115 protein-coding genes, 1 tRNA gene, 1 other RNA gene, 1 pseudogene and 1 riboswitch (2 of these 119 cut by a window edge) are annotated in these 109,104 nt (G+C 65.5%); of the genes and pseudogenes, 67 read left to right on the forward strand and 51 right to left on the reverse strand.

The features are described 5' to 3' along the window. Positions 1-208, reverse strand: a pseudogene (gene miaA / locus H8F25_RS12770) (tRNA (adenosine(37)-N6)-dimethylallyltransferase MiaA); its annotated part reaches 602 nt to the left of the window's first position; the annotation flags it as partial. A 335-nt stretch (positions 209-543) separates the two neighbouring features. Between miaA and gyrB the strand changes: the two are divergent. Together gyrB and H8F25_RS12780 are read left to right on the forward strand one after the other, a co-directional pair. After that, positions 544-2,505: a DNA topoisomerase (ATP-hydrolyzing) subunit B gene (gene gyrB / locus H8F25_RS12775; protein ID WP_197210740.1), complete on the forward strand. Its 1,962-nt coding sequence runs from the start codon at positions 544-546 to the stop codon at positions 2,503-2,505. A gap of 66 nt (positions 2,506-2,571) precedes the next feature. Then, positions 2,572-2,859 (forward strand): SH3 domain-containing protein, encoded by a 288-nt coding sequence (locus tag H8F25_RS12780; RefSeq protein WP_231596828.1) that lies wholly within the window; start codon positions 2,572-2,574, stop codon positions 2,857-2,859. Positions 2,860-3,070: 211 nt separating this feature from the next. Here the strand turns inward: H8F25_RS12780 and H8F25_RS12785 are convergent, their stop codons facing one another. After that, a complete protein-coding gene (locus H8F25_RS12785; RefSeq protein ID WP_197210742.1) occupies positions 3,071-3,562 on the reverse strand; it encodes a glutathione peroxidase in 492 nt (163 codons plus the stop codon). A gap of 75 nt (positions 3,563-3,637) precedes the next feature. On the opposite strand from H8F25_RS12785, the gene mgtE reads away from it, so the two are divergent. The 7 genes from mgtE to mutT all read left to right on the forward strand — a co-directional run bounded on the left by mgtE (position 3,638) and on the right by mutT (position 9,980). Next, on the forward strand, positions 3,638-5,017 hold the full coding sequence (mgtE, locus tag H8F25_RS12790) for a magnesium transporter (protein WP_197210743.1): 1,380 nt from the start codon (positions 3,638-3,640) through the stop codon (positions 5,015-5,017). Positions 5,018-5,426: 409 nt separating this feature from the next. Then, positions 5,427-6,383, forward strand: coding sequence for an RpoD/SigA family RNA polymerase sigma factor (locus tag H8F25_RS12795; RefSeq protein WP_197213838.1), 957 nt, complete (start codon positions 5,427-5,429; stop codon positions 6,381-6,383). Between the two features lie 4 nt (positions 6,384-6,387). Continuing rightward, the gene (locus H8F25_RS12800; RefSeq protein WP_231596829.1) at positions 6,388-7,134 is read left to right on the forward strand and encodes a putative 2OG-Fe(II) oxygenase; all 747 of its coding nucleotides are present in this window, start codon (positions 6,388-6,390) and stop codon (positions 7,132-7,134) included. 69 nt (positions 7,135-7,203) lie between these two features. Further along, positions 7,204-7,431: a hypothetical protein gene (locus H8F25_RS12805; protein WP_197210744.1), complete on the forward strand. Its 228-nt coding sequence runs from the start codon at positions 7,204-7,206 to the stop codon at positions 7,429-7,431. A 512-nt stretch (positions 7,432-7,943) separates the two neighbouring features. Then, entirely contained in the window at positions 7,944-8,315 is a 372-nt protein-coding gene (locus H8F25_RS12815) for a nucleotidyltransferase domain-containing protein (RefSeq protein WP_197210746.1), read from the forward strand. Next, positions 8,302-8,685, forward strand: coding sequence for a HEPN domain-containing protein (locus tag H8F25_RS12820; RefSeq protein ID WP_197210747.1), 384 nt, complete (start codon positions 8,302-8,304; stop codon positions 8,683-8,685). The genes H8F25_RS12815 and H8F25_RS12820 overlap by 14 nt, the downstream gene beginning before the upstream one ends. A 68-nt stretch (positions 8,686-8,753) precedes the next feature. Then, positions 8,754-9,980, forward strand: a complete 1,227-nt coding sequence (gene mutT / locus H8F25_RS12825) for an 8-oxo-dGTP diphosphatase MutT (protein ID WP_197210748.1) — start codon at positions 8,754-8,756, stop codon at positions 9,978-9,980. 23 nt (positions 9,981-10,003) lie between these two features. Here the strand turns inward: mutT and tsaE are convergent, their stop codons facing one another. Further along, complete coding sequence (gene tsaE / locus H8F25_RS12830; protein WP_197210749.1) at positions 10,004-10,549, reverse strand: tRNA (adenosine(37)-N6)-threonylcarbamoyltransferase complex ATPase subunit type 1 TsaE; 546 nt, start codon at positions 10,547-10,549, stop codon at positions 10,004-10,006. Positions 10,550-10,798: 249 nt separating this feature from the next. On the opposite strand from tsaE, the gene ahcY reads away from it, so the two are divergent. Then, positions 10,799-12,241, forward strand: coding sequence for an adenosylhomocysteinase (gene ahcY, locus H8F25_RS12835; protein WP_197210750.1), 1,443 nt, complete (start codon positions 10,799-10,801; stop codon positions 12,239-12,241). A gap of 261 nt (positions 12,242-12,502) precedes the next feature. Further along, positions 12,503-13,159 carry a DedA family protein gene (locus H8F25_RS12840; protein WP_197210751.1) on the forward strand — a complete coding sequence of 219 codons (657 nt, stop codon included), beginning with the start codon at positions 12,503-12,505 and terminating at the stop codon, positions 13,157-13,159. A gap of 212 nt (positions 13,160-13,371) precedes the next feature. Here the strand turns inward: H8F25_RS12840 and H8F25_RS12845 are convergent, their stop codons facing one another. Next, positions 13,372-13,767, reverse strand: coding sequence for a single-stranded DNA-binding protein (locus H8F25_RS12845; protein WP_197210752.1), 396 nt, complete (start codon positions 13,765-13,767; stop codon positions 13,372-13,374). A 221-nt stretch (positions 13,768-13,988) separates the two neighbouring features. Here H8F25_RS12845 and H8F25_RS12850 point away from each other — a divergent pair, with 221 nt between their 5' ends. The 10 genes from H8F25_RS12850 to glnT all read left to right on the forward strand — a co-directional run bounded on the left by H8F25_RS12850 (position 13,989) and on the right by glnT (position 24,270). After that, positions 13,989-15,035, forward strand: a complete 1,047-nt coding sequence (locus H8F25_RS12850; protein ID WP_197210753.1) for a rod shape-determining protein — start codon at positions 13,989-13,991, stop codon at positions 15,033-15,035. Between the two features lie 5 nt (positions 15,036-15,040). Continuing rightward, entirely contained in the window at positions 15,041-15,784 is a 744-nt protein-coding gene (mreC, locus tag H8F25_RS12855; protein ID WP_197210754.1) for a rod shape-determining protein MreC, read from the forward strand. Next, complete coding sequence (locus tag H8F25_RS12860) at positions 15,781-16,407, forward strand: rod shape-determining protein MreD (protein ID WP_231596830.1); 627 nt, start codon at positions 15,781-15,783, stop codon at positions 16,405-16,407. Before mreC ends, H8F25_RS12860 begins: the two co-directional genes overlap by 4 nt. A gap of 10 nt (positions 16,408-16,417) precedes the next feature. Further along, complete coding sequence (locus H8F25_RS12865) at positions 16,418-17,773, forward strand: ABC transporter substrate-binding protein (protein WP_370525742.1); 1,356 nt, start codon at positions 16,418-16,420, stop codon at positions 17,771-17,773. 282 nt (positions 17,774-18,055) lie between these two features. Next, positions 18,056-18,862 (forward strand): response regulator transcription factor RpaB, encoded by an 807-nt coding sequence (rpaB, locus tag H8F25_RS12870; protein ID WP_304623256.1) that lies wholly within the window; start codon positions 18,056-18,058, stop codon positions 18,860-18,862. A gap of 77 nt (positions 18,863-18,939) precedes the next feature. Continuing rightward, positions 18,940-20,523 (forward strand): lysine--tRNA ligase, encoded by a 1,584-nt coding sequence (lysS, locus tag H8F25_RS12875; protein WP_197210755.1) that lies wholly within the window; start codon positions 18,940-18,942, stop codon positions 20,521-20,523. 115 nt (positions 20,524-20,638) lie between these two features. Beyond that, a complete protein-coding gene (locus H8F25_RS12880; protein ID WP_190388593.1) occupies positions 20,639-20,902 on the forward strand; it encodes a hypothetical protein in 264 nt (87 codons plus the stop codon). A gap of 113 nt (positions 20,903-21,015) precedes the next feature. Continuing rightward, a complete protein-coding gene (locus H8F25_RS12885) occupies positions 21,016-21,933 on the forward strand; it encodes a fatty acid desaturase (protein WP_197210756.1) in 918 nt (305 codons plus the stop codon). Then, the gene (locus tag H8F25_RS12890; RefSeq protein WP_197210757.1) at positions 21,930-22,910 is read left to right on the forward strand and encodes an alpha/beta fold hydrolase; all 981 of its coding nucleotides are present in this window, start codon (positions 21,930-21,932) and stop codon (positions 22,908-22,910) included. Before H8F25_RS12885 ends, H8F25_RS12890 begins: the two co-directional genes overlap by 4 nt. Positions 22,911-22,968: 58 nt before the next feature. Continuing rightward, positions 22,969-24,270, forward strand: a complete 1,302-nt coding sequence (gene glnT / locus H8F25_RS12895) for a type III glutamate--ammonia ligase (RefSeq protein WP_197210758.1) — start codon at positions 22,969-22,971, stop codon at positions 24,268-24,270. A gap of 38 nt (positions 24,271-24,308) precedes the next feature. Here the strand turns inward: glnT and H8F25_RS12900 are convergent, their stop codons facing one another. From H8F25_RS12900 to egtB, 4 genes are all read right to left on the reverse strand, one after another. Then, complete coding sequence (locus tag H8F25_RS12900) at positions 24,309-24,863, reverse strand: hercynine metabolism protein (RefSeq protein ID WP_197210759.1); 555 nt, start codon at positions 24,861-24,863, stop codon at positions 24,309-24,311. Beyond that, complete coding sequence (locus tag H8F25_RS12905) at positions 24,860-25,153, reverse strand: hercynine metabolism small protein (protein ID WP_197210760.1); 294 nt, start codon at positions 25,151-25,153, stop codon at positions 24,860-24,862. Before H8F25_RS12905 ends, H8F25_RS12900 begins: the two co-directional genes overlap by 4 nt. Before the next feature lie 82 nt (positions 25,154-25,235). After that, positions 25,236-26,210 (reverse strand): L-histidine N(alpha)-methyltransferase, encoded by a 975-nt coding sequence (egtD, locus tag H8F25_RS12910; protein ID WP_197210761.1) that lies wholly within the window; start codon positions 26,208-26,210, stop codon positions 25,236-25,238. Continuing rightward, entirely contained in the window at positions 26,210-27,505 is a 1,296-nt protein-coding gene (gene egtB / locus H8F25_RS12915; protein WP_197210762.1) for an ergothioneine biosynthesis protein EgtB, read from the reverse strand. The genes egtD and egtB overlap by 1 nt, the downstream gene beginning before the upstream one ends. Positions 27,506-27,582: 77 nt before the next feature. Between egtB and H8F25_RS12920 the strand changes: the two genes are divergently transcribed. Further along, positions 27,583-28,584 carry a cysteine synthase A gene (locus H8F25_RS12920; protein WP_197210763.1) on the forward strand — a complete coding sequence of 334 codons (1,002 nt, stop codon included), beginning with the start codon at positions 27,583-27,585 and terminating at the stop codon, positions 28,582-28,584. Then, on the forward strand, positions 28,584-30,782 hold the full coding sequence (locus tag H8F25_RS12925) for a protein kinase (RefSeq protein ID WP_231596831.1): 2,199 nt from the start codon (positions 28,584-28,586) through the stop codon (positions 30,780-30,782). The genes H8F25_RS12920 and H8F25_RS12925 overlap by 1 nt, the downstream gene beginning before the upstream one ends. A 158-nt stretch (positions 30,783-30,940) precedes the next feature. On the opposite strand, the gene smpB is transcribed toward H8F25_RS12925, so the two are convergent. Next, the gene (smpB, locus tag H8F25_RS12930) at positions 30,941-31,441 is read right to left on the reverse strand and encodes an SsrA-binding protein SmpB (RefSeq protein ID WP_197210764.1); all 501 of its coding nucleotides are present in this window, start codon (positions 31,439-31,441) and stop codon (positions 30,941-30,943) included. Between the two features lie 105 nt (positions 31,442-31,546). Here smpB and ruvB point away from each other — a divergent pair, with 105 nt between their 5' ends. The 6 genes from ruvB to thiC all read left to right on the forward strand — a co-directional run bounded on the left by ruvB (position 31,547) and on the right by thiC (position 38,141). Further along, positions 31,547-32,749, forward strand: a complete 1,203-nt coding sequence (gene ruvB / locus H8F25_RS12935; protein ID WP_370525743.1) for a Holliday junction branch migration DNA helicase RuvB — start codon at positions 31,547-31,549, stop codon at positions 32,747-32,749. A 370-nt stretch (positions 32,750-33,119) separates the two neighbouring features. After that, positions 33,120-33,851: a tetratricopeptide repeat protein gene (locus tag H8F25_RS12940; protein WP_231597375.1), complete on the forward strand. Its 732-nt coding sequence runs from the start codon at positions 33,120-33,122 to the stop codon at positions 33,849-33,851. A 52-nt stretch (positions 33,852-33,903) separates the two neighbouring features. Then, a complete protein-coding gene (locus H8F25_RS12945) occupies positions 33,904-35,100 on the forward strand; it encodes an amidohydrolase (protein ID WP_231597376.1) in 1,197 nt (398 codons plus the stop codon). 47 nt (positions 35,101-35,147) lie between these two features. Further along, positions 35,148-35,369, forward strand: a complete 222-nt coding sequence (locus H8F25_RS12950) for a DUF3188 domain-containing protein (protein WP_197210765.1) — start codon at positions 35,148-35,150, stop codon at positions 35,367-35,369. A gap of 246 nt (positions 35,370-35,615) precedes the next feature. Next, positions 35,616-36,248 (forward strand): HEAT repeat domain-containing protein, encoded by a 633-nt coding sequence (locus H8F25_RS12955; RefSeq protein WP_197210766.1) that lies wholly within the window; start codon positions 35,616-35,618, stop codon positions 36,246-36,248. A gap of 269 nt (positions 36,249-36,517) precedes the next feature. Continuing rightward, positions 36,518-36,634: riboswitch (TPP riboswitch) on the forward strand. A 127-nt stretch (positions 36,635-36,761) separates the two neighbouring features. After that, positions 36,762-38,141, forward strand: coding sequence for a phosphomethylpyrimidine synthase ThiC (gene thiC, locus H8F25_RS12960; protein ID WP_197210767.1), 1,380 nt, complete (start codon positions 36,762-36,764; stop codon positions 38,139-38,141). Positions 38,142-38,408: 267 nt separating this feature from the next. Here thiC and tkt read toward each other — a convergent pair whose 3' ends face one another. From tkt to acpP, 3 genes are all read right to left on the reverse strand, one after another. Continuing rightward, complete coding sequence (gene tkt / locus H8F25_RS12965; RefSeq protein ID WP_197210768.1) at positions 38,409-40,415, reverse strand: transketolase; 2,007 nt, start codon at positions 40,413-40,415, stop codon at positions 38,409-38,411. Between the two features lie 83 nt (positions 40,416-40,498). Next, positions 40,499-41,746 (reverse strand): beta-ketoacyl-ACP synthase II, encoded by a 1,248-nt coding sequence (gene fabF, locus H8F25_RS12970; RefSeq protein WP_197210769.1) that lies wholly within the window; start codon positions 41,744-41,746, stop codon positions 40,499-40,501. 7 nt (positions 41,747-41,753) lie between these two features. Then, positions 41,754-41,996: an acyl carrier protein gene (acpP, locus tag H8F25_RS12975; protein WP_197210770.1), complete on the reverse strand. Its 243-nt coding sequence runs from the start codon at positions 41,994-41,996 to the stop codon at positions 41,754-41,756. A gap of 292 nt (positions 41,997-42,288) precedes the next feature. Between acpP and psaC the strand changes: the two genes are divergently transcribed. Together psaC and glmS are read left to right on the forward strand one after the other, a co-directional pair. Continuing rightward, positions 42,289-42,534, forward strand: a complete 246-nt coding sequence (psaC, locus tag H8F25_RS12980; RefSeq protein WP_006042515.1) for a photosystem I iron-sulfur center protein PsaC — start codon at positions 42,289-42,291, stop codon at positions 42,532-42,534. Positions 42,535-42,671: 137 nt separating this feature from the next. Next, complete coding sequence (gene glmS, locus H8F25_RS12985) at positions 42,672-44,594, forward strand: glutamine--fructose-6-phosphate transaminase (isomerizing) (RefSeq protein ID WP_197210771.1); 1,923 nt, start codon at positions 42,672-42,674, stop codon at positions 44,592-44,594. 785 nt (positions 44,595-45,379) lie between these two features. Here the strand turns inward: glmS and H8F25_RS12990 are convergent. Together H8F25_RS12990 and rimM are read right to left on the reverse strand one after the other, a co-directional pair. Further along, positions 45,380-46,876 carry a mannose-1-phosphate guanylyltransferase/mannose-6-phosphate isomerase gene (locus tag H8F25_RS12990; RefSeq protein ID WP_197210772.1) on the reverse strand — a complete coding sequence of 499 codons (1,497 nt, stop codon included), beginning with the start codon at positions 46,874-46,876 and terminating at the stop codon, positions 45,380-45,382. A gap of 65 nt (positions 46,877-46,941) precedes the next feature. Then, the gene (rimM, locus tag H8F25_RS12995) at positions 46,942-47,514 is read right to left on the reverse strand and encodes a ribosome maturation factor RimM (RefSeq protein WP_197210773.1); all 573 of its coding nucleotides are present in this window, start codon (positions 47,512-47,514) and stop codon (positions 46,942-46,944) included. 448 nt (positions 47,515-47,962) lie between these two features. Here rimM and H8F25_RS13000 point away from each other — a divergent pair, with 448 nt between their 5' ends. Further along, entirely contained in the window at positions 47,963-48,142 is a 180-nt protein-coding gene (locus tag H8F25_RS13000) for an NAD(P)H dehydrogenase subunit NdhS (protein WP_197210774.1), read from the forward strand. Positions 48,143-48,408: 266 nt separating this feature from the next. Here the strand turns inward: H8F25_RS13000 and H8F25_RS13005 are convergent, their stop codons facing one another. Both H8F25_RS13005 and rnpB read right to left on the reverse strand, forming a co-directional pair. Then, positions 48,409-49,197: a ribonuclease III family protein gene (locus tag H8F25_RS13005; RefSeq protein WP_197210775.1), complete on the reverse strand. Its 789-nt coding sequence runs from the start codon at positions 49,195-49,197 to the stop codon at positions 48,409-48,411. Positions 49,198-49,282: 85 nt separating this feature from the next. Beyond that, an RNA gene (gene rnpB, locus H8F25_RS13010) (RNase P RNA component class A) lies at positions 49,283-49,709 on the reverse strand. Positions 49,710-49,856: 147 nt separating this feature from the next. On the opposite strand from rnpB, the gene H8F25_RS13015 reads away from it, so the two are divergent. After that, positions 49,857-49,930, forward strand: a tRNA-Arg gene (locus H8F25_RS13015). Between the two features lie 703 nt (positions 49,931-50,633). Here H8F25_RS13015 and H8F25_RS13020 read toward each other — a convergent pair. From H8F25_RS13020 to H8F25_RS13035, 4 genes are all read right to left on the reverse strand, one after another. After that, complete coding sequence (locus H8F25_RS13020; RefSeq protein WP_231596832.1) at positions 50,634-52,163, reverse strand: IS5 family transposase; 1,530 nt, start codon at positions 52,161-52,163, stop codon at positions 50,634-50,636. Between the two features lie 100 nt (positions 52,164-52,263). Further along, positions 52,264-52,917, reverse strand: a complete 654-nt coding sequence (locus H8F25_RS13025; RefSeq protein WP_197210776.1) for an HD domain-containing protein — start codon at positions 52,915-52,917, stop codon at positions 52,264-52,266. 133 nt (positions 52,918-53,050) lie between these two features. Then, positions 53,051-54,034: a choloylglycine hydrolase family protein gene (locus H8F25_RS13030; protein WP_231596833.1), complete on the reverse strand. Its 984-nt coding sequence runs from the start codon at positions 54,032-54,034 to the stop codon at positions 53,051-53,053. Positions 54,035-54,355: 321 nt separating this feature from the next. Continuing rightward, positions 54,356-55,282: a histone deacetylase gene (locus H8F25_RS13035; RefSeq protein ID WP_231596834.1), complete on the reverse strand. Its 927-nt coding sequence runs from the start codon at positions 55,280-55,282 to the stop codon at positions 54,356-54,358. 262 nt (positions 55,283-55,544) lie between these two features. Here H8F25_RS13035 and H8F25_RS13040 point away from each other — a divergent pair, with 262 nt between their 5' ends. Beyond that, entirely contained in the window at positions 55,545-55,898 is a 354-nt protein-coding gene (locus tag H8F25_RS13040; protein ID WP_197210778.1) for a nucleotidyltransferase domain-containing protein, read from the forward strand. Then, the gene (locus tag H8F25_RS13045; RefSeq protein ID WP_197210779.1) at positions 55,885-56,280 is read left to right on the forward strand and encodes a HEPN domain-containing protein; all 396 of its coding nucleotides are present in this window, start codon (positions 55,885-55,887) and stop codon (positions 56,278-56,280) included. The genes H8F25_RS13040 and H8F25_RS13045 overlap by 14 nt, the downstream gene beginning before the upstream one ends. A gap of 105 nt (positions 56,281-56,385) precedes the next feature. Here H8F25_RS13045 and H8F25_RS13050 read toward each other — a convergent pair whose 3' ends face one another. Beyond that, positions 56,386-56,607 (reverse strand): hypothetical protein, encoded by a 222-nt coding sequence (locus H8F25_RS13050; protein WP_197210780.1) that lies wholly within the window; start codon positions 56,605-56,607, stop codon positions 56,386-56,388. An 83-nt stretch (positions 56,608-56,690) separates the two neighbouring features. On the opposite strand from H8F25_RS13050, the gene H8F25_RS13055 reads away from it, so the two are divergent. After that, positions 56,691-57,296: a hypothetical protein gene (locus H8F25_RS13055; RefSeq protein WP_197210781.1), complete on the forward strand. Its 606-nt coding sequence runs from the start codon at positions 56,691-56,693 to the stop codon at positions 57,294-57,296. Here H8F25_RS13055 and H8F25_RS13060 read toward each other — a convergent pair. From H8F25_RS13060 to H8F25_RS13075, 4 genes are all read right to left on the reverse strand, one after another. Continuing rightward, complete coding sequence (locus H8F25_RS13060) at positions 57,227-57,616, reverse strand: hypothetical protein (RefSeq protein WP_197210782.1); 390 nt, start codon at positions 57,614-57,616, stop codon at positions 57,227-57,229. The genes H8F25_RS13055 and H8F25_RS13060 overlap by 70 nt on opposite strands. A 512-nt stretch (positions 57,617-58,128) precedes the next feature. Next, positions 58,129-59,163: an IS5 family transposase gene (locus H8F25_RS13065; protein WP_197213855.1), complete on the reverse strand. Its 1,035-nt coding sequence runs from the start codon at positions 59,161-59,163 to the stop codon at positions 58,129-58,131. Between the two features lie 161 nt (positions 59,164-59,324). Then, entirely contained in the window at positions 59,325-59,537 is a 213-nt protein-coding gene (locus tag H8F25_RS13070; RefSeq protein ID WP_197210783.1) for a DUF3955 domain-containing protein, read from the reverse strand. Then, positions 59,534-59,944 (reverse strand): lysozyme inhibitor LprI family protein, encoded by a 411-nt coding sequence (locus tag H8F25_RS13075; protein ID WP_197210784.1) that lies wholly within the window; start codon positions 59,942-59,944, stop codon positions 59,534-59,536. Before H8F25_RS13075 ends, H8F25_RS13070 begins: the two co-directional genes overlap by 4 nt. An 85-nt stretch (positions 59,945-60,029) precedes the next feature. Between H8F25_RS13075 and H8F25_RS13080 the strand changes: the two genes are divergently transcribed. Further along, the gene (locus H8F25_RS13080) at positions 60,030-60,380 is read left to right on the forward strand and encodes a hypothetical protein (RefSeq protein WP_197210785.1); all 351 of its coding nucleotides are present in this window, start codon (positions 60,030-60,032) and stop codon (positions 60,378-60,380) included. A gap of 8 nt (positions 60,381-60,388) precedes the next feature. On the opposite strand, the gene H8F25_RS13085 is transcribed toward H8F25_RS13080, so the two are convergent. Then, positions 60,389-60,679: a hypothetical protein gene (locus tag H8F25_RS13085; RefSeq protein WP_197210786.1), complete on the reverse strand. Its 291-nt coding sequence runs from the start codon at positions 60,677-60,679 to the stop codon at positions 60,389-60,391. A gap of 66 nt (positions 60,680-60,745) precedes the next feature. Between H8F25_RS13085 and H8F25_RS13090 the strand changes: the two genes are divergently transcribed. The 5 genes from H8F25_RS13090 (at position 60,746) to H8F25_RS13110 (ending at position 63,336) form a co-directional block, all read left to right on the forward strand. Further along, positions 60,746-61,345, forward strand: coding sequence for a hypothetical protein (locus tag H8F25_RS13090; RefSeq protein WP_197210787.1), 600 nt, complete (start codon positions 60,746-60,748; stop codon positions 61,343-61,345). 340 nt (positions 61,346-61,685) lie between these two features. After that, positions 61,686-61,835, forward strand: a complete 150-nt coding sequence (locus tag H8F25_RS18205) for a DUF1651 domain-containing protein (protein ID WP_370525892.1) — start codon at positions 61,686-61,688, stop codon at positions 61,833-61,835. Between the two features lie 134 nt (positions 61,836-61,969). Next, the gene (locus tag H8F25_RS13100) at positions 61,970-62,290 is read left to right on the forward strand and encodes a hypothetical protein (RefSeq protein ID WP_197210788.1); all 321 of its coding nucleotides are present in this window, start codon (positions 61,970-61,972) and stop codon (positions 62,288-62,290) included. Positions 62,291-62,588: 298 nt separating this feature from the next. Further along, entirely contained in the window at positions 62,589-62,843 is a 255-nt protein-coding gene (locus H8F25_RS13105; RefSeq protein WP_231596836.1) for a lysozyme inhibitor LprI family protein, read from the forward strand. Between the two features lie 115 nt (positions 62,844-62,958). Next, positions 62,959-63,336, forward strand: a complete 378-nt coding sequence (locus H8F25_RS13110; protein WP_197210790.1) for a hypothetical protein — start codon at positions 62,959-62,961, stop codon at positions 63,334-63,336. Positions 63,337-63,421: 85 nt separating this feature from the next. Here H8F25_RS13110 and H8F25_RS13115 read toward each other — a convergent pair whose 3' ends face one another. After that, a complete protein-coding gene (locus H8F25_RS13115) occupies positions 63,422-63,589 on the reverse strand; it encodes a hypothetical protein (protein WP_231596837.1) in 168 nt (55 codons plus the stop codon). 97 nt (positions 63,590-63,686) lie between these two features. Between H8F25_RS13115 and H8F25_RS13120 the strand changes: the two genes are divergently transcribed. Next, positions 63,687-63,980: a hypothetical protein gene (locus H8F25_RS13120; protein ID WP_197210792.1), complete on the forward strand. Its 294-nt coding sequence runs from the start codon at positions 63,687-63,689 to the stop codon at positions 63,978-63,980. A gap of 192 nt (positions 63,981-64,172) precedes the next feature. Next, positions 64,173-64,823: a hypothetical protein gene (locus tag H8F25_RS13125; RefSeq protein ID WP_231596838.1), complete on the forward strand. Its 651-nt coding sequence runs from the start codon at positions 64,173-64,175 to the stop codon at positions 64,821-64,823. Positions 64,824-64,886: 63 nt separating this feature from the next. Here the strand turns inward: H8F25_RS13125 and H8F25_RS13130 are convergent, their stop codons facing one another. The 4 genes from H8F25_RS13130 to H8F25_RS13145 all read right to left on the reverse strand — a co-directional run bounded on the left by H8F25_RS13130 (position 64,887) and on the right by H8F25_RS13145 (position 67,230). Next, positions 64,887-65,132 (reverse strand): GlsB/YeaQ/YmgE family stress response membrane protein, encoded by a 246-nt coding sequence (locus H8F25_RS13130; protein ID WP_197210794.1) that lies wholly within the window; start codon positions 65,130-65,132, stop codon positions 64,887-64,889. Between the two features lie 263 nt (positions 65,133-65,395). Next, entirely contained in the window at positions 65,396-66,394 is a 999-nt protein-coding gene (locus H8F25_RS13135) for an IS5 family transposase (protein ID WP_231596839.1), read from the reverse strand. A 213-nt stretch (positions 66,395-66,607) separates the two neighbouring features. Beyond that, positions 66,608-66,820 carry a DUF3955 domain-containing protein gene (locus H8F25_RS13140; RefSeq protein ID WP_197210795.1) on the reverse strand — a complete coding sequence of 71 codons (213 nt, stop codon included), beginning with the start codon at positions 66,818-66,820 and terminating at the stop codon, positions 66,608-66,610. Beyond that, complete coding sequence (locus H8F25_RS13145; protein ID WP_197210796.1) at positions 66,817-67,230, reverse strand: lysozyme inhibitor LprI family protein; 414 nt, start codon at positions 67,228-67,230, stop codon at positions 66,817-66,819. Before H8F25_RS13145 ends, H8F25_RS13140 begins: the two co-directional genes overlap by 4 nt. Positions 67,231-67,299: 69 nt before the next feature. Between H8F25_RS13145 and H8F25_RS13150 the strand changes: the two genes are divergently transcribed. After that, entirely contained in the window at positions 67,300-67,653 is a 354-nt protein-coding gene (locus H8F25_RS13150) for a hypothetical protein (protein ID WP_197210797.1), read from the forward strand. 8 nt (positions 67,654-67,661) lie between these two features. On the opposite strand, the gene H8F25_RS13155 is transcribed toward H8F25_RS13150, so the two are convergent. Continuing rightward, positions 67,662-67,952, reverse strand: coding sequence for a hypothetical protein (locus H8F25_RS13155; protein ID WP_197210798.1), 291 nt, complete (start codon positions 67,950-67,952; stop codon positions 67,662-67,664). An 80-nt stretch (positions 67,953-68,032) separates the two neighbouring features. Further along, positions 68,033-69,577 (reverse strand): hypothetical protein, encoded by a 1,545-nt coding sequence (locus H8F25_RS13160; RefSeq protein ID WP_197210799.1) that lies wholly within the window; start codon positions 69,575-69,577, stop codon positions 68,033-68,035. A gap of 283 nt (positions 69,578-69,860) precedes the next feature. Here H8F25_RS13160 and H8F25_RS13165 point away from each other — a divergent pair, with 283 nt between their 5' ends. After that, positions 69,861-70,460: a hypothetical protein gene (locus tag H8F25_RS13165; RefSeq protein WP_197210787.1), complete on the forward strand. Its 600-nt coding sequence runs from the start codon at positions 69,861-69,863 to the stop codon at positions 70,458-70,460. A gap of 124 nt (positions 70,461-70,584) precedes the next feature. Here H8F25_RS13165 and H8F25_RS13170 read toward each other — a convergent pair whose 3' ends face one another. After that, the gene (locus tag H8F25_RS13170; protein ID WP_197210800.1) at positions 70,585-72,135 is read right to left on the reverse strand and encodes an IS5 family transposase; all 1,551 of its coding nucleotides are present in this window, start codon (positions 72,133-72,135) and stop codon (positions 70,585-70,587) included. Positions 72,136-72,712: 577 nt separating this feature from the next. Continuing rightward, on the reverse strand, positions 72,713-74,263 hold the full coding sequence (locus H8F25_RS13175) for an IS5 family transposase (RefSeq protein WP_197210801.1): 1,551 nt from the start codon (positions 74,261-74,263) through the stop codon (positions 72,713-72,715). A 176-nt stretch (positions 74,264-74,439) separates the two neighbouring features. On the opposite strand from H8F25_RS13175, the gene H8F25_RS13180 reads away from it, so the two are divergent. The 4 genes from H8F25_RS13180 (at position 74,440) to H8F25_RS18210 (ending at position 77,339) form a co-directional block, all read left to right on the forward strand. After that, the gene (locus tag H8F25_RS13180; protein ID WP_197210802.1) at positions 74,440-75,423 is read left to right on the forward strand and encodes an IS5 family transposase; all 984 of its coding nucleotides are present in this window, start codon (positions 74,440-74,442) and stop codon (positions 75,421-75,423) included. Between the two features lie 454 nt (positions 75,424-75,877). After that, positions 75,878-76,132 carry a type II toxin-antitoxin system HicA family toxin gene (locus tag H8F25_RS13185; protein ID WP_197210803.1) on the forward strand — a complete coding sequence of 85 codons (255 nt, stop codon included), beginning with the start codon at positions 75,878-75,880 and terminating at the stop codon, positions 76,130-76,132. Beyond that, entirely contained in the window at positions 76,129-76,461 is a 333-nt protein-coding gene (locus tag H8F25_RS13190) for a type II toxin-antitoxin system HicB family antitoxin (protein ID WP_197210804.1), read from the forward strand. The genes H8F25_RS13185 and H8F25_RS13190 overlap by 4 nt, the downstream gene beginning before the upstream one ends. Before the next feature lie 308 nt (positions 76,462-76,769). Next, positions 76,770-77,339 carry a GIY-YIG nuclease family protein gene (locus H8F25_RS18210; RefSeq protein ID WP_370525746.1) on the forward strand — a complete coding sequence of 190 codons (570 nt, stop codon included), beginning with the start codon at positions 76,770-76,772 and terminating at the stop codon, positions 77,337-77,339. A 176-nt stretch (positions 77,340-77,515) separates the two neighbouring features. Here the strand turns inward: H8F25_RS18210 and H8F25_RS17790 are convergent, their stop codons facing one another. Then, positions 77,516-78,445, reverse strand: a complete 930-nt coding sequence (locus H8F25_RS17790) for a hypothetical protein (RefSeq protein ID WP_231596840.1) — start codon at positions 78,443-78,445, stop codon at positions 77,516-77,518. 18 nt (positions 78,446-78,463) lie between these two features. Then, positions 78,464-78,619 (reverse strand): hypothetical protein, encoded by a 156-nt coding sequence (locus H8F25_RS17795; protein ID WP_231596841.1) that lies wholly within the window; start codon positions 78,617-78,619, stop codon positions 78,464-78,466. A 61-nt stretch (positions 78,620-78,680) separates the two neighbouring features. On the opposite strand from H8F25_RS17795, the gene H8F25_RS13200 reads away from it, so the two are divergent. Then, positions 78,681-79,646, forward strand: coding sequence for a chloride channel protein (locus H8F25_RS13200; RefSeq protein ID WP_231596842.1), 966 nt, complete (start codon positions 78,681-78,683; stop codon positions 79,644-79,646). Positions 79,647-79,694: 48 nt separating this feature from the next. Here the strand turns inward: H8F25_RS13200 and H8F25_RS13205 are convergent, their stop codons facing one another. The 6 genes from H8F25_RS13205 to H8F25_RS18215 all read right to left on the reverse strand — a co-directional run bounded on the left by H8F25_RS13205 (position 79,695) and on the right by H8F25_RS18215 (position 84,226). Then, positions 79,695-80,654, reverse strand: coding sequence for a substrate-binding domain-containing protein (locus H8F25_RS13205; protein ID WP_197210805.1), 960 nt, complete (start codon positions 80,652-80,654; stop codon positions 79,695-79,697). A gap of 84 nt (positions 80,655-80,738) precedes the next feature. Then, a complete protein-coding gene (locus H8F25_RS13210) occupies positions 80,739-81,113 on the reverse strand; it encodes a hypothetical protein (protein WP_197210806.1) in 375 nt (124 codons plus the stop codon). A gap of 126 nt (positions 81,114-81,239) precedes the next feature. Continuing rightward, on the reverse strand, positions 81,240-81,449 hold the full coding sequence (locus H8F25_RS13215) for a hypothetical protein (protein WP_197210807.1): 210 nt from the start codon (positions 81,447-81,449) through the stop codon (positions 81,240-81,242). A 43-nt stretch (positions 81,450-81,492) separates the two neighbouring features. Then, positions 81,493-82,341, reverse strand: coding sequence for an alpha/beta family hydrolase (locus tag H8F25_RS13220; RefSeq protein ID WP_370525747.1), 849 nt, complete (start codon positions 82,339-82,341; stop codon positions 81,493-81,495). Beyond that, positions 82,341-82,625: a DUF427 domain-containing protein gene (locus H8F25_RS13225; RefSeq protein WP_197210808.1), complete on the reverse strand. Its 285-nt coding sequence runs from the start codon at positions 82,623-82,625 to the stop codon at positions 82,341-82,343. The genes H8F25_RS13220 and H8F25_RS13225 overlap by 1 nt, the downstream gene beginning before the upstream one ends. Before the next feature lie 209 nt (positions 82,626-82,834). Then, positions 82,835-84,226: a WbuC family cupin fold metalloprotein gene (locus tag H8F25_RS18215; RefSeq protein ID WP_370525748.1), complete on the reverse strand. Its 1,392-nt coding sequence runs from the start codon at positions 84,224-84,226 to the stop codon at positions 82,835-82,837. Between H8F25_RS18215 and H8F25_RS13240 the strand changes: the two genes are divergently transcribed. Next, positions 84,225-85,067: a hypothetical protein gene (locus tag H8F25_RS13240; RefSeq protein WP_197210809.1), complete on the forward strand. Its 843-nt coding sequence runs from the start codon at positions 84,225-84,227 to the stop codon at positions 85,065-85,067. The two genes, H8F25_RS18215 and H8F25_RS13240, sit on opposite strands and share 2 nt — an antisense overlap. Positions 85,068-85,091: 24 nt before the next feature. Here H8F25_RS13240 and H8F25_RS13245 read toward each other — a convergent pair whose 3' ends face one another. After that, a complete protein-coding gene (locus tag H8F25_RS13245) occupies positions 85,092-85,784 on the reverse strand; it encodes a class I SAM-dependent methyltransferase (RefSeq protein ID WP_197210810.1) in 693 nt (230 codons plus the stop codon). Between the two features lie 112 nt (positions 85,785-85,896). On the opposite strand from H8F25_RS13245, the gene H8F25_RS13250 reads away from it, so the two are divergent. Then, a complete protein-coding gene (locus H8F25_RS13250; protein WP_197210811.1) occupies positions 85,897-86,925 on the forward strand; it encodes a carbon-nitrogen hydrolase family protein in 1,029 nt (342 codons plus the stop codon). A gap of 143 nt (positions 86,926-87,068) precedes the next feature. Further along, positions 87,069-87,212, forward strand: a complete 144-nt coding sequence (locus tag H8F25_RS13255; protein ID WP_197210812.1) for a hypothetical protein — start codon at positions 87,069-87,071, stop codon at positions 87,210-87,212. A 28-nt stretch (positions 87,213-87,240) separates the two neighbouring features. Here H8F25_RS13255 and H8F25_RS13260 read toward each other — a convergent pair whose 3' ends face one another. After that, a complete protein-coding gene (locus H8F25_RS13260) occupies positions 87,241-87,660 on the reverse strand; it encodes a nuclear transport factor 2 family protein (protein WP_197210813.1) in 420 nt (139 codons plus the stop codon). A gap of 28 nt (positions 87,661-87,688) precedes the next feature. Further along, positions 87,689-89,365 (reverse strand): ABC transporter permease/substrate-binding protein, encoded by a 1,677-nt coding sequence (locus H8F25_RS13265; RefSeq protein ID WP_197210814.1) that lies wholly within the window; start codon positions 89,363-89,365, stop codon positions 87,689-87,691. Between the two features lie 192 nt (positions 89,366-89,557). Here H8F25_RS13265 and H8F25_RS13270 point away from each other — a divergent pair, with 192 nt between their 5' ends. From H8F25_RS13270 to H8F25_RS13315, 9 genes are all read left to right on the forward strand, one after another. Then, entirely contained in the window at positions 89,558-89,695 is a 138-nt protein-coding gene (locus H8F25_RS13270; protein WP_197210815.1) for a hypothetical protein, read from the forward strand. Between the two features lie 320 nt (positions 89,696-90,015). Continuing rightward, a complete protein-coding gene (hsdR, locus tag H8F25_RS13275) occupies positions 90,016-93,369 on the forward strand; it encodes a type I restriction-modification system endonuclease (RefSeq protein WP_197210816.1) in 3,354 nt (1,117 codons plus the stop codon). A 164-nt stretch (positions 93,370-93,533) separates the two neighbouring features. Further along, positions 93,534-93,743 carry a HigA family addiction module antitoxin gene (locus H8F25_RS13285; protein WP_197210817.1) on the forward strand — a complete coding sequence of 70 codons (210 nt, stop codon included), beginning with the start codon at positions 93,534-93,536 and terminating at the stop codon, positions 93,741-93,743. A gap of 37 nt (positions 93,744-93,780) precedes the next feature. Further along, entirely contained in the window at positions 93,781-94,041 is a 261-nt protein-coding gene (locus H8F25_RS13290; RefSeq protein WP_197210818.1) for an antitoxin, read from the forward strand. After that, the gene (locus H8F25_RS13295; protein ID WP_231596843.1) at positions 94,041-94,439 is read left to right on the forward strand and encodes a type II toxin-antitoxin system VapC family toxin; all 399 of its coding nucleotides are present in this window, start codon (positions 94,041-94,043) and stop codon (positions 94,437-94,439) included. The genes H8F25_RS13290 and H8F25_RS13295 overlap by 1 nt, the downstream gene beginning before the upstream one ends. A 235-nt stretch (positions 94,440-94,674) precedes the next feature. After that, complete coding sequence (locus H8F25_RS13300) at positions 94,675-94,905, forward strand: type II toxin-antitoxin system HicB family antitoxin (RefSeq protein WP_231596844.1); 231 nt, start codon at positions 94,675-94,677, stop codon at positions 94,903-94,905. A gap of 2 nt (positions 94,906-94,907) precedes the next feature. Beyond that, positions 94,908-95,132 carry a type II toxin-antitoxin system HicA family toxin gene (locus H8F25_RS13305; protein ID WP_197210820.1) on the forward strand — a complete coding sequence of 75 codons (225 nt, stop codon included), beginning with the start codon at positions 94,908-94,910 and terminating at the stop codon, positions 95,130-95,132. A 151-nt stretch (positions 95,133-95,283) separates the two neighbouring features. Continuing rightward, complete coding sequence (locus H8F25_RS13310) at positions 95,284-96,804, forward strand: N-6 DNA methylase (RefSeq protein WP_197210821.1); 1,521 nt, start codon at positions 95,284-95,286, stop codon at positions 96,802-96,804. After that, entirely contained in the window at positions 96,801-97,268 is a 468-nt protein-coding gene (locus tag H8F25_RS13315; protein WP_197210822.1) for a hypothetical protein, read from the forward strand. Before H8F25_RS13310 ends, H8F25_RS13315 begins: the two co-directional genes overlap by 4 nt. Before the next feature lie 94 nt (positions 97,269-97,362). Here H8F25_RS13315 and H8F25_RS13320 read toward each other — a convergent pair whose 3' ends face one another. Beyond that, positions 97,363-98,904 carry an IS5 family transposase gene (locus H8F25_RS13320; RefSeq protein ID WP_197210823.1) on the reverse strand — a complete coding sequence of 514 codons (1,542 nt, stop codon included), beginning with the start codon at positions 98,902-98,904 and terminating at the stop codon, positions 97,363-97,365. A gap of 39 nt (positions 98,905-98,943) precedes the next feature. On the opposite strand from H8F25_RS13320, the gene H8F25_RS13325 reads away from it, so the two are divergent. Then, the gene (locus H8F25_RS13325; protein ID WP_197210824.1) at positions 98,944-99,444 is read left to right on the forward strand and encodes a hypothetical protein; all 501 of its coding nucleotides are present in this window, start codon (positions 98,944-98,946) and stop codon (positions 99,442-99,444) included. A 94-nt stretch (positions 99,445-99,538) separates the two neighbouring features. Here H8F25_RS13325 and H8F25_RS13330 read toward each other — a convergent pair whose 3' ends face one another. Beyond that, positions 99,539-101,080 (reverse strand): IS5 family transposase, encoded by a 1,542-nt coding sequence (locus H8F25_RS13330; RefSeq protein ID WP_197210729.1) that lies wholly within the window; start codon positions 101,078-101,080, stop codon positions 99,539-99,541. Between the two features lie 39 nt (positions 101,081-101,119). Here H8F25_RS13330 and H8F25_RS13335 point away from each other — a divergent pair, with 39 nt between their 5' ends. Then, entirely contained in the window at positions 101,120-101,929 is an 810-nt protein-coding gene (locus H8F25_RS13335) for a hypothetical protein (RefSeq protein WP_197210825.1), read from the forward strand. Between the two features lie 293 nt (positions 101,930-102,222). Here the strand turns inward: H8F25_RS13335 and H8F25_RS13340 are convergent, their stop codons facing one another. The 3 genes from H8F25_RS13340 to H8F25_RS13350 all read right to left on the reverse strand — a co-directional run bounded on the left by H8F25_RS13340 (position 102,223) and on the right by H8F25_RS13350 (position 107,684). Continuing rightward, positions 102,223-106,848: a DUF4114 domain-containing protein gene (locus tag H8F25_RS13340; RefSeq protein ID WP_197210826.1), complete on the reverse strand. Its 4,626-nt coding sequence runs from the start codon at positions 106,846-106,848 to the stop codon at positions 102,223-102,225. A gap of 303 nt (positions 106,849-107,151) precedes the next feature. Then, the gene (locus H8F25_RS13345) at positions 107,152-107,313 is read right to left on the reverse strand and encodes a hypothetical protein (RefSeq protein WP_370525749.1); all 162 of its coding nucleotides are present in this window, start codon (positions 107,311-107,313) and stop codon (positions 107,152-107,154) included. Between the two features lie 176 nt (positions 107,314-107,489). Further along, the gene (locus tag H8F25_RS13350; RefSeq protein WP_197210827.1) at positions 107,490-107,684 is read right to left on the reverse strand and encodes a hypothetical protein; all 195 of its coding nucleotides are present in this window, start codon (positions 107,682-107,684) and stop codon (positions 107,490-107,492) included. Between the two features lie 214 nt (positions 107,685-107,898). On the opposite strand from H8F25_RS13350, the gene H8F25_RS13355 reads away from it, so the two are divergent. Both H8F25_RS13355 and H8F25_RS13360 read left to right on the forward strand, forming a co-directional pair. Beyond that, entirely contained in the window at positions 107,899-108,204 is a 306-nt protein-coding gene (locus H8F25_RS13355; RefSeq protein WP_197210828.1) for a hypothetical protein, read from the forward strand. Between the two features lie 89 nt (positions 108,205-108,293). Then, a protein-coding gene (locus tag H8F25_RS13360; RefSeq protein WP_197213868.1) for a glycosyl hydrolase family 57 crosses the window boundary here: on the forward strand, positions 108,294-109,104 show its 5' portion. Its footprint extends 680 nt past the window's final position; the window shows 811 of its 1,491 coding nt (coding positions 1-811); it begins with the start codon at positions 108,294-108,296; the stop codon falls past the right edge of the window.

Consider the following 109,104-nt stretch of genomic DNA (forward strand, 5'->3'; position numbering starts at 1 on the left):
TGAACTCCTGCAGGGTGATCGGCTGGTCCGGTGCGCGCAGATCGAGCAGTTCATGGCGCACCCGCCGACGCTGCTCCGCCGTCGGTTTGGCGGTGCCGATGTCCATCTCCCGGTAGAGCTGGCGGGAATCCACCGACAGCACCGCCAGATCCAGGGCCTCCGCCAGCTCGATCGCCAGGGCCGTCTTGCCGCTGGCGGTCGGCCCCATCAGGGCGATCACCAGCGGACGCGGATCGTCGCCATGACTCGGGTCGCGCAGGGGCTTGGACACGCAGGGCAGCGGAGCGTCACGGGATGGGGCTTCTCCACTCTGACGCGCGCCCCCGGCCGGCTGGCCGCCCTGGCTGACAGTGGTAAAGTCGCTTTTGTGACGCGGGTTTTCAGGGCAGGGTCTTCAGATCAGATTTGTGGATCAGCTCTCGGATCAACGGGTTTTCTGATCAACCGGTCGGATCCGCCTCCCCCGCCCAGGTTCCCGCTCCTCGCACCCCTGTCCGCCCCGGGGTTCCGCCACCTCTGCCCACTCCGGGGAGCCCCTCCCGCATGAGCGACGCCACCAGAGTCCAGTCCGCCTACGGCGCCGAACAGATCCAGGTGCTTGAGGGCCTGGAGCCGGTGCGCAAGCGGCCAGGGATGTACATCGGCTCCACAGGGCCGCGCGGTCTGCACCATCTCGTCTATGAGGTGGTCGACAACTCCGTCGACGAGGCCCTGGCAGGCCACTGCGACGCGATCGTCGTCACCCTCCACGAAGACGGCTCCGCCAGCGTTTCAGATAACGGCCGTGGCATCCCCACGGATATCCATCCCCGCACCGGCAAGAGCGCCCTCGAGACAGTGCTGACGGTGCTCCACGCCGGCGGCAAGTTCGGGGCCGGCGGCTACAAGGTCTCCGGCGGCCTGCATGGCGTGGGCATCTCCGTGGTCAATGCCCTGAGTGCCTGGGTGGAAGTGACCGTGCATCGTCAGGGCCAGGAGCATCGCCAACGTTTTGAGCGCGGGGTGCCGATCGGCAGCCTCGCCGCATCCCCCGCTGCAGATCCGACCCAGACCGGCACCTTCGTGCGCTTTCTGCCGGATACGGAGATCTTCACTGGCGGCATTGAGTTCGACTACGGCACTCTCGCCGCCCGTCTGCGCGAGCTGGCCTATCTCAACGGTGGCGTGCGCATCGTCTTCCGCGACGAGCGCATCTCCTCGCGTAACGCCGACGGGGAGGCGCATGAGGAGGTGTACCACTATCAGGGTGGCATCAAGGAATACGTCGCCTATATGAATGCGGAGAAGGATCCGCTTCACCCCGACATCATCTACGTCAACTCTGAAAAGGACGGCGTGCAGGTGGAGGCGGCGCTGCAGTGGTGTGTCGATGCCTACTCCGACAATATCTTCGGATTCGCCAACAATATCCGTACCGTCGACGGCGGAACTCACATCGAAGGCCTCAAGACTGTGCTCACACGCACGCTCAATGCCTTCGCCAAGAAGCGTGGCAAGCGCAAGGAGGCCGACGCCAATCTCGCCGGTGAGAACATCCGCGAGGGTCTGACCGCGGTGCTCTCTGTCAAGGTGCCCGATCCCGAGTTCGAAGGCCAGACCAAGACCAAGCTCGGCAACACCGAGGTGCGCGGCATCGTCGATTCGTTGGTGGGCGAGGCCCTGGGCGAATACCTGGAGTTTCACCCCTCCGTGATCGATCTGATCCTCGAGAAGGCGATCCAGGCCTTCAATGCCGCTGAGGCCGCTCGCCGCGCCCGCGAACTGGTGCGACGCAAGAGCGTGCTGGAGAGTTCCACCCTGCCGGGCAAGCTCGCCGACTGCAGCTCCCGCGATCCGTCCGAGTCGGAGATCTACATCGTTGAGGGCGACTCAGCTGGTGGCTCCGCCAAGCAGGGTCGTGACCGACGCTTTCAGGCGATTCTGCCGCTGCGGGGCAAGATCCTGAACATCGAGAAGACCGACGATGCCAAGATCTACAAGAACACCGAAATTCAGGCTCTGATCACTGCCCTGGGTCTCGGCATCAAAGGCGAAGACTTCGATGAGAAGAATCTCCGCTACCACCGGATTGTGATCATGACGGACGCAGACGTGGATGGTGCCCACATCCGCACCCTGCTGCTGACTTTCTTCTATCGCTATCAGAAAGCGCTCGTCGATGGCGGCTATATCTACATCGCCTGCCCGCCTCTCTACAAGGTCGAGCGTGGCAAGAATCACAGTTACTGCTACAACGAAGCTGAGCTCAAGAGGGTTATCGATGGTTTTGGCGAGAAGGCCAATTACACCATCCAGCGCTTCAAGGGTCTGGGCGAGATGATGCCCAAGCAGCTCTGGGAAACCACCATGGATCCCGAGACCCGCATGATGAAGCGTGTGGAGATCGAGGATGCGGCGGAGGCTGATCGCATCTTCACGATTCTGATGGGTGACAAGGTGGCTCCCAGACGTGAGTTCATTGAGACCCATAGTGCCGAGCTGGATCTCACCCAGCTGGATATCTGATCGATGGGCGCGTCTGTCTCCGTTCGTGCTGGCGTTCGTGGGTGGCCTGCCCTGCGCTGGGCTGCCTTGCTCGGGTTTGCCCTCCTGGCACCCGCGGCCCTGCCTGCCGGTGGCGCGGAACGGCGGTTACCCGAGGTACGGCGTCGTCAGAGCGCTCTGGAACCGTTGCTCAGCTCCGCCTGCCAGAGCCTGCGCTGTGCTCCCGAGCGTCAGGCCCCGGTCCTCGCCCGCGTGGATGCGGGTGTGCCGATGCGGGTGCTGCGCCAGTGGTTTTCGCCTCAGGGGCGTCGCTGGCTGCAGGTGGAGGCGGTCTCGGCCTGTGGTCGCCCCTCCCGAGGCTGGATGAGCAGCTGAGGCGCGCCTGCGCCGATGGGTGTTCGGGGGGCTCACCCGCGCGGATCGTGATCGGTCCAAAGCGGAGGACCCTCCTGTGCTCTGCTCTGCTCTGCTCTGCTCTGACGGGATCTGACCCGCGAGCCGAGAGGACCTCCGGGGGCTGTCCAGACCAGCCTCCGGCCCGCAGGCTGCAGATCCCTGGGATGGATGGGCTGATGCGGGTGAGCGCTCAGCCCGCCAGAGCTGCCTCGATCGCGGCTTTCAGCTCGGCTGCCTCGGGCTCCACGCCGCTCTTGAAGCGCGCCAGCACCGTGCCGTCGCGGCCGACCAGAAACTTCTCGAAGTTCCAGGCCACCGGGCCGGCCGGTTCGGTCTGGGTGAGGGTGGTGTAAAGCGCTTCCGCCATGGTCACCTTGTCGAGCAGCTCGAAGCTGGCCCCGTAGGTGGTGGAGCAGAACTGCTGGATCTCCGGCAGGCTGCCCGGTTCCTGGGCGCCGAAGTCGTTGCAGGGGAAGCCCAGCACCTCCAGACCCTGCGCTCCATAGCTCTCCTGCAGTGCCTGCAGGCCCGCGTACTGCCGGGTGAAGCCGCAGCGGCTGGCCACGTTGACGATCAGCAGCACCTTGCCGGCCCAGTCGCCGAGGCGGCGTTCAGCGCCTGAGGCGTCGCGCACCACGACCTCTGTGACGTTGACGGACGGGCTGCTGGCGGAGGCGGTCATGGACGAAGTGCTCAGGGATGCCTGGGACCCTAACCACCAGCCTCATACACTTCGCAGCAGGGCTCGGGCGGGTCGATGGGCGAGAGTTCCGCCATTGCTGAGGTGGTCGCACGCCAGCTGGAAGGCCTGCTGGAGGCGGCCAACTACGACGGCGCCAAGCTGCTGCTGCAACCGGTGCAGCCGGTCGACGCCGCCGAGGCGATCGGGACGCTGCCGCGCACCCTGCAGGCCCTTGCCTTCCGCCTGCTGCCCAAGGACGAGGCGATCGAGGTCTATGAATACCTGGAGCCGCCTGTGCAGCAGAGCCTGCTGGAGCGCATGCGCTCCGGTGAGGTGCTCGAACTGGTGGAGGAGATGTCACCCGATGACCGGGTGCGCCTCTTCGATGAGCTGCCCGCCAAGGTGGTGCGGCGCCTGCTGGCGGAGCTGAGCCCTGCCGAGCGCCGCGTCACGGCTCAGATGCTCGGCTACGAGGCCGAGACCGCCGGGAGGTTGATGACGCCTGAGTTCATCGATCTCAAGGAGTTCCACAGTGCCGCCCAGGCCCTCGAGATCGTGCGCCGCCGCGCCCGCGACACCGAGACGATCTACGCCCTTTACGTCACGGACGCCTCGCGTCACCTCACCGGCATGCTGTCGCTGCGCGATCTGGTGACGGCCGATCCGGAGGATCGCCTCGGTGATGTGATGACGCGCGAGGTGGTCAGCGTCAGCACCGACACCGATCAGGAGGAGGTGGCGCGTGTGATCCAGCGCTACGACTTTCTGGCTGTTCCCGTGGTGGATCGGGAGCAGCGGTTGGTGGGGATCGTCACCGTCGACGACATCATCGACGTGATCCAGCAGGAGGCCACCCGCGACCTGTACGCCGCCGGTGCGGTCCAGGCCGGTGACGAGGACGATTACTTCCAGAGCAACCTGTTCACGATCGCCCGCAGGCGGGTGTTGTGGCTGCTGGTGCTGCTGCTCGCCAACAGTGGCACCGCCGCGGTGATCGCCTCCGAGGATGCGGTGCTCAAGCAGGTGGTGGTGCTCGCCGCCTTCATCCCGCTGCTGATCGGTACGGGCGGCAATGTCGGCGCCCAGAGTTCCACCGTGGTGATCCGCGGTCTCAGCACCCAGCGCCTTCAGGCCCTGGGCCCGGCGATGGCGATCGGGCGTGAGGCGGTGGCCGGTGCCCTGCTCGGTCTGCTGATGCTGCTGGTGGTCGTCCCCTGGGCCGCCTATGTCTCTCATGGCAACTGGGTGGTGGCCGGCGCCGCCGGCATCAGCCTGGTGGCGATCACCACCCTGGCGGCCACCGCCGGAGCGGCCCTGCCCCTGCTGTTCAACCGCATCGGTCTGGACCCGGCCCTGATGTCGGCCCCCTTCATCGCCACCGCCACCGATGTGGCCGGGGTGTTCATCTACCTGCAGACAGCCGGCGCCCTGCTCCGTCGCTTCCCCGCTGGCTGAAGCTGGAGGGGCCCCACCCGATCCCAGGGCTGGTGATGCCTGGGGGCAGGCCTGCAGTCGCTCAGGTCGCCGATCGCCGGGATGAGAGATCCATCCGCCAGACCGGTGGCGACCGGTGGTGCTGAGCCTCGGGAGGTGACCCTCGCTGCGGGATGGCCAGACCGGGGTTGGAGCCGGTGTCCGACAGGCCTCCGCGGGCAGTGTGACGGCTTGCCGCGACCTCCTTCCCGCCCCTGGGGTAACCCGATCGGCTGGATGAGAGGCATTCACACTTCTTCAGGTTAGGCTTTACAAAGCGTCAAAAGGCTGGCCCGTGGTTGTCGCCGTGTTTTCTCCCCAGGCTTCCTCCCCCGCCGCCCAGAGCGGTGCCGGTGAGGCGGTCCCCCGCGCCGCCGCCCAGGCGGCACGCGTGCTGCCCTCGATCGATGGCGATCTGGTGCGCTCCTACCTGCGCGACATCGGCCGCGTGCCGCTGCTCAGCCATGAGCAGGAGATCACCCTGGGCCGTCAGGTGCAGGAGCTGATGCAGATCGAGGAGCTGCGCGAGGAATTGCGCCTGCGCTCCGGTGGCGAGGAACCCACGCTCGAGGCTCTCGCCGAGGCGGCAGGCCTGGCGCCGGCGCTGCTCCGCCGCCGCCTGCAGGCCGGCCGCCGCGCCAAGGAGCGCATGGTCGCCGCCAACCTGCGCCTGGTGGTGAGCGTCGCCAAGAAGTACACCCGCCGCAACATGGAGCTTCTGGATCTGATCCAGGAGGGCACGATCGGCCTGGTGCGCGGCGTCGAGAAGTTCGACCCCACCCGCGGCTACAAGTTCTCCACCTACGCCTACTGGTGGATCCGCCAGGGCATCACCCGGGCGATCGCCGAGAAGAGCCGCACGATCCGCTTGCCGATCCACATCACTGAGACGCTCAACAAACTCAAGAAGGGCCAGCGTGAGCTCAGCCAGGAGCTGGGTCGCACCCCCACCGTCAGCGAGCTCGCCCAGTTCGTCGAGCTGCCCGAGGAGGAGGTGAAGGATCTGTTGTGGCGGGCCCGCCAGCCGGTGAGCCTCGAGACGAAGGTCGGTGATGGCGACGACACGGAGCTGCTCGACCTGCTGCCGGGCGAGGGCACCGGTCCTGATGAGCTGGTGGATGGCGAATGTCTCAAGGGCGACCTGCGCGCCCTGCTCGAGCAGCTGCCCGATCCCCAGGGCCGCGTGCTGAAGATGCGCTACGGCATCGATGGCGATGAGCCGATGAGCCTCACCGGCATCGGCCGCATCCTCGGGATCAGCCGCGACCGCGTCCGTAATCTCGAACGCGATGGCCTGGCCGGCCTGCGCCGTCTCAGCGACGCTGTGCAGGCCTACGTCGTCGCCTGACCGGATGGATCCCGAGCGGATGGATGTCGAGACGAACACAGTCGAGCTGATCAGCCTCTTCCCGCGCACCCTGCTCAAGGGACGACTGCCGGACGACCTGCTCCAGCGCCTGCTCGAGCACGGCCGCCAGCTGATGCAGCGCCCTGAGTCCAGTCCCGATGCTTCCGCCAAGCTGGCGGGCCAGCTGTCCCAGCAGCGGGAACTGCGCCCCGATCTGCCGCTCACCCGCGAACTCAGCCAGACAGTGCTTCTGCCGGGCTGCGAGCGGTGGATCCGCCACGTCATCGACCGGGAGCCTCCCCAGGGCCGTGGTCCCTGGACGCCCGGCCGTTATCAGCTGCAGTTGATCGATCTCTGGCTGAACGTGCAGCGCCAGGGGGATTACAACCCCACCCACACCCATGGCGGCAGCTTCTCGGGGGTGATCTTCCTGCAGGTGCCACCGCAGATCACGTCCGAGCGCTTCGACGGCCAGCTGTGCTTCCACGGCCCTGAGGAGTGGCACATCCAGAGCTTCCGCACCGGCATGGCCCACTACGTGCTGCCGGTGCCCGGTGACTACTACGTCTTCCCGGCCTGGCAGCCCCATTCGGTCTGCCCGTTCCGGGGCGAGGGGGAGCGCTGGTCGATCGCCTTCAACGTGGTGGCGGTGCCCCAGATGGCCCGCCCTGCCCCTGCGCCCCCAGCCGGGCCGGGCCGGGTCACCAATGTGTCCCTGTCCAGTTCGCGCCCGCGCCCGGGAGGCTTCTGACCTGAGGCGGCTGCCCCGCATCTGGGCCAGAGTGGGGAGGCTTCCAGCCGTCGCCGTTCCGGTCTGTTCATGCCCCTGACGCTTGCCGAGCAGGAGTGCTCCAACTGCCGCTTCTCCCGCCGTCCCGCCGGGTTCGGGTCTGATGGCCGGCTCTCCTGCCGCTATCTGCCGCCGCAGCCCTGCGACAACAACATCTGGCGGCTCGTGCCGGAGAACTTCTGGTGCGGCAAGTGGGAATGGGGGCCGCAGGACCCGATTCCGGGCAAGCAGGTGGCGCCCGTGCGCGAGATGCTCTGAGGTCCCGCGTCATTCCCTGGCGTCGTGCCCCATCGCTGGTTGCAGGATCCTGCCGTTGAACGGCGGCTGTTCCTGTCGTGCTGCGCGTCAGACTCCCCCCCGCTGCAGAGACTGCCATCGCCCGGATGCGTGCTTCCGACACCACCTTTTGTAGGAGCGGTGAGCTGAACGCGGACCTGAGCGGGCTGAGTGCCCCGATTGCCGAGCTGCGCCAACAGCTCCTGAGCTGGTGGGTCCTGCACGGCCGCCACACGATTCCCTGGAAGCTCCGCCCTGACGGCAGCGCGCCCGCCGAGGGTGAGGAGCTCGATCCCTATGGCGTGCTCGTCGCCGAGGTGATGCGAGCAGCCGGACAACACAGTCGGTTGTGCTCCCCCTGGGCTGAACCTGGCCACAGACGTCGCTGTCCCACAACGTTGCGTGAGCTCCTGCCGGGCTCGGGCGGGCTGGCAAGAGCCCGATTGCTTGTGCACTGCCGGCCTTCGGGCGATCCTGAAGCTTGAGGTATTCCCATGACCCCAGTCACCACGCCCAATGCCGCCAGCGATCCCGCCGCCATCGGTGAGGCGGAGTTGCGCGCCATGGCGGCTGCGATCCGCGCCGAGATCCCGGATGCGGAGGTGCGCCTGTTCGGCTCGCGTGCCCGTGGCGAGGCCAGGCCTGACTCTGACGTGGATCTTCTGATCACCGCCCCGGATGCCTGGCTGGCGCAGCAGGACCGGTTTGCGTTGCTGGGCCGCCTCTGGCGCCGGCTGGCTCACCACCTCGTCCCCGTGGATCTGCTGCTCTATTCCCGCTCTCAGGTGGAGGAGCGCAGTGGCTGGCGCGACCACGTGATCACCAGAGCCTGCCGGGAGGGACAGCTGCTCGATGGCCAACCCTGAAGCCCTGGCGATGCTGCGGATCGCCCGCCGCGATCTGAAGGCGGCTCAGGTGCTGCAGGACAACGCGATTGATGAAGCAATCTGGGGGTTTCAGATCCAGCAGTCCGTGGAAAAGGCTCTGAAAGCCTGGTTGTTCCATCTCGGTGAGGATCCACCCCTGATCCACAACCTGACCGCTCTGCTGGAACGGATTGATCGCGCTGGCGATCAAGCAGAGGACTTTCGCAGCCTGGAGGCTTTCACGATCTTTGCGGTGCAGTTTCGCTACGACGCCGATCCCGAGCCCATGGGCCTGGATCGTTCCCACTGGCTGCGTCGCGCCGAGCACCTGGTGGAACATGTGGCGACCTTGCTCGATGCCGAGGCCTGAGCTGGATCTCCGTCTGGCCGCCCCCTCGCGTCAGACTCCGTCCCGCTGCGGAGACTGCCATCGCCCGGATGCGTGCTTCCGACACCACCTTTTGTAGGAGCGGTGAGCTGAACGCGGACCTGAGCGGGCTGAGTGCCCCGATTGCCGAGCTGCGCCAACAGCTCCTGAGCTGGTGGGTCCTGCACGGCCGCCACACGATTCCCTGGAAGCTCCGCCCTGACGGCAGCGCGCCCGCCGAGGGTGAGGAGCTCGATCCCTATGGCGTGCTCGTCGCCGAGGTGATGCTGCAGCAGACCCAGCTGGCGGTGATGCTGCCCTACTGGCGGCGTTGGATGGATGCTTTCCCTCGCCTCGATGTCCTGGCGGCCGCTGAGGAGCACGATGTCCTCCTCCTCTGGCAGGGCCTGGGCTATTACTCCCGCGCCCGCCGGCTGTATCAGGGGGCGCTCCGGTTGCTGAACGCGGGGGACACCACGCCCCAGGGCATGTCTGCTCCCCGGCCCCTGGACAGCGACCCCTGGCCGCGGGATCTGGACGGTTGGTTGGCTCTGCCCGGCATCGGCCGCAGCACCGCCGGCAGCATCCTCTCCTCGGCGTTTGACCTGCCATTCGCGATCCTCGACGGCAACGTCAAGCGGGTGCTGGCGCGGCTGATCGCCAGTCCGCGGCCGCCGGCGCGAGAGCTCAACACCTTCTGGCGGCTCAGTCAGCAGTTGCTGGATCCTCGGCGGCCCCGGGCCTTCAACCAGGCCCTGATGGATCTGGGCGCAACCGTCTGCACACCCCGCCAACCCACCTGCGAACGCTGTCCCTGGCAGGGGCACTGCGCTGCCTACGCTGCCGGCGACCCCGCCCGTTTCCCCGTGAAGGACGCCCCCCGCTCCGTGCCGTTTCAGGTGATCGGTGTGGGAGTTGTGCTCAATGACGCAGGACAGGTGTTGATCGACCAGCGTCTCAATGAGGGCCTGCTGGGAGGCCTGTGGGAGTTCCCCGGCGGCAAGCAGGAGCCTGGCGAGGCCATCGACGCCACGATCGTGCGCGAGCTGCGCGAGGAACTGGCGATCGAGGCCGAGGTGGGCGAGGAGCTGATCAGCCTGGAGCACGCCTACAGCCACAAGCGGCTGCGTTTCGTGGTGCACCTCTGCCGCTGGGTCTCCGGTGAGCCCCAGCCCCTGGCCAGCCAGCAGGTGCGCTGGGTCTCCCCCGCCGAGCTGGACGCCTACCCGTTTCCTGCCGCCAATGCCCGCATCATCGACGCACTGCGCCGCCGGCTCGATCCGGCCGCGGCCGCCTGAGTCGCGGCCGGGTCGGTCTCCGATCAGCCCGCTCCTTCCAGTGGTGTCCCTTTCGGCGTGCTGATCCTGGCCAGCCGTCCCGCCTCCGGGCGCTCGGGATCCAGCAGCGTCAGCTCCACCTGCCAGGCATCACCGGGAAGGGTGCTCAGGCGTTCGGGCCACTCCACCGCCATCAGCGCCCCGAGGTTCTGGGCCTCCTCCTCCTCCTGCGCGAACAGTTCATCGGCGCTGCCGCCCGCATCGAGGCGATAGAGATCGAGATGCACCAGCGCGCCGCCCTCCCCTGCGCCGCGCTCGCTGCGGTAGTGCTGTGCCAGGGCGAAGGTGGGGCTGGTGATCGGTTCGGTGATCCCGAGCTCCTCGGCCAGCCCCTGCACCAGGCAGGTCTTGCCGGCCCCCAGATCCCCATGCAGCAGCAGCAGCGGAGCGACGCCCGGGCGGCACAGGCTCAGGAGTTGCCGCCCCAGCCGCCGGCCGAGGGCTCGGGTGGCGGCGGCATCCGCCAGTGGCAACGGTGAGGGACAGGCCTCGGGGCTGGGCAGGACCGGGGCGGGGTCGGCTTCCGCCATGGAGGACTCGGCAGTGGCTGCATGCTCTCAGGCGACGCCGCGCCGCGCCGCGACACACCGCCAGGGAGGCTCTCTGTAGATTGCCGTTCAAGCGAGCCCGAAGCCTCGGCGACTCCGCAGCACTTGCCTCAACAGTTCTGGCCCGGGCGCCTTTCACGCCGGCCGGTTCCGCGCTCCTGGGTTCTGTCCCAGATCGCCCCCAGCTCCAACCAGTCCCTTACGTCCTCCCAGTCGGGAGTGTCCGCAACCATGGTGGCCACACCTTCCAGCCCTGAGGCTGCATTCGCCGGCCTTCAGGCCACGTCGACCTATGTGATCGCCGATCTCGGTCAGGCTGATTTCGGCCGCAAGGAGATCGCCATCGCCGAGACCGAGATGCCCGGCCTGATGGCCCTGCGTCAGAAGTACGGCGCCGAGCAGCCCCTCAAGGGCGCCCGCATCGCCGGATCGCTGCACATGACGATCCAGACAGCGGTGCTGATCGAAACCCTGGTGGCCCTCGGCGCCGAGGTGCGCTGGGCCAGCTGCAACATCTTTTCCACCCAGGATCACGCCGCCGCGGCGATCGCCGCCGCCGGCGTCCCCGTGTTCGCCTACAAGGGCGAAACCCTCGATGAGTACTGGGCCTTCACCCACCGCATCCTCGAGTGGGGCGATGGCGGCACGCCCAACATGATCCTCGACGACGGCGGCGACGCCACCGGCCTGGTCATCCTCGGCAGCCGCGCCGAGCAGGATGCCTCCGTGCTCGACAACCCCTCCAACGAGGAGGAGACGGCTCTCTACAAGTCGATCCGGGCCAAGCTCGCCGTCGATCCTGGCTTCTATTCGCGGGTCAAGGCCAACATCCAGGGCGTCACCGAGGAGACCACCACCGGTGTGGCCCGTTTGTATCAGCTGCAGAAAAGCGGTGAGCTGCCCTTCCCGGCGATCAACGTCAACGATTCGGTCACCAAGAGCAAGTTCGACAACCTCTACGGCTGCCGTGAATCGCTGGTGGACAGCATCAAGCGCGCCACCGATGTGATGGTGGCCGGCAAGGTGGCCCTGGTGCTCGGCTATGGCGATGTCGGTAAGGGTTCGGCCCAGTCGCTTCGTGGCCTCGGCGCCACCGTGATGATCGCCGAGATCGATCCGATCTGTGCCCTGCAGGCCGCTATGGAGGGTTACCGCGTCGTGCGTCTCGATGACGTGGTGCAGGACGTCGACATCTTCGTGACCGCCACGGGTAACTTCCAGGTGATCCGCCACGAACATCTGATCCGGATGAAGGATCAGGCGATCGTCTGCAACATCGGCCACTTCGATAACGAAATCGATGTGGCGTCGCTGAAGCAGTACACCTGGGAGAACATCAAGCCCCAGGTGGATCACGTGATCCTGCCCAGCGGCAATCGCATCCTGCTGCTCGCTGAGGGCCGTCTGGTGAACCTGGGCTGCGCCACCGGCCACCCCAGCTTCGTGATGAGCAACTCGTTCACCAACCAGGTGCTCGCTCAGATCGAGCTGTTCACCAAGGGATCCCAGTACGGCAAGGAGGTGTATGTGCTGCCCAAGCACCTCGATGAGATGGTTGCCCGCCTCCACCTCGAGAAGATCGGCGCGAAGCTCACCGAGCTGACCGCCGAGCAGGCCGCCTACATCAACGTGCCGGTCGAGGGCCCGTACAAGCTCGAGCACTACCGCTACTGAAGTCGGGCGTCCTGATCCCCGTGGCCCTGCCCCTGGCATCTGCCGGGGTCAGGGTTTTTTCGTGCCTGATACCCCCGCCCGCTTGGTGGATCACCCCTCCAACGCAGGTCCGACGGACCCTCTCCCCCCAGGCGTCCCGCGTTGCGACATCCAGAACGGCACGCCACGGAGCTGCTGGAGGATCGGGCGTGCCCTGCCGGATGCCGTGGCGGCTGATGTGGTGCGCATGGAAGACTTCCCCCACCCGCGCGGCCTCAGGGCATGGCGATCGAACTGGTTCAGAAGCTTCCCGAGCTGATCGGCAATGCGGTGGAGGCCAACCCCGGATCGGGCTATGCAGCCATCTTCGCGGCGATGTTCCTCGAGAACCTCTTCCCGCCGATCCCCTCGGAGCTGATCATGCCTCTGGGCGGGTTTTATGTGCAGCAGGGCAAGCTCGCGCTGCTGCCTGTGGTGCTGGCCGGCCTGCTCGGCACCGTGGTCGGTGCGCTGCCCTGGTATGGCATCGGCCGGCTGGTGAACGAGCAGCGGATCGAGCACTGGCTGGAACGCCACGGCCGCTGGATCGGCATCAGTCCCCAGGAGCTGTACCGCAGCCGTCAGTGGTTCAACCGCCACGGCACACTGCTGGTGTTCTGGGGCCGGGTCGTTCCAGGCATCCGCACGCTGATCTCCGTGCCGGCCGGCATCGAGATGATGCCGCTCGCTCCCTTCCTGTTCTGGACGACGGCCGGAAGCCTGATCTGGACGTTGCTGCTGACGCTCGCGGGGATGCTGCTGGGTGAGGGCTACACCAACGTCGAGGTGTGGATCGAACCGGTGGCCAGGGTCGTGAAGGTGATCCTGGTGGTGTCGGCGCTCGCCTTCGTCGCCTGGCTGGGCCTCCGCATCTGGCGACGCAGCCGCTCCAGCGATTGATCGGCGGCTGATCGTCCTGCGATCAGAGGGCCGCCTCGTCCGCGGCTGCTGGATCGTGGGGCCATCGGCCTCCCGCACGCTCCTCCGCTGTCTCCAGCCCCAGCAAGCAAAAAGGCGCCCCTGAAGGGCGCCCTGTCTGGCTTCGTGCCGCTTGATAACCCGGCTGAGTGATTGGCACAAGTCCCCGGGAGCCGTTCCGGGCTTGCCGGCGCTCAGAACGGCACTTCCTCGCCGCTGGGCTCGCCTCCGCCGTAGCCGCCTCCCCCCTGGAAGCCGCCACCGGATTCGGCGTCACGCCGGCTTCCGAGGAGCTCAAGCCTGTCGACGCGGATCACCGGGCGGCTGCGCTCCTCGCCGCTGCTGCGATCGGTCCAGCGCTCGAGCTTGAACGAACCGATGATGCCGAGCAGTGACCCCTTGCGGACATAGTCCGCCGCCACCTGGGCCTGCTTGCCCCAGATCTCGAGGTTGAACCAGTCGGGTTCGTCGTCGCGGCTGCGGCGGTTGACCGCGAGGGTGAGGTTGGCGACGACGCTGCCGGATTCGAAGTACTTCACCTCGGGATCGCGGCCGGCACGGCCGACGAGGGTGATGGAGTTGACGCCCATGGAGGCTTCTGAAACGAGTGGACCAATGATGGGGCAGCCCTGGGGAGCCCCACGACTGTTCAGTTCCACCCTCGCTCCCGGTTGTCACAGCCCTCTCCCGTGTCGGGTCCCATGGGCCAGGTCGGCTGCCACTCCGTGGAGCGTGTTCCGCAGCGCACGCCGCGGCGGGCTGGCGTGGGCAGTCCCCTTAAGATCCGCTGGCCTGATGAAGCGGACCAGCCTTGTTCCTGCGTCGATTCCAGTTCTCCCGTGATATCGGCATCGACCTGGGCACCGCCAACACGCTGATGTTCGTCTCCGGCCGGGGCATCGTGCTGCAGGAGCCCTCCGTGGTCGCCATCGATCTCGAGAAGGGCGTCCCTCTCGCGGTCGGGGATCAGGCCAAGCTGATGCTCGGCCGCACCCCTGGCAACATCCGTGCCGTGCGTCCCCTGCGCGATGGCGTCATCGCCGATTTCGACGCCGCCGAGCTGATGATCCGCAGCTTCATCCGCAAGGGCAACGAGGGCCGTTCGGGCAATGCCCGTCGGCTGGTGATCGGCATCCCCAGCGGCGTCACCGGTGTCGAGCGGCGCGCCGTGCATCAGGCGGGCCTTGCCGGTGCCCGCCAGGTGCATCTGATCGAGGAGCCGGTGGCGGCGGCCATCGGCGCCGGCCTTCCCGTGCTTGAGCCTGTGGGCACGATGATCGTCGACATCGGCGGCGGGACCACGGAAGTGGCGGTGATCAGCCTCGGCGGCACGGTGCTCAGCGAATCGGTGCGGGTGGCCGGCGACGAGCTGATCGACGCGATCAGCGGCTATCTCAAGAAGGTGCACAACCTGGTGGTGGGTGAACGCACAGCCGAAGACATCAAGATCCGCCTTGGTTCCGCCTTCCCGGATGAGGAGCACGACGAGGTGTCGATGGATGTGCGGGGCCTTCACCTGCTCTCCGGCCTGCCTCGCACGATCAATGTGCGTGCCGGCGACATCCGCGAAGCGATGACGGAACCGTTCAACGTCATCGTCGAGGCCATCAAGCGCACTCTGGAGCGCACACCCCCTGAGCTCGCCGCCGACATCGTCGATCGGGGGATCATGCTGGCTGGAGGGGGTGCCCAGATCCGGGGGATCTGCGATCTGATCAGCCATGAGACCGGCATCCTCACCCACGTGGCCGAGGATCCCCTCCTCTGCGTCGTCAACGGCTGCGGCATCGTTCTCGAGGACTTCGCCCGCTGGCAGACCGTTCTGGACGTCCCTGATCCCGCCCGTCCGGTGGCCTGAACGGCATGGCGCCGGTCCGCTGGCCGCGTTTCGGCCTGCTCTCGCTGGCCTTTCGCTCCTGGCCCTGGCTGCTGCTGCTGCTGGCTCTCGTCGGCGTGCGTCTCAGTAAAGGAGCGCCCCTGGCCGATCTCTATGCCCTGCTCAGCCGGCCGTTCTGGCCCGGTCCCGCCCAGAGCGAGTGGCTGCGGTCGGCCCAGCAGAGCGGAGATCGTCTGCGGCTCGAGCAACTGGAGCGGGAGAACCGGCGGCTGCGGGGTCTGCTGGGACTCTCCGGTTCCGACCCGCGCGGCGCTCTGCCGGCGGCCGTCATCTCCCGGGATCCCGCCGGCTGGTGGCAGCAGCTCCTGATCGGGCGCGGCAGCCTGGGGGGGGTGCGCGCCGGTGATGCGGTTCTGGCACCGGGAGGTCTGATCGGTCGGGTCTCCTCCGTGACCCCCACCACCGCCAGCGTGCGGCTGCTCACCGATCCCGGCAGTCGGGTCGGGGTGTGGCTGGGTCGTGGTCGCCACAGCGGTCTGCTCAGCGGCATCGGCACCGCCCGGCCGGTGCTGCGCTTCCTGGAAAAGGACCCTGACGCCCGCCCCGGCGATGTCGTCTACACCTCTCCTGCCAGCACCCTCGTGCCTCCCAACCTGCCGGTGGGGGTGATTCAGAGTCTCGATGAAGCCGCCGATCCGGCCCCCGAGGCCCTGGTGCAGCTGAGCGCTCCAGTCGATGCTGTCGACTGGGTGCAGGTGCTGCGGCCGTGAATGGCCTGGTGGCGCTGCGGCCGCTGGCAGTGCTCACGGCGCTGCTGGTGCCCCTGCTCACCCTCGCCGCGCCCAGCTGGCTGCGGCTCGCCGGGATCGGTCCGGCATGGGCGGTGTTGTGGTTGCTGCCCTGGGCGCTGGCGGAGGGTCGCCGGGCGGCTCTCTTCGGGGCGCTGGCGCTGGGCCTGATGCTCGATTCCCTCCATCCGCCGCCGCTGACCCTGTTGCCGGGCCTGCTGTTGCTGGCCCTCTGGTGGGGCGGGATGCGCCGCCGCCAGGAGCCGATCGAGGGCAGCTTCACGCTTGGGCTGCTGGCCCTGCTGGGAACCGCTCTGCTCAATCTCACCCTGCTGCTGCAGTGGCTGCTGATCGCCTGGCGGGCCGACGGGATCACGCCGGCTGTGGCCGAGGGGATGGCGAGGGGCTCTCCCCTGCTGAAGCTGGCGGGCCCACCTGCGGCGATCCTGGCTCTGCCGCTCTGGCGCTGGGATGATCTGGCAGCCGTGGGGGGGACCATGCTAATGGCCCAGACCCTGATCACCGCGCTGCTGGCCCCCCTGATCTGCTCCCTGCTGCTCCTCCTCTGGCGCCAGCTCGGGGGTGGTCCGCGCCCGCTGTCCTGAAGCCGCTTCCATGTCGCGCTCCGCCCTGCCCGTACCCCAGCCGTCCGTGCCGCGTCGCCGTGTGGCGCTCGCCCTGCCGGGCCTGGCGATGGCGCTGCTGGTCCTGATCGGGCTGGCTGGCTGCCAGAGCCGCGATCCGCGCCCCGCCGCCGGCACTTCCCGGGAGATCAGCGTCTGGACCCTGGATCTGGCGCCCCGTTTCAGCCCCTACATGCAGGCGGTGATCCAGCGCTGGCAGGCCCGCAATCCCGGTGTGAGGGTGCGCTGGACCGATGTGCCCTGGAGTTCGGTGGAGCGGAAGCTGCTGGCGGCGGTGTTCGCCCGCACCGCCCCCGATCTGGTCAACCTCAATCCGCCCTTCGCGGCCAACCTGGCCAGCAAGGGTGGCCTGCGTGACCTGACGCCGTTGCTGCCGTCGGGGACCTCGGAGCGCTATCTCGACGGCATCTGGCAGGCGGGCCGTCAGGGCGATCTGCAGTTCGCGGTGCCCTGGTACCTGACCACCCGGGTGACGATGGCTAACCGCAGCCTGCTGCGCCAGGCCGGCTATGCGGCGCCACCGACCCGGTGGGAGCAGGTGCCCGCCTACGCCGAGGCGGTGAAGCGGCGCACCGGCCGCTACGCCCTGTTCGTCACCGTCGTGCCCGACGACTCGGCGGAGCTGCTGGAGTCGATGGTGCAGATGGGGGTCAGGCTGCTGGACGAGCGGCAGCGCGCCGCCTTCGATTCACCGGCGGGCCGCCGGGCCTTCGCCTTCTGGACCGATCTCTATCGGCGTGGTCTGCTGCCGCGCGAGGTGGTGAGCCAGGGCTACCGCCGCGCCATCGAGCTGTATCAGGCGGGCGATCTGGCTCAGGTGGCGACCGGGCCCGACTTCCTCCGCAACCTGCAGACCAATGCCCCCGGCATCGCCGCGGTGACCCGTGCCTGGCCTGCCCTGCGCGGTGCCGACGGGGCGGTGAACGTGGCCGTGATGAATCTGGTGGTGCCGCGCCAGAGTCCGCGGGCGAAGGAGGCGCTCGACTTCGCCCTGTTCCTCACCGATGCCGACAATCAGCTGGCCTTTGCGCGTGAGGCGCGTGTGCTGCCCTCCTCTCGCCAGGCTCTCAGCCAGCTGGAGCGGGAGCTGAGGGGCCGCCCCGAACCGGGCGCCAATGGAGCGCTGGTGCAGGAGGCGCGTCAGCTCGCGGCCGCCAGCCTGAGGCAGGCCCGTGTTCTTGTGCCGGCGACACCGGGCGTGAAACGCCTGCAGGCCATCATCTACACGCAGTTGCAGCGGGCCATGCTCGGGGAGCTCACCAGCGATGCCGCGCTTGAGGAGGCCCGCCGGCAGTGGGACCGCTATGCGGAGTCGCGCTGGCCCTGACTGTTCCGGTGCCGGGATGCGCGGAACACCTCGGATGTCGCAGGTTTCGTGCTTCGGGCACTGCGGCCGTGACGAATCCGTGGAAAAGATTAAATCTGGTCGGATGGGGGGCGGGGAAAGGGTTTGTGGGCGTGACTCCCTGTCGCCTGAGGCGGTATGGTTGCGATTCTTCATGCTGTGAGACGGGTTCCGGGTCCCTCCGTCGAGGGCGTTCACCCCGTTTTTCGCTGCCGGAGAGCCCCGTCACAAGGAACAGCGCCGATGTCCCTGGAGGATCCGTCCATGCCGTCCCTGCTGCACGGCGAACGTTTCTCCGGCCATGGCCCGTCCCAGGAGGAGGGGGACCATCGCGCCACGCTCCTGGTGGTGGACGATGAGCCTGCGGTGCGACGCGTACTGGTGATGCGTCTGCAGATGGCCGGTTACCGCGTGGTCTGCGCCGAGGATGGCGAGGAAGCCCTTCAGGTCTTCCAGCGCGAGCAGCCCGATCTGGTGGTGCTCGACGTGATGATGCCCAAGCTCGATGGCTTCGCCGTCTGCAGGCGCCTGCGTGCCGAGTCATGCGTGCCGATCATCTTTCTGTCGGCCCTCGACGCCATCGCCGAGCGGGTGGCCGGCCTGGATCTGGGGGCCGATGACTATCTCCCCAAGCCGTTCAGTCCCAAGGAGCTGGAGGCCCGCATCGCCACCATCCTGCGGCGTGTCGGACGCGGCTCCGCCACCGCCGAACCGCGCGATGCGGCCAGCGGCAGCGGTGTGCTGCGCGTCGGGGAACTGGTGGTGGACACCAACCGCCGCCAGGTGAGCCGCGATGGCCAGCGCATCGCCCTCACCTACACCGAATTCAGCCTGCTGGAGCTCCTGTTCCGCGAGCCTGGCCGGGTGGTCCCCCGCGCCGAGATCCTCGAGCAGCTCTGGGGCTATCCGCCCCGCCGCGCCGCCGACCTGCGCGTTGTGGATGTCTACGTGGCACGTCTGCGCGGCAAGCTCGAACCCGATCCGCGCAATCCCGAGCTGATCCTCACGGTCCGCGGCACCGGCTACGCCTCCCAGCGCATCGGTGACACCGCCCTGGCGGTCGCAGGCTGAGCCGAGGGGAGTTACGGACGATCCGGGGGCTCGGTGCTCCTGCAGGATGGGCCGGATCGTTCCTCTGCTTCCCCGCCTTGTCGGATCTGCGCGAGACCCGTCTGGAGAAGGCCCGGACGCTGGCTTCCCTTGGCCATGCCCCCTACGCCCTGCGTTTCGAGCCCACGCACCGCACCGCTGAGCTGCAGGAGCAGCACGCCGACCTGGCCAGGGGCGAGGAGCGGGAGGTGCCGGTGGCGGTGGCCGGCCGGGTGATGACGCGGCGGGTGATGGGCAAGCTGGCCTTCTTCACCCTGGCTGATGAAAGCGGCCCGATCCAGCTGTATCTGGAGCGTTCCACGCTTGAGGCCTCCCATCCCGACAACCCGGAGGTGTTCAGCCAGCTCACGACGCTCACCGATGCCGGTGACTGGATCGGCGTGCGCGGCACCCTGCGCCGCACCGACCGGGGAGAGCTGTCAGTGAAGGTGACGGACTGGCAGATGCTGAGCAAATCGCTGCAGCCACTGCCCGACAAGTGGCATGGCCTGGCGGATGTGGAGAAGCGCTACCGGCAGCGTTATCTCGATCTGATCGTCTCGCCCCACACCCGTGAAACCTTCCGCCGCCGTGCCCTGGTGGTGAGCACGATGCGGCGCTGGCTCGATGAGCGGGGTTTTCTGGAGATCGAGACGCCGGTGCTGCAGACGGAGGCCGGAGGCGCCGACGCCCGTCCGTTCGAGACCCATCACAACGCTCTCGATCTCCCCCTGACCCTGCGCATCGCCACCGAACTGCACCTCAAGCGGCTGGTGGTGGGTGGCTTCGAGCGGGTCTATGAGCTGGGCCGCATCTTCCGCAACGAGGGGGTGAGCACGCGCCACAACCCCGAGTTCACGTCGGTGGAGATCTACCAGGCCCACACCGATTACCACGACATGATGCAGCTCACCGAGGAGCTGATCGCTGCCTGCGCCGAGGCGGCCTGCGGCACCACGGCGATCACCTACCAGGGCACCGCCATCGATCTGGCTCCCCCCTGGCGGCGCGCCACGATGCACGATCTGGTGCGCGAGGCCACCGGCCTCGACTTCACGACCTTCAGCAGCCGTGAGCAGGCTGCTGCCGCGATGGCTGACGTCGGTCTGGAGGTTCCGGAGGCCGCCGACAGCGTCGGCCGGCTGCTGGTGGAGGCGTTCGAGCAGCGGGTGGAGGCGGAACTGATCCAGCCCACCTTCGTGCTCGATTACCCGGTGGAGAATTCGCCGCTGGCCCGCGCCCACCGCAGCAAGCCCGGCCTGGTGGAGCGCTTCGAGCTGTTCATCGTCGGTCGTGAAACCGCCAACGCCTTCAGTGAGCTGATCGACCCGGTCGATCAGCGCCAGCGACTGGAGGCCCAGCAGGAGCGCCGTCGCGCCGGTGATCCGGAGGCGCAGACGGTGGATGAGGACTTCCTGCACGCCCTCGAGATCGGCATGCCCCCCACCGGCGGTCTGGGCATCGGCATCGATCGCCTGGTGATGCTGCTCACCGACAGCGCCTCGATCCGCGATGTGATCGCCTTCCCGCTGCTGCGCCCGGAACCGCGAGATGTTCCGGTGGGTGCGGCAGGCAACGGGCCGCTCCCCGACGGGGCAACCTCCCGGAACCTCCAGGCCCCGGCTGACGCTTCAGGACGCTGAGGGTGGCCCGGATCGCTCTGATCGGGTTTCCCCCGCGGCGCGATCCGGGCCGCGAACCGGCGCAGTGGGATAATGGTCTTCAGTAGGCAGTCACCCCTACGAGGGGGCCCATGTCATGAGCGGCGAGCGCGTCGGTTTTCGTTTCAAACACGCTGATGCCGTGGTGAAGCGCAACCCCCAGGGGCGTTCCCGCCGGGGTTGGGTGATGGAGCCGGTGGAACAGACCACCAGCCGCGGCACCAAGATGCCGGCCTACCGCATCCGTTGGCGTGACAGCGAACGCCCCGAGATCGTGCTCCAGCACATGTTGATCGCCGATCCCGACCCGACCCCTCCCCCGGAGGGCGTCAGCCTGGTGCCGCCGGCGCCCAAGGCCTGAGGTTCCGGTTCGAGCCGGGAGTCGTGGCGCGATTCTGGTTCGCTGGTCGAATCGGGCCGGCCATGGTGGCAACGCCTACCGAAAACGGCTGTCTGCCCTGATGGGATGGGGCGATGGCAACGGCAATCACTCCCCTGATCGAGCGCCAGGCGCTGGCTGAGCTCAATACCCTGCGCGATGGCCCCGGCTGGCTGCGCCTGGCGTCGCACCTGCTGACGATCGGTCTGGGCGGCGTGCTCTGGCGGCTCGAATCGCTGCCGCTGCCCCTGCGGCTGGCGGGCCTGGTGATCAGCGGCGTCGGTCTGGCCACCTGCTTCGCGCCGCTGCATGAATGCGGCCACCGCACCGTGTTCCGCAGCAAGCGGCTCAATGACGTGGTCGCCTGGTGGATGGGCCTGCTGAGCTTCTACAACGCCGATTTCTATCGCCGCTATCACCAGTGGCACCACCGTTACACCCACCAGCCGGGGCTCGACCCCGAACTGGAGGACCCGGTGCCCACCACGTTCGCCGCCTATCTGCGTGAGCTGAGTGGCTGGAACTGGTGGACCGGCAAGCTGCGCGGCCACGCCCGCCTGCTCTGGGGGGATCTGAGCCAGGTCCCCTACCTCAGCCCCGAGATCATCCCCCAGGTGCGGCGCTCGATCCGGCTGCAGTTCGGCGTATACAGCCTGCTGGCGGCCCTCTCGCTGGTCGCGGCCAACGGCTTCCTGCTGTGGAGCTGGCTGCTGCCCCTGGCAATCGGCCAGCCGTTCCTGCGCCTGCTGCTGCTGGCCGAGCACAGCGGCTGCGCCTACAGCGACGACGGCCTCGCCAACACCCGCACTACCCTCACCCTGGCGCCGGTGCGCTGGCTGATGTGGAACATGCCGTTCCACGCCGAGCACCACCTCTATCCGTCGCTGCCGTTTCACGCCCTGCCAGCGGCCCACACCTGGATCGGGCCGCGCCTGCAGCATCTCGATCGGGGCTACCTGGCGGTGCACCGCGACCTGCTGGGTCGCCTGGCCAGCCTCGGCCAGCCGGCATGAGCGTCCCGGCCACCGAGCTGTTCGAGCTCGGCGATGTCCCGCTGTGCTGCGGCCACACCATCCCCGCGGCGCGCCTCGGCTTCCTGCAGATCGGCACCCTCAACGCCGACCGCTCCAACCTGGTGCTGGTGCCCACCTCCTATGGCGCCCGCCCTGAGGATCTGGCCTGGCTGGCCGGGCCTGTGCTCGACCCGGAGCGCTGGTGCATCGTCATCGCCGGCATGTTCGGCAACGGCGTCTCCAGCAGCCCCAGCCATGGGGGGATGGGTCTGGCCGAGCAGGGCTGGGTGCTGCACCACGCCGACAACGTCGCCGCCCAGCTGCGCCTCCTGCAGGAGCGTTTCGGCGTCAGCCGCCTGCCCCTGATCTACGGCTGGTCGATGGGCGCGCAGCAGGCCTACCAGTGGGCCGTTCGCCAGCCCGACTGGGTGGAGCGGATCTGCTGTGTGTGCGGCACGGCGCGCACCTCCCCCCACAACCGCCTGTTCCTGCTCAGCCTGCGCCAGGCGCTCACCGCCGACCCGCACTGGACCGGCAGCGGCTTCCGTGGGGTGCCCGAGCAGGGCCTGCGCACCTACGCCCTCATCTACGCCAGCTGGGCGGCCAGCCAGCCCTGGTTCCGCAGCCTCGAGGAGCCGGTGGAGCAGCACGTCGAGGAGCGCTGGCTGCCGCTCTACCGCCGCCACGACCCGCGCGATCTGATCGCGATGCTCGACACCTGGCTCGCCCATGACGTCGCCGATGGTGGCGACCTGAACCAGGTGCTGAAGGGACTCCAGGCTCGCGCGGCCGTGGTGGCCTGCGACCGGGACCTCTATTTCACCGTCGAGGACATGGCTGCGGAGGCGGCGGCGCTCCCCGACGCCGACTTCCACGTCCTGCGCTCGACCCTCGGCCATCGCGCCGGCAACCCCCACAGCAGCCCTCCCGAGCAGCAGTGGCTGCGCCAGATCGTCGAGCAGCTGCTCGACGGCTGAGGGGCATCGGCCCTTCCGCTTCCACTCCCCCTTCACCCGCGCTCCTCGCCCTACCGCCATGACCGACCTCGCCAGCCTGGCCCGTGAGCAGGAGCTGCGCTTCCTGCTCGTCTCCTTCACCGACCTGTTCGGCACCCAGCGGGCCAAGCTCGTGCCCGCCTCGGCGATCGCCGCCATGGCCGAGGGTGGCGCCGGCTTCGCCGGTTTCGCCGCCTGGCTTGATCTGAGCCCCGCCGATGGCGACGTGATGGCGATCCCCGATCCGGCCAGCCTGATGCGCCTGCCCTGGCAGGGCGACGTGGGCTGGGTCGCCGCCGAGCTGACGCTGAACGGTGAACCGATGGCGCAGTGCCCGCGACGCTTGCTGCGCCGCCAGCAGCTGCGGGCCGCCGAGCTGGGGTATCAGCTGCGCAGCGGCGTCGAGGCGGAGTTCTTCCTGCTGCAGAGCGACGGCACCGCCATCGCCGATCCGGCCGACACCCAGGAGAAGCCCTGCTACGACCAGCTGGCCCTGATGCGCCGCTATCCGCTGATCGCCGAGCTGCTGAGCGGCATGGAGCAGCTGGGCTGGGGCCCCTATCAGGCTGATCACGAGGATGCCAACGGCCAGTTCGAGTTGAACTGGACCTACGCCGATGCCCTCACCACCGCCGATCGCCATGCCTTCTTCAAGGTGATGGTGAAGTCGCTGGCGGAGGCGCAGGGCCTGCGGGCCAGTTTCATGCCCAAGCCGTTCAGCCAGCTCACCGGTAATGGCTGCCACACGCACCTGTCGCTGTGGGATGGCGCGGGCCGCAACGCCTTCCACGACCCCGGCGGTGAGCTGGGCCTTTCGGCCGTGGCCTATCACTTCCTCGGCGGCCTGATCGCCCATGCGCCGGCCCTGTGCTGCCTCACCAATCCGACGGTGAACAGCTACCGCCGCCTGGCGGCGCCCCCCACCACCTCGGGCGCCACCTGGAGCCCGGCGGGCGTGAGCTACACAGGCAACAACCGCACCCACATGGTGCGCATCCCCGATGACCAGCGCCTGGAGCTGCGTCTGCCGGATGGCTCGGCCCATCCCTATCTGCTCCAGGCGGCCGTGCTGGCGGCCGGGCTCGATGGCGTGCAGCGCCGGCTCGATCCCGGTCCCCGCCATGACAACGACAACGCCGCCGAGCCGCTGGCTGCCGCCAGCTGCGCGCCCCTGCCGGCCTCACTCGGGGAGGCGCTGGAGGCCTTCGCGGCCGATGCGGTGCTGCGCGAGGCCCTGGGCGAGGAGTTCTGCCGGGCCTATGAGCGTCTGCGCCGGCGCCAGTGGAACGCCCACCGCAGCGAAGTGACCGACTGGGAGCGCCGCACCGGGCTGGATGGCTGAGGGGCAGGACCGATCGGGCGGCATGGTGTGCGGCGGCTTCAGCGCTGCAGCCGCTGCTTGAGGGTCTCCAGCTCCTGCTGGGCCTCGAACGCCGCCCAGGCTTCCCCCAGATCGCCGTCCGTGCCGTTCGTCGCCCCCCCGGCCCCGGCTCCTTCAGCCTGTGCCTGTCTGTCAGCCGTTGCGCTGGGACCGGTCGCCTGGTTGGCGCCCTGTTTCTGCCGGCTCAGCTCGCTGAGCTCCCACTCCACGGCGCTGAAGCGCTGACCCAGCTCCGCCAGGCCCTGCCAGCGCTGGCGCCCCTGCTCCATCAGGCCGGCCACGTGGGCCTCGGCCCGGACCGCCAGATCGTCGGCGCCGGCGCTGCGGGCCCGCGCCACCCGCTCCTGCCAGCTGCGGATCTCGCTGGCCAGCTGCAGCAGCGCCGCACGCGAACGCTCCGCCTCCTCCTGCAGCTGCAGGCGCTGGCGCCGCAGCCGCTCCTGGCGATCCCGACGCTCCTGCTCCGCCAGCAGCGCCTCCTGGGCCGGATTGGTGCGCAGGAAGTCCTGCAGCTGGCTGTCGAGTCGTGCCTCCAGGTCGTCGATCCAGCTCATGGGGCCGTGGCGGCGCTGTCGTCGTCGCTGATCTCGCTGCCGGCGGCGGCGCTGCTGGCAGTGGCGCTGCCCGCCGGGCGGGTGATCAGCGGTGCCTCGATCTCCTGCTGCAGCGGCGTGATCGCCGCCTCGCGCGAGCGCAGCAGCAGCTGGGTGAGCCTGGCGATCGCCCCGTCGCCCAGGTCCTGCTCGCTGATGCGATCGAAGGCGTTTCGGTACAGCTCCTCGAGCTCGCCGATCAGCTCCTCGCGCAGCGAGCGCATCGCCTGCCGCTGGTCCTCTCTGCTCATCGGTGCGGGTGCGGCGCTGCAGCGCCGAGGGCTCAGCCCCGAGTCTGCCTGGGCTGTCTCGCAGACGCCGCTACACGCTGGTTCAGCCGGGCTCCAGCAGATGCAGGGACAGGTCGCCGGCCGGATCGCTCCAGCGGTCCGCGCCACGCCAGCCGGCCCGGCCGGCCAGCTGCAGAAAGGCCTCGGGGCTGTATTTGACGCTGTATTCGGTGATCAGCGGTTCGCCGGCGGCGAAGTGCCAGTCGCGACCCGCCAGCTGCACCGTCTGCTGCTGCCGGCTCACCAGTGCCATGGCGATGCGGCTGTGCTCGCTCTGCCAGCGCGCCTCGTAGTGGAAGCGCTCGGGCACGAAATCGCCTGCCAGGTCGCGGTTGAGGCGTTGCAGCAGGTTGAAGGCGAAGGCCGCCGACACCCCGGCGCGGTCGTCGTAGGCGGCCTCCAGCCGCTCCACTGCCTTGGGCTGATCGATGCCGATCAGCAGCCGGCTGTCCTCCCCCAGCAGCAGCCGGAGGCGGCGCAGCAGCGCTTCGGCTTCGGCGGGGTCGAAATTGCCGATCGAGCTTCCTGGATAGAAGCCGAGCCTCCGACCCGCGTCCAGCCAGGGATGGGCCGGCAGCTGCTCGAGCAGGCTGTAGTCGCAGCAGATCGCCAGCATCGGCACCTCCGGATGGCGCTCCTGAAGGGCCTGGCAGGCGCTGTGCACGTGCTCGGCGCTGATGTCGAGCGCCACATAGGCCTGTGGCCTGAGGGCCTGCAGCAGCGGCGACACCTTGCGGGCACTGCCGGCACCGAACTCCACCAGCACCCCCGGCCCCAGCGCCCTGGCCAACGCTCCGGCCTGGCGCTCCAGCAGGGCTGTTTCGGTGCGGGTGAGGCTGTATTCCGGCTGCTCGCAGATGGCATCGAACAGGCGCGAGCCCTCGGCGTCGTACAGCAGCCAGGCCGGCAGCTGGCGCGGGGTGCGCTTCATGCCCCGCGTCACCAGATCGGCAATGTCCGCCGGGGGCGGGTGCAGATCGATCAGCTGCAGCCGCGTCGCACCTGGAGGAAGCGCCATCAGCGCGCCAGCCTCAGGCCCGCCGCCATCCAGCGGCTCGCAGGCGGATAGAAGTTGCGGTAGGGCAGTCGTGCGTGCCCGTCCGGCGTCAGGAAGCAGCTGCCGCGCAGCACGAACTGGGAGGTCATGAACTTGCCGTTGTACTCGCCCACCGCCCCCGGCGCTGGCCGGAAGCCCGGGTAGGGCCGGTAGGGGCTGGCGGTCCACTGCCAGAGCAGACCGAAGGCCTCCGGCAGGGTGCCGCCGGCCGCGGCGTGCTCCCATTCGGCCTCGCTGGGCAGCCGCGCCCCGGCCCAGCGGGCGAAGGCGTCAGCCTCGAACCAGCTCAGATGCCGCACCGGTGCCTCCGGATCGCGCCGCTGCAGCCCGGCCAGGGTGAATTCCTCATCGCCGCGCCAGTAGCGGGGGGTCTGCCAGCCGCGCTGCTGCACGACGGCCCAGCCCTCGCTCATCCACAGCTCCGGCCGGTGGTAACCGTCATCGGCGATGAACGCTTCGAATTCGCTGTTGCGCACCAGCGTGGAGGCCAGCGCGAACGGCTCCAGCCACTGGCGATGGCGCGGCGCCTCGTTGTCGAAGTGGAAGCTGCCGCTGGCGGCGTCCATCGCGGCCGTCTGGGGGCAGGGATGGCCGATCTCCACCAGCCCTCCCTCGAAGCGGAGCCAGGTGCGCGGAATCGCGGTGTCGCGCCGGCAGCGCTCACGCCACAGCGTCTCCGGTCCCTGATCGTCCTGGCGGTAGGCCGGCGCCAGTGGTTGCCGGGCGAAGCCGTCGAGCAGATCCATCAGCAGCAGCTCCTGATGCTGCTGCTCGTGCTGCAGGCCCAGCTCCAGCAGTGGCGCCAGCTCCCGGATCAGAGGCTCGTCACCGCTGCGTTCCAGGCTGTCGAGCAGGGCCTCGAGGGCGCGATCCACCCCCCGGCGCCAGCGCAGCACCGCGGCGATCGGCGGCCGCGTCAGCAGACCCCGCTGCGGCCGGGGCTGGCGGCAGCCCACCGCCTCGTAATAGGAGTTGAACAGGTAGCCCCAGCGCGGATCGGGCGGCTGCCAATCGTGTCCCTGGCCGGCCGGCAGCTTCGCCGCGTGGGGCTCCAGCACGAAGGTGCTGAAGAACCAGGTCGTGTGTCCGAGGTGCCATTTGGGCGGGCTGGCGTCGGCCATGCCCTGCAGGCAGAGATCCTCCGGCTCCAGCGATGCGACCAGGGCCTCACTGGCGGCACGCACCTGCAGCAGCCGGTCCGCCAGGGCGCCGAGGCCTGCCCCGCGTGCGGCGATCGCAGGTGGCGGAGCGCCCATCAACCGTGGCCTGACTGGAGCGACCCTAGGGATGTTCCCTACGATCCGCCAACCACGACGACCGGACAGGCCAGGACATGAGCGGCATCTGCGCAGGCTTCACCGATGCCGTCGGCCACACGCCCCTCATTCGCCTGCGGGCGCTCAGCGACCTCACCGGCTGCGAGATCCTCGGCAAGGCCGAGTTCATGAACCCCGGCGGCTCGGTCAAGGACCGGGCGGCCCTGGGGATCCTGCTGGAGGCGGAGGCCGCCGGCGCGCTGCGCCCCGGCGGCACCGTGGTGGAGGGCACCGCCGGCAACACCGGTATCGGTCTGGCGCATCTGTGCAATGCCCGCGGCTACCGCTGCCTGATCGTCATCCCCGAAACCCAGTCGGCCGAGAAGATCGGCCTGTTGCGCAGCCTCGGTGCCGAGGTGCGCACGGTGCCGGCCGTGCCCTACGCCGATCCCAACAACTACGTCAGGCTCTCCGGCCGCATCGCCGAGGAGACACCCGGCGCGGTGTGGGCCAACCAGTTCGACAACCTCGCCAACCGCCGCGCCCACTTCAACAGCACCGGTCCCGAGATCTGGGAGCAGTGCGAGGGCAAGGTGGATGCCTGGGTGGCGGCCACGGGCACCGGCGGCACCTATGCCGGTGTGGCTCTGTTTCTCAAGGAGCGCAGTGAGACGGTGCGCTGCGTGCTCGCCGATCCCCACGGCAGTGCCCTCTACAACTGGGCCACCCGCGGTGAGCTGCGCAGCGAGGGCAGCTCGATCACGGAGGGCATCGGCAACAGCCGCGTCACCGCCAACCTGGCCGATGCCCCGATCGATGACGCCGTGCGCATCGACGATCAGAGCGCCCTGGAGACGATCTATCAGCTGCTCTGGAAGGAGGGCCTGTTCCTGGGGGGGTCGGTGGGAATCAACGTGGCGGCGGCGGTGGAGACGGCCCGCCGGCTGGGCCCTGGCCACCGCATCGTCACCGTGCTCTGCGACGGCGGTGATCGCTATCGCTCCCGCCTCTACGACGGCGGCTGGCTGGCGGGCCGCGGCCTGCGCCAGCCCCAGCGGAGTGCTGGGGAGCCGGCCTGATGACGGATTCCATGGTTCCCGGCCGGCTGATCGGTGAGCGCTACCGCCTGGAGCGCCAGCTGAGCGCCGGCGATGACATGGGCGTCGCCGCTTCGGCGCAGGGCACTCTCTGGCTGGCGCGCGACCAGCTGGCGGCCGAGGCCCCCTGTGCTCTTCGCCGGATTGCGGTGGACCATCAGCCGCGCGCCCGGGAGATCTGGGCCCGGCTGCAGGGGGTCCTGCATCCGCAGGTGCCCCGGCTCGGACCGGCCCTCACTGAAGGGGAGGAGCTCTGGCTGGTGCGCGAATGGCAGGCCGGCCGCAGCTATGGCCAGATGCTGGCTGCCCGGGCCGAGCGCCAGATGGTGTTCGGGGCCGGAGAGGTGCTGCTGCTGCTGCGTCAGCTGCTGCCCGTGCTCGCGGCCCTGCATAGCCAGGACCTGCTGCACGGCGATCTCAGCCCAGACAATCTGCTGCGCCGCGACAGCGACGGCCTGCCCGTGCTGCTCGATTTCGGTCTGGTGCGCGGCACGGCGGCCACGGCGGGCGACGGCGTCGAACCGCTCGGAGCCACCCCCGGCTATGCCCCGCCCGAGCTGTTGCAGGGTGAGCCGGCGGAGCCCTGGATGGATCTCCATGCGCTGGGGGTGGTGGCCCTGGTGCTGCTCAGCGGCGACCCGCCGGCGGAGCTGCTCGATCCGGTGACCCTCCAGTGGCGCTGGCCCGTGGCGCTCGAGCAGGAGCCGGCCCTTCGCGAACAGCTGCAGCGTCTGCTCGAGCGCGATCCCTCCAGCCGTTTCGCCTCCGCGGCCCAGGCGCTGCAGGCCCTGCAGGCGCTGGAGGTGCCCGAGAGCACCGGCCCGGTGCCCCGGGCGGATCGCACCGTGATGTTGGTGCCGCCTGAGGCGCCCCCGCTGGAGCTGCCCTCCCCCTCGCCAGCTCCACCGTCGCCGCCGTCCGTGCCGGAGCCCGATGGCGACCAGGATCCGGAGACGGGCGATGGCCTCGTCGCCGAGTCGCAGGATCGTGATCCACAGCCCGGGGAACGCCGCTCCGCTCAGGCCGCTGACTCCGAGGCGGCGGCTTCGCTGTCTGCTTCGGGTGTCGTCGCGTTGCCCCAGCCGGTGGCGCCGCGGCCGCGCAGCCGCGATGACGAGCGGGAGGCGGCGGCGGAGGGAGGGCTCTGGCCCGTGCTGGTGGCCCTGGTGTTCTCGGCTGTGGTGGGCACGGCGATCGGCTGGTGGTGGCTGGGTGGCGGTCGGGTCGCGGGTCCGCGGGTCGAGCCCACCAGTGAGCAGCCCGCCACCCTGCCCCCCGGCGAGGTGGACCAGCGTCAGCAGCTGCTCGATCGCCTGCGTGCCCTGCAGGTGGACCGCGGCTGGTTCCTGAGACTGGTGGATGCCAGCCTGCTGGCCCAGTACCCCGAACGCCGCGGCCGGTCGCCGGACGACAGCCTTGAGGATGCGCCGCTGCGCCGGGTCTGGAATGAACTCGCCGAGGACTGGCTGGCGCGGGTCCAGCAGCTGCCCCTGTCGCTGCGCCAACGCCTCGGCAGCCTCCAGGACGCCGACTGGAAGCGGCGTCAGGAGGGCCTGCTGCGGCAGGGGATCGCCGAGCCCGTGCTGCGCCGTCTGGTGTCGGCCAGCGTCCGCGGTCTGTTGCCCGGCCGCTCCGGCGAGACCATGCCGGATGAGCCGTTCCGACAGCTCTGGTATGCGGCCGCCGATCAGGTGCTGGAGAACCTGCGCATCGAACCGATCGAGGCCAGCTCTGCCACCACCCAGGTCCTTTCCGCCGAGGTGCCCGCCGGAGGCGCCCGTCTGTTCGTGATCCGGTTGCCGGCGAACCATGGCCTGGCCCTGGGCGTCAACGGCACGCCACTGCTGCAGATGAGCCTCTACGCCGCCGATGGTGCTTCCCTGGAGGCCAGCGGACCGCTGCGGGTGGTGAGCATCCCAGCCGGCAAGGCCGCTTCGCCCGTGCAGCTGATCGTCAGCAACGACGGCGTGGCCTCGGCCCCGATCAGTCTGTCGCTGCGGGCTGATCCGCCGCCTGCGCCGGTGCCCCCGGCCGCCGTTCCGCCCACCCTGCCGGAGACCCAGCCATCCCAGCCGGGGAGCCCGGATTCGCCGCCGGGCGGTGAGGGCGCGCCGGCACCGGATGATTCCGCTCCCGCGGCACCGGCCGAGGAGCAGAGCGGCACGCAGGAGAACCCCTGAAGGCCCGGCGCTTCAGCCGAATGCGGCACCAGGCGCCTCCCCCCTGCAGCTCAGACCGCGCCTGGGCAGGCAGAGGCCGTCGATGGCGGTACGGCTTGGCAGCCTCCGGCCTCCGAGCGCGGGCGTGCAGGGCTGAGCCCGGGCATGTCGCTGCCCGCTCAGTAGCGAGCGATCGCGGCGCGGGCTTCCTTCGCCTCGGTCTTGCGCTTCTCCTCGTGGCGCTTGTCGTGCAGCTTGCGGCCCTTGCCCAGGCCCAGGGTCACCTTGATCCAGGAGCCCTTGAGATGCACGTTGAGGGGGATCAGGGTGAGGCCCTTCTGCTCGAGGGCGACGCGCAGCTTGTCGATCTCCTTGCGGTGGGCGAGCAATCTGCGCACCCGCAGCGGCTCGTGATTGAAGAAGCGACCGGCGTGGCTGTGGGGCGAGATGTGCACGTTGTGCAGCTGCAGCTCGCCATTGCGGATCAGGCAGAAGCCGTCGCGCAGGTTGCACTGGCCGGCCCGGATCGACTTCACCTCCGTGCCCAGCAGCTCGATGCCGCATTCGAGCGTCTCGAGGATCTCGTACTGATGGCGCGCGAAGCGGTTGTCCGCCAGCAGGCGGTGGGCCGGGTCCTGCGCCTTGCCGCCGCCACCCCTGCGGCCCGGTCCCTTCGCCATCGCCTGCCTGTGCTCCGCTGCGTCCCCCGACCCTAGTGGTCACGGATCGGCCGCACCCCCGCCCGGGCCGCGGTGCGGCTGGGCAGTCCCGGTACCCTGCTGGCCATGGCGATCGTCTCCTCCCAGCCGGGTTCCGTGCCGTCGCGCCGCCGCGGCGCTGTCGGTCGCGGCTCTGCAGGGCCACCGCCACCGGGCCGCGATCCGCTCCTCGATCCCCGCGTCGGCGAGGCGTTGGACCCACCGGATGGTCCGGCTGCCTTGCTCCCTGATGGGACCGCCGAGGCGATGGCAGACCTGCCGGCCGGTCAGCGGGAGGACGCCCCCCGCGAGGACAGCCCCCGCGAAGACACCCTCCGTCCCCGCCGCCTCGACGATTACATCGGCCAGAGCGAGCTCAAGCAGGTGCTGGCGATCGCGGTGGAGGCCACCCGTGGCCGCGGCGAGGCGCTTGACCACGTGCTGCTGCATGGCCCGCCGGGCCTGGGCAAGACGACGATGGCCCTCGTGCTGGCCGAGGAGCTGGGGGTGCGCTGCCGCATCACCAGTGCCCCCGCCCTTGAGCGCCCGCGCGACATCGTCGGTCTGCTGGTGAACCTGCAGCCCCGCGAGGTGCTGTTCATCGATGAGATCCACCGCCTCAACCGGGTGGCCGAGGAGCTGCTCTATCCGGCGATGGAAGACTTCCGCCTCGATCTCACCGTCGGCAAGGGCACCACGGCCCGTACCCGCACGCTGCCGCTGCCGCCCTTCACGCTGGTGGGCGCCACCACCCGCGCCGGATCGCTCAGCTCGCCGCTGCGCGATCGGTTCGGGCTGGTGCAGCGGCTGGAGTTCTACGGCCTCGACGACCTGCGGGCGATCGTCGAGCGGGCCGCCGGCCTGTTGCAGCTGCCGCTGGAGCCCGGTGCGGCGCTTGAGGTGGCGCGCCGCTGCCGGGGCACTCCGCGCATCGCCAACCGGTTGCTGCGCCGCGTCCGCGACGTGGCGGCGGTGCGGGGTCACGCGCGCATTCCGGCGGCGCTGGTGGAGGAGGCCCTGCAGTTGCATCGCGTCGACGGCCGCGGTCTCGATGCCTGCGACCGGCGCCTGCTCAACCTGCTTGCCCGGGCCCATGGCGGCGGTCCGGTGGGTCTGGAGACCCTGGCGGCGGGGCTGGGGGAGGACCCCACCACCCTCGAGACCGTGATCGAGCCCTTTCTGCTGCAGCTGGGCTTCCTGCAGCGCACGCCGCGGGGACGGGTGCTCACCGACGCCGGTCGCGCCCACCTCGAGAGCGGGGGCGGCCCTGAGGCGCTGGGTGCCGCATGAGCGCTCACGCCGGGGTGCCGCTCTCCGTAGCGTTTCCGTCTCTGAGAGCGCCCGGATTGGTCTGCCTCCCGCGTGTCATCCCTGTCGCAGGCAGCCATTTCGGGCCCCTCGTGCAGCGTTCCATCCCGTGACTCGCCGGCAGCCCTGGCTCCATTCCCTGCCCACGGGGCCTCGGCGCCATGCCGGGCTGAGTCCCCTGTTTCGCAGGGTGGTTGTCGTGCTGGGGCTGATCGGGTTGCTGTTCGGCGGCCTCGGTGCCTTTCCGCCGACCGCGCTGGCGCTCCCTGTCGCCCGCCCATCGCTGGCCCTGGGGGTAGAGCGATCGCTGCCGCTCATCGCTGCAGCCGTGACTCCCGGAGGACAGGAAGGTGTGCCTGTCTCCCCGGGCGGCGCTTCGCCGTCCGTGCCTGCTCTGTTCGAGCGGGCCCTGGCCGACAGCCGCGACGGCCGCTTCGCCGAAGCCCTGCCCCTGTGGGATCAGGTGCTGGAGATCGCCCCCGACGATGCACCGGCCTGGAGCAACCGCGGCAACGTGCGCCTGGCCCTGGGGGATCCCGAAGGAGCGATCGCTGATCAGGAGCGGGCGATGACGCTGGATCCCGCCAATCCCGATCCCCATCTCAACCGCGGCACCGCCGAGGAGGCGCTGGGCCGCTGGCAGGACGCGGCGGCGGACTACGACTGGATTCTGGAGCGCGATCCCGCCGACGCCTCCGCTCTGTACAACCTGGGTAATGTGCGGGGCTCCCTGGGCGACTGGCAGGCGGCCCGCACCAGCTTCGAGGCGGCAGCCGCCGCCCGGCCGGGCTTTGCGATGGCCCGCTCCAGTGCCGCCCTGGCAGCGTTTCAGCTGGGCGATCTCGAGGAGGCGGAACGGGAGCTGCGCTCCCTCATTCGCCGCTATCCCCTGTTCGCCGACGCCCGTGCCGGCCTCACCGCCCTGCTCTGGCAGCGGGGCGCCTCCGGCGAGGCCGAAAGCCACTGGGCCGCCGCCGCCGGTCTCGATCCGCGCTACCGCCAGGAAGAATGGCTGCTGCAGATCCGGCGCTGGCCGCCCCGGCCCGTGGCGGCGCTCGAGCAATTCCTGCATCTGGACAGCTGAGGTCCTTCCCGTGTTCGTTCCCGCCAGCCAGGTCACACTCCCATCGCCGCCGTTGTCGTGGCAGCAGCTGGGCCTGGAGCCTGTGCTCGCCGAGGTTCTGCCGGAGCTGCTGCTGCTCAGGCGCCACCTGCATCAGCATCCGGAGCTGAGCGGCCATGAGCAGCAGACTGCCGCGCTGGTGGCCGGCGAGCTGCGGAGCTGCGGCTGGCAGGTGCGCGAAGGTGTCGGCCGCACGGGCGTGGTGGCCGAACTGGGTCCGATCCAGCGGCCCGATGGCATGCCGGCCCCGCTGGTGGCCCTGCGGGTGGACATGGATGCACTGCCGATCGAGGAGCGCACCGAGCTCGACTACGCCTCCAGCCGTCAGGGGCTGATGCATGCCTGCGGCCATGACATCCACACGGCGGTGGGGCTCGGGGTGGCGAAGCTGCTGGCTGCGGTGTCCGATCAGCTCCGCAGCCGGGTGCGCTTGCTCTTCCAGCCGGCTGAGGAGACGGCCCAGGGGGCGGGCTGGATGAAGGCTGATGGGGCGATGGATGGGGTGCAGGCCCTGTTCGGCGTGCATGTGTTCCCCAGCCTGGCGGTGGGGAGCGTCGGGGTGCGCAGCGGCAGCCTCACGGCCGCAGCGGGCGAGATCGAGATCGAGGTGCTGGGCGAGAGCGGCCACGGTGCCCGCCCGCACCAGAGCACCGATGCGATCTGGATCGCCGCCCGGGTGGTCAGCGGCCTGCAGGAGGCGATCAGCCGCCGTCTCGATGCCCTGCATCCGGTGGTGGTGAGCTTCGGCCGGATCGAGGGGGGCAAGGCCTTCAACGTGATCGCCGACCACGTGCGCCTGCTCGGCACGGTGCGCTGCCTCGACCTGGAGCTGCATGCCCAGCTGCCCGGCTGGATCGAGGAGACGGTGCAGGCCCTCTGCCGCGGCCATGGCGGGGAGGCGCGCGTGCACTACCGCACGATCTCGCCGCCGGTGCATAACGATCCGGCCCTGACGGCCCTGGTGGCCGAGGCGGCGGTGGAGCTGCTGGGCCGCGAGCGGGTGCAGTGGCTGGAGCAGCCCTCGCTGGGGGCGGAGGATTTCGCCGAGCTGCTGGAGGGCACCCGCGGCACGATGTTCCGGCTCGGGGTGGCGGGGGCCCAGGGCTGCACGCCGCTGCACAGCAACACCTTCACTCCCGACGAGGACTGCCTGGCGGTGGGGGTGAAACTGCTCACGCTCAGCCTGCTGCGCTGGTCCCCCGAGCTGTGATCCGGCCTGCCGCTGTACCCGGGGCTCCCCAGGCGCCGCCGCCGGCGATGGGCCCGGCCTCCCGGCGCCGGGCGCTGTTGGCGCTGTCGTCGCCGCTGCTGATCCTGCTGGCGCTGGTGGCCCTGCTGCACCGCCCCGCCAGCGACCGCGTTCAGGCGCTGCCGGCCCTGGGCATCGGCATCGGCCTGCTGGCCACCAGCTGGCACCGCCGCCGCCAGCGCCGCCGCGAGCTGCTGCGTGCCCTGCGCGATGCGGATGGGCCGGGCTGAGGGGCTTCCACAGTTGGCGTCGTTGTTCTGGCCTGGAGTGCCCGCAAACCCGGGGCCGCTCGAGCTGCCGGATCCTGCCGATCCAGACTGAGGCAGGCAGCACGCCGCTGTGCCGATCCCCGCCGGCAGCCCGGGGCCTCCATCCGGAACGCCACCGCGGGTCCTTGCGCCACCGGTACCCTTCCGCACTGGCCCTGCGCCCTCCGGCTGCCCTCCCGCCCGTTTCTCCCTCCGCCGCCGGAATCCATGCCTCCCTCTGATCCGGATCACCCCAACGGTTCCGCTCCCGAGCCCGCCGATCTGGCCGCGCGCCGTGAGGCGATCGCCAGCGGTGATCCCTCCCGGGCCATGCCCGCTCTGGCGGGTCTGCGCGAGGTGAGCGCGGAGCAGGCGACGCCGCTGCTGCTGCTGGGCCTGGAGCAGAGCGCCTTCATGGTGCGTTCGCTGGCCTGCGCAGGGCTGGGGGTGAAGCGCAGCGAGGCCGGCTGGCAGGCCCTGGAGCGGGCCCTGCAGCACGACGAGGACGCCAATGTGAGGGCGGAGGCGGCCAATGCCCTGGCCAGCTACGGCGTGGAGCGCAGCTGGCCCTTGCTGCGGCAGGCCTTCGCCGACGATGCACAGTGGCTGGTGCGCTGCAGCGTGCTCTCGGCCCTGGCGGAGCAGCCCGAGATCCCGCTGGTCTGGTTGCTGGACCTGGCGGGACTGGCCCTGGCGGATGCCGACGGCACGGTGCGCGTGGGCGGGGCCGAGATCCTCGGCAGGCTCGTGCGCGAGGCGGAACCGGATCTGGCGGCTCAGGCGCGGGAGCGGTTGGCGCCGCTGCAGTCCGATCCGGACCATCGGGTGGTGGCTGCCGCGCTCAACGGTCTGCAGGGCTGAATCCAGTCCAGGGCGGGGACAGCCGCCAGCTCGGATGGGGGCCTGCCGACGCGCCCCCGTGCTGTACCGGAGCGTTCGTCAGGCGGTGCAGCGCTGCAGCGGGCCAGGGGGACAGTGAGGCAGGCAGGACGGCGCTGCATCGAGGACGCGCCCCGCTGCTTCCGTCGGCAGGATTGCCAGGACGACCATCGAAGGTGGCGGACGCGTCGGCGGCCGCAATGGCATCGGGCCGCGATGCAGCCTCTCCCGTTTCGGCCTTGCTAGGTTTCCGAAGCCACTAGGGGTGCCCGGCAGTCGCTTCCATCGCGATGGCCGACCGGGCTGAGATCACACCCTCCGAACCTGATCCGGGTCATGCCGGCGCAGGGAAGTGCTGGACGAACTCAGGCCACATCCCACCGCTGTTTCTCCGGTCCACCCCTGGCCGGGGCCCATGCAGCGGGGCCAGGACGGTGCTGCCACGGCTCAGCCCGGCACGCCGCCGCCGCAACTGTTCTTCCGCCACTGACCGTCATGCGCAGCGCCTGGATCGAGAAACGCCGTGGCCAAGCGAATGTGACCCAGCTCCACTACGCCCGGCAGGGTGTGGTGACCGAGGAGATGGCCCATGTGGCGAAGCGGGAGAACCTGCCCGAATCGCTGGTGATGGAGGAGGTGGCACGGGGCCGGATGATCATCCCCGCCAACATCAACCACGCCAACCTGGAGCCGATGGCCATCGGCATCGCCAGCAGCTGCAAGGTGAACGCCAACATCGGCGCCTCGCCCAACGCCAGTGATGTCAGCGAAGAGCTGAAGAAGCTCGAGCTGGCGGTGAAATATGGCGCCGACACGGTGATGGATCTCTCCACCGGTGGCGTCAACCTCGACGAGGTGCGCACGGCGATCATCAATGCCTCGCCGGTGCCGATCGGCACGGTGCCCGTGTATCAGGCCCTCGAGAGCGTGCATGGCTCGATCGAGAAGCTCTCGGAAGATGATTTCCTGCACATCATCGAGAAGCACTGCCAGCAGGGCGTTGACTACCAGACGATCCATGCCGGCCTTCTGATCGAGCATCTGCCCAAGGTGAAGGGCCGTCTCACCGGCATCGTCAGCCGCGGCGGCGGCATCCTGGCCCAGTGGATGCTGCATCACCACAAGCAGAATCCGCTTTACACCCGCTTCGACGACATCTGCGAGATCTTCAAGCGCTACGACTGCAGCTTCTCGCTGGGGGATTCACTGCGGCCCGGCTGCCTGCATGACGCCTCCGATGAGGCGCAGCTGGCCGAACTGAAGACGCTGGGTGAACTCACCCGTCGTGCCTGGAAGTATGACGTGCAGGTGATGGTGGAAGGTCCCGGCCACGTGCCGATGGATCAGATCGAGTTCAACGTGCGCAAGCAGATGGAGGAGTGCAGCGAGGCTCCCTTCTATGTGCTCGGCCCCCTGGTCACCGACATCGCCCCCGGTTACGACCACATCACCAGCGCCATCGGCGCGGCGATGGCCGGCTGGTACGGCACGGCGATGCTCTGCTACGTGACGCCCAAGGAGCACCTGGGTCTGCCCAACCCCGAGGATGTGCGCAATGGTCTGATCGCTTACAAGATCGCCGCCCACGCTGCCGATATCGCCCGCCATCGCCCCGGCGCCCGCGACCGCGACGATGAGCTGAGCCGCGCCCGTTACGCCTTCGACTGGAACAAGCAGTTCGATCTGTCGCTCGATCCCGAGCGGGCCCGCGAGTACCACGACGAGACCCTGCCTGCCGACATCTACAAGCAGGCTGAGTTCTGCTCGATGTGCGGTCCCAAGCACTGCCCGATGCAGACCAAGATCACCGACAAGGATCTGGAGGGGCTGGAAGAGGTGCTCAAGGCTCAGAAGTCCAGCGCAGCAGCGGGTTGAAGGGCCTGATCCAACGCAGATCACAGGTGGATCCAGTCGTAATGTTGATCTGAGAGATGCTCTCTCGGGTCAACATTGTTTTGTCCGGTTTGGCTGCGCCTCATCGGCTCACGTTGTCGATGACCTCTACTCCAGTCGCTATTTTTGCGACATGGGCACGGAGATCACTGTCGATCTCCAGTGAGGTTAGGCAGGTGGCATGAGGTCAATAAAAAGCCCCGCCGGACGGCGGGGCTTTGAACATATCTCAGGGATCGTCCGTCTGGATCAGCCCAGCCCCTTCGCAGTGGCGACCACGTTGTCGACGGTGAAGCCGAACTTCTCCATGCACAGCGGCCCAGGAGCCGAGGCGCCGAAGCGGTCGATCGAGACGGTGGCGCCTTCGAAGCCGGTGTACTTGTGCCAGCCGAAACTGCTGGAGGCTTCGACCACCACCCGCTTGCGGCAGGCTGCGGGCAGCACGCTCTCGCGGTAGGCGGCGTCCTGCTCCTCGAACAGCTCGACGCAGGGCATGGAGACGACGCGCACGTTACTGCCGTCAGCGCGCAGCTGGGCGGCAGCCTTGGTGCAGAGCTCCAGCTCGGTGCCGGTGCCGATCAGGATCAGATCAGGCGTGCCGTTGGAATCTTCGAGGATGTAGCCACCCTTGGCCACGGCTTCGGCGCTGGAGTTGTCCTGGTTGGCCATCGCCTGGCGGCTGAGGATCAGCACCGTCGGCCGCTTGCGGTTGGTGACGGCCACCTTGTAGGCGCCCATGGTCTCGTTGCCGTCACCGGGGCGGATCACCAGCATGTTGGGGATCGCACGCAGGCTGGCCAGCGTCTCGATCGGCTGGTGGGTGGGGCCGTCTTCGCCGAGACCGATCGAATCGTGGGTGAGCACGTAGATGGCGCCCAGTTCGCTCAGAGCCGACAGGCGCATGGCGCCCACCATGTAGCCCGCGAACACGGCGAAGGTGCCGCCGTAGGGGATCAGGCCGCTGCCGTGGTAGGCGATGCCATTCATGATGGCCGCCATGGCGTGCTCGCGCACCCCGAAGTGCAGGTAGCGATTGGCTTCACCCCCCTTCTGGAAGCTGGCTTCACCCTTGATGTCGGTGAGGTTGGAGTGGGTGAGGTCGGCGGAGCCGCCGATCAGCTCAGGAAGCTTCGGACCGAAGGCGTTGAGCGCGTCGTAGGAGTGCTGGCGGGTCGCCTTGCCCTTATCGGCGGAGGTGAAACTGGGCAGGGTTGAATCCCAGCCCTGGGGCAGCTCGCCTCGCAGCATCCGCTCGAATTCGGCGGATTCGGTGGGGTAGGCGCTGCGATAGGCCGCCAGGGCTTCGTTCCATTGCCCTTCGGCTGCCTCGCCGCGGCTGATCGCCTGACGCCAGTGGTCGTAGGCCTCCTGGGGCACCTCGAATTCGCCGTAGCTCCACTCCAGCTGCTTGCGGGTGAGCTCGGCTTCGTCGGCACCGAGAGCGGCCCCGTGGACGCCGGCCGTGTTGGCCTTGTTGGGCGAGCCGTAGCCAATGGTGGTGGTGACCTTGATGAGGCTGGGCTTGTCAGTGACGGCCTTGGCGGCCTCGATGGCCTTGCGGATGCCCTCAACGTCATGGTTGCCGTCGGCGACGTGCTGCACGTGCCAGCCGTAGGCTTCGTAGCGCTTGAGGACGTCTTCGGTGAAGGAGACGGCGGTGTTGCCGTCAATGGTGATGTGGTTGTCGTCGTACAGGGCGAGCAGCTTGCCCAGGCCCAGGTGGCCGGCCAGGGAGGCGGCTTCGCTGGAGACGCCCTCCTGGTTGCAGCCGTCACCCATCAGCACGTAGGTGTAGTGATCGACGAGGGTGTGGCCGGGGCGGTTGAACTTCGCCGCCAGATGGGCTTCGGCGATCGCCAGGCCGACGGCGTTGGAGATGCCCTGCCCCAGGGGGCCGGTGGTCACCTCAACACCGGGAGTTTCAAACGTTTCGGGGTGACCGGGGGTGCGCGAGCCCCACTGGCGGAACTGCTTGATGTCCTCCATCGTCACCGAGTCGTAGCCGGTGAGGTGGAGCAGTGCATAGAGCAGCATGCAGCCATGGCCGGCCGACAGCACGAAGCGGTCGCGGTTGAACCACTTCGGATTGTGCGGGTTGTGGCGCAGCACCTTGTCCCACAGGGCGAAGGCCATGGGGGCACAGCCCATCGGCAGACCCGGGTGGCCGGAGTTCGACTTGTTGATCGCGTCGACCGCCAGGAAGCGGATGCTGTTGATGCACAGACTTTCGACGGAGGTGGTGGGGGCGACGACCATGGCTGGGGGCTTGGCGTAAGGGGTAGGGGAGAGCGCTCGGGCTGGGGCCTGCTGGCGCGGGCCGCTCCGGATCGATGATCCGGTCAGGACATCCGGCGGAAGGCGAGGCAGACATTGTGGCCGCCGAACCCGAAGGAGTTGGAGAGCACCACGTTCACGTTGTGCTCGCGGGCCTCGTTGGGAACGACATCCAGATCACAGGCGGGATCGGGATTGCTGTAGTTGATCGTAGGTGGCACCAGGTTGTGGGTGATCGCCAGCACCGAGGCCACGGCCTCGATGCCACCGCTGCCGCCCAGCAGGTGTCCCGTCATCGACTTGGTGGAGCTCACCGGGATCCGGTAGGCGTGCTCGCCGAGGGCCGTCTTGATGGCGGCGGTCTCGTTGCTGTCGTTGGCCTGGGTGCTGGTGCCGTGGGCGTTGATGTAGTCGACCGCTTCCGCTGCCAGGCGGGCGTCCACCAGTGCCAGACGGATCGCCTCAGCGCCGCCGCTGCCGCCGGGGGCCGGCGCGGTGATGTGATGGGCGTCGCAGGTGGTGCCGTAGCCCACAACCTCAGCCAGGATGGTGGCGCCGCGCGCCTGGGCGTGCTCCAGGGCCTCGAGCACCAGGACACCGGCCCCTTCGCCGATCACGAAGCCATTTCGTTCCGCGTCGAACGGTCGTGAGGCCGTGGCTGGATCATCGTTGCGGAACGACAGGGCCTTGGCACTGGCGAACCCAGCCACTCCCAGAGGAGTGATCGCTGATTCGGCGCCCCCGCAGACCATGGCATCGGCCAGGCCGAGCTGGATCTGGCGGTAGGCATCCCCGATGGCGTTGGAGCCTGCGGCGCAGGCGGTGGCCACGGCGCTGCTCGGCCCCTTGGCCCCCAGGGCGATCGCCGCAAGGCCGGTGGCCATGTTGGGGATCATCATCGGCACGCAGAACGGGCTGACGCGGTCCGGGCCGCGGTCCGCCAGCACGTGTGCCTGCGTCTCCATCATCAGCAGGCCGCCGACGCCGGAGCCGATCGACACCCCGACACGGCCCTGGTTGCTCTCATCAATGGTCAGGCCGGCAGCGGCCACGGCCTGCTTGGCGGCCACGACGCCGAACTGGCAGAAGCGGTCCCAGCGCTTGGCCTCCTTCGGTTCCAGCCAGCCGGATGGATCGAAGCCCTTGACCTCAGCTGCGAAGCGGCAGGCGTGACGCGAGGCATCGAACAGGGTGATCGGGCCGACGCCGTTGCTCCCCTTGCTCAATCCGTCCCAGTACGCGGCGACGTCGTTGCCGATCGGTGTGACCGCGCCCAGGCCGGTGACGACGACGCGGCGGAGTCCCTCCACCATGGACGCCTCAGGCCTGCTTGTCCTGGATGTACTTGACGGCATCGCCCACGGTGGCGATGCCTTCGGCGGCTTCGTCGGGGATCTCGATGTCGAAGGCCTCTTCCAGGGCCATCACCAGCTCAACGGTGTCGAGCGAGTCGGCGCCCAGATCATTCTGGAAGTTGGACTCGGGCTTCACCTCGCCGGCATCGACGCTGAGCTGCTCGGCAACGATCGAGCGCACTTTCTCGTAGATCGCTTCCTGGGACATGGCCGCTGTGTGAGAGGCCGCATCCTACGGGTCGCCCTGTCGGCCTCCCCCGGGGCTGTGAACAAGGGTGACGGGGTGTGGCGCCCTGTGCGGCCCCGCCGGAGACCTTGGGTACGGTGAGCGCCACGCCGTACGTCCGTCGGCGCCTGTGCACGTCTGGTTTCCAGATTCTCCTGGAAGCAGTCATCCCCGCACCGCAGGTCGCGCATCAGCGTTTCCCACGCGTCCGCTCCGGCCCCTCCGCTCCAAAGCTCAACGCTTCCTCAACCGCAGAGAACACGCCCCGAGGCCCATGTCCCACGCTGTCAAGATCTACGACACCTGCATCGGCTGCACCCAGTGCGTGCGCGCCTGCCCCCTTGATGTCCTCGAGATGGTGCCCTGGGATGGCTGCAAGGCCGGACAGATCGCCTCCTCCCCCCGTACCGAGGATTGCGTCGGCTGCAAGCGCTGCGAGACCGCCTGCCCCACCGACTTCCTCAGCATCCGCGTCTATCTCGGCGACGAGACGAGCCGTTCGATGGGCCTGTCTTACTGACCCCACCACAATTCTTTGCGGCAATGGTGGCTGCGGCTTCGTTCAGGACAAGCCGTTGCCGCCTCACCTTCTGCCCATAAGCTCAGGCCCGGCCCCGCCGGGCTTTTTTTGGGCTCCCCTCCGCAAGACGCCTTCCTATGTGCGGCATCGTTGCCCTGATCGGCTCCCGCGAGGCGGCTCCCCTGCTGTTGGAGGGTCTGCGGCAGCTGGAATACCGCGGTTACGACTCGGCCGGCATCGCCACCGTCGACGCGGCCGGTCTGCACTGCCTCAAGGCCGAGGGCAAGCTGGTCAATCTCACGGCGCGCTTCGATGAGCAGGGCGCTTCGGGGCAGTGCGGCATCGGGCATACCCGCTGGGCCACCCACGGCAAGCCGGAGGAGCGCAACGCCCACCCCCACCTCGATGGCAGCGGCCGGCTGGCGGTGGTGCAGAACGGCATCATCGAGAACCATCGAACCCTGCGCGAGGAGCTGCAGGCCGAGGGGGTGGTGTTCCGCTCCGAGACCGACACCGAGGTCATCCCCCATCTGATCGCCCGACGGCTGAAGGAACTGGGCCGGGACGGCACTCCTCCCGACCCTTTGCGGCTGCATCAGGCCGTGCAGGACGTGTTGCCGCGCCTGCATGGTGCCTATGCCCTGGCGGTGGTGTGGGCGGAGGTGCCAGGGGTGCTGGTGGTGGCCCGCCGTCAGGCGCCGCTGCTGATCGGCCTGGGCGAAGGCGAGTTTCTCTGCGCCAGCGACACCCCCGCTCTGGCCGGCTTCACGCGCACGATCCTGCCCCTGGAGGACGGTGAGACGGCGCTGCTGACGCCCCTCGGCATCGAGCTCTACGACGAGGCGCGACGGCGGGTGATGCGCGCCCCTAGCCTGCTGAGCGGCACCGAGCACGTCGCCGACAAGCGCAGCTTCCGCCACTTCATGCTCAAGGAGATCCATGAGCAGCCGGAGACGGCGGCGCTCTGGGTGGCGCGCCATCTGCCGGCTGGAGGCTCCGGGTCGATGCCCTCGGCGGAGGGGCTGTCGCTGGTGGCCCTGCCGCTCGAGGACTCCCTCTACGACGGCGTGGAACGCATCCAGATCCTGGCCTGCGGCACCAGCCGCCACGCCGCCCAGGTGGGTGCCTACCTGCTGGAGCAGCTGGCGGGCCTGCCGACCTCGGTGCACTACGCCAGCGAGTTCCGCTACGCACCGCCGCCGCTGGTGCCGCACATGCTCACCATCGGTGTCACCCAGTCCGGGGAGACGGCCGACACCCTGGCGGCCCTGGCGATGGAACAGGAGCGGCGCCAGCTGATGGCCGACCCCGCCTACGCGCCTCGACTGCTGGGAATCACCAACCGGCCTGAGAGTTCGCTGGGGCGCCTGGTACCCCACATCCTTGATATCGGCGCCGGCATCGAAGTGGGGGTGGCCGCCACCAAGACCTTCCTGGGGCAGCTCCTCGCTTTCTATGGGCTGGCGATCGCCTTCGCCGAGCGGCGCGGCCATGTGTCCGGTGGGCCGGAACCGGCACGGTTGCAGGCGCTGGTCGAGCAGCTGCGGGCGCTGCCGGCCCTGCTCACGGCGCTGGTGGAGGACCACGACCGCCGCTGCGCCGAACTGGCCCACCTGTTCGCTGATACCCAGGACGTGATCTTCCTGGGACGTGGCATCAACTATCCGATCGCGATGGAGGGGGCTCTCAAACTCAAGGAGATCAGCTACATCCATGCCGAGGGGTATCCCGCCGGCGAGATGAAGCATGGCCCGATCGCCCTGCTTGATGCGCGCGTTCCGGTGGTCTCGATCGCGGTGCCGGGATCGGTGTTCGACAAGGTGCTCTCCAATGCCCAGGAGGCCAAGGCCCGGGACGCCCAGCTGCTGGGGGTGGCTCCCGCCTGCCCGGACACCGAACAGCTGTTCGATCTGCTGCTTCCGCTGCCCGAGGTGGATGAGCTGCTCAGTCCCCTGCTGACGGTGATCCCGATGCAGCTGCTCAGCTATCACATCGCCGCCCATCGCGGCCTCGATGTCGATCAGCCGCGCAATCTGGCCAAGAGCGTCACAGTGGAATAGTGGGACAGGGGGTTGCCGCTGATGGCGGCCGCGGTGCGGCCTTGACATCAGCGGCAACCCCCTGCCGGGGAGGGGGAAGAGGAAGAGGCGGGCTGCGGGGTCTGGTGGATGGCGCAGGGCTCTGGGGAGCGGGAGAAGGGGCCGGGAGCCTGCGGGATGTGGCGCTGCGCGCGGCCCGGGGGGTGTGGGCGCAAGGGGTGGCGGTCGCTGCGCTTCGCCGCCCTGGGGGGAGGGGAGCGTCTGGGGGGCAGAGGATTGGAGGCTGGGGCGTTTGATGTTCGCTGTGCTCCGTTTCCTGGAACCTGCTGTGTCTGGGTGGGTTTCAGGCGACCCGGGTCGGCCTGCAGGTGGCGATGCGCGAGATCACGGTGGTGCTGGGTGCTGGAGCGGCGACAACTCGAATCGGACTCTTGCCCGGATGTTGCATCAGCGCTGGGGATGCATGCAGAGGAGGCGCAGCCAGTCGCCGTCGCGCAGGGCCACGGCGCGGCAGCGGCGGCTGATCTGATCGACGGGATGGAGCCAGGGCTGCCGCGCGCTGCGCAAGGGGCCCGCACTGGCTGCCGGCGACGGAGATGGAAGGGAGTCAGGGCGATCGCCCCTGGGGCCTTTGCCGCTCTTGATCCGCTTTCGGCGCGGCCCTTGCTGCCACGTCCATCGGGCGCCTGCAGGAGAGCAGGCTTCGCAGCCCTGTCCAGCTTCGTCCGGGTGCGGGCCGAGCCGGTGGGGCGGGCTGACGTGGCGGTGCCGGCGTGTGTGTCGGGATGGCCGGTCTGGCCGTTGGGTCAGCCGGGCTGGGAGGTGAGGGCGGCCGGGATGGTGAGATCGCTGGGCCGGTCGCTGCGGCCGTAGCGGTCCTCAAAGCGCACGATGTCGTCTTCGCCCAGGTAGGGGCCGCTCTGCACCTCGATCATCTCCACCGGGATCTTGCCGGGATTGGAGAGGCGATGTTTCGCGCCCAGGGGGATATAGGTGCTCTGGTTCTCGCCCACCAGCTCCCGTGTCCCGTCCTTCTCCACCAGAGCGGTGCCCTTGACCACGATCCAGTGCTCGGCGCGGTGGTGATGCATCTGCAGGGACAGGCAGGCGCCGGGATTGACGACGATCTTCTTCACCTGCCAGCGGTCTCCCTCGGTGATGCCGTCGTAGGAGCCCCAGGGGCGATAGATGCGGCGGTGCGCCTTGCTTTCAGGCGCACCCGAGCGCTCCAGCAGCCCCACGATCGTCTTGACGTCCTGGGCCCGGTCCCGCTGGGCCACCAGCACCACGTCGTCGGTCTCGACCACCACCAGGTTCTCGACGCCCAGGCCCACCACGAGGCGGTGCTCGCTGCGCAGATAGCAGTTGCGGCTGTCCTCGCTGATCACCCGCCCGCGCAGCACGTTGCCGTCGGCGTCCTGATCGGCGGTCTCCCACAGGGCGCTCCAGCTGCCCACATCGCTCCAGCCCGCATCCAGCGGCAGCACGGATCCGCGGTCGGTCTTCTCCATCACCGCCACGTCGATCGCGACGTTGGGGCAGTGGGCGAAGGCCTCGCGTTCCAGGCGCAGGAAGTCCAGGTCGGTGGCCTCCAGTTCCAGGGCGTTGCGGCAGGCGCTCACCACCTGGGGTGCATGGCGCTCCAGTTCGGCCAGGATGGCGCTGGCCCGGAACAGGAACATGCCGCTGTTCCAGGTGAAGCGGCCGCTGGCCAGGAACCCTTCGGCGGTGGCACGGTCGGGCTTCTCCACGAAGCGGTGGATCGGCACCGGCACGCCGATCGACCTGCCGGCCTCGCCCAGGCTTTCGGCAGCCTCGATGTAGCCGTAGCCGGTCTCCGGCGCGGTGGGCACGATGCCGAACGTCACCAGCTGGCCCGCTTCGGCGGCGGCGCGGCCGGCCTCCACCGTGGCCCGGAAGCGTTCGGCCTCGCGGATCACGTGGTCGGCCGCGAGCACCAGCAGCAGCGGATCCTCCCCGCCGGCGGTGGCTCTCAGCGCGGCGACCGCCACGGCCGGTGCGGTGTTGCGGCCCATCGGCTCGAGCACGATCGCCGCCGGATCCACGCCGATCTGGCGCATCTGCTCGGCGACGATGAAGCGGTGGTCCTCGTTGCAGATCAGCAGCGGCGGTGCAAGGCCCTCCAGGCCTCGCAGGCGCAGCTGGGTCTGCTGCAGCAGGGTCTCGTCACCACCACCGGCCAGGGGCCAGTACTGCTTGGGGTAGGTGGCCCGCGACAGGGGCCACAGGCGGGTGCCGGTGCCGCCGCAGAGGATGACCGGAACCAGGGTGGATGGGGCCATGGCTGGTGTCGTCCTTGCCGATGGGTGGCGGCTCCATTCAACCGGAGCCGCTTCGGTGCTGCCGCTCAGAGTTCCAGGAGGCCCGGGGGCGGGGTGAGGCCGACCCAGCCCTGCTCGAGCTGCACCTCCGGCACGATCGCCTCGACGAAGGGAATCAGCAGGCGGCGGCCGTCCTCGCTCCGCTCGATCTCCAGCAGGTCGTTGCCGCCGTGGATCAGGTCGGTGACCCTGCCGAGCACGGTGCCCTCCGGCAGCAGCCGCACCTCCAGCCCCACCAGATCGAGCACGTGAAATTCCCCCGGCTCCAGCGGCGGCCGGTCGGAGGCGTCCACCAGCAGGTGATGTCCCACCAGGGCTTCGGCGCTGCTGCGGTCATCGCAGCCCTCCAGCCGCACCACATACAGCTCCTTGCCGGGCAGCTGGCGGCCGGACAGCAGCCTGGTCGTCCGCACCTCCCCCTGGCGGGAGCGCAACCAGCGGGGGCCGGGTCGGGTGAAGCGTTCGGGGAAGTCGCTCAGCGGCAGCACCCGCAGCTCGCCGCGCAGGCCCTGGGCCGCCACCAGTCGGCCCACCTCCATCAGTTCCGGCGGCGCAGCACCGTCCGGGAGGGCGCTGGCGGAAGGCGAGGGATCGGGCATCGCTGTGGCGGCGCGGGCGCATGCGGTGGCTTCAGTCTCCTGTCCGGAGTCCCCCGGTGTCCGCGACCCGGCTGGCGGTGCCGGCGATGGCTCCGGCAGCCAGCGCAGCGGGCCTTTCCAAGGCATCCGTTGCTGGAGGCTTGCTGGGGTTGCCGGCGGGACGGGTCGCGGGTTGGGGGGCGCCCTGGCGCTCCATCGGATGCGGTGACGTCCGCCGCGGCCTCATCTGCCCGCGCCGTTTCGATGGCCTGGCTTCTGATGCGTGAGGACCGGGTGCCGTTCGTGCTGCCGTGCCGACGTCTGAGGGTGTCCCTGGCGCTTGCCTGTCTCGCCGTGCGGCGACAGAAGGGCTCGCCTCACAGGGTCTGCGGCAGGGCTCGGTGAGTTCTGATCCCCAACCCCAGCCGCAGGCTGCCGATAATGGCCCTCTCACTCCGTTGCCAGTTCCATGGCCAGCGCCCCGATCCTGCCCGGCTCCACGGTCGTGGTGCGCGACCGCACCTCCATCTACAACGGCTACCGCGGCTTCGTGCAGCGCATCAGCGGCTCGCGGGCGGCGGTGCTGTTCGAGGGCGGCAACTGGGACAAGCTGATCACCCTGCCGCTGGCCACGATCGAAGCCGTCTGACGCGGACGCTCGCGGCGCAGGGATCGAGAAGGCCAGCAGAGGGAGCGCCACGCTGATCACCGAATCAACAGGGGCTGCAGCGAGGCGGCGCGCGTAGCCGGCTTCAGGTGAGCGAAGTTGGCGTTCACGGGAGGCTGCGGCCGGGGACTGGCCCGGATGGCATGCAGGGATGGTTGCGGCCGGCTGAGTGAGCCGTGGATCGATCCCCTGGCGGCTGGAGGAACAGGCTGCGGGATCTGCCGGTCACCCGCCGCTGTGCGGCGGGCTCAGCCCTGAGCACCGGGCTGCTTGTCTGCGCCGCTGATCCCCAGGGCCTCCAGGGCGGCCCGGGCGGCCTGCTGTTCGGCCTCACGGCGCGACCCGCCCCAGCCCTCGGCCTCCAGGGGGCGACCGCCAGCCCGGCCGCCCTCCAGCCGCACCGTGCAGTGAAAGCGGCGCGGATCGCCATGGGCGCGGCTGCGCTCGCGGCAGCTGTAGGCGGGCAGGCCCAGCCGCTGACCCTGGCTCCATTCCTGCAGCCCCGACTTCCAGTTGTGGCGCAGGGGGTCGGCCAGCAGCACGGCGCTGGCCTGCCGCCAGTGGGGATCGAGCCAGTGTTGCACCGCCTTCAGGCCTCCTTCGGCGCCCCCCCAGCCCTCATAGACCGCCCCCACCAGTGCCTCGCAGCATTCGGCCCGCAGCGTCGCCCTGGCGGCCTGATCGCCGGCGGCCACGGCGCCGATGCGCAGCACCGCCTCCAGATCCAGCCGCTCCGCCAGCTCGGCGAGCCAGCGGTCGCTCACCAGCTGGGCTCGCAGCGACGAGCACCGGCCAACACTCAGGCTGGGATGCTCGCGCTGCAGGAAGGCGGCGGCGGCCAGGCGCAGCACGGCATCGCCGAGAAACTCCAGCGCCTCGTGGTTGCGCCGCAGCCCTGCGGAGGTGTGTGACAGGGCCTCATCCACCAGCTCCAGGCGGCGGCGGCAGGTGCCGCTCTGCGGGCCTCCTGCGGCGGCGGGATCGAGGTCGAGCCGGCGCAGGAAGGCCAGCAGCTGGGATCGGCGCTCAGGTGGCATGGCACGGGGGGCGCTGAGCGCATCATCCCTGGCCGGCGCGGGCACGGCTGCGCTCCGCTGTGCGGCGCCCCTGGCCAGGAGAAGGGGGTGAAAGCAGGACGTAAGCCGGGTTCTGTTCTCCGGATCCGCCCGAGGGCAGGGCCGGAGGGTGATCATCTGTCTGGGACCGCCGTTACCGGCGGCCTCGAGCGGCACATGGAAGTCGGGACGGGGAAGTCGGCCAACCGTTGTCCCTGGGCCTTGCTCCCGGCCGGGGTTTACCGAGCCGGCACCTCTCGATGCCGCTGGTGCGCTCTTACCGCACCTTTGCACCCTTGCCTGATCCCCACCAACGCCGCAGCGGCAGCGGAGCCATCGGCGGTGTGTTTCTGTGGCACTGTCCTCACGGTCACCCGCACTGGGCGTTACCCAGCAGGCCTGGCCGTTCGGGAGCCCGGACTTTCCTCAACCGGCCCCGCCACCGCGCCGAAGGCACGGCAGACGCGCCGATCGCGATCACCTCGCCTGCTTTCACAGGCAATCTACGGGGGGTGCCGCCGCCTTCCTCCTCCGACAGGGAGGCTGACGCAGGGACGGCCCTGCATGAACTCGCCGCTCCCCGGCCTCTTATCGTCGGAAACGTCTGACGTGGCGCCTGCTCGCTGCGGCCCAGGCCACCCGGGGCTGTAGCTCAGCCGGATAGAGCGACGGTTTCCTAAACCGTAGGTCGTGGGTTCGAGTCCCGCCAGCCCCGTTCTCGGAAACCTCGGTCACCCCAAGGGTTTTCAGGGAAGACAAGCCCCGGAAACGGCCTCTCCTCACCCCTTCCCGTCAGGCAAAAAGCCAGGCAGAACGGCACGGATCGACCACGATCAGGCAAGTGGTCAGGCCAATCCGGTGCCCCCCTCCGACCCCTGGCTCAGCTGCCAGAACGCTGCTCTGCAGCTGAAAGGGCATGGGGTCACCCTCGATGTGGCGGGTGCCCGGAGCTGAGCCCAGGCAGCACCGCATCAGCACGGGCCTTGCCTATCCGGATCACGCCAGTCCCTTGCCCTTCCGGCCGAGTGGATTGAGCGCTGGTCGCTGCTGGGGATTCGCTGCTGGCGGCTCTTTTCGATGGACACTTCCGCCGGCTGCGGGATGACAACCACGTTGATCCGCACCGGATCTTGGTCTGGGATCGGCTTCGAGAGCCTGTGATCCAGGCGCTGCCGTTCCTGGAACTGTTGGGGTGTTACCCCTGCGGCGACGCCGAGGAAGCCCAGTGGTGCTGTCCCGGGTACTGCCCCGCTGAGCCCTGGGCCGCGGCAGGCGCTGAAGCCATGGCTCACACACCCTGCAGGGGTCAGGACTGCCTGCGGCGTTCGGGATAGCCCGCCGTGTAGGGCTTCCTGAGAAAGTGAGAGGGAGGTCAAGCTGTCAAAGAGCCGAGCCTGAGTGAGGCGGAGACTGGCCGTTCATGTGGGGCTGAGATGAGTGCTCACACACACGAATGGGGACCCCTTGCCTGGTTGATTGCACAGGAGAAGTTGCAGCCAGGACGCAAAAAGAACAAAAAGAAGCTCCAGCAGCTTCTCGAGGTTCATCACCAGAATATTGAGTGCAATGGTTGAACCCTGGGTCACAGCGAGCTTCTCACGAATCAGGCCCAGTCCAAAACGCCTCTTGCCTTGGCCGATCTTGCCTTCAACGGCATTCCTTTGGCGCTGGTCATCGATGAACTGCTGCTTCTCGGCAGCCACCAATTCAGGATCGTTCTTCGGCCGTCCAAGTCGCGGGCCACTCAAACGGATTCCATGGCGCTGGCAGAAGGCACGGTTCGATCTTGTGCGGTAGATCTGGTCAGCACAAATCACCATCGGATAGTGACCATGGCGACGCCGATAGGAAATCGCTTGACCCTTGAGGTCTTCTCCTTCGTTGTAGGGGTCATAACTCAGGCGATCGAGGAAGGTGAATCCCTCGCCGGTGACAGAGATTGAGATCTTGGCTCCGAACTCAACATTGCAACGAGCTTTCCCGCGGACAATCGGCCTGATATGTGCCTGGCAGAGGCTGACGATGCGATCTGGGATGCTTCTGCTGTCTGCGTGATAGAGAATAGTCTGCTGGCGGACCAGCTCGCTGATCACCAGCAACTTCCGGTAGATATGCCGTCCGGCGGCCAGAAGGCTGCCACCACAGGCGATCAGGGCGTCAACGCTTGCCAGATTCCGCTTGAGGTGACCAAGCTGCTGCTTGATCGCTTTGCGGATCTTGCTGATCCTTGGCTTCTTCTTTTTGGCCACTGCAAGAAACTGCTGCCTCGCCTTTTTGCGGTGTGTACGCGGCTTGTAGCCGAAGCGTTCCCTGACCTGGGGATGCATCGCATCAATCAGGATCTCAGTCACCTCCCTGGCTTCATTGAGCAGGGATAGATCGGTGGGATGACGGATATCCACCGGCGCACAGGTGGCATCGATCAAGAGTGAACCCTGATTCGGCTGCTTCTGCAAGGATGGCTTTGGTTGGTCGGGAGGACTGGTCGATCCGCCACTGCCGTCGTCATCCCCTGTGCCCTGGGGATCTGATGAGCGAATCATTTTCAGGCCGTGGCGCACAATCCTTTCATTGCATTCATTCACAATCGCTTCTGGCAAGCGCTTGCGGAAATACACCATCATCGATGGATCAAACGGCGCCGAAGACTGGAACGCTTCCAAGCCAATGAAAAACTGGAGATAGGGGTTTTCCTTGATCTGCTCCACCAGTTCTTCATCCGTGAGCCCGAGACGGGTCTTGATGATCAAGGCACCCAGTGCCATGCGAAAGGGTTTTGCCGGTGCTCCAAAGCCCTTACAGAATTGCGCTGCGTAGTCGTCCTCCAGTTCATCCCACGGAATGAGCTCAGCCAGCTTGATCCACCGATTATCACCGGAGAGTTTGCCGCCAAACGGCAGGAAGAAGTCTTCGAACGAGAGCTGATAACGATGCTCACGCCGATACATGTGGAAAACTCCGGACCGCTTTTGGGCTCAGATCAGCCCTTTCACGCACATTTTACCGTCAGAAACTGCCGAGATCCATTGCACTGCAGTGGATCTGCCCTTATTCAGGAAGCCCCGTGTAGTTCCCGGGCTCTGTTCCATCGGGCACCAGTGCCAGGTAGGCGGGGCTGGAGAGGATCTCCCGCACCGCTTCGCCCAGCAGCTCCACCGAGCGACTGGTCTCCAGACGCTGGCTGAAGATCTGGTGCAGGCTCTGCAGATACCAGGCAGAACCCTCGAGCCCTGCGTTGAACTTGCTCCACATGCCTGCGTCGCGGCGTGCATCAAGCACCATGTCGCGGGCGTTGTGGGCCTTGTCCGCGGCACTCACCAGCAGGGAATCGGGATCAGCTGTCTTGAGGTGCGCGATGTAGCGTTTTTTGCGCGTCAGCCACGGTTCCTTCCTGCCACCGACCTCCACGGGGCCGCTGGTGTCGGTGCAGTCGTCGACGATCCGCGCTACCCGCTCGCCGAATCGGGTGGCGATCTGCTCGCGGGTGATGCCGGCATCCTCGATGGCGTCATGGAGCAGCCCGGCAATGGCCTGGTCTTCCTCACCGCCGTCTTCCCAGATCAGGGCGCTGACGGTGATGAGGTGGGAGATGTACGGGACTTTCTTGCCCTTTCGCTGCTGGCGGCTATGCAGCTCGGCGGCCCAGCAAAGGGCTTCGGTGTAGCGCTGGCTGTGGGCTGGGGTCCTGTCGGTTTTGGTCATGGCTTGACGAGATCCCATCCAGATCGCCTGTTGCTGCCCCATGGGGCTTTGTGCCCTCCGCAAGCACCCGCCTTGCTCTTCCCTTCCCTCCCATCAACCATCGCCGCCTTGAGCTCGCATTGAGTTGCCAGTATCAGGGCTGTAGAACGGTGATCTGCGGTTGCTGGTTGAGGGGCATCACTTTGATCTGGCCGCCATCGAGGGGGAGCCGATCAAAGTTGAGGCTGCGCAGGTCTGGATTGTGATAGGTCTGGACGTAATACACCTTGTTTTTTAGATCAGCGGCAACGCTCCATTCCGTGATCTCATAGGTGGTTGTCGCCCCGGCGCCGCCAAAGCTGCTCCCAGCAGGTTCCACAATGCTTCCGGGCGGCAGATCGAACTGACCCAGGATTCGGAAGGCGGTGCCGACCTGTTGTTGTGTGGTGAGATTGGTTGGCGCTGAGTTGCTAAACATCAACGCGCGAATGAAGCGTGAGGTGGAGAGGAAATCACCCGGCAAGCCAGCCATTCCACCACCAGTACTCACTGCAGGCAGCTTGAGGCCGTTGATGCTCATCTCGGCGGGCGGGGTTGCACTGAGATTGGCGTAATTGCCAGCCGTGGCCAGGTGATAGGCAAACGGTGGATTGTTGGTGAAAACCCCGGTGGGGTTGTCCGTCATGGTGAGTTCTCCCTTGATGTATTCCACCGAGAGACTTTTCCCTGTGCTGTCGTGCAGGGTCATGTGGATCGGCAGCGGGCCGCCGAATCCAGGAACGTTGGCTCCATTGACCAGAACTTTGGGAAGGCCTTGCTTCACTTCTTCAATGCTGGCAAAGTTGCTTAGGACATAGGTCAGCAACTGGGAGCTGTTGATCGATCGCTTGGTTTCACGGGCGGGGACTGTCTGGAACTGGGCATAGCCCGCGAAATACAGAAGCCCTCCTGCCAGGCCTTTCTCATTCATGCCATCGGGCAGAGCATCGTTGATGCCAATGGCATTCAGCCCCACCACGGCATAGCGCGCGGTCCAGGGCAGGCCATTGCCGATCTTGCCGTCGGGACCGTTGCCCCGCAGCTCCGTGCCCCGCTGAATGAGAACCGCATCACTGTTGAGGGGCTGCCCGAACTCCATGGTGCGTCCATAGACCCGGCCCCCGTCTGAGCCCTTGAGTACGAAGCTGGTGCAGGCTTCTGCTGCTGAACTACCTGCTGCAGCAAGGCTCAGAGCTACGAGGGCGGACAGGGCGCGTTGGGCTGGAGTCCTTGATGCCCCGCGCCGAGGGCATCGACCGGGTCGCGGCCGAGATCCTGCACGAGAACGGCGCCATGCAGCGTGTCTGCCAGAAGCTGGGCTTTCAGCTGCTCTCCACCCCGCGTAGGTGGTGGAGGCCTGGGTGGACCTGCCCGCCTGGGAGCCGCCAGTTGACGCAGGGAACGGAGCCGTGGAGCCGGCTTAACCGGCGAGCAGGGCGGCCACATGGGCGGCACAGCTCTCCCCCAGGGCCGCGAGGTTGTAGCCGCCCTCCAGCACCGACACCAGCCGGCCTCCGGCGTGTTCCCTGGCCACCGAGAGGCAGAGCTCGGTGAGCAGGCCGTAGTCGTCACGGTTGAGCGCGAAGCGCCCGAGCGGATCGTCGCGGTGCCCGTCGAACCCGGCGGAGACGAGCACCAGCTGAGGGCGGAAGCGCGCGGCAGCCGGCAGCAGGGCTCCGCTCAGGGCCTGGAGGACCGCCGCGCCATCGCTGCCTGCCGGCAGAGGGCAGTTCACGGTGAAGCCCTCGCCTGGGCCTTCACCCCGTTCATCGGCGGCGCCGCTGCCGGGGTAGTTGCCCCACTCATGCACGCTCACGTCAAGCACGCTGGGGTCGCGCCAGAAGATCGCCTGGGTGCCGTTGCCGTGGTGCACGTCCCAGTCCACGATCAGAACCCTTTCGATCCCGAGAGCTGCCTGGGCATGTCGGGCGGCCAGGGCGACGTTGTTGAACACGCAGAAGCCCATGCCGCGCTCTGCCTCGGCGTGGTGGCCGGGGGGCCGAAGGGCCGCGAAGGCATTGCGCACGCGGCCGTCCAGCACCGCCTCCACGGCGGCCAGGGCACCGCCGGCGGCCAGCCGTACCGCGTCCTCCGAGTGATCACCGATCGCGGTGTCGCCCGTGGAGAGTTCGGGCAGGCCGTAGGCCACGTCGTGGCGCACGCTGTTCAGGTAGGCCTGGCTGTGGCAGCGCAGCAGTTCCGGGTCGTTGATCGGCCGGGCCGAGATCCGCGTCAGCTGCGTCAGCAGGCCCCGCCGCTCAAGGGCGGCTTCGATGGCATCGAGGCGCTCGGGACATTCCGGATGGCCGCGGCCGGTGTCGTGCAGGCGGAAGCGGGGATCGAGCAAGAGGCCAGTGCCTGCGCCTGTGCTGGGCTGATTACACGGCATAGAGGTCTCAGAGCACAGGGGTCATCTCGTGGCAAGAGTCACAGATTCGCTGAGGGTTGACCGGCCCGCTGAAATTCGTTGCAGTGAAGCGGTTGCGCTGCTGCTGGGGCAGCTGCGGCTGGGGGTGAGTCGCCATCGTGACGACGGTGACCCTGCCCGGAGGACGATCGTCAGCGTCCTGGCTGAGGAGTCAGGCGAGCAGGCCGCCTACGCTGGCTCCATGGCCACGATCAGCTCGCCAAACTGCGTGGATCCCGCGGCGGTGGCAGAGGTGCTGGCCGGGGTGGAACCGGCGCCGTTGCGTCTGGTGCTGTTTGGCTCCAGGGCACGGGGCGACGCACGACCCGATTCCGACATCGATCTTCTGGTGGTGATGCCCCAGGCGCGGCTGACGCCCCAGGAGCGGCAGCTGGCGTTGCGGGCGCTGCGGGCGGCCTTGCGGCCGTTGGCGCTGCCGGTGGGAGTGGACCTTGTGGTGGTGGGCCAGGAAGATGCCCGGCAATTGGCCGGCTCCCGCTGGCATGTGGTGGCGCGTGCCCTGCGCGAGGGGAAGGAGCTGCATGGCGCCGGCTGAGGACGCGCTGCTGCTGCTGCGCCTGGTGGAACGGCACCTGGGCAGCCTGAGGGGAACCCTCGATGCGGAGGTCTTTGCCGATGAGGACTGGGGTTTTCTGGCCCAGCAGACCCTGGAGAAACTGCTCAAAGCCCTGCTGGTGCTGAAGGCCCAGGAGCCGCCGCGCAGTCATTCGTTGCAGCGGCTGGTGCAGCAGCTGGAATGCTGTGGTGAACCGATCAAGCTGGCGCCGGAGCTGCTGGAGTTGGACGACTTCGCGGTGCTCGCCCGCTATGACGCGGATCCGACTCCCTTGCCGGCCGATCGCCAGCGACTGCTGGCGCTTCTGGAGGCACTCCACCAGGAGCTGTGCCTGCGGGTCGGCGGAAGCCTGCAGGCCTGAACCGAGGCCCGGAGCAAGGCTTGAGGCCTTGAACTCGGATGTGTGAGGCGGTGGCGCTGCTGATGGAACAGCTGCGGCCGGGGTGAGCTGTCCTGGGAGATGCCTTCAACCGGTGCCCAGCCGTTCAACGCCCTCAGAGGCTGCGAAGCGTCTGTCAAAGCTGAGCACTGGCAAGGCACCCGTGCTGGTGGCGCGAGCCAGGATCAACTGATCGGCGAGATCACCGCCCTGGCGGAATTGTTCCAGCACATCAATCACGGCGTCGATGTCATCCACAACCACGTTGGTGTCAAGCGTCGTCAGCACGGCCAGCGGCAGCAGTTGCATGGCGGGAGAATGGTCATCCCGCGCTGATCACGCATGCCATCGCGTTCCGGCTCCGGATTGCTCTCCTTGTCCTGCTTCCTCTCGTGCTGAGGTCGCTCGGTTGGCTGGCGCTGGCCCTCGCCGCCGCCGCACCCGTTGCTGCCCAGACCGTGGTGGAGATGCATGGCCTCTGCATCGGTTCACCCCTGCCCCTCTCCGCCCCGCAGACGGTCGGGCTGGATGCCCTGCTGGTGGCGCATCCGCCTGAGGCCAAGCCGGTTGAGGAGCGCTTCTCGCTCACGGCCGTGCGCTTTCCGCCCGAGGCCACCGACAGCAAGGCAGGCATGACGCCCGCCGAACTGCGCGCGTACGTCACGGTGGCATTCCTCGGCGGGCGGCGCATCGACGGACCACCCCTGCGCCGGCGCCTGCTGGGCACGTGGGTGGAGGGGGAGTCCTTCATGGCCTCGATGCCGGTGCCCTCCCATGGGGAGGTGTTCGCCCTGCGCCGCCGGACCGGCGACTCGGTGGTGCTGGGATTCAAGGTTCGCGACGACTGGCGCGAGCCGGGCTCGAATCTGATCGAGGCCATCAGCGCCAGCCTGCAGGAAGCAGAGGGCAGCTGCCCGCAGGCGGGGCTTCAGGTTCCAGAACAGCGCACCCGGCTCATGGCTCCCTCCATTCCCACGGTCTCCCGTGCCAGCCGCTGATCGGTGCCGTCCAGCTTCAGGCGGAGTGGATGCAGCCAGGTGCTGCCCTCACCGGAGAGTTCCAGGATCACCGCGATCTCCTCGCGGCCCTGGGCCACCACCGCGAGGACGGGTCCGCTGCTCTCATAGAAGCTGATCCGCTGGGCCTCGATCCGCAGCCACGACTCATCCGCGGGCCCGCGCCGGCAATGCCTCGCCTCCTTCATCCACAGACCCTGGAACGCCGAGGGAACCTGGGACAACCGCTCGGCCGCGGTTGCCGCGGGGGCAGCACCGAAGAGGGCGGCGAGAACGAGGGCGGAACCGATGTTCGGAGCCATCAGCTGCTGTCTGCGGGTCTCTCCATGCTCCTGCGTCCAGGAACAGCTTGATCACCTGCCGTGAGACGCGCTGGCCCGCGATGACGTGGGTCCGACTCCGTTGCCGGCCGATCGCCAGCGACGGCTGCAGCTTCTGGAGGCACGGCACCAGGAGCTGCGCCTGCGGGTTGGCTGAAGCTTGCTTGAGGCGGAGTCAGAGCACGAGCCTCAGATCATGGGGATGATCTATGCAGAAACTGCATCGCTACGACTCAGGGCCAGCGTCGTTGTGGTGTTATCTGGGTCCAGTGAAAAGCGGAGAGAACTGGACTCCTTCCTGAAGAGCTACTGTCTCGCAATGAGCTTATGCTCTTAAGCATCGTCGCTTCGGCTGCTTATGGGCACCTCGAATAATCAGCAATTTGTAGGGTCGCTGCGGGCATGAAAAAGCCGCAGAAGTGGCGGCAGAGCAGGAGAATCTTATCTCGACCATTGACGAGATCGCCTGAACTATGGGATCTTCTTCTGGAGATTCATGCAACAGCTACTACATGGGAAGAGCGTTGGAGATAACGGAGGAAGTTGAAGGTCAGGTTCTTGAGGCCCCACCAAGCATCATTCCTTTCTAGCCCAATCTTTCGCGTGAGCTTTCCACCCATGGACATGGTCATGCAGCCAAAGACATGCTCCACACAAGCTCTGATTGACGACTTGACACGATTCAGTTCCTTGGCTGCGTCGCTAAGCGGATGATTGCGAGCGCCTTTTTCGTGGATCATGCTTTCAAAGCCACCTAGACTCAGAAGATCCTCAAAGCATTCACCTGAATACGCTGAGTCAGCCCAGACATAGTCATGTTCGTTTTCAGGATCCAGCAGGCGTGGAAGCATCTGGCTGTCGTGAATATTGGCAGGAGTGACAGCATATCGACGGATGAATCCATGGTCAACATCGATGCAGATGCTGTTCTTGTAACCGTAGTAACTGATGCCGTTCTTTTTTGTCCAGCGAGCATCTAAATCCTTTTGCTGCAAGCGATCTGGGTTTTCATCCCAGCCCTCAGGTAGCCTCCCGGCTTTGATCTCTTTGTTCTCCTCGCGGGTATTGCGTTGCTTGGGAACCGGGACAAGAGTCGCATCGATGATTTGACCACCACGAGCTTGGAGACCCTGGGAGCGGAGGTATCCCTCAAACATCTCGAAGAGTTCCTCGATCACTCCCGCCTTGCGAAGTCGCTCCCTGAAGAAGGCGACTGTAGTGGCATCTGGAATGCTGTTCATCACACCAAGCCCGACAAACTCCTCAAAGGAGCGTCTGTCATTCACCTGGAATTCAAGCTCTTCATCGCTCAGGTTGAAAAGCTGCTGGAGAACGAGCATCTTGAAAAGGATCAGCGGATCAATCCTCTTACGCCCTGCATTACTCTTGCGCTCGTGCTCATAGCCCTTGTCAAGCAGTGGGCGGAATGATTCCCATGGGATTGAATCAGCCAGGCTCTTGGGAACCGGCTTTTTGTCCTGGAGCTTTGTGACTCTTTGCTGCTCGTCCCAGAAGCCTCTCTGACCCACTGTTGGCATGAAAATTGCTTAACCAATCATAAACGAGATCATGCCGCAATCAAGTGCCTTGTTGATTTTTCGAGGTGCCCTTATGCAGACCGGATCCGCTCTGGCGATTTCTTCGCGAGGATCCGTCCACTTAGCGTTCGGAAGTGCCTTGGTACTCTGAATCACCGGCCTCTTGCTGGCTTCCTCCACAGCAGGCCAGCGATCCCAGCCCCAACGCCACCTAAGCCTAGAAAATAACCGATAGGGATCAGAGGAAAGGCCTCCCGCAGGATGCCATCTGCATCCACATGTACGCCGATCAGCCGATAGGCGACCCAGCAGGCCATTGAACCAGCGAGCAGCAACAGCGATAGGCGAATGAGCGTGCGTTTCATGGCTGCAGCTGCTCCAGCAGGGTCTGGGTGAGCGCCAGCTCACAGCGCGTCGTGCCGTAGCCCGTCCCCTGGAAGCTCACCGACTTGGCGTAGGCGCACACCTTGCGGCGTTCGGCTCGGAATGCACGCGCCTGTTCGTTTGGGTCGGCACTCGTCTTGTAGAAGCCGGTGAGGTTGTCGCGCCAGAGCGTCTGGAAGGTTTCGCTCGGCACTTGCCTGGCCTCGCTGGCCACCCGCACCAGGGCCTTCTCCAGCTCCCGATCCTTGGCTTGGAGGGCTCCCATCACGCAGCGGGTTTCGGCCACGGTGCTTTCTGAAGGGGTGCAGACCTCCGCTGCTTGTGCCGGCAGCGGCAGCAGCAGCGGCACCAGGGAGGCGGCCAGCAGCAGGTGGAGACAGGTGCGCATCGTGGGCCTTTTCTCCAGACGGATTTGCCCCCAGACAGATTGTCATGCTGGGAGCTGGTGTTCCGAGTCGCCGCGCCTCTTCCCCATGACCAGCCTGTTCTCCCGGCTCCCACTGGTGCTCACGGCCATCGCCGGCTGCCTTGTCACCCACCCGGCTGCCGCATGGGCAGCCCCGGCAGGCAGCAACCTCGCGGTGCTGCTTCAGGCAGCGGGCGGCCAGCCCCTGGGCCTCTACGACGGTGTGCGCTTCGTGCGCATCAACGCCTCCGACGGCACCCGCATCACCGTCACGATCAACTGCGAGCAGGAGCTCTGGCGGGTGGCCCGCATTGAGCCCAGAACCGGCCGAGCGGACTTCCGCGACGATCGCTTCCAGAGTGCTGCCGGCATCGGCCGCAGCCGCTGGTGCACCACCCCCGTGCGCACGATGGAGTGAGTCTGGGCTCACTCCTCCAGCAGCTGCACCTGGTACACGGCCACATTGCTGTGGGCCAGCGAGCGCACTATGTCGGGCACCATCTGCATCGGGGTGCAGAGCGTCAGCGAGCGGCGCCTGCCGGCGGCCATCTCCGCCAGGTGCTGGGGATCGATGCTGGTGGAGCGCTGCTGCGCTGCAGCCTCAAACACCTCCACCGTTGGGCTCTTCCCGGAACCCAGCACAAACAGCACCCGCCGGGGCGTCTCGCTGTAGTCGCGGCTGAGGGCCTCCAGGGCAGGGATGTCCGGGTGTGTCATGGCCTGTTGGTGGCGGGGGATTGCTACACCCACCTGGATAATCGATTGGCTTTCCTTTGCTCACGCATGCTCCACCGCCGCTTCCTCGCCATCGCTGCTGTCAGCGCGAGTGTCATCGCCGGGGCCTCCCTGGTGCGTCCTGCCACGGCCGCCCAGACGCTGGACTGCTGGATGAACGACAGCAAGCAGACCTGTCAGGTGAAGCCCTGGGGCAACGGGGGATTTGAGATCAGCTTCAGCGGCAGTGCCATCTATCGCTTCGTGCCGGCCGGACCCCCCACCACCGACAACCGCCGCATGCGTGATGAACAGGGCCGCATCTGGCTGATGAGCGGCCACCACAGCTTCACGCTCAGCGAGCAGAACGGCGATGGCAACCGAATTGCCGTCTCCAACGTCAAGAGTCGACCCGCAGCGGCCGTGGACCACCAGGCCCACAGCAAGGTGAAACTCAGCGGCCATGGTCAGCCCACGGTGACCCTCTACGCCAAGCCCAACTACGGCGCCGCGATCGCGGGGATGGGGGTGTCGGGGGAAACGCTCGACAAGCTGGCGTGCACCTCTAACAGCCAGGGCACCTGGTGCCGGGTGGGCTACCCCGGCCAGAGCGGCCGGGTGCTGTGGGTGAACCGGGATTCGCTGATCTTCCTGGGGGACGGGGAGTAAGTCATCGCCCCTGCATTTGCTTGCCCTGGCCGGGTTCTCTGCCCTGGCCTTTGCAGCTGCCCATGCGATCGGGATGGAGAAGCGCATCACCCAGCACTACGGCCGCTCCCGGCCGTCCCGTCCAAAAGCCCCGTTTCGTGCCTGCTGAGCGGGCCCATGCGCTGCCGGGCCTTTCTGGGCTGCTGAACGCTGCTGCTCAGCGGTGGGAGCTGTGGCCGCTGGTCACGAAGCCGGCCCGGTAGAGCTCACTGGTGCCGCCGCCAGGGCATAGGCGCCCCCCATTGCCCCGCGCTTCCACCGTGGCTCTGCATCACGCTGCGAGGCTGCTGTCTTCATCGATCTGGGAGAGCCGATCCCTGGTCAGTCAGCTCTTCTAAAGCCGCGAGTGGGGCTTCCCCGTAAGCAGGCGATCGAGCAGTGGCAGAAGCTCCTCGATGCGGGCTGGTTCAGCATTGGGGTCCAGTTCACAGGGCTCATGGATTGGGACTGAGCGGCCAGAATCGTGCCGATCGGCCGCAGCAGCGCCTACAAATAGGTTTCGAATGATGCAGTGAACCTGATTCAGCCGACGCTGGAGGTCTGGGACGACTGCCTGAACTGCTCAAACAACAAGCACGGCAACCAATGATCCGCACCACAATCACCGCTCTGGCCATCGCCACCAGCGCTATCGCCACCCCTGCCCTGGCCGACTCCGCCAAGGCGTATTGCGAGATGGTTCGCACCAACGGCGAAATGCTCAAAGGAAGCTGTACCTGGTCCCAGATGCAGGGAAACGTTTACATCGATCATTTCAACCATTACGCGTTTGCCTTCCCTGCCGCCGAGGAGGGCAAGACCTACGAACGCACCAACCGTGAAGGTGCTGGCCCCTCCTTCAAGCGCCCCGGCTACGTGATCAACGTGTACTGGGAGAAGCCGGTCCGCGAGCCTGGGGGAATCTGATGCCGGCTCACTCCACAGGGAACCTGAACAGCGGCTGCGGGCCTGGCCGTTCATGGGTCGCCAGGATTGAATTCCCTAAGCGGTCCGGGGGGGGATGGTCGTCAATAACACTTCGGTCACAACGGGTGCTCGGCGACATCCTCGACAACCCCCTCCCTGGTTCTTGCAGTGGATGAAGGCAGTTTCGTTCGTAGCCAGCACTGTGCTGGGTGCGCTCCCTGCAGGAGCGATCCCGCCACCACCCGACTCATTCGATGGAGAAACGATCCACTGCCACCCCGCAGGCAGCGCCGCCACCGTGCTGATCTGCAGGGACGCCGAACTCACCGCCCTCGACGGCGAGCTGCGCGCCGCCTTCCGCCGCCTGCAGAACGATGCCTCCTTCACGGAAGCCCAGCGCGAGGCTCTGGTGGAAAACCAGCGGCGCTGGGTGGAGAGCATGGATCAGTGCTGGAGAGCCCAGGAGAGGATGCGGGACTGCGTCAAGCGCAGCCAGAAGCGGCGGCTCCAGCACCTGCAGACCTGGGAAGCAGTATCCCCAGTGAAGCCCTGAAGCCACAGCGCGTGCCCACATGGACCTGCCTTTGTCCCCATGTCTGTCGGGGAATCTGGCCCATGCTGTTGATCCTCTCGGCCTGGTCGTTCCTGGGGGTATTTCGATCGTGACCATGGCCGATCACCCCACGCGGAGCGTGTGCACGCTTGCCGCACTCACGAGCCTGATCCTTGTGATCACGGGTGTCCCCGGCGTCCGGATGGGCGATCTGCCGTTCCTGGTCTTCCTGCTTGCCCCCTACCTTCTGCTGGGACTGCTGGCCTGGCGGGACCGTGAGCGCCGGCGCCTCTCAGCAGTGCTGTTTGTTGCCGTGCTGGTGCTTTCCCTGGCAGGCACAATCCTGCTTGGACTGGACAGCTACCGCTTTCACACGGTGCCCGAGCACCGAATGGTGCAGCGGATGACCGTGATCGTCGTGCCCATGCTGCAATCGGCCGCCGCGATCGTGATCGGCCTGATGCTCCAGGCGAACCGGTCACGGCGGGGCTGAGGTGAGTGGGGGCCTTCCGCTCAGAACTGGGCGGAATACACCGGCTTGAGTTGCCACATCGCCTCGCCGGGCACCAGTTTGTAGGTCACCTGGCGGGTGCCACCGGTGGGCTTGGCGTTGCTGTCGCCGCTCCTAGGGAGAACTCCGGTGCGTCGCTCACCAGGCCAGCACCCACTGTGAGCCGCCCGGCCTGGCGCAGTGCCATGACCAGCCGGGCCTCCAAGGCACCGTTCATCAGCTCGTTCCTGGTCAAGGATGGGCAGCTGCATCAGTGCCTTCTCGCTTATGGCGGCATTCTGTTCTGGGTAAGGAAACTCTCACGCTCCTGTGGGAGCCCTCGGTCGTGAACGGTGGCCCTCCTCGCTGAAGTCCTGGTCGGACAACCCGGCCACATTCTGATTGTGGCTCTGGTCCTGCTGGCTGGCTGGTCCCTGCTGCGCTTCTCCGGGGCCATCAGCAGGCGATCGGCCCGGCCCCTGCTGTGGGCCTCCCTGGCCTGGGGGATGTATGCCGCCTGGGAGGCTCTGTTGCAGCTACGCACGCCTGAGGCCAACATCCGGGTGGATCTGCTGCTGATCTGGCCGCTGCTGGGCGCGCTCACGCTGTACGGGTTGATCAGGTGCGCGATCGCTGTCAGACGGTGAGCGGGGGGGCATGGGAATGGCCAAGCCCGGAATGGTGTGTTAAGACACGTTTCTGGGTCGCCCAGCGAGGCGATCCGATCCGAGTTCCGATTCCCTACTTCCCTGATGATCCGCAGCCTTCGTCAAACCTCCGCAGCCCTCGGCGCGGGCCTTCTTCTGGCGGGGCTTTCCGCCCCCTTCGCCCCAGCGGCCATGGCCGAAGTGCTGGTCAGGGCCCAGGGCCGTTGCAAGCTGATGAGCGGTGGCTACGAAGCCTTCAATGGACACTGCACCTTCAAGCACAAAAAGGCAGGCAACACCGATGCCTATGTCGTCAAGCTCGATGACGGAACGGATTTCAACTTCTCGGGCCCAGGCGTGCAGGCCCTGAGCGTGCAGACCTACGCCGGTGTCCGCAACGTGAAGCACAAGGCTCAGGCGGATCATGAGGTCTTCAGCTGGAACGATGGCGAAGCCCGCAGGCTCTCGGTGCGTCTCGACCAAGTCCAGAATCCCGATGTCCGCTTCGATGATGCACCCCAGAAGGCTGACGCCGGCTCCCTGTTGGGCGCGGCGGTGGGTGCCCTGATCGGCGGCCTGATCACAGGCAAGCCGGTCACCACCACGGAGCCTGCCCGTGAAGGTGCTCCGGTGTCCGATCTGCAATCGCTGGTGGGCGCCAGGGGGGGGCAGGCCGAAGGAACCCTGACATCGAAGGGCTACACCTACCGCGGTGGCACCAAGCTGGCCGACAGTTCCTTCACCTACTGGGAGCAGCCCTCCACGAACAACTGCGTGACGATTCGCACCACCGACGGCCGTTATCAGTCGATCACCTACACCAAGCGGAGCGACTGCAACTGAGCCATCAGCATGCTCAACCCCTGGGGCCATCCAGCCCCAGGTTTTTTTATGGGGCCTCGCCCTTCAGGCGCGCCTGATCACCCGCAGCACCACCAGAAGGATCACGGCGCCGAGCGTGGCCACCACGATGCTCCCCAGCACACCCCCTCCGACGGCACCACTCAGACCGCTGAAGAGCAGGCCACCGATCAGGGCCCCGATGATGCCGACAACCAGGTCACCGATCAGGCCGAAGCCACCGCCTTTGACCAGGACGCCAGCGAGCCAACCGGCAATGACCCCCACCAGCAGAAACCAGAGAACGTTCATGAGCTCTCATCCTTGTTCTTAAAGATCAACAAAAACGTAGACGCGAGAGCAAGCCAAGAGCCATGCAGGCTTAAGGAAGCTCTGATCAAGACCGGGAATTGAGCGCAAGCGTGTCTCATTCTCGCCAATGAGACACAAGTGGGGTATTTTGTCCTTGGCTACTCGCCAGGTGCTCCAATCCAGGGCCTGACTGGCTTATTTCTCGTGAGTTCCCCGATCATTTTTGACTGCTCACCCTCAAGATGGCACACTTATTCTGTCATTTACGCTGTAGAAGGACAACGTTCGCGCACCATCCAGAGATTGGCGAGGGCAAACAGCATCGTCAGCTTGAGGTTGTTCTTGCGGATGCCTCGGTAGAAGACCTTCCGAAATCCAAACTGGCACTTGATGATCCGAAATGGATGCTCCACCTTTGCCCTGACATGTGCTTTCGCCGCCTCCATCAGATCCAGCAGTCTTCCCTCTGGGGTGTCCGGTAGAACTCGGCGCTGTCCGGGCTTCATGGCGATGCGCATCTCTGCTTCGCAGTCCTTGAACGCCTCACGCTTTTCGATGCCGATGTGGCCAGAGTCGCCGTAGATCACGCGTTCCTCGCCATGGACGCGATCGGGTGCCGTGTTCAGCTCATGGACGTTGGCAGCCGTGCTCACCACGGAATGGACCAGACCCGAGGCTGCATCCACACCGATGTGGCACCGCATCCCAAAGAACCACTGGTTGCCTTTGGCCACCGAGTGCATTTCAGGATCCCGCTCGCCCGTCTTGTTCTTGGTTGAACTGGGAGCGTTGATGATTGTGGCATCGAGGATCGTACCCTCCTTAAGCATCACGCCCTTCTCCCGCAGGCTCTGGTTCACCGTCTCCAGGATCTGCTCTGCTATCCGATTCTCTTCCAGGAGGTGGCGGAAGTTCAGGATCGTCGTCTCGTCAGGGATCCGGTCCTCAACCATGTCGATCCCAGCAAAGCGGCGGAAGCAGGGGGTATCGATCAGCATCTCCTCCATCAAGGGATCGGAAAGCGTGAACCACTGCTGCAGCAGGTGGATGCGCAGCATCACCTCCAGCGGAAACGGTGGGCGCCCGCCCTTGGCAGAAGGCCTGTGGTACACAGGCGAAATCAAGGCCAGGAAAGGATCCCAGGGCACTGTGGCTTCCATCTCATCGAGGAAGCGCTGCCGGCGCGTTTTCTTCTTGGCGTAGGTCTGCTCGTAGTCCGTGAAACCCAACTGGAGGGGGCCGCCATCCGCTGCCAGTCTCATTATTGGAACTGTACTGATTCTATCGGATTTTTCAGGGGTTCCTTAAGTTCCTTACAGACTTGTTGCAAGTCCTGGGCATTCGCCAGATCAGAAAGAATGGGGGCACTCCGAACAAGCCCCTGGAGTGGTCAGGCCGCCGCAGCTCTCTGCTGCTCCAGTCACCGCTTGCCTGCCACTCAGGGGCAGCGTTCGGAAGTGGCTCGGTACTGATCCTTACCGGCGCTTGGCTGGCTTCCTCCACAACAGGCCGGCGATTCCGGTCCCAATACCGGCTCCGCCCAGGAGATAGCCGATTGGAATCAGGGCGAAAGCCTCCCTGAGCGTGCCATCGGCCTCTACCCGCGCCCCGATCAGTCGGTAGGCCACGGCGCAGACCACCGCGCCGGTGAGTAGCAGCAGCGCGAGGCGGATGAGCGGGCGTTTCATGGCCGCAGCTGCTCAAGCAGGGTCTGGGTGAGCGCCAGCTCACAGCGCGTCGTGAAGATGCCGTAGCCCGTCCCCTGGAAGCTCACCGACTTGGCGTAGGCGCACACCTTGCGGCGTTCGGCTCGGAAAGCACGCGCCTGCTCGTTTGGGTCGGCACTCGTCTTGTAGAAGCCGGTGAGGTTGTCGCGCCAGAGCGTCTGGAAGGTTTCGCTCGGCACTTGCCTGGCCTCGCTGGCCACCCGCACCAGGGCCTTCTCCAGCTCCCGATCCTTGGCTTGGAGGGCTTCCATCACGCAGCGGGTTTCGGCCACGGTGCTTTCTGATGGGGTGCAGACCTCCGCTGCTGGTGCCGGCAGTGACAGCAGCGGCCCCAACAGAATTCCAAGCAGCAGGGGAAGACACGGGCGCATGGCTGGCACATCCGGGAGGAGATTGATCATGCTTGCTCCTGCTCTTCCGAGTCGCCGCCTCTCCTCGCCATGACCAGATTGCTCTCCCGCCGTCTCCCCCTGCTGCTCACGGCCATCGCCGGCTGCCTTGTCAGCCACCCGGCTGCCGCATGGGCAGCCCCAGCAGGCAGCAACCTCTCGGTGCTGCTTCAGGCAGCGGGCGGCCAGCCCCTGGGCCTCTACGACGGTGTGCGCTTCGTGCGCATCAACGCCTCCGACGGCACCCGCATCACCGTCACGATCAACTGCGAGCAGGAGCTCTGGCGGGTGGCCCGCATTGAGCCCAGAACCGGCCGAGCGGACTTCCGCGACGATCGCTTCCAGAGTGCTGCCGGCATCGGCCGCAGCCGCTGGTGCACCACCCCCGTGCGCACGATGGAGTGAGTCTGGGCTCACTCCTCCAGCAGCTGCACCTGGTACACGGCCACATTGCTGTGGGCAAGCGAGCGCAGGATCTCAGGCACCATCTGCATCGGGGTGCAGAGCGTCAGCGAGCGGCGCCTGCCGGCGGCCATCTCCGCCAGGTGCTGGGGATCGATGCTGGTGGAGCGCTGCTGCGCTGCAGCCTCAAACACCTCCACCGCTGGGCTCGTCCCGGAACCCAGCACAAACAGCACCCGCCGGGGCGTCTCGCTGTAGTCGCGGCTGAGGGCCTCCAGGGCTGGGATGTCCGGGTGTGTCATGGCCTGATGTCGGTTGGGCCTTGAGCATGAAAATGGGACAGACCTAGCAACCCCTGATCCCCTGCCAGGTGGAACGACGCTCAGCAGCTTGCCGAGCGCACGGCTTTGCGCAGACGCCTCGACCAGCGGAAGGCTGCCGCCACGCCCAGGGACGGCAGCGGGCCGGGCACTTCCTGGGTCGACTGGACGGCGCCGATGTCGCGGCGACCAAAAGCGGTACGTGGATTGCCATACACGTCTGTGGTAATAACGCTTCCATCGATGGGATTGATAAGCTGATTCGCGCCCTCGGCATCGGCGATTGCACTGCGCAGGGGACTCCCCGGCAGAAGAGCGGCGCCATCGGGAAGATCGGCATAGAAGAGCCCACCAGCAGTGAGCTCGTAGGGAATCGAGCCCGTGAGCAGAGATGGCTGATTAAAGAGAAGCTTAAGATCCGCAGCGTCGGCATTTGGGGTGGGCTGCACATAGCTGTGAGCATCGGCCACCAGATCACCAGTGGGGTTCATATCAAACACCTCGGAGTAAGAATCAATGATCCCAGTAAGATCAGAATTGATTGTTGAAACCACACTTTGAAAAAGATTGATCGATCCTGCGTCGAATGCCTGAAGGGGAACGCCATTACAAGCATAATCGTCAGGGTTGCTTGAGCAAGTTGGGACATCGAGGGCAAGCAGGGCGTTCGCTTGCACCGTGGAAGCGATCAGGTTGGCCACTCCGCTGGAAAAGGCTTGGATGCGGGCAACTGCGCTGGGCGCAAAGTCTGGCACAAAAAGACTGTTGACGATATTCATAACAGCTCCCGATCCGGAAATCGAAAGCCCACCCGCACTCCCAGTAAAAATAGAGGAAACAATGTTTGCCGCACCGCCAATCCAGTTGACTCCACCAATGCTGCTCGACGTTCCCTTGATGATACTTTGCGTCATGTTAAGTGTGGCATTTCCGCCTGCAATGGCACCGACCCAGGCAAATTCTGCACCACCGATAAGATTCTCAAGCGGATTAATTCTATCCAGTACAACTTTATGAAGATTCAGCGTAGCACCGGTCCTGGCCTCGAAGACAGGCCTGCCGGCAAACCCATAAGGAACTGTATTCTTGGCGGCACTATTGATGACCGTCACCACAGAATCAGTGCCTGCGCTCAGGAAGCCATTAAGCCCATCAATGTTTAGATCTTTGACTCCAACGGAAACAGAAGGCCCAATCTCGGCGAAAGAAAAGGCTGGAGTCACCAATACGTCACCAGAAGTAGGCGTATAGGATGACAAAGTAAATTTATTATACTCAATCCCATTTGTACCAATAAATAATGGGTTACCAAGCAGGGTCACACCATTGCCGTTAATCTGCACAGACTCCGTGATCCTGCTGAGGAAGGAAGAAATAACCGGCGTGGCATTATCCACATAAATGGAGGAACCGGTTCTGAGCTGCAACTGGATGATGTCTGCTCCAGGGGTGGTATTGGACTGTTCAATCGCCCAGGCCAAGCTGTTCAGGGTGGTTGGATCACCCCACATCGATTCCGTAACCGTGAATACGGCCGCAGAGGCGGGAAGGCAGAAGCTTGCTGGAAGGCTGCCGACCAGAAGGCATTGCCTGAAAAACTTGTTCACTTCGTCTTGATCCAGCCAGAAGGATCGCAGAAGCTAACACATCACATCACATCACATCATGGCAAGCATCGTTTGTCACAGGTCGCATGAAACAACGCAAGCAATTTGTGCTGTGGTAGTGGCAGCAACGGTTTTCTTCCATCCGGCATGGCCGGGTTTGTCTTGACCTGATACCTGTTGGGGCGATTATGCAAGGGTGCGGACCTCGATCGGCAGCATGGGGAGGAGCAGGAAGTAGTCGGCCCGTCAGCCTGGATAATCGAGAGGCTTTTCCCTCACCCTCATGCTCCACCGCCGCTTCCTCGCCATCGCTGCTGTCAGCGCGAGTGTCATCGCCGGGGCCTCCCTGGTGCGTCCTGCCACGGCCGCCCAGACGCTGGACTGCTGGATGAACGACAGCAAGCAGACCTGTCAGGTGAAGCCCTGGGGCAACGGGGGATTTGAGATCAGCTTCAGCGGCAGTGCCATCTATCGCTTCGTGCCGGCCGGACCCCCCACCACCGACAACCGCCGCATGCGTGATGAACAGGGCCGCATCTGGCTGATGAGCGGCCACCACAGCTTCACGCTCAGCGAGCAGAACGGCGATGGCAACCGAATTGCCGTCTCCAACGTCAAGAGTCGACCCGCAGCGGCCGTGGACCACCAGGCCCACAGCAAGGTGAAACTCAGCGGCCATGGTCAGCCCACGGTGACCCTCTACGCCAAGCCCAACTACGGCGCCGCGATCGCGGGGATGGGGGTGTCGGGGGAAACGCTCGACAAGCTGGCGTGCACCTCTAACAGCCAGGGCACCTGGTGCCGGGTGGGCTACCCCGGCCAGAGCGGCCGGGTGCTGTGGGTGAACCGGGATTCGCTGATCTTCCTGGGGGATGGGGAGTAGGCCGTCGCGCCTGCGCCTACTTTGGGACTCCTGAAAAAGATTCTCGGCCCATCGGCGCCGAATTCGTCCGTTTGCTTCGCGTTAATCAGGCCGGCAAGCGCCGTGACATCAAGTGGGCCAGATCTCAAAAGTCTGGCTTGCAGATGACCGCAGGAGCTCTGATCGCTGACCAGGCCATAAGAAAGCTGTAGATCCACCCAAAAAGAAGGGCAAAAAAGAGGCGCAGCAGCCTCAAGACCTTTTCCGCGCACATCACGACAAAGGCCATTGAGATGGAGGATTCGGCACCAGCTGGTAGACGAACCATGATCAGATCCAGGGAATACTTGCGCTTTCCATATCCAAAGACGCCTTCCACTTCATTGCGTCGAGCTTGATCAGATCGGAGCTGCTGCTTGTGTGCAGTGGTGACATCAGGATCCTTGGGCGGGCGGCCCAATCGCTTGCCGGAGAGGCGAATACCGTTCCTCATGCAGAAATGCCTATTCTTGGCCGTGATATAAATCCGGTCGGCGCAGATGCGCTCTGGGTAAGATCCTGTATCCAGCTTGTATTTTTCCGCCTGAGCGATCAGGTCTTCTCCTTCGTTGTAGGGGTTCCAGCTGATGCGGTGCAAGAACGGAAAGCCGTTTTGAACCGAAACACTGATTTTGGCACCAAACTCCACCGCAGCACGTGCTTTGCCTCGCACCATTGGGCGGATATGGGTCTGCACAAGATTCACCAGGCGGTCTGGAATGCTGTTGGTCTGAGAGGCGAGCAGAAGGCCCTGCTGCCGCTCCAACTCGCTGCAGGCCAACAACTTCTGCCACCAATGCCTCTTGAGCTCAGAAAGCCTTGCCCCACAGCCGATCAGAGCATCAATGGCTTTGAGATTCTGCCGCACATATCCAAGCTGATGTTTAATGGCAGCCTTCACTTTTCGGCGGCGTGGCCGTTTTTGCTTCGCCACTCTCAGGAAATGAGCACGAGCAAGGCCACGGTCGTAGCGAGGTCGATGTCTCCTGAATCCCGATGACTGACTGCACAGATCATCAATGACTCGCTCGGTCGTTGTGCGAGCCTCGCTGAGGAGCCTGAGGTCTCTGGGATAGGTAATGTCGGCAGGAGTGCAACTAGCATCAATCGTGAGAGTGCCCCAATTCTTTCCTTCTGGCCAGTCAGCAGGCTTGATCAACGCATCAAGTTCCAGCTGAGCGCCTCCTCCTCTGGAATCAGGATCATCATGGTCGTCATCGTCTGCTACCTGAGCAAGTGCTTCCAGAAGGATCTCTTTGCCGCGCTGCACCACCAGCTCATTGATACGGCGCAGATCCTCGTCAGAAAAGCGTTTGCGAAAATGCACCATCATCGAGGCATCAAACGGTGCCTTGGCTGTGTAACCCGCAAAGCCGAGAAAGAACTGCATATAGGCGTTCTCTCTGATCTGATGGACAGTCTCTTCGTCGGTTAACCCCAACTTCTGTTTGATGTAGAGAGCACCAAAGGCCATCCGCACTGATTTGGCTGGAGCGCCAATTGTGGCGTTGAATTGAGGGGCATAGGCTTGTTCCAGCTCATCCCATGGCATCAGCCCCTCCAGTTGAACCCAGCGATTCTCGGGATCAAGTGTGCCGCCAAATGGCAGGTGGAACTCCTTGATTGAGATCTGACCGTTATTGTGCCTCCGGTACATCTGGAGTGATCAGGAGTAAAGGCAATCACGGATTGCCTGGTTCACGGCCATTTTAGCGGCTTCTCATGCTTGAGACCAGCCGCGGCGCAATGGATCTGGATTTTTCAGGAGTCCCTACTTTTCCCTGATTGGGTTCAACGCCATCCCGAAATCCGCCGCCAATTCAGGCCAGCTGGCGGAAATTCTCTAGCACCTCCGCCCAGGAACCGCTGTCCCCCAGATGAAAGGCCAGCTCCGCTGCTCCGCAACTGGTCTCAAGGGCAGGAAGAGGCTCACATGCTGGTCAGCCAGGCTAAGCGGTTGCCTCTACTCCAAATCCCGGAAGGATGGATCGGAGGTGATGGAATGGCCAGATCTCAACCATGGAGTTCTCTCTGTGTTCTGGTGGTGTCTTCTGGTGACACTCTTGATCCGGACAATCGCTTAGTCCAAGCGGAAGAAGTATATGCACAGCAATTCAACGCCACCATTAAGGAGGGACTCCTGAAAAAGATTCTCGGCCCATCGGCGCCGAATTCGTCCGTTTGCTTCGCGTTAATCAGGCCGGCAAGCGCCGTGACATCAAGTGGGCCAGATCTCAAAAGTCTGGCTTGCAGATGACCGCAGGAGCTCTGATCGCTGACCAGGCCATAAGAAAGCTGTAGATCCACCCAAAAAGAAGGGCAAAAAAGAGGCGCAGCAGCCTCAAGACCTTTTCCGCGCACATCACGACAAAGGCCATCGAGATGGAGGATTCGGCACCAGCTGGTAGACGAACCATGATCAGATCCAGGGAATACTTGCGCTTTCCATATCCAAAGACGCCTTCCACTTCATTGCGTCGAGCTTGATCAGATCGGAGCTGCTGCTTGTGTGCAGTGGTGACATCAGGATCCTTGGGCGGGCGGCCCAATCGCTTGCCGGAGAGGCGAATACCGTTCCTCATGCAGAAATGCCTATTCTTGGCCGTGATATAAATCCGGTCGGCGCAGATGCGCTCTGGGTAAGATCCTGTATCCAGCTTGTATTTTTCCGCCTGAGCGATCAGGTCTTCTCCTTCGTTGTAGGGGTTCCAGCTGATGCGGTGCAAGAACGGAAAGCCGTTTTGAACCGAAACACTGATTTTGGCACCAAACTCCACCGCAGCACGTGCTTTGCCTCGCACCATTGGGCGGATATGGGTCTGCACAAGATTCACCAGGCGGTCTGGAATGCTGTTGGTCTGAGAGGCGAGCAGAAGGCCCTGCTGCCGCTCCAACTCGCTGCAGGCCAACAACTTCTGCCACCAATGCCTCTTGAGCTCAGAAAGCGTTGCCCCACAGCCGATCAGAGCATCAATGGCTTTGAGATTCTGCCGCACATATCCAAGCTGATGTTTAATGGCAGCCTTCACTTTTCGGCGGCGTGGCCGTTTTTGCTTCGCCACTCTCAGGAAATGAGCACGAGCAAGGCCACGGTCGTAGCGAGGTCGATGTCTCCTGAATCCCGATGACTGACTGCACAGATCATCAATGACTCGCTCGGTCGTTGTGCGAGCCTCGCTGAGGAGCCTGAGGTCTCTGGGATAGGTAATGTCGGCAGGAGTGCAACTAGCATCAATCGTGAGAGTGCCCCAATTCTTTCCTTCTGGCCAGTCAGCAGGCTTGATCAACGCATCAAGTTCCAGCTGAGCGCCTCCTCCTCTGGAATCAGGATCATCATGGTCGTCATCGTCTGCTACCTGAGCAAGTGCTTCCAGAAGGATCTCTTTGCCGCGCTGCACCACCAGCTCATTGATACGGCGCAGATCCTCGTCAGAAAAGCGTTTGCGAAAATGCACCATCATCGAGGCATCAAACGGTGCCTTGGCTGTGTAACCCGCAAAGCCGAGAAAGAACTGCATATAGGCGTTCTCTCTGATCTGATGGACAGTCTCTTCGTCGGTTAACCCCAACTTCTGTTTGATGTAGAGAGCACCAAAGGCCATCCGCACTGATTTGGCTGGAGCGCCAATTGTGGCGTTGAATTGAGGGGCATAGGCTTGTTCCAGCTCATCCCATGGCATCAGCCCCTCCAGTTGAACCCAGCGATTCTCGGGATCAAGTGTGCCGCCAAATGGCAGGTGGAACTCCTTGATTGAGATCTGACCGTTATTGTGCCTCCGGTACATCTGGAGTGATCAGGAGTAAAGGCAATCACGGATTGCCTGGTTCACGGCCATTTTAGCGGCTTCTCATGCTTGAGACCAGCCGCGGCGCAATGGATCTGGATTTTTCAGGAGTCCCTAAGGAACCCCTGAAAAACCCGATAGAATCAGTACAGTTCCAATAATGAGACTGGCAGCGGATGGCGGCCCCCCTCCAGTTGGGTTTCACGGACTACGAGCAGACCTACGCCAAGAAGAAAACGCGCCGGCAGCGCTTCCTCGATGAGATGGAAGCCACAGTGCCCTGGGATCCTTTCCTGGCCTTGATTTCGCCTGTGTACCACAGGCCTTCTGCCAAGGGCGGGCGCCCACCGTTTCCGCTGGAGGTGATGCTGCGCATCCACCTGCTGCAGCAGTGGTTCACGCTTTCCGATCCCTTGATGGAGGAGATGCTGATCGATACCCCCTGCTTCCGCCGCTTTGCTGGGATCGACATGGTTGAGGACCGGATCCCTGACGAGACGACGATCCTGAACTTCCGCCACCTCCTGGAAGAGAATCGGATAGCAGTGCAGATCCTGGAGACGGTGAACCAGAGCCTGCGGGAGAAGGGCGTGATGCTTAAGGAGGGTACGATCCTCGATGCCACAATCATCAACGCTCCCAGTTCAACCAAGAACAAGACGGGCGAGCGGGATCCTGAAATGCACTCGGTGGCCAAAGGCAACCAGTGGTTCTTTGGGATGCGGTGCCACATCGGTGTGGATGCAGCCTCGGGTCTGGTCCATTCCGTGGTGAGCACGGCTGCCAACGTCCATGAGCTGAACACGGCACCCGATCGCGTCCATGGCGAGGAACGCGTGATCTACGGCGACTCTGGCCACATCGGCATCGAAAAGCGTGAGGCGTTCAAGGACTGCGAAGCAGAGATGCGCATCGCCATGAAGCCCGGACAGCGCCGAGTTCTACCGGACACCCCAGAGGGAAGACTGCTGGATCTGATGGAGGCGGCGAAAGCACATGTCAGGGCAAAGGTGGAGCATCCATTTCGGATCATCAAGTGCCAGTTTGGATTTCGGAAGGTCTTCTACCGAGGCATCCGCAAGAACAACCTCAAGCTGACGATGCTGTTTGCCCTCGCCAATCTCTGGATGGTGCGCGAACGTTGTCCTTCTACAGCGTAAATGACAGAATAAGTGTGCCATCTTGAGGGTGAGCAGCCAAAAATGATCGGGGAACTCACGAGAAATAAGCCAGTCAGGCCCTGGATTGGAGCACCTGGCGAGTAGCCAAGGACAAAATACCCCACTTGTGTCTCATTGACGAGAATGAGACACGCTTGCGCTCAATTCCCGGTCTTGATCAGAGCTTCCTTAAGTCTCCAGTCAGGTCTGTCGGACTGCCTTTTGTTTTGCACTCTGTTTGTCCAGTAGAGATGATGTCTCAGTGACGAGAAGACTATTCGCCAGATCAGAGAGAATGGGGGCACTCCGAACAGGCCCCTGGAGTGGTCAGGCGGCCGCAGCTCTCTGCTGCTCCAGTCACTCCTTGCCTGCCACTCAGGGGCGGCGTTATCCGTACCCAGCAAGCCGTTAACCGGAAGCCGCGCCTGGTACCGGGAAGAAGTACCATGCTCGAATGAAGCGGAAGAACCAGCGCACCCTTGAGCTGATCTTCTCCCGTCCCGCAAGCGGCAGCCTGCCGTGGAGGGACATCGAGGCCCTGTTTCAGGAGCTTGGTGGGGATGTCAGTGAGAGGGCAGGCAGCCGAGTTGCGGTCGTTCTGTTTGGCGAAGTCAGGGTCTTCCACAGGCCCCACCCATCGCCCGATACAGACAAGGGTGCTATTGCTTCGATCCGCAAATGGTTTCAAGAACACGGAGTGACACCATGAATCTCATGAATGTGGATGGCTACCACGCCAAAATTGACTACGTCGAGGAGACGGATCAGTTCCGCGGGGAAATTCTTGGGCTTTCTGGAGGGGCGGACTTTTATGGGGCCAGTCCTGAGGAGCTTCGCCGAGAATTCAAAAAGTCATTGGACGTCTTTCTTGAGGTATGCAAGGAGCAAGGAATCGAGCCTCGTAGACACTATTCAGGCAAGTTCAATCTTCGGATTCCGCCTGAACTCCATGAGAAATTGGCGATGACTGCTGAGGCGCAGGGAAAGAGTCTCAATTCGCTTGCCCAGGAAGCACTTCAGAGAAGTGTCTCAGAGTAGAGGAACGGATAGCAAGCCCCTTGAGTGGACAGGCCGCCACCAAATCTCTGCCTTGCAACCCCAGGCTACCTGCCTGCCACTCAGGACAGCGTTATACGGGCTGAAGAGAGCCAATGAATCGCCAGTAATGCATAGTCTGTTGTGTGTCAGTCAGGCCAATGAGTGACGGCAACCAGTCGGATCATGAGATGCGAGCAGTCTGGCATTGCGAATGCACGCTTAAACAAGATCAGCTTCGACTCTGGCGCTACCCGTTGTAGGATTAGACCAGCCATGAGCACAGCCAATCGCGCACCTTTCCTCGAGACATGGGAGGCTTTGTTTGTCTAGTCAGGAATGAAGACCTCTGTAAGACTGGGCATGCTGATGACCTTCAAAGGCCATTAAAAGAGCTGAAGTCAACCGAGGCAATCGCGCACTTAGGATCCACAGAGACTCGGAATCTTGAGTCATCTCTACGAAGGCGATATGCTAACAAGCGAATACCTCAGGCTGAGTACTTCAGGCTATCCAAGAATGAAGTTGAAGGGGCTGTCCAAATACTTAACGGAAATGCCGGATTATTGGGAGAGGCGCGCCAAAGTCAAATCCCCTTGAAGAGAGATTTCCCACGATTCAGACGTCCAAACTCGATTGGTGCACTTTCTGAAGCCAAAAGGATCTTCAAAAGGGTCTCATTCTATCGCCAAGGCCACTTGATCTGCGTTTCCCGCTATCCAGATTCTTCTTTTGGTTCTGTCGGTACTTCAGAATGGGACTTTGGCGTATTGCTTGAGTGGCGCTTAGAGGTATTGCCCAAGGGCGAAGGTAGAAGGCATCTAAAAATGGTATCAATTCATCAGCATAGTATCAGTGATATGGTCAGCAAGTTCGGCTAGCCTCTTGCCAAGCACGCATTCAGGCAGATCAAGCATGGGCGTCGGCAATGTATATCAATCAATCCTCTGTATAGTGATAAAGTTTCCTGAGACTGCTGGTAGGAAAAGGTCGGAAGGACGGCAAGATCCTTGGTCCTCATCGTACCGCATAAGCAGTCATTCAGTACAGCCATCCTCTATAAAGCCTGACTCACTAGCCCTGCACTGGACAGCCCTGCGTTGAGAGCCGCCTGCCGCCGCGCCTGCGCCTCCTCGTTCCAGCGCTCGCGCACCTTCTTGATGTCGCCCGCCAGCACGCTCTCCAGGTCATGCGCCGAATAGAACTCGTTCACCAGCTTCAGGTAGGGGGCCGGCTCGATCGTCATCACCTCCTTCACGAAGCGTTCGTGGTCGTCGAAGCGGACGTCGATCGCCTGTTGCTGGGCCAGCCGGCGTTTCTCCTTGATCTGCTGCGGGCGCTGGTCGTTGGCATCGGCCAACTCCAGCGGCTCCACCGGTTGCCCTCGCAGCCGCTTGAGCAGCTCCCGCTGGGCGTTGAGCTCCGGCTGCATGCGGGCGGTCCACTGGTCGCCGCGCTCCCGCAGGTGGGCATTGACCCTGGTCACGGCGAAGGGCACTTGGGCGCGCAGGTGATCAGGGATGGACGCGTTGGGGTTGGCATCAGGTCTGCGGCCAAGCTGCAGCCGTTCAGCAACCGTCTCGTAGGGCTCGATCGCCATCACGTTCAGGCCTGAGCTGGCGAAGCGCACCGCCACCCACTCCTGCACCACCGGGATCGAGAAGCGCGTCCAGAACTCCTTCTGAAACTGCACCAGCATGCTCTTGGTGGTCACCACCAGCAGCCGCTTGCCGCGGCCGCGGCGGATCAGCTCGCTGCAGAGGATGCCGCACTCCAGCGTCTTGCCCAGGCCCACCGCATCGGCGATCAGCAGCCGCTGGCGCGGCATCGCCAGGGCCTTGGCGGCGGGCTCCGGCCGGGTCCGGTTGAATGCTTCTGCAGGGAGGATCCGATGGCTGGCGTGCTGATCTGGTTGCTGCTCGGCCTGGGCTTCGGGCTGCTGCTGTGGCCCTACCAGGCCATCTCCGAACTCGGCTTCCGGCTGCAACGGGATCTCTGGCAGGTGTCACAGCCCGCGCCGTTGATCGGCGCTCTGGTCGTGTTCGTGGCCACCAGCCTGCTGGTGCTGCTGGCCTGGGGGCCTCTGGCGGCCGGCCGCGGCGGCGGCGTCACGCCCGTGCTCGCCCTCGATCGCGCCGCTCCGTCTCTTCGTGAGGCCCACGAAGAGCGCTGGTTGCGGCAGCTGAGCCTGGCGACCCAGTTGCGGCGGTTGCCGTTGCTGCTTGCTCACCCACGTCGGCGGGCTGGCGGTGGGCGTGGAGTCCCCCTCGGTGGCGCTCGGAGCATCTCTGCTGCTGGCGCTCCACAGGCGTCTGAGCGGGTTTCGACCCCTCGCCTCCCTCTCCCCCCGTCTTGTGGCCGTGATCGGTGGCGCCGCGGGGCTGGGGGCGGCGTTCCGTTCGCCCCTGCTGGCGGTCGCCTACGGGCTGGAGGAGCTGGGCCAAGCCAGTGGCCTGCCGCTCGTGCTGCCGGCGCTGCTGCTGGCGGGCAGCGGCACCCTGCTGGCCACCACCATGGGCCAGCCGGCCCGCTTGCCCGGCCTGGATCTCGGGCCGCTGCCGCCCCAGGTGTGGGGCTGGGCCGCCCTGCTCACGCTGGTGGGTGCCGCCGGCGGTGCCCTGTTGGTGCGCCTGCTTCTGCCGGTGGCGGCTGTGGTGAAGCGCCTGCTGACCCGTCAGCGGCTGGTGGGCGCCCTTCTCCTGGCGGGCGGCCTCACCCTGCTGGCCCTGGTCAGCGGCGGCCTCAGCCTCAATGACGGCTCCCTCTCGCTGCGGGCGGCCCTGTCCGGCGAGGCCGTGGGCTCGCCGCTCCTCTGGCTCTGGCGGCTGCTGGCGAGCGTGCTCAGCCTGGCGCTGGGTGCCCCGGGCGGCCTGATGCACGACAGCATGACCCTCGGTGCCCTGCTGATCAGCCCCCTGCAGGGCCTTGAGGGTCTCGGGCCCACCGCCCTGGCCCAGCTGGCAGCCGTGGGTGCCACCGCCCTCTTCGCCGCTGCCCACGGCTGCCCCCTGTTCTGCGCGTCCTTCGTGTTCACCCTGCAGTGCGATCCGGGCCTGCTGCCGCTGCTGCTGCTGGTGAGTGCGGTGGCCGCTGCCCTGGGCGAGCGCTGGCGCGGCGAGGGCTGGAATGAGCACCAGCTGCAGGGCCTGCTGGATCAGACGCCGGGCGCCGCCCCGTCAAGTCGGTGATCGAGCCCCGACGCGCCCGGGCCGCCGCCCCTCCTGGCTCGGCCGCCATCAGCGTGGGCTGGCACCCCCTCCCTGCACGCTGATGCCCGTGTCGATGTGCTCGAGCGTCGGGGCACCCAGGCGCTGCTGCCACAGCGACAGCACCGACCAGTAGCCCTGGGCCGCCGGTCGGGTGGCCGCGGTGGAATCCACCACGCCGCCCTTGATCTGCTGCAGCAGCTCAGGCAGGTCGTCGAGGCCCACCACCTGTACCGTTCCCTGGCGGCCCAGCGCCTGCACCGCCCGCGCCACGCCGATGGCGCCGCCGGCATCGGCCACCACCCAGCCCTTCAGGGCCGGGAAGCGCCGCATCGTGCTCAGGGCCTGTCGTTCGGCGGTGGCGATGTTGTCGTCATCGGCGGGAGTGGCCACCACCTGAATGCCGGGATGGCGCGCGAACAGCTGCTGATGGCAGGCGACCCGGATGGCGTGATTGGGCGCCGTCGGCACACCGTGCATGATCGCCACCTGGCCCTTGCCGCCCAGCAGATCCACCAGCCGCTGCGAGGCGATCTGGGCCTGCTTGCAGAAGTCGTTGCCGATGCTGGTGATCGCCAGATGGGCCGGTGCCTCCGAATCGAACACCGTCAGGGCGATGCCGGCGCTGCGGGCTTGCTGCAGAAGCGGCCGCAGTCCTTCGCCATCAAGCAGGTCGATCGTGATCCCATCGGCCTTCGATCGGATCGCCGCTTCGAGCAGCTGGGCCTGCTGGCTGACCTGCGCCGTGGTCGGTGGCTGGTAGTCGATCCGCACCGACCGGCCGCTCTGCTGCTGGATCATGCGGCCGGCCTGCTCGGCGCCCTGGCGCACCGCCTCGTACCAGGGGTGGCTGACCTTGGGGATCAGCACGAACCGCAGCGGCTGCGGGGCGGCCTGGGCTGGAAGGGTGGCCGTCAGGGGCAACAGCAGCAGGAGTGCCAGCCGGGTGCGGAGGCCATGTCGGCGCGGAGACCTGGGTTGCACCTGCATGGTCGTCTGCCGGGGGGATGGACCTTGCTGGTGGTCTACGCAGGCCGTCTCGCCGCGGCAAGCGTCTCCTGCGGCGTCGCCTGTTCAGCGCAGCCGCTGCACGGCCTGGGCGCTGTAGGCCCCGTCAACGCTGATGCAGCGGATGGATTCCGGGCGGACGGCGCACACACCCTCGGCCGACACCACCGCGTTGCGCTGGAACCGCTCCGCCACCAGGGCGAAGGACATGCGTTCCCGGAGCTCCAGATCCTCCGACGCGATCACGAAGCTGATCCCCTCGGTCCCGGAGTCATCCAGGTCGAAGTGGATGTTGAGCGACCGTGTCCCCTTGGTCACGAAGGTGACGCGGCAGGGGCCGGCATAGGCCGGTGAGGCGATCCTGCAGCGGCGCCAGTGCGCCGGGGCATCGGTCGTCTGAATCGACCACTGCTGAGCGAGGCCTCTGCCGGCGTGGCCCAACGTTGCGACGACCAGCAGAAGACCTGAGCGCAGAGCCTGTCGCAGGAGCTTCCGGGTTCCCGGCACAGTGAATGATCTGAGGCTTCGCATCACCATTTGCGTCCCTCGGGGGTGGTGCTGCTCGCCTCACGCGTCCGTCTTCAGGAACCGCCCCGACAGCTTCACCGCCAGCACCACGGCGGCGATGCCGTAGGAGGCGAAGGTGATCGCCTGGCCGCTGGTGCCGGCGTCGTAGGCGCCGCGCTCAAGCAGCACGAAATCCGCCAGGGAGGCGGCGGTGCCCCAGAGCATCACCCAGACGCTCACGTAGACGATGCCTCGGAGGGTGGGGTTCATGGCGTGGCGCATGGAGCTGGGGCAGGACCCTAAGGCGGGCCCCTCAGGCCTTGTCGCTGCAGGGGGAGAGGCGCTCGCGGCAGAAGCGGTCGGCGTGTGCCACGGCGGCGTTCCAGTTGTCCGCTTCGCTCAGTCCGGATCGGCGGGTGGGGGTGAAGCTGTGGTCGCCGTGGGGCAGCCACTGGATGTGCACCCGGGGCGACAGGGCATAGCCCTCCACCTCCTCCCGTCGCCCGAAGGGATCCCGCTCCCCCTGCAGGATCAGCGTCTCGGTCCGCAGGGTCTGCAGGTGCTCGGTGCGCAGCTGCTCCGGCCGGCCGGGCGGATGGAAGGGGTATCCCAGGCAGAGCCCCCCGGCGATGCGACTGTCTGCGATGCGGCTCCCTGCGATGCCACTGCCTGCGATGAGACTGCCTGCGATGGGACTGTCTGTGATGGGATCCATGCCGATGGGATGGCCTGTGAGGTGATCGCTGGCAGCCGTGTCGGCGCTGGCCAGTTCATCGAGCAGCAGGCTGGCGACCCGGCCTCCCATCGACTTGCCCCCCAGGATCAGGGGGCGGGCGTTCCCCTCCAGCGCCACCTGCTGGCGGAAGGCCTCCAGCAGCTTCGGCAGTCGGTCGGGCCCGGCACGCCGGCCCGTGAGCCGGGCGCGGGCCATGTAGGGAAACTCGAAGCGCACCACCCGCCAGCCCCGCTCGGCCAGCCCGGTGGCGATCGCCGCCATGAAGGGGCTGTCCATCGGCGCGCCGGCGCCATGGGCCAGCAGCAGGGTGGCCGGTGCGTCCGCAGGGCCATCGATCAGCCGGGGGGAGGCCTCGGCGCCGCTGGCCGCGACCTCCACCGGGCTGTCGATCCGGCGCGGGCCGGCCTCGCTGACGGGACCGCCCATCAGCCGGCGGACACCTTCACTCCCTTCCAGAAGGCCACGCGGCCGCGGATCTCGTCGGCGGCGGGCTTGGGGTCGGGATAGAACCAGGCGGCGTTGGCGTTCACCTGGCCGTCCACGACCACGTTGTAGTAGTGCGCCTCACCCTTCCAGCCGCAGACCGTGCGGTGGCTGGAGGGCTGGAAGCACTCGCTGCGCAGGGCCTCAGGTGGGAAATAGGCGTTGCCCTCCACGCTGACGATGTCGTCGCTCTCGGCAATCACGCTGCCGTTCCAGCTCGCCTGCATCTGTGCCAAGGGGTCGGGGAACGGCGATCATGGCGAATCCCGGCCCCCGCAGCCTGGGCCCCGTCACCGGCCGCCCCGCCATCTCCGTTGCCCTCGCGCCTGGGCTGGATCAGCTCGCCGAGGCCTGGAACGAGGCCGAGATCTCCCGTCCTTCGCTCGGGCGCTGGCTGGATCCGCGGGAGTCAGCGTGGCCGCCACGATGGGGGCTGTCAGGGCCGGATGCCGAACAGCGCCCGCCACTGCGCCTCCTGGGCCTCCGCTTCCGGGGTTCCCTCCAGCGGGAATCCCGCCAGGACGTCCTTGTCGTTCGCAGGGATGTAGGGCCCCTGCTTGAGCTCGAACATCACCGTGTCCGGCCGCAGCGCCACCAGGGTGTGGAACTGGCCTTCCGCCAGCTCGAGGCCGCGCACGGGCCCCTCCGCTGCCAGCCGCTCCTGCTGCAGCACCAGGCCGCGCTCATCGAGCACCAGCAGGCCCACCTCCCCCTGCAGCACCAGGAAGCACTCGAAGCCGGCGCCGGGCTCGCTGCGGCGATGCCGGTGAGGCCGCACGTAGGTGCCCGGCTGCAGCACGTTCAGAAAGCGCTGCACCGCGTCCGGTTCGGCGTGCAGGTTGTGGTTCATGCGCAGGCGCGGTGCCTGGCGGGCCCGCTCCGCCACCCGTTCGAACAGCAGCGTGTCGAGGCGCTGCAGCTTCGGCATGCGCACCTCCGGATGCAGGAGCCGGTAACCCAGCTGATGCAGGCGGGTGTTGCGGATGCGCCGGTCCGCCGGGGCCTGTCCCGTCCCGGCCGTGGGATCCCAGCGCACTGGCTCCTCGCCGCAGGCCTCGCAGGCCCGCTCCAGCAGCTCCGCCACCGGCAGCGGCCGGTCGTCCACCAGGTGGATCACCCCGTCCCAGCGTTGCTGGACGGCCATGGCGATGGCGCCCACCACGTCGTCGCGGTGGATCCAGTGGCTGTGATGGCGTCCCGTGCCCGGTCGGGTGGTGCCGGCCAGCCGCCGGAAGCGCGGCGCCAGCTCGCGGCCGGGTCCGTATAGGGCCCCGAGGCGGAGGATGCACACCGTCCTGCCCGGAGCGCGGCAGTCCGCCAGCAGCTGCTCGCTCTCGAGCAGCACGCGGCCGTGGCCATCACGCGGGCAGGTGGGGGTGTCCTCATCCACCCAGGCGCCGCCGGCATCGCCGACCACCGAACAGCTGCCCGTGTAGATGATCTGGCGGAGCTGCGGCAGGTCCGGCAGCACCGCCTGCAGCGCCTCGAAGCCGGCGCGGTAGGTGGCGGCGTAGGTGTCTTCATCCACCGGGCGATCACCTCCGGGGGCCAGGGTGAACACGGCCACCTCGGCCTCCGCCAGGGCATCGCGCAGGGCGTCCCGGTCGCTGGCGCGCAGCACCGCCACCCGCTCCGCCAGGGGCTCCAGCTCGGCGCGTCGCTGCTCACGGGTGGTGGTGAGGGTGAGCGTCAGGGAAGGGTCGCGGCTCCAGTGGCGGGCCAGGGCGGTGCCCACATCACCGCAGCCCACGATCGTGATCCGCATCGCCTGCGCCGCCGCCGGAGTGGCGCTGACGCTAAAGCTGTCGCAGTTGCCAGCGACCGCCATGACCGGAGCCGATCGCCAGTGGCAGCTCAACCGGCGCAATTTCGAGGGGCGCTGGTGCGGCGAAAGCCGCTGGCATCTGCGCCAGGACGGTGGGGAAGGCGCCCTGGATCTGGCGGCCCCCAGCCGGGTGATCGCCGACACCTGCTACGCGATCCGCTTCTTCGATGACGACCACGGCGAATGGGACGGCAGCGGTCTTCTGTTCGCTCCCGATGGCCGCCGGCTGCTGCCGCTGTCGCGCGAGGCCTACAACCGCGGCGGCCAGTGCTGGCAGTTCGAGGGGGCGGGCGGCCAGTCGAGCCTGACGATCGATCCGGCCGACGCCCGCTGGGGCCATGAGATCAACCTGTTCCACGGGCGCTCCCGCTCGATGCTCGTGCTGCTCTGGGGCCGGCGGGATGAACCCGGGGGCGTCGCGGCGGGGGCTGCCGGTTGTCGCTGGCGTCTCGATGCCGTGGGAGCGGTGGCCTTCCGTTGCAGCCTGGGCGAGCGCCCCGATCCCCCCCGGCCCGCTCCTGGCGGCGCCCGCACCCTGCTGGAGGCGATGCGGGGCTGGCCCGGCCAGCTGGAAACCCTCGCGCCGGGCGACTGGCCCGCCGAGCCCCCGCCGCCGCAGCCATGCGAGCCCTTCGCGCCAGAGGCCTTCGCGGTCCATCCGCTCACGGCCGCGTTCGCCGATGGACTGGTGTGCTCGGTGCCCGAATGGCTGCCGGCAGGCCCCTTCCGCCTGGAGGTGGGCTGCCGCACCGCCCCGGATGCCTTCCAGCGGCTGAGCCTGCACATCGACGCCAACGGCGAACTGAGCTGCTGGGAGCGGCGCCGCTTCCGGGCTCCTGCCTGAGCGGCGGCACGGGGATGGGTTCGGTCAGGGCCGGCGGCTGAGCCACATCCGGCTGCCGAGGGCCTGCAGCAGCGGCAGCGGCGGCTCCAGACCGGCGGCGGCCAGCTCCTCGACCAGCAGGGACTGATCCAGCGAGAAGACCAGGGTGTTGCGGCCTGCCATGAACTGGCGCAGCGTCTCCTCCGCCATGCCCAGCTGCCGCAGGCGGCTCTGGCCGATCGCCAGCATCCGGTCGCAGGTCTCGGCGTCGGCCGGTTCGCTGTAGCTGCTCAGCAGCAGCAGGCCGCCGGCCTTCACCCGGGCGCACAGCTGCCCGAGAGCCTGGCGCTGCTGCTCGGGATGCATCAGGTGCAGCACGTGGTGGCAGACCACCACGTCGAACGGGTCCCCCTCCAGCGGGCCCGCCTCCTCCAGGCGCAGGGCCAGCAGGCGGCAGCGATCGCCGGCGCCCTCCCTGTCGATCACCGCGGCGCAGCCCCGCGCCATCTGTTCACTGGGCTCCAGCAGGGTGAACGTCGCTTCGGGAAGGGCGGCGAACATGCCGGGCAGCTCCTCTCCCAGGCCCGGCCCCACCACCAGCGCCGAGGAGGCCGCGGTGCCGTTGGCCGCCAGAGCGGCGGTGGCGATCTCCAGGAGGGCGTCGTAGGCGGGGATCGAGTTGCGGATCGTGCGGGCGTAGGTGCGGCCGTAGTCGCCGTCGAAGTCCAGGGAGGTCATGGCGGTCGTGATCGTTGGCTTCGCCCCAGCCTGAGCCTTGGCGGCATCCGCCGCCACTTCCGTTGCCTCCACTGCCGCCGCTGTCGCGGCACCTCGGCCACGCAGGGCAGCGATGCTGGAAGCCACTGGGAGAGATCCGGTGGCAGCAGAACGACGGCCGTTGATCGGGGTGACGGGCGCCGGTGAGGGTGCCGATCCCAGGGCGCTGGAGGCGGACGGTCCGGAGACACCTGATTCCACCCTGCCGGTGGCTCTGGTGCAGCTGCAGGCTGGCGAGGACGCCGCTGCCAACCGGCTCCATGCCGAGTCCTGGCTGGAGCGGGCGCTTGAGCCCCCGGCCGGCACGGCCCGGCCGCGGCTGCTGATGCTGCCGGAGATCTGGAACGCCCCCTACGCGGCGGCGCGCTTCGGGGCGTACGCCGAGCCGATCCCGGAGCCGGGCGGCCTTCTGCTGGAGGGGCCTTCGCCGTCGCTGGCCATGGTGGCGCGGCTGGCGGTGCGCCATGGGGTGAGCGTGATCGCCGGCTCGATCCCCGAACGCGGTGCCGATGGCCGCCTGTACAACACCGCCACCGTGATCGATCGGGAGGGCCGCCTGCGTGCGAAGCACCGCAAGGTGCATCTGTTCGACGTGGATGTGCCCGGCGGCATCCGCTTCATGGAATCCGACAGCCTCACGGCTGGCGATCGGCTGACGGTGCTCGGCGGCGCGGGCGATCCGCTGGCCACCGGCCTGGCGCAGCCGCCGAACCTGGGCCTGTTGATCTGTTACGACATCCGATTCCCCGAGCTGGCCCTGCTGATGCAGCAGCGGCTCGGCGCCACCCTGCTGGCCTGCCCCGCCGCCTTCAACACCACCACCGGTCCGCGCCACTGGCATCTGGTGATGCGCGCCCGCGCCGTGGACACCCAGTGCTTCGTGCTGGCCTGCTCCAGCGCCCGGCCGGCCGGCGGTGAGGGCTACCCCAGCTACGGCCATTCGCTGGTGGTGGATCCTTGGGGACAGGTGCTGGCCGAGGCGGGAACCGGCGAGCAGGTGCTGCATGTCCAGCTGGATCTGAGCCAGGTGGCGCTGGCGCGCCAGGCGATCCCCACGGGACATCAGCGCCGCGCCGATCTCTACCGGCTGACGACGCTCTGATGGTCTGGCCTGTCCGCGAGACAGCCTGCGCGGGCCTTTGCCGTGGAGGTGGGCAACGCGCTGATGGGGTTCCGGCAGCAGGCTGACGGCGGCGATGCCCCGGAGTCCGTAGGGTCCCTCACAGACGCACGCGCAAGCCGGCAATGAAGGAGATCAGCATGGCGGAGCTGCTGGGGCGCTGGCTGGCCCGCGGCGCCCTGGCCTCGGGGGTGATCGCCGTTGTGGTGTGGCTCACCTGGGTGATGCTCGATCTGAAGCATCTGCAGTCGGGTTTCACGCTGCCGTAGCGGTGAGCCGGCGTCCGCTCCCTTGGGCTCAGTCCACGAAGCGCCGGTAGAGCCAGCGCACGAAGCCGCCGACCACGGGCACCGGTTCGAAGGTGGGGCCGACGAAATCGAAGTAGTCGCGGTGATCCACGATCCTGCCGTCGCTGTTGAAGCGCAGGCGGGTGGTGCCGGGATAGATGAATTCGATCCCCTTGATCTTCAGCCCCATCTCCCACTCCACGAAGGCGGTGTCGCCGTCGATGGCGATCGCACCGGGCGTCAGATAGGTGTCGTCGCACCGTTGGATCAGCCCCTCCTGGGCCTTCAGGTAGGCGTCGATGCCCTGGCGCTCCTGGGTGGGGTCCTGGAAGTGCACGTCATCGGCGTAGAGCGCCCGCCACTGCTCCTCGCTGGGGGCCGGGGCGCCGTAGGGCTTGCTGAACAGGGCGCGCAGGCTGGCGGTGTCCACGGCGGGAACCAGGGCAGGGCGGTCCAGGCTAGGGAGTGGCCATGGCTCGGCGCTCCGGCGGCGCCGGCAGAAGCCCCTGCTCCCGCCGCCAGCGGCGGATCACCTGTTCGGGGGTCTGCTTCTCCAGATCCACCGCTGCGTTGAGGCGCTGCATGGTCCCGGCCGAGAGGCGGCCCGACAGGTTGTCGATCACCGGCACCAGCTCTGGATGGCGCCGCAGGCTGGCGGCGTTGAACACCGGCACGGCGTCGTAGGGCGGGAAGTAGCGGCGGTCGTCTTCGAGGATCTGCAGGTCCAGGGCCGGGATCAGACCGTTGGTGCTGTCGCCGGCGATCAGATCGACCCGCCCTTCAGCCAGGGCGCGGTAGGTGAGGCCCAGATCCATGGCGCTGGGCGGTGCGGCCAGCTGCAGGCCGTAGCGGCGGGCCAGGCCCGGCCAGCCATCGGGGCGGTTGAGGAATTCGTAGCCGAAGGCGGCGCGCCACATGCGGGCGGCCGGCACCGCCTGGCTGAGGCGCTGCAGCCCCAGCCTCTGGCCTTCGGAGCGGCGGATCAGCATCGCGAAGGTGTTCTCGAAGCCGAGCGAGGGAAACAGCCGCAGCCCGAAACGCTCGGCGTAGAGCCGGCGGCTGCGCTCCCAGAGCTCCTGGCGCCCCTGGGGCCGGGCCGCGTCCGGCTGCTTGAGGATCGCCGACCAGGCGGTGCCGGTGTACTCCACGTAGCCGTCGATGCGGCCGCGCCGCACCGCTTCATGCACCAGGAAGGTGCTGCCCAGGCTGAACTCGCGCTTCACCGGCAGCGCCGTGCGCGCCTCGATCTCCTGGGCCAGCAGCTCGCCGAGCAGCAGCTGTTCAGTGAAGCCCTTGGCGCCGATCACCACCGGGGCGCTGGGTCGCAGCGCCAGGAGCCGCGGCCAGCCCAGGTTGATGACCAGTGCGGTTGTCACCATCAAACCGGCGACCAGCGCCGCGGTTGCCGCCAGACCCCGCCACCCCTGGGGCCACCCCGCACGCAGGGGACCGCGCCGCCAGGGCGCCCGTCGTTGCTCGTGAGGACGCTCACCGGACGGATGCACTCCCCGCACCAGCCGCAGCTCCAGGGCCCCCAGGGCGGCATCGGCCGCCAGGGCGATCGCCGCCGAGGGCAGGGCACCGGCCAGCAGCAGCGTGTTGTTGACGGTGGCGATGCCGCGGAAGATGAACACCCCCAGCCCGCCGGCGCCGATGGCGGCGGCGATCGTGGCTACCCCCACTGAGATCACCGTGGCGACGCGCAGGCCTGCCATCAGGCTGGGCAGGGCCAGCGGCAGCGCGATGTGCCGCAGCACCTGGCCGCTGCTCAGGCCCAGGGCCCGGCCGGCTTCCCTGAGGCCGGCGGGCACCTGCTGCAGGCCGGTGACCAGGCCGCGCAGCAGGGGCAGCAGGGCATAGAGGGTGAGGGCCACCACCGCCGGGGTGGGGCCGATGCCGCCGAGCAGCGGCACGGTGAGCAGCAGGCCGAAGATCGCCAGGCTGGGAATGGTCTGGACCGCATTGGCCAGTCCGAGCGCCAGGCGGCTCCAGCGCGGCCGCCCCTGGATGGCCAGGCCCAGGGGCAGGGCGATCAGCAGGGCCAGGGCCACGCTCAGGGCCACCAGCAGCAGGTGTTCGCCGCTGCGCTGCAGGATTTCGCGGGCGAGGGCGGGTGAGAGGGCTGGAGGCGTCATCGCTGCACCGTCCTGGTTGCGGTGGCCCGCCCTTGCCGGTCCCCCTCATGATCGGCCCGCCGGGCCGGAGGCGCATCCCGGAGGCCCTGCCGCGATGGCAGCAAAGCAGGAAGCCACCAGACTGAACGTTCAGCTGGCCTGACGGTTCCGAGCATGGGCAGGACAGGCCGACCGCGCCGCCGCAGGCGTTCCGTGACGATCCGGCGATCGCAGCGCTGGCCGCTGATCGCCGTGCTCGGCCTGCTGCTGGTCACCGGCTCGATCCTGCTGGCCAACCAGCGCCATTCCGGCGATCCCCCCCGGGCGCGCCGGGAGCTGCGTAAGTTCTGAACCGACATGGGCCCCGCGGTTGCTGCGCCCGGCCCACAGCAGCACCCGCTGACTCCGTTTCAGGCGAGGCCAGAGCGCCTGCCAGCAAGGGGCGACGGCTGGGGAGGAGGCGCGAGCGCAACCCTGGGGCTGTGCAGACAAGCCATAGCGATGTCAGCATGATTCGAGCCCGTTAGGCTCAGCTCAAGCGCCGTGATCCCTGGCCTGGGCCATGGCAGTTGCTGATCCGGATCTGATGTGTCATCTGCAGGCTCCCCTCGCGCCTTGGCGCCACGCCGCAGGCTGATGGCAACCAGGATCAGACCATGGGTGGCGATGGGATGAGCGCCAACTTCCGCCACCTGCGCCCCTATGACGCCCAGCTGTTCCGGCTGGGGGCGCTGGCGGAGCGCTATTTCCCGGACGATCCGAACACGGCTCTGCTCAAGCTGCGGCAGCTGGGTGAGTTGCTGGCGCAGCAGACGGCCAGCCGCTTCGGGATGGAGCTGCGGGTCGAGGAGACCCAGCAGCAGCTGGTGCAGCGCCTGACGTTCGAGGGCGTGCTCGACCGGGAGGTGGCGGACCTGTTCCACGAGGTGCGCCGCCGGGGCAACAAGGCCAACCACGAGCTCCAGGGCGACCACGCCTCAGCGCTGAAGACCCTGCGCTTCGCCTGGCAGCTGGGGGTGTGGTTCCACCGCACCTTCTCCGATCCGGACTTCCGCAGCGGACCGTTTCAACCGCCGCAGCCGCCTGACGATGGCGATCAGGCGCTGCAGGCGGAGCTGGCCGAGCTGCGCCAGGCGCTGACGGCTTATCAGGCCTCGGAAGGTCTGGCCAGTGAGCAGCTGGCCCAGACGGAAGCCCAGCTGCGCCAGGCGTTGCAGGAGCAGCAGGAGTGGGAGCAGCTCGCTGCGGCGGTGGAAGCCGACAAGGCGGCCTTGGCGGCCCGGTTGGCGGCGCTGCAGGCCGCCGCAAGCCGCGAGGATCCGGCCGTGTTGACGGCCCGGCGGCAGGCCTCGCGGCGTGCGGCCGAACGACTCGAGTTGAGCGAAGCCGAAACAAGGGATCTGATCGATACCCAGCTGCGCCAGGCCGGCTGGGAAGCCGACAGCCAACGGCTGCGCTACAGCCAGGGCGCCCGGCCCGAGAAGCACCGCAACCTGGCGATCGCCGAATGGCCCACCCGCAGCGGCCCGGCCGACTACGTGCTGTTCGCCGGGCTGACGCCCCTGGCGGCGGTGGAAGCGAAGCGCGCCAACCGCGATGTGGCCGGCGTGCTGCCCCAGGCCCAGCGCTACTGCCGCGATCTGGCGGCCGGCGAGGAGCTGGCGCTGCAGCCCGGGGGCTGGGGGGAGGAGGGGGAGTTCCGCCTGCCCTTCGCCTTCGCCACCAACGGCCGCCCCTTCCTGCGCCAGCTGCAGACCTGCAGTGGCATCTGGTTCCGCGATCTGCGCCGCAGCACCAACCTGCCGGTTCCCCTGGAGGGCTGGTATTCGCCGGAAGGGCTGCGCCAGCTGGCCCGGCAGGACATCCACAGCGCCGAGGAGAAGCTGCGCCGCGAGGCGTTCAGCTTCGGGTTTCAGTTGCGGCCCTATCAACGCCGGGCGATCGAAGCGGTGGAGGCGGCGATCGCGGCGCAGCAGCGGGAGATCCTGCTGGCCTGCGCCACCGGCACCGGCAAAACCAGGACCGCCGTGGCCCTGATCTACCGGGCACTCAAGACCGGCCGCTTCCGGCGGGTGCTGTTCCTGGTGGATCGGGAGGAGCTCGGCATCCAGGCCGGCGATGCCTTCAAGGAGACGAAGGTGGAGAGCACCCAGCGTTTCGCTGAGATCTTCGGCATCAAGCAGCTGGGCGAGCGGATGCTGGAGAGCGACACGCGCGTGCACATCGCCACCGTGCAGGCGATGGCGCAGCGGCTGTTGCTGGGGGATGAGGAGGGACGCCCCACGGTGGACAGCTACGACCTGATCGTGGTGGATGAATGCCACCGCGGCTATCTGCTGGATCGGGAGCTGAGCGATCGCGAGCTGCGCTTCCGCGATTTCAACGACTACGTGTCGAAGTACCGGCGGGTGCTGGAGATGTTTGATGCCGTGAAGGTGGCGCTCACCGCCACCCCGGCGCTGCACACGGTGCAGATCTTCGGCCATCCGGTGTTTGTGTACAGCTACCGCGAGGCGGTGGTGGATGGCTACCTGGTGGATCATGAACCACCGATTCGCATCCGCACGAAGCTGAGCAGCGAAGGGATCGTCTGGCAGGCCGGCGAGGAGGTGGCCACGATCGATCCCCGCAGCGGCCAGCTCGATCTGTTCACCACCCCGGATGCGCTGCATTTCGAGGTGGAGGCCTTCAACCGCCAGGTGATCACCGAAGCCTTCAACCGGGTGGTGTGTGAGTTTCTGGCCGATGAACTCGATCCATTTTCGCCCTTCAAAACCCTGATCTTCTGCGTCAGCGACAAGCACGCCGATCTGGTGGTGCTGCTGCTCAAGGAGGCGTTTGCGAAGCGCTATGGCAGCGTGCCGGATGAGGCGGTGGCGAAGATCACCGGCAGCAGCGACAAGCCGGCGCAGCTGATCCGGCGCTTCAAGAATGAAAGCTTCCCCAATGTGGCCGTCACCGTGGATCTGCTCACCACGGGCGTGGATGTGCCGGCGATCGGCAACATCGTGTTTCTGCGGCGCGTGAACAGCCGCATCCTTTACGACCAGATGATCGGCCGCGCCACCCGCCTGTGCGAGGCGATCGGCAAGGACAGCTTCCGCATCTTCGACGCGGTGGGCCTGTACGAGGCGCTGCAGGACTTCACCGACATGAAGCCGGTGGTGGTGAACCCCAAGATCCCCTTCTCCCAGCTGCTGGAGGAGCTGCAGAGCACCGAGGGGGAGGAGTGGCAGCTGGTGCGCGAGCAGCTGATCGCCAAGCTGCGGCGCAAGCAGCGGCATCTCAGCGAAACCGCCGAGGCCCGTTTCCGCTTGCTGAGCGGCGAGGAACCCGAGGCCTTCATCAGCCGCCTGCAGGGGCTGCCGGAGGGGGAGGCCAGAGGCTGGCTGGCGAGCATCGAGGGGCTGGGTGAGCTGCTCGATGCCCAGTGGGAGGTGCGCGCCGATCCGCAGTTCCTCTCCGAACACGACGACGAACTGCGCGCCATCGAACGGGGTTACGGCGAGGCGAAGCGTCCGGAGGACTACCTGCAGGGCTTCAGCGCCTTCGTGCGCGACCCGGGCAACCACCTGCCCGCCCTCACCACGGTGCTGACGAAACCCTGGGAGCTGAGCCGCAGGGATCTGCGCGAGCTGAAGCTGGCGCTGGATCAGCGGGGCTACAGCGAAACCACGTTGGCCACCGCCTGGCGTGAAACCACCAACCAGGAGATGGCCGCCTCGATCATGGGCTGGATCCGTCAGGCGGCCCTGGGCGATCCGCTGATGCCCTACGAGCAGCGGGTGGAGCGGGCCCTGCAGCGGATCCTGGCCTCGCGCAGCTGGAGCAAGCCGCAGCGCGACTGGCTGCAGCGCATCGCCAACCAAACGAAGGCGATCACGATCGTGGATCGCGAAGCGCTGGACGACGACGCCCTGCTGTTCCGGCGCGAGGGGGGCGGTTGGCCGCGGCTGAACCGGGTGTTCGGCGGCGAGCTGGAGGGGGTGCTGCAGGAGTTTCAGCGCCAGGTGTGGGCGGCGTGAGGCCCATCAGGGCAGCACCCGCTCCGCCAGCTGCCGCAGCCAGCTCAACGGTCCGGGTGGATCCGAGGCCCTGCGCCGCAAGAGGGCCGCCTACGTCGCCAATGGCGCCCAGCTGGGCTGGCTGCTGTTTCCCGAGCAGCGGGCGGTGGAGATCTGGCAGGCCAATGACGAGGGCGGCGAACCAGGAGAGCCGCATCAACGCGATCGTGAAGGGGCGGCGCGCGATCACCGCCGACACCGATCTGCGCCTCTGCCGTTTCTTTGGCTTCAGCGAGGGGTTCTGGCTGCGGATGCAGACCAGCCACGACCTGAAGCTGGCGAAGCAGGCCCTGGCAAACGTGCTCCCAGCGATCGAGCCGCTCCAGTCCACCTGATCTAGACTGGGTATCGACCGCGATGGTGCCGAAGGCCATGCGCGCCAAGCTGTTTCGCAACGGCCGCAGCCAGGCGGTGCGCCTGCCGGCCGAATTCCGTTTTGAGGGAACGGAGGTGGAGGTGTATCGCGATCCCGAGAGCGGCGCGGTGGTGCTCACGCCGGTGCGGCCGTCGGCCAGCGATTTGCTGCAGCTGAGGGATGCGTTGCTGCAGGAGCCTGGCTTCCGAGAGGAGCTGGATGCCTTCTTCGAGGGATTGCACGACACCAGTCCTGTCGAACCGGTGGACTTTCCCTGATGTCTGCGGCAGAGGGGAGGCTGATGCTCGATGCCAACGCCGTGAGCGCCTTTCTCAACCGGCTCTCGCCACGCCTGGATGGCTGGGTGCGTGAACAGCGCTGTTGTCTGTCGGCGATTGTGGTGGCCGAGATCCGCTACGGGCTGGAGAAGCGGCCGGCGGCTACTCGGTTGCGCGCGCTGGCGGAGGCCACTCTTGAAACCCTGGAGATCCTGCCCTGGACGGACGACTGCGCCAGAATCTACGGGCGGCTGCGCGCCGATCTCGAACGGGAGGGCAAGCCATTTGCGGTGATGGATCTGCTGATCGCCAGCCATGCCCTGAGCGAAGGCTGCACCCTGGTGACCGCGGATCGGGCCTTCGCCAACGTGCCCGAGCTGCAGCTGGAGGCCTGGTGATGGCGGGAAGCATGACGAGCAACAGCCCCACCGGCGACCGGCTCATGCAAGAGATCGTTTTCAAGCTGTGGAACTTCTGCAATGTCCTCAAGGACGACGGGGTGACCGATCGATCACTCAATGCGCCTGAGCGATGTGACAGGCGGTGGCACTTGTGAAGGGAGAAGACCATCACCCTCCGATGTCGTTCCCACTCCAATCGACCAGCCCACCTGCGGTGTCTACGATCCAACCCATGAAGGCCGGCCAGCTCATGCGCACGTACTCGGCTGTGATCGAACGCTGCAGCGAGACCGGTCTGCTTGTGGGTCATGTGCCTGGCTTCCCCGGTGCTCACAGCCAGGGGGCGACGCTCGATGAGCTGCAGGCCAACCTCCAGGAGGTGATCGCCATGCTGCTGGAGGACGGCGAGCCGAACCTGGAGAGCGACTTCGTCGGCCTGCAGCAGATTGTGGTTCCGGCCTGAGCGTGGGCTCCACACCGGTTCTCAAGCCCTCGGAGGTGGTCGACATCCTGCGGACACTGGGTTTCGAGCTTGTCCGTCAACGCGGATCGCATCTGCAGTTCCGCGATGCCCGTGGGCGCGGCACCACTGTTCCAGCCCATCAGGGTCGCGACATCGCCCCACCGCTGCTTCGTCAGATCGCCAAGGACATCGGCATGACCGTGGAGGAGTTCCTCCGCCACCGTTGAACCAGGCTGTTCAGAATGGGGCCATGCCTGCCGATCCGCCCCTGGACAGCCCTCGTTCCAAGCGGCTTCCATCCGCCCGTGCGCCCCGGTGCTTGCCGCGGCGCAATGCCATCGAACCCTTGCAGCAGCGCTGCGCGGAGGCGACCCCGTGATGACCCGCACCAGCCTCCACAGCGGCACCCACGACAGGCTGACCCACGACATCGTCGCCAAGCTCTGGAACCTTTGCAATGTGCTGAAGGATGACGGGGTGACCTATCACCAGTACGTGACGGAGCTCACCTATCTGCTGTTCCTGAAGATGGCCAAGGAGACGGGCCAGGAGCAGGGGATTCCCGAGGAGTGGCGCTGGGACGAGCTGGAGAAACGCGATGGCACCCAGCAGCTGAATCAGTACAAGCTGCTGCTGCTGGAGCTGGGCAGCAGCGAAAGCGGCAGCTCACCGCTGGTGCAGGAGATCTACGCCAATGCCAGCTCGTTCATCAAGAAGCCGGTGACGCTCAACAGGCTGGTGAGCGAGATCGAGAAGCTGGATTGGTACAGCGCCCGCGAGGAGGGATTGGGGGATCTGTATGAGGGCCTGCTGCAGAAGAACGCCGAGGAAAAGAAATCGGGTGCCGGCCAGTATTTCACCCCACGGCCACTGATCGACTCGATGGTGGCGGTGATGCAACCAACCCTGGAGGATGTGATCCAGGATCCGGCGGGGGGAACCGGTGGCTTCCCGATCGCGGCGCTGCACTGGATCCGCGACCACTACGACATCAGCCAGCTGGATGAGAAGCAGCAGAAAAATTTCTACGAGGGCACGTTTTATGGCATGGAGCACGTGCAGGACACGCATCGGCTGGCGCTGATGAACCTGATGCTGCATGGCCTGGATTCGCGGCCGGGGCAATGCGGCATCTGGTATGGCGACACCCTCAGCAGCGATGGGCTGCTGCTGCCGCCGGCCTCCTTGATTCTCACCAATCCCCCCTTCGGCACCAAGAAGGGCGGCGGCCTGCCGAGCCGCGATGATTTCACCTTTCCCACCAGCAACAAGCAGTTCTGCTTCCTGCAGCACATCATCCGGGCCTTGAAACCGGGTGGGAGAGCGGCGGTGGTGCTGCCCGACAACGTGCTGTTCGAAGGCAACGTGGGCAAGCAGATCCGGGCCGACCTGATGGACAAGTGCAACCTGCACACGATCCTGCGGCTGCCCACCGGCATCTTCTACGCCCAGGGCGTGAAGACCAATGTGCTGTTCTTCACGCGGGGCCCTGTTCATCACGATCAGGCGGAGAGGGGCAACACGGATCGAGGTCAAACACAACAAGTCTGGGTGTATGACCTGCGGGCCAACATGCCGGCCTTCGGCAAGCGCACGCCGCTCACCCGCGAGCACTTTGCGGCGTTCGAGGAGGCCTATGGGCCGGATCCGCTGGGCCTGGCGCCGCGGACAGCCACCGGACCCGAAGGCCGCTGGCAGTGCTTCAGCCGCGAGGAGATCGCATCGCGCGGCGACAGCCTCGATCTGGCCTGGCTGAAGGACGACTCCGCCGAAGACGCCTCCGAATTGCCGGAACCATCCGAACTGGCCCGCGACGCCATGGGCGAACTGGAAGGCGCCCTCGATGATCTGCGGGCGATCCTGGCGGAACTGGGGGAAGAGCTGGAGGAGTTGGTGTGAAGGAGGAGCGGCCAGAGCTGCCGGCGGGTTGGCAGCTTGCTCCGATTGATGACCTGGGAGAACTCAGGCTGGGGAAAATGCTTGACAAGTCAAAAAATCAGGGAATCCCTGTTCAGTATCTCCGAAATCTCAATGTGAGATGGTTTAGATTTCAGGTCGAGGATGTTTTGTCGCTTCTCGCCTCCCCGGATGAGATTGAGAAGCTGTCAATCGTCGACGGGGATCTTCTTATTTGTGAAGGCGGTGAGCCCGGTCGGTGCGCGGTTTGGCGTGGTGGAGCCAATGCCTTCGTGTATCAGAAAGCTCTCCATCGATTTCGTAGCCATGGGGGAATCGAGCCTGAGATCCTTATGTATATGCTGCGGCATCGCTCTGAGACGGGTGCCCTTTCTGATTCCTTCACTGGAACCACAATTAAGCACCTGACGAGAGAAAGTCTCGCGCGTTTAATTGGGGACTCCTGAAAAACGACTCGCGTGCCTCACTGGGGCAAGCCGACGAACAGGGGTGATGGCAGCTCGAATCCGCGGCTTTACAGCAACCGGCGATTCGGCTGCCTCAAACTGGCAAATGCTTCTTGGCGCCACCAAGAGCCAGCCAAGACGTTGTAACGCACAAAAACCAGGAATAAATCGCGACAAAAAAGAGGCGGAGGAGCCTCAGGATCTTCTCGGCACACATCACCAGGAATGCCATCGAGATCGTCGTTTCTGCACCCTGAGGCAGGCGAGCCATGATCAACTGAAGTGAATACTTGCGCTTCCCTGAACCAAAGACACCCTCAACCTCGTTTCGCTTGCGCTGGTCAGCGCTGAGCTGCTGCTTGTGCACAGCGTTGACTCCTGGATCCTTCGGTGGCCTCCCAAGTCGTTTGCCAGATAGTCGGATATTATTCCTCGTACAGAAGTTTCGATTCTTAGTGTTGATGTAGATGCGATCGGCGCAGATGCGCTCAGGGTAGCAGCCATGCTCTCGCTTGTACTTCTTGGCTTGTGAAATCAAGTCTTCGGACTCATTGTACGGATCCCAGCTGATCCTGTGAAGGAAGGCAAAGCCATTGCGCACGGAAACACTAATTTTGGCACCAAACTCAAAAGCGGCTCTTGCTTTGCCACGAGCAATGGGGCGAACATGTCGCTGAATCAAGTTGACGATGCGGTCGGGCATGCTGCGTGTCTTGGAGTACAGCAAGATCGTCTGCTGTCGGTGCAGCTCACTGATCACGAGAAGCTTCTGCCACCAATGCGTCTTGAGACCCGAAAGGCTTGCGCCAGAGGCGATCAGGGCATCGATGACATCAAGATTGCGCTGCAGGTAGTCGAGCTGGCGGCGTATTGCGGCTTTTGTTTTGCGACGACGTGGCTTTTTCTGCTTGGCGACATTGAGGAAAGCAGCACGCGCCCTGCCTCGATCATATCGAGGCTTATGCTTACGCAGATCTGGGTGCTGACTGCGCAGATCATCAATGATTCGTTCGGTTGACTCCCTCGCCTCATTGAGTAGCTTCAGATCAGTGGGATAGGTGATGTCGGCTGGCGTGCAAGAGGCATCGATGGTCAATGTTCCCCAGTTCTTGTCCTCGGGCCAATCTGCTGGCTTCACGAAATCGTCAATGGAGATCTGGGTTCCAGCATCAACACTTGGATCGTCGGGGTGGTCGTCATCTTGCCGTGACGACACAGCCTCGATCACCATGGCCTTACCGCGTTCTGCAATCAGTTCGTTGATCCGCTTGAGGTCATCCTCTGAGAAACGCTTGCGGAAATGCACCATCATCGACGGGTCGAATGGTGATTTACTGGTGTAGCCGGCAAAACCCAAAAAATACTGCATGTATGCATTTTCTCGGATCTGCTCGACGGTTTCCTCATCGCTCAAGCCAAGGCGCTGCTTAATGAACAGCGCACCAAATGCCAATCTCACAGACTTCGCGGGGGCACCAGTCGTGGGGCTGAACTGAGGGGCATACGTTTCTTCCAGCTCTTCCCATGGCATCAGAGAGGAGAAGATCACCCAGCGGTTGTCCGGGTCCAATGTTCCGCCAAAAGGGAGATGGAACGCCTCGATTGAAAGCTGCCTGTTATGGTGTTTCCGGTACATCTACTGGGTTGAACAGTTGCAGCAATCATCGATTGCCCCTTGCAAGGCCAGTTTAGCGAGCCTCGACCGCTGAAACCAGCTGCGCTGCAGTCGATCTGGCTTTTTCAGGAGTCCCTAATTGTCGCCGTTCCGCCCCTCAACGAACAACGCCGCATCGCTGCCAAGCTCGACATCACCTTGGCCGCCGTCGACGCCTGCCGCCAGCGGCTCGATGGCGTGGAGGCCCTGCTCAAGCGCTTTCGCCAGGTGGTGCTGGCGGCGGCCACCTCGGGGGAGTTGACGCGGGAGTGGCGGGAGGAGCGGGGCAGCAGCAAGGACTGGAAGGCTTGCGTTCTTGACGACATCGCTTCCATTCAGGGAGGAATTACGAAGGACTCAAAAAAGCAGGTTGATGAGTATCCCGAGTTTCCTTACTTGCGGGTCGCCAACGTCCAGAGAGGCTATCTTGACCTCAAGGAGATCTCCTTCATTCGAGTTCCCCCAGGAAAGATCGATTCCTTGCTTCTGGAGGAGGGCGACATCCTATTTAGGGACTCCTGAAAAACGACTCGCGTGCCTCACTGGGGCAAGCCGACGAACAGGGGTGATGGCAGCTCGAATCCGCGGCTTTACAGCAACCGGCGATTCGGCTGCCTCAAACTGGCAAATGCTTCTTGGCGCCACCAAGAGCCAGCCAAGACGTTGTAACGCACAAAAACCAGGAATAAATCGCGACAAAAAAGAGGCGGAGGAGCCTCAGGATCTTCTCGGCACACATCACCAGGAATGCCATCGAGATCGTCGTTTCTGCACCCTGAGGCAGGCGAGCCATGATCAACTGAAGTGAATACTTGCGCTTCCCTGAACCAAAGACACCCTCAACCTCGTTTCGCTTGCGCTGGTCAGCGCTGAGCTGCTGCTTGTGCACAGCGTTGACTCCTGGATCCTTCGGTGGCCTCCCAAGTCGTTTGCCAGATAGTCGGATATTGTTCCTCGTACAGAAGTTTCGATTCTTAGTGTTGATGTAGATGCGATCGGCGCAGATGCGCTCAGGGTAGCAGCCATGCTCTCGCTTGTACTTCTTGGCTTGTGAAATCAAGTCTTCGGACTCATTGTACGGATCCCAGCTGATCCTGTGAAGGAAGGCAAAGCCATTGCGCACGGAAACACTAATTTTGGCACCAAACTCAAAAGCGGCTCTTGCTTTGCCACGAGCAATGGGGCGAACATGTCGCTGAATCAAGTTGACGATGCGGTCGGGCATGCTGCGTGTCTTGGAGTACAGCAAGATCGTCTGCTGTCGGTGCAGCTCACTGATCACGAGAAGCTTCTTCCACCAATGCGTCTTGAGACCCGAAAGGCTTGCGCCAGAGGCGATCAGGGCATCGATGGCATCAAGATTGCGCTGCAGGTAGTCGAGCTGGCGGCGTATTGCGGCTTTTGTTTTGCGACGACGTGGCTTTTTCTGCTTGGCGACATTGAGGAAAGCAGCACGCGCCCTGCCTCGATCATATCGAGGCTTATGCTTACGCAGATCTGGGTGCTGACTGCGCAGATCATCAATGATTCGTTCGGTTGACTCCCTCGCCTCATTGAGTAGCTTCAGATCAGTGGGATAGGTGATGTCGGCTGGCGTGCAAGAGGCATCGATGGTCAATGTTCCCCAGTTCTTGTCCTCGGGCCAATCTGCTGGCTTCACGAAATCGTCAATGGAGATCTGGGTTCCAGCATCAACACTTGGATCGTCGGGGTGGTCGTCATCTTGCCGTGACGACACAGCCTCGATCACCATGGCCTTACCGCGTTCTGCAATCAGTTCGTTGATCCGCTTGAGGTCATCCTCTGAGAAACGCTTGCGGAAATGCACCATCATCGACGGGTCGAATGGTGATTTACTGGTGTAGCCGGCAAAACCCAAAAAATACTGCATGTATGCATTTTCTCGGATCTGCTCGACGGTTTCCTCATCGCTCAAGCCAAGGCGCTGCTTAATGAACAGCGCACCAAATGCCAATCTCACAGACTTCGCGGGGGCACCAGTCGTGGGGCTGAACTGAGGGGCATACGTTTCTTCCAGCTCTTCCCATGGCATCAGAGAGGAGAAGATCACCCAGCGGTTGTCCGGGTCCAATGTTCCGCCAAAAGGGAGATGGAACGCCTCGATTGAAAGCTGCCCGTTATGGTGTTTCCGGTACATCTACTGGGTTGAACAGTTGCAGCAATCATCGATTGCCCCTTGCAAGGCCAGTTTAGCGAGCCTCGACCGCTGAAACCAGCTGCGCTGCAGTCGATCTGGCTTTTTCAGGAGTCCCTATTTAACGAGGGAGGGGACAGAGACAAGGTTGGGCGCGGCTGGGTGTGGGAGGGCCAGATTGATCAGTGCGTATTTCAGAACCATGTATTCCGGGCGCGCCTGCTGAGTCCGGATGATCAGCCGAAGTTTGTTTCCTGGTGGTCAAACACTCGCGGTGCCGACCATTTTTTGGGCGAAGGCAAGCAAACGACAAATCTTGCGTCAATCAGCAAAAAGACGCTCGGGCAACTGCCTATTCAAATGCCGCCCCCTGCTGAGCAGAGCGAAATCATCGATCGCGTCGAATCCCTTTTCTCCCTCGCCGATCAACTCGAAGCCCGGCTCAGCGCCGCCCGCAGGATCGTCGAACGGCTGACGCCGGCACTGCTGGCCAAGGCGTTCCGCGGCGAGCTGGTGCCCCAGGACCCCAGCGATGAGCCGGCGAGTGTGTTGCTCGACCGGATCCGGGCGGCCCGCCAGGCGGAATCTGTTGCTGGCAAACCCTCGCGGCGTGGTCGCAGAAAGCCTGCAGCCAGCCCGGTTCCGAGCCTGTTGGATGCCGCCCCCGTGCCGCCCGATGGTCTCGCCACACTCCTGCGCGAATGCGGATCCCTGAGCGAAAGGGCGTTGCTGGCGGCGTCGGAGCTGGATCCCGCCCGGTTCCGGGCGCAGCTGGCGGAGGAGCGCCGCCGCGGCAGCCTGCGGGACACCGTCGATGAGGACGGTCAGGTGCTGCTGGAGGCGGTGGGCTGATCCAGCGGGCGCCCCGACTTCCGGCTTGCACACGGCCGATGGGACAGCGGTGGCCCTGAACAGGAGCACCTCGGCTCAACAGCCTCCGCCGTCTGCTGCGCCGTGAACCGCCCTGAACCGCCGTTGGGTCTTGGTGGGATTGGTCATCTGAGAATAGTCTGATGGTCATGGTGTGACCCTTCTCGACGTGTCCAGAGAACCGGGGGAAGCCGAGTCGCCGGTTGGGCCCCAGGTGGACCGGGCAGACCCTGCGGACTTCATGGCTGAGACGGGGGGCTGCGGTCGCTTGCGGATCAGGCAAGCAGATCGATCTTGAAGTCAAACATCTGAACCAAGTCCTGGAAATCACGATCGCCACCGCCTTTCAGATCCTCGAATCCGATCTTGTTGGTGCCGAAGCTGTAGAAGTGCTCGAGACGATCCGAGTTGGCGTCAGCAAAAGCGAAATACGTTTCACCATTGCTGACCTTGGCGAAGGGAGCCAGGAGCCTTCCACCTTTGATCGAGAAGTCTTTGCTGCTGATCTCGAGGTCCTTGATCTGAATCCCGGTGAGGGGATCGACCAGGTTTTCAGCCCGCAGGGCCTCCTGGATGTAGGAGACATCTCCGGGTAGGAGCGTGTCGCCATTGGCGGCTGTGATGGCGCCATCGGCGCGGCTGATCACATACCAGCCCAGACTGGAATCCAGCGCGGCTTCCCGGCCGTAGGCCAGGGTGCCTGTGATCGTTTGGTCGGTGGCGAAGGCAGTGAAATCAAGAATCGGAGCTTGATTCTGCAGATCGGCGATCAAAGGATTGATGCCTTGAACGCCTGGCGTGATATTGACGGTGAGGGCTGTTTGATTCGCATTGCTGAGTGCAAGCATTTTGCTGTCCTGAACAGGCACCACTGTCGCTTCAAACCAGCTGAGGCGAGTGTCATTCAAACCGGAGAGTTGATCGAGGGAGCCTCCCTCAACCTCCAAAAACATCACGCGTTGCCCATTGTTGATCAGGATTTCACTCAGGAAATCACCATTCTCTGGGATCGCGCTCAGATCAACGGAGTGGCCAAGGATCGTGATCAGTGTTTTGGCTCGCTCAGTGAAGAGGGTATTGCTGAAGTCGATCAGATTTTCACCCGGATTAAGAATCGTGTAGCCAATGGAACTGGTGGTGGCAGGTCGTTCGTCTAAATGAACCGAAGCATTGATCCGAATATTGAATGGATATTTCTGGTTTGACTCGACACCATCTGCAAGTAAGACCTGCCGACTATCAATGGAGATAAATTGTGGTTGAATGGCCACGCTTCCAAAGTTTGCGTAAACATTTTCTGAGAATTGAGTTTGTGAGGCATTGGCAGAAATGCTGAGGTGATCGGCATAGCCATCGCCACTCAGATCGTAGAAGCGTGAGCCAAAGCCACTTGTTGGGTCATACGTAATCACGTTTTCCAGCCTTACCTGATCCTTGGCTGGATCAAAGATATTGGCTGTGCTTGCAAAAAGCCAGCGACCCGGGTCAGGGACGCTGTTGAGTGAACGATTGGCTCTCAGAAGCGTGTAGGTGTCAATTGGGAGCGTCGTCCTTGTGACATGGTTTTGGCTGGTCGTAGGAAGTATTGCATCTGATCCTGCGATGGAGGGAGTAATATTATACGCATTGACGATGGGGGAACCAAGTACCTTGTATTTTTCAGGAATCAAATCTGCGAATATCCTATTGGTTGTCTCGAGGGTAAAGGATATATTAGAAAAATAATCACCTTCAAACCCTAAACTGCTTCCATTGAAAACGGCTCTTGTGCTGGCGCTCTCAGGAACCAATTCAAGCATCGCTGATTTCTTGTTTGCGTTATCAATCGTTCTTACCGAGAAATGTAGTGAGATGGGGTCTCGAGGGTATGGAAATTCTTTCTGATTGACAATCAGATTGTAGAGGGACACCCCTGCGGGGAAAGTGAAAGGCATGATGATATCACCGTTCTCTTCTCTGCCGCCGCGGTATTCGAGGCCTAAGGGGTCTAAAATGTTGAGATACTGCAGCACAGCTTGGCCGGCAGTACTGGTTGGTTTGATAAAATTATCATTATTTGAAAGGCTTATGTCGTAGGGAGAAACCAATTCCATCCACTCTCGCCATTTGTCGGCCTCATGCAGAATGATTTCGACCTCGGTGGGGGATTCTTTAGACTGCAGTTCGCTATTGAGTTGAAGGGCAATGGTGCTATTTTGCTGATTGCCTCGTTTGTCGACCGCAGCGGAAGAACTCTGTGCAAGCATGACATCTGAGATATGCAGGAGTTCATCACCCTGAGAGCGGGCGCCCAGTTCACCCGAAAAGCTGTAGAGAAAACTTCCTCGTCCTTGTGTGCCGGCAATCAGCAGATCATCTTGAGGGTCATATTGAATCGTTTTAACGTAGCTTCCCGGCGCTACTCCGGCAGGCAGTCCTTGCCATGGCATGGGAGCAAATTGACCGACGGGAATACCATCGCTATCGAGTTCGATCGACCAGACGCCGTTCAGCCCGCCGATGACGAGTTGATCAGGGCGATCGCCACGTCCGGGTACAAAGACGAGCGCTTGGTAACCATATGAATCTTTTTCAGTGTTAACGCCGTAGTCTTTTAACTTCAGCGTTTCCATGGCCCCATCAGGGGTCATGATTCCGAGAACTTGATCTTCTGCGGGAATGGCCAAATTGAAATAATTAGCATATTGAAGAGAGCTTCCACCTTGAATCCAATAGACAGTATCTCCATTGCTGCCATGTTTATGGGCAAGGTCAAGGATTTGTCCTTTGCTCGAAAAATTGTCGCGATCGTCGCCAAAATCAACTTCTCTGAGCGTGTAATTGCCTGATGAGTTGGATGTCCTGCCATAAATCGTTGGCTTTCCCTCTTTGTTCAATGCTCCAACATACAGACTGCCAATGGTTCCCTCGTCGGGATCTCCTTGATTGTCAATAGCGGTTGGATTCAGATATGTAAATTTGTTGTCTCCCAGGGGGATGGGCTCGAAATCCGACTCGAGTAGTGGCTGGAAGAGAAGTGCATTCTCTGGTAGTGAACGAGGAGATCTTATTGTTTCGTAGATGTTGAGTTGACCGGATAGCGCAATGCTGTTCTCCTTGTAGGCATGCGGTTCGGTAGGAAGAATAAAGACATCAAAGGCACCTGGCCTTTGACTTTCTGCCGTCCATTTCCAAGGGATTGGGGATTGATCGGGAGACCGCTGAAGATAAAATGGTGAGGTCTGTCTTGACTGAATATACCCTTCCCGGTTGTACTCAATTCTTCCGATGGTCCCAAGCTTCAAATATCCATATCCACTGAGATAGCCTGAATAAGTTTCGCTGTTGTCAGAGTCATCAAAAAATGCCAGTTGGCCATCACCCACCCAGAAATTGGTGGCGTGATCATCGCCGTAATAGCCGAGCGATGCAGCATTGTCTTGATAGGAGCTGGCAATGCTGTTGCTTTGTGAAGCCCAGCTCACCATATTCACTTCGAGAGTACTTAATCCTTTTGTTGTTAACGACTGCCACCATGCACCTTGTTGGGCGCTGCTTCCTGTCGCTCCCACTTCGAGCCCGAGCTGCCAGATGCCGCCATCATCTGTCTGGATCAGCTTCGGCCCAGTCTTGCTTTCGTAAAAGGCGATCGTACGGCTGTCAGCGTGGGGCTGACCTGGTGAGAAGGGGATGAACAGTTTGTCGTTTTCGGTATCGATCTTGGGTCCGTAGAGCGTTTCTGTGATGCCTGGCTCGTCATCGCTGAAATCCAGGCGGACCAAGCCACCGTTAACTGTTGGGTTTGCCAGTTCTGCCTTGCCAAATTGATTGCCTCCCACGAAGACCACGTTGCCTGTGGGATCATGCGGATCAGCTGCTAGTGAAAAATTTCCGTAGAAACGGAAATTACTAGCTTGATTGGTGCCTATGTCGCCAAAGTCGATCGAGGCTACTTTGTAATCGATCAGTTCTTGCGATGTTGGATCTATGCGGAGTCTAACAACGAACTTGATGGGTCCTTGCTGCAGATTTGACTCCAATGATCCCGAAAATACCCCCAAAAAACTAATCAGCTCTCCATTGATTAGGTCTGGGTGGGTGGCTGTTCTGGCGGGCAGGCTTAATTGTCCTTTATTGCTTTCATCATAGGCCCGAAGTTGTTGCAGCAGCTGTCCATATTTCTCGCCCTGCAGAATGATTAGCGATCCGTCTTGGCGATTTGAAGAGATAAAACTATCGTTTATGGATATTACAGTTTCTGTATTTGTGACTTGGTATCCTGAAACTACAAACTTGCCGCCCCCCTTGCTGAGATAAAGATTTGCCGGCAATGATCTGGCGCTGACACTGGTAATTCCTTGGGGTGATGTGCTGATTGAAAAAAATCTTCCTCCTTCTACAGGGCCATTCCAGCTTGACGCAATTAAGCGATTCTCTATCCATTCCATGCTGCGAATATTGCTGCCTGACAAGGCTTGCTGCGCTTCCTCTGATATTGGAAGCCATTCGATGGAGCCATCGGCTTGGATCGCGCCGATTTGAACCCCTTGGCTGGGAGCTCCTATGGCTTGGTCACCAGACGGATTGCCTTGCCCAACCGCTAGATACTGACCATCATCTGAAATGGCCAGCACACCGATCGATTGGGAGCCGAGATAGTCGCTTCCAGGTTTGCTGATCCACTCCCAGCGGTCACCCCAGCTGTCCGTTGCCTTGTCGTAGATGCGGAGGTGAACGCCGCCGTTCACGGAACCGGCGTACAGGAACACCTTGTCACCGGCGTCCTTGACGGCTAGTCCATTAGTGGCACCCGAGATATAGGTTTCACCAAAGTTTTTCTGAACACCCAGGCGGCCCCAGAGGCCGTCAATCACATAGTCATTGCCTGTGGGGACCCACGTGTTGGCTGTGATCGTGGGCATCAGGCAAAAGAAAAGTTTTAATCAGCATAGTCACGGTGCCAGCTGCGGGCTCGCCGCCCGTGGATGTGCTTTTCAGCACGGCCTTTGTGACAGGAGGTCTCGATCCTGCACAGGAGAGCGACTGGTGGCTGTCGTGGATGCGCCTGCAGATGTCGCAGATCGTCGCCACAGATTCCCCCGTGAGCATCGTCGAAGCGACCGTGGCTCAATCCGCTGTTCTTGCGTCAGGTCGTCAGTGGTGAACGGAGCCAGCGGTGATGCTGCGCTCGTGTTCGTTGGATCGCCGGATCCCAGGGGGCGACATCAGTCGTACGGCCCCGGATACTCCCCTGGATGGTCGATGCGTGTCACCCGCACGCCATCGGCTGACTGGCCGGAGAAGCGCAGGATGTCACAGCCTGATACTGAATGGCCCGGCTTCTGCGCCAGCAGCGCCACCTCGTCGGCGGTGATCGCGTCCTCCACCTGCCGCCTCAGCTCCGGGTCGCGCTGCAGGTGGGGGAGGGGATGCCACCGTTGCTCGAAGGCCTCTCCCTGACTCCCCGCCTTCCGCTGGGCCTACGGGCGCTCTCCACGGGGGCCGCGCCGGAGCGTGCGACCCGACCCGCCTGAATCAGGTCGCCCGCTCCGCCGGCGCAGCATCAGCCGGCCTGCGGGTGGCTGTAGTGCCGGCCGCGGTAGGTGAGCGTCCGGTTCCCGTCGCCGGCGCTCTTCGGCGCGTCGTGGTGGGCGTCGACGTAGGCCACGCCGCGGTAGGCCTTGGCCATCAGGTACTGGGCGTCATCGAGGCGCTGGTCCTTGAGGATCCGGTTGCGGATCAGTTCGAGCACGTTCATCGCGTTCTCCACAGGGTCCGCGTCCCCGTTGCCTGGCGCGGAGCGTTCTGCGTCCACCACGGGGGTGGATCAACGTTCTGTTATTCAAGCATCTGGTAGCGGTTGATACAGTGTGATCCGGTGCGGGCTTTTTGTTTCTTCGCATCCGTGTTGGCGGCGGCCGGTCGGCTCCGGCGCTGCTTGAGTGAGGGTCCTCCGACCGCCTCACGCCGCCATGTACGCCACCCTGCGTGAATACGAGGGCATTCAGGATGTCCGCGCCGCTCTCGATCCCCTGAGGGAGGGTCTCCTGGCCGAACTGGAGGCCCTGCCCGGCTTCGTCTCGTATCACTTCGTTGATGTGGGCGAGGCGGCGGGCCGGATGATCTCGCTCACGGTGTTCGACAGCCAGGAGGCGGCGGAGCGCTCCAACGCCATCGCCGCCCGCTGGGTTGAGCGCTGGCGGTCCGAGCATCCCGACACTGCCCCCCGGGCCAGCCGTGTGGATGCCGGTCCGGTGCTCTGCAGCGCCACGGCCTGAGCGCGTTGCAGCCCCGGCCGTGGTCTGTGGCGGCGCTGATGCCGCTGGCCTCCGCGCTGCCGATGATGGGGACCCTGGAGCCGGCGCCGATGATCCGCCCCGATCTGCCGCCGATCAGCGGTGAAGAGTCCGCACTGCTGGCCCTGAGGCGCCAGGAGACGCCGCCGGGTCCGTCACGTCCGGCTCCGGTGGGCCACGGCCCGCGCTTCGACCGGATCCGCTCGGCGTTCGCCTGCGCCCTGCACATGCATCAGCCCACGATTCCGGCCGGTGCCGATGGCGCGCTGATCTCCCATCTGCAGTTCATGTTCGAGCATCCCGGCGAGGGGGACAACCACAACGCCGGACCGTTCGCCCACTGCTACCGGCGCATGGTGGATCTGATCCCGCAGGTGATCAGGGAAGGCGGCGATCCGCGCCTCATGCTCGATTACTCCGGCACCTTGCTGTGGGGGTTCGAGCAGATGGGCCGCCACGACATTCTCGAGGCCCTGCATCGGCTCGCCTGTGATCCGGCGCTGGTGCCCCACGTCGAATGGCTGGGCACCTTCTGGGGCCATGCGGTGGCTCCTTCCACGCCCATCCCCGATCTGAAGCTGCACATTCAGGCCTGGCAGCACCATTTCGCCGCCCTGTTCGGATCCGAGGCGCTGCAGCGGGTGCAGGGCTTCTCGCTGCCGGAGATGGCCCTGCCCAATCACCCCGACACCCTCTTCGCCCTGGTGTCGGCGCTCAACGACTGCGGTTACCGCTGGCTGTTGCTGCAGGAGCACAGCGTCGAGAATCCCGATGGCTCGGCTCTGCGTCACGAGCAGCGATACGGCCCCAACCGGCTGGTGGCGCGCAGCTCCACTGGTGAGACGGCCACGATCACCGCTCTGATCAAGACGCAGGGCTCCG

It is taken from the genome of Synechococcus sp. CBW1004, from assembly GCF_015840715.1.
Taxonomy (GTDB): domain Bacteria; phylum Cyanobacteriota; class Cyanobacteriia; order PCC-6307; family Cyanobiaceae; genus Cyanobium.

Coding starts and splice junctions, on each gene's coding strand:
- glnT (WP_197210758.1), top strand. CDS start 22,969: ATGACCGACCTCGCCAGCCTGGCCCGTGAGCAGGAGCTGCGCTTCCTG.
- H8F25_RS13100 (WP_197210788.1), top strand. CDS start 61,970: ATGATCCGCACCACAATCACCGCTCTGGCCATCGCCACCAGCGCTATC.
- H8F25_RS13040 (WP_197210778.1), top strand. CDS start 55,545: ATGGCCACGATCAGCTCGCCAAACTGCGTGGATCCCGCGGCGGTGGCA.
- H8F25_RS12815 (WP_197210746.1), top strand. CDS start 7,944: ATGACCCCAGTCACCACGCCCAATGCCGCCAGCGATCCCGCCGCCATC.
- H8F25_RS13340 (WP_197210826.1), bottom strand. CDS start 106,848: ATGCCCACGATCACAGCCAACACGTGGGTCCCCACAGGCAATGACTAT.
- H8F25_RS13265 (WP_197210814.1), bottom strand. CDS start 89,365: ATGACGCCTCCAGCCCTCTCACCCGCCCTCGCCCGCGAAATCCTGCAG.
- H8F25_RS13110 (WP_197210790.1), top strand. CDS start 62,959: ATGGCCGATCACCCCACGCGGAGCGTGTGCACGCTTGCCGCACTCACG.
- H8F25_RS13285 (WP_197210817.1), top strand. CDS start 93,534: ATGACGAGGGCGGCGAACCAGGAGAGCCGCATCAACGCGATCGTGAAG.
- rpaB (WP_304623256.1), top strand. CDS start 18,056: ATGCCGTCCCTGCTGCACGGCGAACGTTTCTCCGGCCATGGCCCGTCC.
- H8F25_RS13000 (WP_197210774.1), top strand. CDS start 47,963: ATGGCCAGCGCCCCGATCCTGCCCGGCTCCACGGTCGTGGTGCGCGAC.
- H8F25_RS12800 (WP_231596829.1), top strand. CDS start 6,388: ATGGATCCCGAGCGGATGGATGTCGAGACGAACACAGTCGAGCTGATC.
- H8F25_RS13170 (WP_197210800.1), bottom strand. CDS start 72,135: ATGTACCGGAGGCACAATAACGGTCAGATCTCAATCAAGGAGTTCCAC.
- H8F25_RS12865 (WP_370525742.1), top strand. CDS start 16,418: ATGTCGCGCTCCGCCCTGCCCGTACCCCAGCCGTCCGTGCCGCGTCGC.
- H8F25_RS12840 (WP_197210751.1), top strand. CDS start 12,503: ATGGCGATCGAACTGGTTCAGAAGCTTCCCGAGCTGATCGGCAATGCG.
- H8F25_RS13295 (WP_231596843.1), top strand. CDS start 94,041: ATGTCTGCGGCAGAGGGGAGGCTGATGCTCGATGCCAACGCCGTGAGC.
- H8F25_RS13080 (WP_197210785.1), top strand. CDS start 60,030: ATGACCAGCCTGTTCTCCCGGCTCCCACTGGTGCTCACGGCCATCGCC.
- tkt (WP_197210768.1), bottom strand. CDS start 40,415: ATGGTCGTCGCCCCCACCACCTCCGTCGAAAGTCTGTGCATCAACAGC.
- H8F25_RS13025 (WP_197210776.1), bottom strand. CDS start 52,917: ATGACCAAAACCGACAGGACCCCAGCCCACAGCCAGCGCTACACCGAA.
- ruvB (WP_370525743.1), top strand. CDS start 31,547: ATGGCGATCGTCTCCTCCCAGCCGGGTTCCGTGCCGTCGCGCCGCCGC.
- H8F25_RS13180 (WP_197210802.1), top strand. CDS start 74,440: ATGGCGGCCCCCCTCCAGTTGGGTTTCACGGACTACGAGCAGACCTAC.
- H8F25_RS12785 (WP_197210742.1), bottom strand. CDS start 3,562: ATGACCGCCTCCGCCAGCAGCCCGTCCGTCAACGTCACAGAGGTCGTG.
- fabF (WP_197210769.1), bottom strand. CDS start 41,746: ATGGTGGAGGGACTCCGCCGCGTCGTCGTCACCGGCCTGGGCGCGGTC.
- H8F25_RS13060 (WP_197210782.1), bottom strand. CDS start 57,616: ATGGCTCCGAACATCGGTTCCGCCCTCGTTCTCGCCGCCCTCTTCGGT.
- H8F25_RS13145 (WP_197210796.1), bottom strand. CDS start 67,230: ATGCGCCCGTGTCTTCCCCTGCTGCTTGGAATTCTGTTGGGGCCGCTG.
- H8F25_RS18215 (WP_370525748.1), bottom strand. CDS start 84,226: ATGGCGGTCGCTGGCAACTGCGACAGCTTTAGCGTCAGCGCCACTCCG.
- H8F25_RS13330 (WP_197210729.1), bottom strand. CDS start 101,080: ATGTACCGGAAACACCATAACGGGCAGCTTTCAATCGAGGCGTTCCAT.
- mgtE (WP_197210743.1), top strand. CDS start 3,638: ATGGGCGAGAGTTCCGCCATTGCTGAGGTGGTCGCACGCCAGCTGGAA.
- H8F25_RS13220 (WP_370525747.1), bottom strand. CDS start 82,341: ATGGGCGGTCCCGTCAGCGAGGCCGGCCCGCGCCGGATCGACAGCCCG.
- H8F25_RS12845 (WP_197210752.1), bottom strand. CDS start 13,767: ATGGGCGTCAACTCCATCACCCTCGTCGGCCGTGCCGGCCGCGATCCC.
- hsdR (WP_197210816.1), top strand. CDS start 90,016: ATGAGCGCCAACTTCCGCCACCTGCGCCCCTATGACGCCCAGCTGTTC.
- H8F25_RS12820 (WP_197210747.1), top strand. CDS start 8,302: ATGGCCAACCCTGAAGCCCTGGCGATGCTGCGGATCGCCCGCCGCGAT.
- H8F25_RS12920 (WP_197210763.1), top strand. CDS start 27,583: ATGAGCGGCATCTGCGCAGGCTTCACCGATGCCGTCGGCCACACGCCC.
- H8F25_RS13070 (WP_197210783.1), bottom strand. CDS start 59,537: ATGAAACGCACGCTCATTCGCCTATCGCTGTTGCTGCTCGCTGGTTCA.
- H8F25_RS12805 (WP_197210744.1), top strand. CDS start 7,204: ATGCCCCTGACGCTTGCCGAGCAGGAGTGCTCCAACTGCCGCTTCTCC.
- H8F25_RS12950 (WP_197210765.1), top strand. CDS start 35,148: ATGGGCCCGGCCTCCCGGCGCCGGGCGCTGTTGGCGCTGTCGTCGCCG.
- H8F25_RS13050 (WP_197210780.1), bottom strand. CDS start 56,607: ATGCAACTGCTGCCGCTGGCCGTGCTGACGACGCTTGACACCAACGTG.
- H8F25_RS13045 (WP_197210779.1), top strand. CDS start 55,885: ATGGCGCCGGCTGAGGACGCGCTGCTGCTGCTGCGCCTGGTGGAACGG.
- egtD (WP_197210761.1), bottom strand. CDS start 26,210: ATGGCGCTTCCTCCAGGTGCGACGCGGCTGCAGCTGATCGATCTGCAC.
- H8F25_RS13190 (WP_197210804.1), top strand. CDS start 76,129: ATGAATCTCATGAATGTGGATGGCTACCACGCCAAAATTGACTACGTC.
- H8F25_RS13355 (WP_197210828.1), top strand. CDS start 107,899: ATGTACGCCACCCTGCGTGAATACGAGGGCATTCAGGATGTCCGCGCC.
- H8F25_RS13140 (WP_197210795.1), bottom strand. CDS start 66,820: ATGAAACGCCCGCTCATCCGCCTCGCGCTGCTGCTACTCACCGGCGCG.
- H8F25_RS13310 (WP_197210821.1), top strand. CDS start 95,284: ATGACCCGCACCAGCCTCCACAGCGGCACCCACGACAGGCTGACCCAC.
- H8F25_RS13155 (WP_197210798.1), bottom strand. CDS start 67,952: ATGACACACCCGGACATCCCAGCCCTGGAGGCCCTCAGCCGCGACTAC.
- H8F25_RS13005 (WP_197210775.1), bottom strand. CDS start 49,197: ATGCCACCTGAGCGCCGATCCCAGCTGCTGGCCTTCCTGCGCCGGCTC.
- H8F25_RS13075 (WP_197210784.1), bottom strand. CDS start 59,944: ATGCGCACCTGTCTCCACCTGCTGCTGGCCGCCTCCCTGGTGCCGCTG.
- psaC (WP_006042515.1), top strand. CDS start 42,289: ATGTCCCACGCTGTCAAGATCTACGACACCTGCATCGGCTGCACCCAG.
- H8F25_RS12925 (WP_231596831.1), top strand. CDS start 28,584: ATGACGGATTCCATGGTTCCCGGCCGGCTGATCGGTGAGCGCTACCGC.
- H8F25_RS12905 (WP_197210760.1), bottom strand. CDS start 25,153: ATGAGCAGAGAGGACCAGCGGCAGGCGATGCGCTCGCTGCGCGAGGAG.
- H8F25_RS13290 (WP_197210818.1), top strand. CDS start 93,781: ATGCGCGCCAAGCTGTTTCGCAACGGCCGCAGCCAGGCGGTGCGCCTG.
- H8F25_RS13085 (WP_197210786.1), bottom strand. CDS start 60,679: ATGACACACCCGGACATCCCTGCCCTGGAGGCCCTCAGCCGCGACTAC.
- H8F25_RS13245 (WP_197210810.1), bottom strand. CDS start 85,784: ATGACCTCCCTGGACTTCGACGGCGACTACGGCCGCACCTACGCCCGC.
- H8F25_RS12890 (WP_197210757.1), top strand. CDS start 21,930: ATGAGCGTCCCGGCCACCGAGCTGTTCGAGCTCGGCGATGTCCCGCTG.
- glmS (WP_197210771.1), top strand. CDS start 42,672: ATGTGCGGCATCGTTGCCCTGATCGGCTCCCGCGAGGCGGCTCCCCTG.
- H8F25_RS12990 (WP_197210772.1), bottom strand. CDS start 46,876: ATGGCCCCATCCACCCTGGTTCCGGTCATCCTCTGCGGCGGCACCGGC.
- H8F25_RS13165 (WP_197210787.1), top strand. CDS start 69,861: ATGCTCCACCGCCGCTTCCTCGCCATCGCTGCTGTCAGCGCGAGTGTC.
- H8F25_RS13240 (WP_197210809.1), top strand. CDS start 84,225: ATGACCGGAGCCGATCGCCAGTGGCAGCTCAACCGGCGCAATTTCGAG.
- H8F25_RS13030 (WP_231596833.1), bottom strand. CDS start 54,034: ATGGAGTTCGGGCAGCCCCTCAACAGTGATGCGGTTCTCATTCAGCGG.
- H8F25_RS12880 (WP_190388593.1), top strand. CDS start 20,639: ATGAGCGGCGAGCGCGTCGGTTTTCGTTTCAAACACGCTGATGCCGTG.
- H8F25_RS13130 (WP_197210794.1), bottom strand. CDS start 65,132: ATGAACGTTCTCTGGTTTCTGCTGGTGGGGGTCATTGCCGGTTGGCTC.
- H8F25_RS12955 (WP_197210766.1), top strand. CDS start 35,616: ATGCCTCCCTCTGATCCGGATCACCCCAACGGTTCCGCTCCCGAGCCC.
- H8F25_RS13205 (WP_197210805.1), bottom strand. CDS start 80,654: ATGCAGGTGCAACCCAGGTCTCCGCGCCGACATGGCCTCCGCACCCGG.
- gyrB (WP_197210740.1), top strand. CDS start 544: ATGAGCGACGCCACCAGAGTCCAGTCCGCCTACGGCGCCGAACAGATC.
- H8F25_RS13125 (WP_231596838.1), top strand. CDS start 64,173: ATGGCCGAAGTGCTGGTCAGGGCCCAGGGCCGTTGCAAGCTGATGAGC.
- H8F25_RS13250 (WP_197210811.1), top strand. CDS start 85,897: ATGCTGGAAGCCACTGGGAGAGATCCGGTGGCAGCAGAACGACGGCCG.
- H8F25_RS13225 (WP_197210808.1), bottom strand. CDS start 82,625: ATGCAGGCGAGCTGGAACGGCAGCGTGATTGCCGAGAGCGACGACATC.
- H8F25_RS13350 (WP_197210827.1), bottom strand. CDS start 107,684: ATGAACGTGCTCGAACTGATCCGCAACCGGATCCTCAAGGACCAGCGC.
- H8F25_RS13175 (WP_197210801.1), bottom strand. CDS start 74,263: ATGTACCGGAGGCACAATAACGGTCAGATCTCAATCAAGGAGTTCCAC.
- thiC (WP_197210767.1), top strand. CDS start 36,762: ATGCGCAGCGCCTGGATCGAGAAACGCCGTGGCCAAGCGAATGTGACC.
- H8F25_RS12885 (WP_197210756.1), top strand. CDS start 21,016: ATGGCAACGGCAATCACTCCCCTGATCGAGCGCCAGGCGCTGGCTGAG.
- mreC (WP_197210754.1), top strand. CDS start 15,041: ATGGCGCCGGTCCGCTGGCCGCGTTTCGGCCTGCTCTCGCTGGCCTTT.
- H8F25_RS13255 (WP_197210812.1), top strand. CDS start 87,069: ATGAAGGAGATCAGCATGGCGGAGCTGCTGGGGCGCTGGCTGGCCCGC.
- H8F25_RS13090 (WP_197210787.1), top strand. CDS start 60,746: ATGCTCCACCGCCGCTTCCTCGCCATCGCTGCTGTCAGCGCGAGTGTC.
- mutT (WP_197210748.1), top strand. CDS start 8,754: ATGCGTGCTTCCGACACCACCTTTTGTAGGAGCGGTGAGCTGAACGCG.
- H8F25_RS12900 (WP_197210759.1), bottom strand. CDS start 24,863: ATGAGCTGGATCGACGACCTGGAGGCACGACTCGACAGCCAGCTGCAG.
- smpB (WP_197210764.1), bottom strand. CDS start 31,441: ATGGCGAAGGGACCGGGCCGCAGGGGTGGCGGCGGCAAGGCGCAGGAC.
- ahcY (WP_197210750.1), top strand. CDS start 10,799: ATGGTGGCCACACCTTCCAGCCCTGAGGCTGCATTCGCCGGCCTTCAG.
- H8F25_RS18210 (WP_370525746.1), top strand. CDS start 76,770: ATGGGAGGCTTTGTTTGTCTAGTCAGGAATGAAGACCTCTGTAAGACT.
- tsaE (WP_197210749.1), bottom strand. CDS start 10,549: ATGGCGGAAGCCGACCCCGCCCCGGTCCTGCCCAGCCCCGAGGCCTGT.
- egtB (WP_197210762.1), bottom strand. CDS start 27,505: ATGGGCGCTCCGCCACCTGCGATCGCCGCACGCGGGGCAGGCCTCGGC.
- rimM (WP_197210773.1), bottom strand. CDS start 47,514: ATGCCCGATCCCTCGCCTTCCGCCAGCGCCCTCCCGGACGGTGCTGCG.
- H8F25_RS13150 (WP_197210797.1), top strand. CDS start 67,300: ATGACCAGATTGCTCTCCCGCCGTCTCCCCCTGCTGCTCACGGCCATC.
- H8F25_RS13215 (WP_197210807.1), bottom strand. CDS start 81,449: ATGAACCCCACCCTCCGAGGCATCGTCTACGTGAGCGTCTGGGTGATG.
- H8F25_RS13185 (WP_197210803.1), top strand. CDS start 75,878: ATGAAGCGGAAGAACCAGCGCACCCTTGAGCTGATCTTCTCCCGTCCC.
- H8F25_RS13320 (WP_197210823.1), bottom strand. CDS start 98,904: ATGTACCGGAAACACCATAACAGGCAGCTTTCAATCGAGGCGTTCCAT.
- H8F25_RS13020 (WP_231596832.1), bottom strand. CDS start 52,163: ATGTATCGGCGTGAGCATCGTTATCAGCTCTCGTTCGAAGACTTCTTC.
- acpP (WP_197210770.1), bottom strand. CDS start 41,996: ATGTCCCAGGAAGCGATCTACGAGAAAGTGCGCTCGATCGTTGCCGAG.
- H8F25_RS13135 (WP_231596839.1), bottom strand. CDS start 66,394: ATGAGACTGGCAGCGGATGGCGGCCCCCTCCAGTTGGGTTTCACGGAC.
- H8F25_RS13300 (WP_231596844.1), top strand. CDS start 94,675: ATGAAGGCCGGCCAGCTCATGCGCACGTACTCGGCTGTGATCGAACGC.